103 protein-coding genes, 1 pseudogene and 1 riboswitch (2 of these 105 running past the window's edge) are annotated in these 115,343 nt (G+C 39.9%); of the genes and pseudogenes, 63 read left to right on the plus strand and 41 right to left on the minus strand.

Annotated features, from left to right (window positions below):
• From IEV27_RS15905 to IEV27_RS15915, 3 genes are all read left to right on the plus strand, one after another.
• On the plus strand, positions 1-488 hold the 3' portion of the coding sequence (locus tag IEV27_RS15905; RefSeq protein WP_188378487.1) for a glycoside hydrolase family 32 protein. The gene continues 961 nt to the left of window position 1, outside the view; only the last 488 of its 1,449 coding nucleotides appear in the window; its start codon lies beyond the left edge, outside the window; it ends in the stop codon at positions 486-488.
• Between the two features lie 13 nt (positions 489-501).
• Complete coding sequence (locus tag IEV27_RS15910; protein ID WP_188378488.1) at positions 502-1,113, plus strand: YesL family protein; 612 nt, start codon at positions 502-504, stop codon at positions 1,111-1,113.
• A 98-nt stretch (positions 1,114-1,211) separates the two neighbouring features.
• The gene (locus tag IEV27_RS15915) at positions 1,212-1,349 is read left to right on the plus strand and encodes a hypothetical protein (protein ID WP_188378489.1); all 138 of its coding nucleotides are present in this window, start codon (positions 1,212-1,214) and stop codon (positions 1,347-1,349) included.
• Positions 1,350-1,471: 122 nt separating this feature from the next.
• Here the strand turns inward: IEV27_RS15915 and IEV27_RS15920 are convergent, their stop codons facing one another.
• The 3 genes from IEV27_RS15920 to IEV27_RS15930 form a co-directional block, all read right to left on the minus strand.
• Positions 1,472-1,819 (minus strand): YflT domain-containing protein, encoded by a 348-nt coding sequence (locus IEV27_RS15920; RefSeq protein WP_188378490.1) that lies wholly within the window; start codon positions 1,817-1,819, stop codon positions 1,472-1,474.
• Between the two features lie 273 nt (positions 1,820-2,092).
• A complete protein-coding gene (locus IEV27_RS15925) occupies positions 2,093-4,555 on the minus strand; it encodes an alpha-amylase family glycosyl hydrolase (protein WP_188378491.1) in 2,463 nt (820 codons plus the stop codon).
• A gap of 101 nt (positions 4,556-4,656) precedes the next feature.
• Entirely contained in the window at positions 4,657-5,793 is a 1,137-nt protein-coding gene (locus tag IEV27_RS15930; protein ID WP_188378492.1) for an IscS subfamily cysteine desulfurase, read from the minus strand.
• Positions 5,794-5,882: 89 nt separating this feature from the next.
• Between IEV27_RS15930 and nadB the strand changes: the two genes are divergently transcribed.
• The 4 genes from nadB to IEV27_RS15950 all read left to right on the plus strand — a co-directional run bounded on the left by nadB (position 5,883) and on the right by IEV27_RS15950 (position 11,214).
• Complete coding sequence (gene nadB / locus IEV27_RS15935; RefSeq protein WP_188378493.1) at positions 5,883-7,439, plus strand: L-aspartate oxidase; 1,557 nt, start codon at positions 5,883-5,885, stop codon at positions 7,437-7,439.
• Positions 7,420-8,271: a carboxylating nicotinate-nucleotide diphosphorylase gene (gene nadC / locus IEV27_RS15940; RefSeq protein ID WP_188378494.1), complete on the plus strand. Its 852-nt coding sequence runs from the start codon at positions 7,420-7,422 to the stop codon at positions 8,269-8,271. Before nadB ends, nadC begins: the two co-directional genes overlap by 20 nt.
• Entirely contained in the window at positions 8,268-9,374 is a 1,107-nt protein-coding gene (nadA, locus tag IEV27_RS15945; RefSeq protein ID WP_188378495.1) for a quinolinate synthase NadA, read from the plus strand. Before nadC ends, nadA begins: the two co-directional genes overlap by 4 nt.
• A 157-nt stretch (positions 9,375-9,531) precedes the next feature.
• Positions 9,532-11,214, plus strand: a complete 1,683-nt coding sequence (locus IEV27_RS15950) for a catalase (RefSeq protein ID WP_188378496.1) — start codon at positions 9,532-9,534, stop codon at positions 11,212-11,214.
• Positions 11,215-11,250: 36 nt separating this feature from the next.
• Here IEV27_RS15950 and IEV27_RS15955 read toward each other — a convergent pair whose 3' ends face one another.
• The 4 genes from IEV27_RS15955 to IEV27_RS15970 form a co-directional block, all read right to left on the minus strand.
• Positions 11,251-11,412, minus strand: coding sequence for a hypothetical protein (locus IEV27_RS15955; protein WP_188378497.1), 162 nt, complete (start codon positions 11,410-11,412; stop codon positions 11,251-11,253).
• Between the two features lie 21 nt (positions 11,413-11,433).
• Complete coding sequence (locus IEV27_RS15960) at positions 11,434-12,453, minus strand: AimR family lysis-lysogeny pheromone receptor (RefSeq protein ID WP_188378498.1); 1,020 nt, start codon at positions 12,451-12,453, stop codon at positions 11,434-11,436.
• A 140-nt stretch (positions 12,454-12,593) separates the two neighbouring features.
• On the minus strand, positions 12,594-13,622 hold the full coding sequence (locus IEV27_RS15965) for an AimR family lysis-lysogeny pheromone receptor (RefSeq protein ID WP_188378499.1): 1,029 nt from the start codon (positions 13,620-13,622) through the stop codon (positions 12,594-12,596).
• A 141-nt stretch (positions 13,623-13,763) separates the two neighbouring features.
• Positions 13,764-15,449, minus strand: a complete 1,686-nt coding sequence (locus IEV27_RS15970) for a M4 family metallopeptidase (protein WP_188378500.1) — start codon at positions 15,447-15,449, stop codon at positions 13,764-13,766.
• 312 nt (positions 15,450-15,761) lie between these two features.
• On the opposite strand from IEV27_RS15970, the gene IEV27_RS15975 reads away from it, so the two are divergent.
• On the plus strand, positions 15,762-17,795 hold the full coding sequence (locus tag IEV27_RS15975; RefSeq protein ID WP_188378501.1) for a catalase: 2,034 nt from the start codon (positions 15,762-15,764) through the stop codon (positions 17,793-17,795).
• A gap of 312 nt (positions 17,796-18,107) precedes the next feature.
• On the opposite strand, the gene IEV27_RS15980 is transcribed toward IEV27_RS15975, so the two are convergent.
• Positions 18,108-20,306, minus strand: a complete 2,199-nt coding sequence (locus tag IEV27_RS15980) for an FUSC family protein (protein WP_229735390.1) — start codon at positions 20,304-20,306, stop codon at positions 18,108-18,110.
• A 170-nt stretch (positions 20,307-20,476) separates the two neighbouring features.
• Here IEV27_RS15980 and IEV27_RS15985 point away from each other — a divergent pair, with 170 nt between their 5' ends.
• On the plus strand, positions 20,477-21,379 hold the full coding sequence (locus IEV27_RS15985; protein WP_229735391.1) for a DMT family transporter: 903 nt from the start codon (positions 20,477-20,479) through the stop codon (positions 21,377-21,379).
• Between the two features lie 167 nt (positions 21,380-21,546).
• Here IEV27_RS15985 and dhaM read toward each other — a convergent pair whose 3' ends face one another.
• The 3 genes from dhaM to dhaK are packed head-to-tail and all read right to left on the minus strand — an operon-like array spanning position 21,547 to position 23,556.
• Entirely contained in the window at positions 21,547-21,924 is a 378-nt protein-coding gene (gene dhaM / locus IEV27_RS15990; RefSeq protein ID WP_188378503.1) for a dihydroxyacetone kinase phosphoryl donor subunit DhaM, read from the minus strand.
• Between the two features lie 3 nt (positions 21,925-21,927).
• Positions 21,928-22,542, minus strand: a complete 615-nt coding sequence (gene dhaL / locus IEV27_RS15995; RefSeq protein WP_188378504.1) for a dihydroxyacetone kinase subunit DhaL — start codon at positions 22,540-22,542, stop codon at positions 21,928-21,930.
• Positions 22,543-22,560: 18 nt separating this feature from the next.
• Positions 22,561-23,556: a dihydroxyacetone kinase subunit DhaK gene (gene dhaK / locus IEV27_RS16000; RefSeq protein WP_188378505.1), complete on the minus strand. Its 996-nt coding sequence runs from the start codon at positions 23,554-23,556 to the stop codon at positions 22,561-22,563.
• A gap of 202 nt (positions 23,557-23,758) precedes the next feature.
• On the opposite strand from dhaK, the gene IEV27_RS16005 reads away from it, so the two are divergent.
• Positions 23,759-25,339, plus strand: coding sequence for an EAL domain-containing protein (locus tag IEV27_RS16005; protein WP_188378506.1), 1,581 nt, complete (start codon positions 23,759-23,761; stop codon positions 25,337-25,339).
• 61 nt (positions 25,340-25,400) lie between these two features.
• Here IEV27_RS16005 and IEV27_RS16010 read toward each other — a convergent pair whose 3' ends face one another.
• Both IEV27_RS16010 and ade read right to left on the minus strand, forming a co-directional pair.
• Positions 25,401-26,822: a hypothetical protein gene (locus IEV27_RS16010; protein WP_188378507.1), complete on the minus strand. Its 1,422-nt coding sequence runs from the start codon at positions 26,820-26,822 to the stop codon at positions 25,401-25,403.
• 79 nt (positions 26,823-26,901) lie between these two features.
• Positions 26,902-28,686, minus strand: a complete 1,785-nt coding sequence (ade, locus tag IEV27_RS16015) for an adenine deaminase (protein ID WP_188378508.1) — start codon at positions 28,684-28,686, stop codon at positions 26,902-26,904.
• 80 nt (positions 28,687-28,766) lie between these two features.
• A riboswitch (purine riboswitch) is annotated at positions 28,767-28,869 on the minus strand.
• A gap of 108 nt (positions 28,870-28,977) precedes the next feature.
• Here ade and IEV27_RS16020 point away from each other — a divergent pair.
• The 7 genes from IEV27_RS16020 to IEV27_RS16050 all read left to right on the plus strand — a co-directional run bounded on the left by IEV27_RS16020 (position 28,978) and on the right by IEV27_RS16050 (position 35,422).
• Complete coding sequence (locus IEV27_RS16020) at positions 28,978-29,235, plus strand: ABC transporter substrate-binding protein (protein ID WP_188378509.1); 258 nt, start codon at positions 28,978-28,980, stop codon at positions 29,233-29,235.
• A gap of 213 nt (positions 29,236-29,448) precedes the next feature.
• Complete coding sequence (locus IEV27_RS16025) at positions 29,449-29,982, plus strand: class I SAM-dependent methyltransferase (RefSeq protein ID WP_229735392.1); 534 nt, start codon at positions 29,449-29,451, stop codon at positions 29,980-29,982.
• Positions 29,983-30,159: 177 nt separating this feature from the next.
• Complete coding sequence (locus IEV27_RS16030) at positions 30,160-30,366, plus strand: hypothetical protein (RefSeq protein ID WP_188378510.1); 207 nt, start codon at positions 30,160-30,162, stop codon at positions 30,364-30,366.
• Positions 30,367-30,437: 71 nt separating this feature from the next.
• On the plus strand, positions 30,438-31,427 hold the full coding sequence (locus tag IEV27_RS16035; protein ID WP_188378511.1) for a LacI family DNA-binding transcriptional regulator: 990 nt from the start codon (positions 30,438-30,440) through the stop codon (positions 31,425-31,427).
• 205 nt (positions 31,428-31,632) lie between these two features.
• Positions 31,633-33,030 carry a sucrose-specific PTS transporter subunit IIBC gene (locus IEV27_RS16040; protein WP_188378512.1) on the plus strand — a complete coding sequence of 466 codons (1,398 nt, stop codon included), beginning with the start codon at positions 31,633-31,635 and terminating at the stop codon, positions 33,028-33,030.
• A 70-nt stretch (positions 33,031-33,100) separates the two neighbouring features.
• On the plus strand, positions 33,101-34,534 hold the full coding sequence (locus tag IEV27_RS16045; RefSeq protein WP_188378513.1) for a sucrose-6-phosphate hydrolase: 1,434 nt from the start codon (positions 33,101-33,103) through the stop codon (positions 34,532-34,534).
• A 21-nt stretch (positions 34,535-34,555) separates the two neighbouring features.
• Positions 34,556-35,422 (plus strand): ROK family protein, encoded by an 867-nt coding sequence (locus tag IEV27_RS16050; RefSeq protein ID WP_188378514.1) that lies wholly within the window; start codon positions 34,556-34,558, stop codon positions 35,420-35,422.
• A 389-nt stretch (positions 35,423-35,811) separates the two neighbouring features.
• Here IEV27_RS16050 and manA read toward each other — a convergent pair whose 3' ends face one another.
• The 4 genes from manA to IEV27_RS16070 all read right to left on the minus strand — a co-directional run bounded on the left by manA (position 35,812) and on the right by IEV27_RS16070 (position 43,171).
• Positions 35,812-36,768 carry a mannose-6-phosphate isomerase, class I gene (gene manA, locus IEV27_RS16055; RefSeq protein WP_188378515.1) on the minus strand — a complete coding sequence of 319 codons (957 nt, stop codon included), beginning with the start codon at positions 36,766-36,768 and terminating at the stop codon, positions 35,812-35,814.
• A gap of 64 nt (positions 36,769-36,832) precedes the next feature.
• Complete coding sequence (locus IEV27_RS16060) at positions 36,833-38,503, minus strand: alpha-amylase family glycosyl hydrolase (RefSeq protein WP_188378516.1); 1,671 nt, start codon at positions 38,501-38,503, stop codon at positions 36,833-36,835.
• The gene (locus IEV27_RS16065) at positions 38,504-41,143 is read right to left on the minus strand and encodes a glycoside hydrolase family 38 N-terminal domain-containing protein (RefSeq protein WP_188378517.1); all 2,640 of its coding nucleotides are present in this window, start codon (positions 41,141-41,143) and stop codon (positions 38,504-38,506) included.
• Positions 41,144-41,203: 60 nt separating this feature from the next.
• Positions 41,204-43,171, minus strand: a complete 1,968-nt coding sequence (locus IEV27_RS16070; protein WP_188378518.1) for a fructose-specific PTS transporter subunit EIIC — start codon at positions 43,169-43,171, stop codon at positions 41,204-41,206.
• A 150-nt stretch (positions 43,172-43,321) separates the two neighbouring features.
• Here IEV27_RS16070 and IEV27_RS16075 point away from each other — a divergent pair, with 150 nt between their 5' ends.
• Positions 43,322-44,074 (plus strand): MurR/RpiR family transcriptional regulator, encoded by a 753-nt coding sequence (locus IEV27_RS16075; protein ID WP_188378519.1) that lies wholly within the window; start codon positions 43,322-43,324, stop codon positions 44,072-44,074.
• A gap of 79 nt (positions 44,075-44,153) precedes the next feature.
• Here the strand turns inward: IEV27_RS16075 and gntK are convergent, their stop codons facing one another.
• The 3 genes from gntK to gnd form a co-directional block, all read right to left on the minus strand.
• The gene (gene gntK, locus IEV27_RS16080) at positions 44,154-45,698 is read right to left on the minus strand and encodes a gluconokinase (RefSeq protein WP_188378520.1); all 1,545 of its coding nucleotides are present in this window, start codon (positions 45,696-45,698) and stop codon (positions 44,154-44,156) included.
• Between the two features lie 78 nt (positions 45,699-45,776).
• The gene (locus tag IEV27_RS16085) at positions 45,777-47,132 is read right to left on the minus strand and encodes a GntP family permease (protein WP_188378521.1); all 1,356 of its coding nucleotides are present in this window, start codon (positions 47,130-47,132) and stop codon (positions 45,777-45,779) included.
• 63 nt (positions 47,133-47,195) lie between these two features.
• Positions 47,196-48,092, minus strand: a complete 897-nt coding sequence (gnd, locus tag IEV27_RS16090; RefSeq protein WP_188378522.1) for a phosphogluconate dehydrogenase (NAD(+)-dependent, decarboxylating) — start codon at positions 48,090-48,092, stop codon at positions 47,196-47,198.
• A gap of 139 nt (positions 48,093-48,231) precedes the next feature.
• Here gnd and IEV27_RS16095 point away from each other — a divergent pair, with 139 nt between their 5' ends.
• Positions 48,232-49,086: a MurR/RpiR family transcriptional regulator gene (locus IEV27_RS16095; RefSeq protein ID WP_188378523.1), complete on the plus strand. Its 855-nt coding sequence runs from the start codon at positions 48,232-48,234 to the stop codon at positions 49,084-49,086.
• A gap of 25 nt (positions 49,087-49,111) precedes the next feature.
• Here IEV27_RS16095 and IEV27_RS16100 read toward each other — a convergent pair whose 3' ends face one another.
• The gene (locus tag IEV27_RS16100) at positions 49,112-50,164 is read right to left on the minus strand and encodes a hypothetical protein (protein WP_188378524.1); all 1,053 of its coding nucleotides are present in this window, start codon (positions 50,162-50,164) and stop codon (positions 49,112-49,114) included.
• 216 nt (positions 50,165-50,380) lie between these two features.
• On the opposite strand from IEV27_RS16100, the gene IEV27_RS16105 reads away from it, so the two are divergent.
• Positions 50,381-51,961 (plus strand): glycosyltransferase, encoded by a 1,581-nt coding sequence (locus IEV27_RS16105; protein WP_188378525.1) that lies wholly within the window; start codon positions 50,381-50,383, stop codon positions 51,959-51,961.
• A gap of 293 nt (positions 51,962-52,254) precedes the next feature.
• Here the strand turns inward: IEV27_RS16105 and IEV27_RS16110 are convergent, their stop codons facing one another.
• A complete protein-coding gene (locus tag IEV27_RS16110; protein ID WP_188378526.1) occupies positions 52,255-53,016 on the minus strand; it encodes a sugar phosphate isomerase/epimerase family protein in 762 nt (253 codons plus the stop codon).
• Positions 53,017-53,531: 515 nt separating this feature from the next.
• On the opposite strand from IEV27_RS16110, the gene IEV27_RS16115 reads away from it, so the two are divergent.
• The 16 genes from IEV27_RS16115 to IEV27_RS16190 all read left to right on the plus strand — a co-directional run bounded on the left by IEV27_RS16115 (position 53,532) and on the right by IEV27_RS16190 (position 68,207).
• Complete coding sequence (locus IEV27_RS16115) at positions 53,532-54,836, plus strand: ABC transporter substrate-binding protein (RefSeq protein WP_188378527.1); 1,305 nt, start codon at positions 53,532-53,534, stop codon at positions 54,834-54,836.
• A 208-nt stretch (positions 54,837-55,044) separates the two neighbouring features.
• Complete coding sequence (locus tag IEV27_RS16120; RefSeq protein WP_188378528.1) at positions 55,045-55,905, plus strand: carbohydrate ABC transporter permease; 861 nt, start codon at positions 55,045-55,047, stop codon at positions 55,903-55,905.
• Positions 55,905-56,729: a carbohydrate ABC transporter permease gene (locus IEV27_RS16125; RefSeq protein WP_188378529.1), complete on the plus strand. Its 825-nt coding sequence runs from the start codon at positions 55,905-55,907 to the stop codon at positions 56,727-56,729. Before IEV27_RS16120 ends, IEV27_RS16125 begins: the two co-directional genes overlap by 1 nt.
• Before the next feature lie 21 nt (positions 56,730-56,750).
• Positions 56,751-57,818 (plus strand): LacI family DNA-binding transcriptional regulator, encoded by a 1,068-nt coding sequence (locus tag IEV27_RS16130; RefSeq protein WP_188378530.1) that lies wholly within the window; start codon positions 56,751-56,753, stop codon positions 57,816-57,818.
• Positions 57,819-57,838: 20 nt separating this feature from the next.
• On the plus strand, positions 57,839-58,558 hold the full coding sequence (locus IEV27_RS16135) for a ThuA domain-containing protein (protein WP_188378531.1): 720 nt from the start codon (positions 57,839-57,841) through the stop codon (positions 58,556-58,558).
• A gap of 24 nt (positions 58,559-58,582) precedes the next feature.
• Entirely contained in the window at positions 58,583-59,614 is a 1,032-nt protein-coding gene (locus IEV27_RS16140) for a Gfo/Idh/MocA family protein (RefSeq protein WP_188378532.1), read from the plus strand.
• A gap of 6 nt (positions 59,615-59,620) precedes the next feature.
• Positions 59,621-60,664 (plus strand): Gfo/Idh/MocA family protein, encoded by a 1,044-nt coding sequence (locus IEV27_RS16145; RefSeq protein ID WP_188378533.1) that lies wholly within the window; start codon positions 59,621-59,623, stop codon positions 60,662-60,664.
• Between the two features lie 17 nt (positions 60,665-60,681).
• A complete protein-coding gene (locus IEV27_RS16150) occupies positions 60,682-61,650 on the plus strand; it encodes a sugar phosphate isomerase/epimerase family protein (RefSeq protein ID WP_188378534.1) in 969 nt (322 codons plus the stop codon).
• A gap of 25 nt (positions 61,651-61,675) precedes the next feature.
• Positions 61,676-62,365 (plus strand): YesL family protein, encoded by a 690-nt coding sequence (locus tag IEV27_RS16155; protein WP_188378535.1) that lies wholly within the window; start codon positions 61,676-61,678, stop codon positions 62,363-62,365.
• Positions 62,366-62,817: 452 nt separating this feature from the next.
• Entirely contained in the window at positions 62,818-63,579 is a 762-nt protein-coding gene (locus IEV27_RS16160; RefSeq protein WP_188378536.1) for a putative hydro-lyase, read from the plus strand.
• 58 nt (positions 63,580-63,637) lie between these two features.
• Positions 63,638-64,048 carry a VOC family protein gene (locus IEV27_RS16165; protein ID WP_188378537.1) on the plus strand — a complete coding sequence of 137 codons (411 nt, stop codon included), beginning with the start codon at positions 63,638-63,640 and terminating at the stop codon, positions 64,046-64,048.
• Between the two features lie 255 nt (positions 64,049-64,303).
• The gene (locus IEV27_RS16170) at positions 64,304-65,110 is read left to right on the plus strand and encodes a glutamine ABC transporter substrate-binding protein (RefSeq protein ID WP_188378538.1); all 807 of its coding nucleotides are present in this window, start codon (positions 64,304-64,306) and stop codon (positions 65,108-65,110) included.
• A gap of 103 nt (positions 65,111-65,213) precedes the next feature.
• Positions 65,214-65,870, plus strand: coding sequence for an amino acid ABC transporter permease (locus IEV27_RS16175; protein WP_188378539.1), 657 nt, complete (start codon positions 65,214-65,216; stop codon positions 65,868-65,870).
• Positions 65,870-66,592 carry an amino acid ABC transporter ATP-binding protein gene (locus IEV27_RS16180; protein ID WP_188378540.1) on the plus strand — a complete coding sequence of 241 codons (723 nt, stop codon included), beginning with the start codon at positions 65,870-65,872 and terminating at the stop codon, positions 66,590-66,592. Before IEV27_RS16175 ends, IEV27_RS16180 begins: the two co-directional genes overlap by 1 nt.
• A gap of 147 nt (positions 66,593-66,739) precedes the next feature.
• The gene (locus tag IEV27_RS16185) at positions 66,740-67,672 is read left to right on the plus strand and encodes an LCP family glycopolymer transferase (RefSeq protein ID WP_188378541.1); all 933 of its coding nucleotides are present in this window, start codon (positions 66,740-66,742) and stop codon (positions 67,670-67,672) included.
• A 154-nt stretch (positions 67,673-67,826) separates the two neighbouring features.
• Complete coding sequence (locus tag IEV27_RS16190; protein ID WP_188378542.1) at positions 67,827-68,207, plus strand: hypothetical protein; 381 nt, start codon at positions 67,827-67,829, stop codon at positions 68,205-68,207.
• Between the two features lie 127 nt (positions 68,208-68,334).
• Here IEV27_RS16190 and IEV27_RS16195 read toward each other — a convergent pair whose 3' ends face one another.
• Genes IEV27_RS16195 through pxpB form a run of 4 tightly spaced genes read right to left on the minus strand, consistent with a single transcriptional unit; the run spans position 68,335 to position 72,008 of the window.
• Positions 68,335-69,522, minus strand: a complete 1,188-nt coding sequence (locus IEV27_RS16195; protein ID WP_188378543.1) for an NRAMP family divalent metal transporter — start codon at positions 69,520-69,522, stop codon at positions 68,335-68,337.
• Between the two features lie 22 nt (positions 69,523-69,544).
• A complete protein-coding gene (locus tag IEV27_RS16200) occupies positions 69,545-70,315 on the minus strand; it encodes a LamB/YcsF family protein (protein ID WP_188378544.1) in 771 nt (256 codons plus the stop codon).
• On the minus strand, positions 70,312-71,307 hold the full coding sequence (locus IEV27_RS16205) for a 5-oxoprolinase subunit C family protein (protein ID WP_188378545.1): 996 nt from the start codon (positions 71,305-71,307) through the stop codon (positions 70,312-70,314). Before IEV27_RS16205 ends, IEV27_RS16200 begins: the two co-directional genes overlap by 4 nt.
• Positions 71,304-72,008, minus strand: a complete 705-nt coding sequence (pxpB, locus tag IEV27_RS16210) for a 5-oxoprolinase subunit PxpB (RefSeq protein WP_188378546.1) — start codon at positions 72,006-72,008, stop codon at positions 71,304-71,306. The genes IEV27_RS16205 and pxpB overlap by 4 nt, the downstream gene beginning before the upstream one ends.
• A 257-nt stretch (positions 72,009-72,265) precedes the next feature.
• Here pxpB and IEV27_RS16215 point away from each other — a divergent pair, with 257 nt between their 5' ends.
• Entirely contained in the window at positions 72,266-73,201 is a 936-nt protein-coding gene (locus tag IEV27_RS16215; RefSeq protein WP_188378547.1) for an LCP family glycopolymer transferase, read from the plus strand.
• Between the two features lie 301 nt (positions 73,202-73,502).
• A complete protein-coding gene (locus IEV27_RS16220) occupies positions 73,503-74,366 on the plus strand; it encodes an NAD(P)-dependent oxidoreductase (protein WP_188378548.1) in 864 nt (287 codons plus the stop codon).
• Positions 74,367-74,409: 43 nt separating this feature from the next.
• On the opposite strand, the gene IEV27_RS16225 is transcribed toward IEV27_RS16220, so the two are convergent.
• Positions 74,410-74,814, minus strand: coding sequence for a YkvA family protein (locus IEV27_RS16225; RefSeq protein WP_188378549.1), 405 nt, complete (start codon positions 74,812-74,814; stop codon positions 74,410-74,412).
• Between the two features lie 94 nt (positions 74,815-74,908).
• Between IEV27_RS16225 and IEV27_RS16230 the strand changes: the two genes are divergently transcribed.
• The gene (locus IEV27_RS16230; protein WP_188378550.1) at positions 74,909-75,937 is read left to right on the plus strand and encodes a YecA family protein; all 1,029 of its coding nucleotides are present in this window, start codon (positions 74,909-74,911) and stop codon (positions 75,935-75,937) included.
• A gap of 243 nt (positions 75,938-76,180) precedes the next feature.
• Here the strand turns inward: IEV27_RS16230 and IEV27_RS16235 are convergent.
• From IEV27_RS16235 to IEV27_RS16245, 3 genes and pseudogenes are all read right to left on the minus strand, one after another.
• Positions 76,181-76,399 (minus strand): annotated as a pseudogene (locus tag IEV27_RS16235) (transposase); the annotation flags it as partial.
• Between the two features lie 144 nt (positions 76,400-76,543).
• Entirely contained in the window at positions 76,544-77,758 is a 1,215-nt protein-coding gene (gene fdhA, locus IEV27_RS16240) for a formaldehyde dehydrogenase, glutathione-independent (protein WP_188378552.1), read from the minus strand.
• 306 nt (positions 77,759-78,064) lie between these two features.
• Positions 78,065-78,313, minus strand: coding sequence for a GlsB/YeaQ/YmgE family stress response membrane protein (locus tag IEV27_RS16245; RefSeq protein WP_188378553.1), 249 nt, complete (start codon positions 78,311-78,313; stop codon positions 78,065-78,067).
• 302 nt (positions 78,314-78,615) lie between these two features.
• Between IEV27_RS16245 and IEV27_RS16250 the strand changes: the two genes are divergently transcribed.
• Both IEV27_RS16250 and IEV27_RS16255 read left to right on the plus strand, forming a co-directional pair.
• A complete protein-coding gene (locus IEV27_RS16250; RefSeq protein ID WP_229735393.1) occupies positions 78,616-78,780 on the plus strand; it encodes an aspartyl-phosphate phosphatase Spo0E family protein in 165 nt (54 codons plus the stop codon).
• Positions 78,781-78,955: 175 nt separating this feature from the next.
• Positions 78,956-80,137, plus strand: a complete 1,182-nt coding sequence (locus IEV27_RS16255) for a cation:proton antiporter (RefSeq protein WP_188378554.1) — start codon at positions 78,956-78,958, stop codon at positions 80,135-80,137.
• Between the two features lie 43 nt (positions 80,138-80,180).
• Here the strand turns inward: IEV27_RS16255 and IEV27_RS16260 are convergent, their stop codons facing one another.
• Entirely contained in the window at positions 80,181-81,113 is a 933-nt protein-coding gene (locus IEV27_RS16260; protein ID WP_188378555.1) for an LCP family glycopolymer transferase, read from the minus strand.
• A gap of 137 nt (positions 81,114-81,250) precedes the next feature.
• Between IEV27_RS16260 and IEV27_RS16265 the strand changes: the two genes are divergently transcribed.
• Entirely contained in the window at positions 81,251-81,625 is a 375-nt protein-coding gene (locus tag IEV27_RS16265; RefSeq protein WP_188378556.1) for a hypothetical protein, read from the plus strand.
• 148 nt (positions 81,626-81,773) lie between these two features.
• Here IEV27_RS16265 and IEV27_RS16270 read toward each other — a convergent pair whose 3' ends face one another.
• Together IEV27_RS16270 and IEV27_RS16275 are read right to left on the minus strand one after the other, a co-directional pair.
• Entirely contained in the window at positions 81,774-83,267 is a 1,494-nt protein-coding gene (locus tag IEV27_RS16270; RefSeq protein ID WP_188378557.1) for an esterase/lipase family protein, read from the minus strand.
• A gap of 183 nt (positions 83,268-83,450) precedes the next feature.
• Positions 83,451-84,662, minus strand: a complete 1,212-nt coding sequence (locus IEV27_RS16275; RefSeq protein WP_188378558.1) for an ROK family transcriptional regulator — start codon at positions 84,660-84,662, stop codon at positions 83,451-83,453.
• A gap of 474 nt (positions 84,663-85,136) precedes the next feature.
• Here IEV27_RS16275 and IEV27_RS16280 point away from each other — a divergent pair, with 474 nt between their 5' ends.
• From IEV27_RS16280 to IEV27_RS16295, 4 genes are all read left to right on the plus strand, one after another.
• Positions 85,137-86,315, plus strand: a complete 1,179-nt coding sequence (locus IEV27_RS16280; protein ID WP_373868121.1) for a galactokinase — start codon at positions 85,137-85,139, stop codon at positions 86,313-86,315.
• Position 86,316: 1 nt separating this feature from the next.
• The gene (gene galE, locus IEV27_RS16285; RefSeq protein ID WP_188378560.1) at positions 86,317-87,306 is read left to right on the plus strand and encodes a UDP-glucose 4-epimerase GalE; all 990 of its coding nucleotides are present in this window, start codon (positions 86,317-86,319) and stop codon (positions 87,304-87,306) included.
• Positions 87,307-87,318: 12 nt separating this feature from the next.
• The gene (galT, locus tag IEV27_RS16290) at positions 87,319-88,830 is read left to right on the plus strand and encodes a UDP-glucose--hexose-1-phosphate uridylyltransferase (protein WP_188378561.1); all 1,512 of its coding nucleotides are present in this window, start codon (positions 87,319-87,321) and stop codon (positions 88,828-88,830) included.
• Positions 88,831-89,045: 215 nt separating this feature from the next.
• A complete protein-coding gene (locus tag IEV27_RS16295; RefSeq protein WP_188378562.1) occupies positions 89,046-90,998 on the plus strand; it encodes a beta-galactosidase in 1,953 nt (650 codons plus the stop codon).
• Between the two features lie 285 nt (positions 90,999-91,283).
• Here IEV27_RS16295 and IEV27_RS16300 read toward each other — a convergent pair whose 3' ends face one another.
• Positions 91,284-91,928 (minus strand): DsbA family oxidoreductase, encoded by a 645-nt coding sequence (locus tag IEV27_RS16300; RefSeq protein ID WP_188378563.1) that lies wholly within the window; start codon positions 91,926-91,928, stop codon positions 91,284-91,286.
• Positions 91,929-92,144: 216 nt separating this feature from the next.
• Here IEV27_RS16300 and IEV27_RS16305 point away from each other — a divergent pair, with 216 nt between their 5' ends.
• Complete coding sequence (locus tag IEV27_RS16305) at positions 92,145-95,357, plus strand: DUF8508 domain-containing protein (protein WP_229735394.1); 3,213 nt, start codon at positions 92,145-92,147, stop codon at positions 95,355-95,357.
• Between the two features lie 56 nt (positions 95,358-95,413).
• Here IEV27_RS16305 and IEV27_RS16310 read toward each other — a convergent pair whose 3' ends face one another.
• Positions 95,414-96,265 (minus strand): MurR/RpiR family transcriptional regulator, encoded by an 852-nt coding sequence (locus tag IEV27_RS16310; RefSeq protein WP_188378564.1) that lies wholly within the window; start codon positions 96,263-96,265, stop codon positions 95,414-95,416.
• Positions 96,266-96,384: 119 nt separating this feature from the next.
• Here IEV27_RS16310 and IEV27_RS16315 point away from each other — a divergent pair, with 119 nt between their 5' ends.
• The 5 genes from IEV27_RS16315 (at position 96,385) to IEV27_RS16335 (ending at position 100,917) form a co-directional block, all read left to right on the plus strand.
• Positions 96,385-97,254 (plus strand): N-acetylglucosamine kinase, encoded by an 870-nt coding sequence (locus tag IEV27_RS16315; RefSeq protein ID WP_188378565.1) that lies wholly within the window; start codon positions 96,385-96,387, stop codon positions 97,252-97,254.
• A 166-nt stretch (positions 97,255-97,420) separates the two neighbouring features.
• A complete protein-coding gene (locus IEV27_RS16320; protein ID WP_188378566.1) occupies positions 97,421-97,606 on the plus strand; it encodes a hypothetical protein in 186 nt (61 codons plus the stop codon).
• 29 nt (positions 97,607-97,635) lie between these two features.
• Positions 97,636-97,938 (plus strand): DUF4212 domain-containing protein, encoded by a 303-nt coding sequence (locus IEV27_RS16325; protein ID WP_188378567.1) that lies wholly within the window; start codon positions 97,636-97,638, stop codon positions 97,936-97,938.
• 15 nt (positions 97,939-97,953) lie between these two features.
• On the plus strand, positions 97,954-99,606 hold the full coding sequence (locus tag IEV27_RS16330; RefSeq protein WP_188378568.1) for a sodium:solute symporter family protein: 1,653 nt from the start codon (positions 97,954-97,956) through the stop codon (positions 99,604-99,606).
• Between the two features lie 417 nt (positions 99,607-100,023).
• Positions 100,024-100,917 carry an AEC family transporter gene (locus tag IEV27_RS16335; protein ID WP_188378569.1) on the plus strand — a complete coding sequence of 298 codons (894 nt, stop codon included), beginning with the start codon at positions 100,024-100,026 and terminating at the stop codon, positions 100,915-100,917.
• A 22-nt stretch (positions 100,918-100,939) separates the two neighbouring features.
• Here IEV27_RS16335 and IEV27_RS16340 read toward each other — a convergent pair whose 3' ends face one another.
• A complete protein-coding gene (locus tag IEV27_RS16340) occupies positions 100,940-101,107 on the minus strand; it encodes a hypothetical protein (protein WP_188378570.1) in 168 nt (55 codons plus the stop codon).
• A 767-nt stretch (positions 101,108-101,874) separates the two neighbouring features.
• On the opposite strand from IEV27_RS16340, the gene IEV27_RS16345 reads away from it, so the two are divergent.
• Complete coding sequence (locus IEV27_RS16345; RefSeq protein WP_188378571.1) at positions 101,875-102,387, plus strand: sigma-70 family RNA polymerase sigma factor; 513 nt, start codon at positions 101,875-101,877, stop codon at positions 102,385-102,387.
• 17 nt (positions 102,388-102,404) lie between these two features.
• Here the strand turns inward: IEV27_RS16345 and IEV27_RS16350 are convergent, their stop codons facing one another.
• The 4 genes from IEV27_RS16350 to IEV27_RS16365 form a co-directional block, all read right to left on the minus strand.
• On the minus strand, positions 102,405-102,773 hold the full coding sequence (locus IEV27_RS16350) for a hypothetical protein (RefSeq protein ID WP_188378572.1): 369 nt from the start codon (positions 102,771-102,773) through the stop codon (positions 102,405-102,407).
• A 159-nt stretch (positions 102,774-102,932) separates the two neighbouring features.
• A complete protein-coding gene (gene thrB, locus IEV27_RS16355) occupies positions 102,933-103,841 on the minus strand; it encodes a homoserine kinase (protein ID WP_188378573.1) in 909 nt (302 codons plus the stop codon).
• Positions 103,838-104,890: a threonine synthase gene (gene thrC, locus IEV27_RS16360; protein WP_188378574.1), complete on the minus strand. Its 1,053-nt coding sequence runs from the start codon at positions 104,888-104,890 to the stop codon at positions 103,838-103,840. The genes thrB and thrC overlap by 4 nt, the downstream gene beginning before the upstream one ends.
• Position 104,891: 1 nt before the next feature.
• Entirely contained in the window at positions 104,892-106,187 is a 1,296-nt protein-coding gene (locus IEV27_RS16365; protein ID WP_188378575.1) for a homoserine dehydrogenase, read from the minus strand.
• A gap of 358 nt (positions 106,188-106,545) precedes the next feature.
• Between IEV27_RS16365 and IEV27_RS16370 the strand changes: the two genes are divergently transcribed.
• The 10 genes from IEV27_RS16370 (at position 106,546) to IEV27_RS16415 (ending at position 115,145) form a co-directional block, all read left to right on the plus strand.
• On the plus strand, positions 106,546-106,758 hold the full coding sequence (locus tag IEV27_RS16370; protein ID WP_188378576.1) for a hypothetical protein: 213 nt from the start codon (positions 106,546-106,548) through the stop codon (positions 106,756-106,758).
• Positions 106,759-106,886: 128 nt separating this feature from the next.
• Entirely contained in the window at positions 106,887-107,345 is a 459-nt protein-coding gene (locus tag IEV27_RS16375; protein WP_188378577.1) for a hypothetical protein, read from the plus strand.
• A 417-nt stretch (positions 107,346-107,762) separates the two neighbouring features.
• Positions 107,763-107,987, plus strand: a complete 225-nt coding sequence (locus tag IEV27_RS16380) for a helix-turn-helix domain-containing protein (protein ID WP_188378578.1) — start codon at positions 107,763-107,765, stop codon at positions 107,985-107,987.
• A 20-nt stretch (positions 107,988-108,007) separates the two neighbouring features.
• On the plus strand, positions 108,008-108,151 hold the full coding sequence (locus IEV27_RS16385) for an anti-repressor SinI family protein (RefSeq protein ID WP_188378849.1): 144 nt from the start codon (positions 108,008-108,010) through the stop codon (positions 108,149-108,151).
• Positions 108,152-108,479: 328 nt separating this feature from the next.
• The gene (locus IEV27_RS16390) at positions 108,480-108,608 is read left to right on the plus strand and encodes an anti-repressor SinI family protein (protein ID WP_229735395.1); all 129 of its coding nucleotides are present in this window, start codon (positions 108,480-108,482) and stop codon (positions 108,606-108,608) included.
• Positions 108,609-108,679: 71 nt separating this feature from the next.
• Positions 108,680-109,903 (plus strand): helix-turn-helix domain-containing protein, encoded by a 1,224-nt coding sequence (locus IEV27_RS16395; RefSeq protein ID WP_188378579.1) that lies wholly within the window; start codon positions 108,680-108,682, stop codon positions 109,901-109,903.
• A 92-nt stretch (positions 109,904-109,995) separates the two neighbouring features.
• Positions 109,996-110,499, plus strand: coding sequence for a VanZ family protein (locus IEV27_RS16400; protein WP_188378580.1), 504 nt, complete (start codon positions 109,996-109,998; stop codon positions 110,497-110,499).
• Between the two features lie 282 nt (positions 110,500-110,781).
• Positions 110,782-112,497 carry a phospho-sugar mutase gene (locus IEV27_RS16405; protein WP_188378581.1) on the plus strand — a complete coding sequence of 572 codons (1,716 nt, stop codon included), beginning with the start codon at positions 110,782-110,784 and terminating at the stop codon, positions 112,495-112,497.
• A gap of 151 nt (positions 112,498-112,648) precedes the next feature.
• Positions 112,649-113,752, plus strand: coding sequence for a glycosyltransferase family 4 protein (locus tag IEV27_RS16410; RefSeq protein ID WP_188378582.1), 1,104 nt, complete (start codon positions 112,649-112,651; stop codon positions 113,750-113,752).
• A 7-nt stretch (positions 113,753-113,759) separates the two neighbouring features.
• Positions 113,760-115,145: an outer membrane protein assembly factor BamB family protein gene (locus tag IEV27_RS16415; RefSeq protein WP_188378583.1), complete on the plus strand. Its 1,386-nt coding sequence runs from the start codon at positions 113,760-113,762 to the stop codon at positions 115,143-115,145.
• Positions 115,146-115,163: 18 nt separating this feature from the next.
• Here IEV27_RS16415 and IEV27_RS16420 read toward each other — a convergent pair whose 3' ends face one another.
• Positions 115,164-115,343, minus strand: the 3' end of a protein-coding gene (locus IEV27_RS16420) for a CDP-glycerol glycerophosphotransferase family protein (RefSeq protein ID WP_188378584.1). It continues 1,005 nt past the right edge of the window; the window shows 180 of its 1,185 coding nt (coding positions 1,006-1,185); its start codon lies beyond the right edge, outside the window — the gene reads right to left on this strand; the stop codon is at positions 115,164-115,166.

Consider the following 115,343-nt stretch of genomic DNA (forward strand, 5'->3'; position numbering starts at 1 on the left):
TCCAAACTCCGGTAAAAACGCTGGAGGAAAATAAAGAATCTTTCCATTCACTTTCTTCATTTGAAGTAGAACAGGGAGAAGAAGTAGAGATAAGGCAGCCCAGGGCACCTTTTAGAGTAATAGTGGAAGTTGAATATGAGGCTGGATTTGAAGTTCAGCTGTTTGCAGGGGAAGATGGGAAAAAGTTTAGTATCGGTCTAAACGGAAAAGAGGTCTATTTTGAGCGTGATTTTGGAGAAGAGACTTCATTTTCAAGTGATTTCACAGGCAGATTCCATCAACAGCTGCTGTCTTCAACGAAGAAAGCTAAGCTCAGCATTTTGTGTGACGAATCTTCCGTGGAAGTTTTCTTAAACGAAGGCGAGACGGCTTTAACGAACCTGTATTTGCCGGTTCAGAAGACAGAACAACAAATCAACGTGCGCTCAACCGATGGAAAAACACTCGTTCATTCAATCCACATTGATCGATTCGATATAAATAGGTAAAGGGAGTGAGAGAATGACAGGTACAGGAGGCTGGATTTACATCGTTTGTGATTGGCTCATGCGCTTAGCGATCGTCAATTTAATATGGATCGTACTCTGTCTTGCGGGTGGAGTGATGTTAGGTATTTATCCGGCTTCTGTCGTTTGCGCCGGACTGCTGATTCAATGGATGGCCGGGGAACGTCCTGCTTCTCTTTTTTCTTATAGCTTTAAAGAGTTTAAACGTTGCTTTTGGAGAGCTAATCGTATTTTCTTAATTTCAATGGCCCTGCTTACGATCTTAGGCGTAAATACGTTGATTAGTCTCCAGTTTGAAGGTATTTGGTTTTACTTATTTGTAAGTAGTACGTTTATGCTAGCCTTAGGGATCATAATAACACTTAGTCTTGCTCTTCTGCCTTTGAGTGCTGGGCGAAAAGGAATAGGGTCGGTGAAAGAAGCTATTCACTTTATGCTGATGCATCCAGGAAGAGTACTGGGCCTTATCACAGGGGGGGTTATAGCAGCGATTACGATAAGATTGATTCCCGGGTTACTTCCTCTCTACTCCGTTAATTTATTATTACTAGTGACCGTTTTCATGTTCCAAGGTCCTTATTTTAAACGCATTACTACAACGATTTAAGAGCTGTCTATACTAACAGCTCTTTTTTTTTCTTCAATGAATTGTAGTAAGATTTTCCCTGTCTGAGGTGGTATAATTGTTTCTTATGTCAGTATGGCTTGAACGAGGAAGAGGGAGCTACCGGACGAGGAGAAGAGATTGAGGTAGGAGCCGAACTCGTCGAACAACTACAAGAGAATGAGGAAATGGAAGAGCCCATTACACAAGAAAAAACAAGCTTTAATAAAAAAATCTAAGGAGTCTGGGTTCTTCCATTAATTGTTTGAGCTGAGTATATTCGCTGGTAAATAAGAAGATTTGGCAATAAGCATCTAAGCTCACAAAAAATTCTGCCCCTTGCCAGGGCAGATTTTTTTACTTATACAAATAGACTCTCTACGTTTTGATCACTTGTAACGATCAGCAGCACTTTACCTTCATCCAAATCTTCTTCATATTCATGAGCGTCTTCTTCAGATAATCCAATCTCTTGCAGTTTGGCTCTTAGCTCATCACCTTTTTTACTGAAGATATTGTTTAAGAATGTTTTAACGTCTTGCTCGGATAAGCCAATCGTGTTTGCATTTACGTTACTGGCGATTCGATCCGTGCGATCGTCATCGTGAGTGAGGATATAAATATCTTTACTGTTAATACCGTTATGCTGTAATTTCTTAACATCTTCCATTACATTTTCATCGTTTGTATATTCGCGAATAAATGGCATATTTTATTCACTCCTTCAAGGTAATTTTAATTTCACTACAACACTTCCCCGTGAAAATTACATCCAAACCTATCGATAGGCTTCAGAAAAAACGGGCCCCGTTAGGGCAGGAAAACGACTCGTTTTTCCACGAGACATCACGAAAAGCGAGTCGTTTCTACAACCCTTTTCTCGTCCCATGCAAAGGAAACTTGTTATTGATAGAATAATATCAACACTGAAATACACAAAAAAGAAGCCCTCATCACAAGATGCTATGAGGGCTCTACTTAATTAATTGGCTTTAAGTTTTCCTTTCACTTCGTACATTTCTACAGACTGAGCAGAAGCTTCGATTGAAAGTTCACCTTTCTTGCTTCTTAGTTCAGATCCATCTTCTAGTAAAGGAAGAAGCTTCACATTGTTTGGTGTTTTTTGATTATAGCTATCAAACAAATCAATAGTGACGTCTTCATCCCCCTGGTTAACGACTACAACAACTTTATTTTGCGGCATGGTTCTTTCGTAAACGAGCACATCCTCATCAGAATGAATGACATTAAACTCGCCTTGTGTTAAAGCTTTCTGATCTTTTCTCATCTCAATTAACTCTTGGTAATGGGCCTTCAATTCTAAGTCTTGCTCTTCTTCATCCCATGGCATCATTTCACGATAGTAACGGTCTTTCCATTCATCCACGAGGTTATGGTCTCCGCTTTGAGATAGTCCCACTTCATCCCCGTAATAAACAATCGGTGCTCCTGGTAATGTGAATTGGATAGCTGCTGCGTTCTTCATGGTTTGCACGTCTCCATCGGCTTCATAAATAAAGCGGGGCACATCATGACTATCTAAGAATGTGGCTGGAACAAACTCTTCATGATACGTATCAAAAATGGTTTCTAATGAAGAACCAAATTCGGTCATGCTGTCTCCGTGGATCATCGCATCAGTAATGGCGGACTGTGTTTCAAAGTCAATCGCGCCGTCTAGTTTACCTGTATAGGAAGTAATGGTATCGAGATCATCCCATACTTCTCCAAAAATAAAGGCATCAGGGTCATTTTGTTTAACCGCATGGCGGAAATCCACCCAGAAGCTATGGCTTGGCCCTTTTGCATAATCTAAACGGAAGCCGTCGACACCAATCTCATCCATCCAGAATGGTACAACGGTATCCAGCATGTAGTCTCTCGTTTCCTGATTGTCATTATTCAATTCCGGCAATTCCTGAACATCATAGAACGTTTCATATTCATTTGGCCAGTTCGTAAACGTAAACCAATCAAAGTACTCGCTGTTTTCTCCATTTTCAACAGCATCTTGGAAGAAGTCATGCTGATTAGAAACGTGGTTTGGCACAAGGTCGTAAACCACTTTCATATTTTTTTCGTGAGCTAAATCGACTAACTCTTTCATCAATTCATTACTTCCAAAACGGTCATCAATGTTTAAGAAATCAGTAGGGTGATAGCCATGGGAATAAGGTCCCTCGTAAATAGGGGACACCCAGATGGTGTTCACACCTAGACTTTCAATATAATCAAGCTTCTCGATGACACCTTGTAAGTCTCCACCCATCCATCCTTTTAATCTTTCGTCTTCAGGTAAAGTAGGATCTACAGAAGTATTGTTGCTTTCTTCCCCGTCATGAAAACGATCAACAAATACTTGATAGATAATGGATTCTTTTGCCCAATCAGGTGACTGATAATCTTCTACATAGTAAGCAAATTCAGTAGCATCCTCAGCATTTAATTCATTATTATCTGCAAATTGGGACCCAATACTTTCGGAGTTCCAAACATCAATCTTGTATTTAACTCTTGTTTCGTTCTTTTGCTTTGGAATCGTTCCTTCAAAAATGGAGGTTTGTAAACCTTCCTTATTCGTCTCTGTTTCGATCATTTCTAAAAAAGTGATTTGGCCATTATCCGCTTCTCCGCGCTTACCGCTTGGAGTAGAACCATCCGTCGTATAATAAATAGCGCCTTCATCGATTGGTCCATAATGCTCCACACTTACCTGAACGGTCGTTTCATCCGTTTGATCAGGTGTATAAGGGTCGTGGTTAAAATCATGAGTGACTTCGTTAGCGACGGGAACTGTCTCCCAGGCTGTTACTTCATCCTCGTATACTTTATTATCTTCAGTAAAAACGGCTTCACGGTTCGTGTCAATTTCTTCTTTGTAAGATTTGCCGCCTAAACTGTACACATATTCCAATGTCTCTCCTACTTCACCTTTTACTTCAATCTCATATGTACCCTCATCTACTTTCTCAAGCGGACTGACGGAATAATTGAAGTTATTTTTACTGGAGGCGACGGTAGGAGTCACCCAATCGGGTGTTCCTTCAGGCACTTTAAGCTGTAATGTTAAGCTGCCAGAAGATGTATCAGCAAGCTGAACATTTACGTTACGCTCATCACTTGGGTCAAAAGTGAAAATATAATCACCATCCTGAGGCGGTGTAAATGTTAAATTGCTGCCTTCCATCCATGTTCCGTCATATACGTATTTAAATTCAATCGTCTTTCCACCCTTAAGCGCAATCGGCTCACTTACCCATTTGTCTTCCTCTTCGTTGTATGTAAGTGGGTTGTTGTTTGAATCCCAATCAAGGGAGTCTGCACTTCCACGAAGCACCACAGAATCATACGTGTTCTCGTTGGCATTCGCTACGATTGATGCAAGCGGTTGCACAAAAGCCAATAAAAAAAGCAAACATCCAATTGTAAAAAGATATTTCTTCAAAGTAATATCCCTTCCTTTCGATAAGTGTAATCGTTTTCATAATATAAAATTTTCAGAAATATGTCTATAGTTCATTATGATTAGGTCTTTTTGCGTGTCTATTATACTGGTTCATAATCTTCACCTTCGATCACATCTATTATGGCACTTGCCAATCCTCTTACATCATTTAACGTTTGATCTCTGCCAAAAGAGATACGAATAAAAGTTTGGGCTTTTTGTTCAGAGAGCCCCATAGCCAATAATGTTTGAGAGGGGGCGTTTTTGCTCATTTGACAGGCACTGCCCGTCGAGAAGTAAAAACCTTTTCGATTGGCTTCTAACATCATGTGCTGGCCACTAACATTTTCAATGCAAAGCCCAATAATAGGGATGGGTGCTTCTGAATTTGAACCGATAATTTCAACTTTTTGTTTTACTTCATCCAAATGTTTTATTAATTCTTGTTTTAATTGCTGGGTGTGGTTTTGGTGTGAGTGAAGGTTCATTACCATTTCTTTGGCTGCTGTTGTGAAAGCAGCAATTCCAGGAGTATTTAACGTACCAGGTCGAACGCCGCTTTCATGCGTCACATTCGGTAAAAAGGGGCGAAAAGAGAGCGAGGGGCGGATGTACAATGCTCCTATGCCTTTGGGCCCGTATATTTTATGACTTGAAATTGAAAAACTGTCTACTAATGAAGTAATTGATGATAAATCAATCTTTCCAAAAGATTGAACACAATCACTGTGCAGCAATAAATGATTACTCTTACAAATCTTATGGACTTTCTCGATTGGCTGAATCTTTCCAGTTTCTGAGTTTACATGCTGTATAGAGATAAGTGAGGTATCTTCTCGTATGAGTTGCTGCAATTGTTCCATGTCGATTATACCTTCATTCGTTAGAGGAACTTCACTAACTTCAAAACCAGCATTCATTAACTTTGTGGTCACATTTTTGATCGAAGAATGCTCACCAGCCGATATGATGATGTGCTTCCCTCGTTTAGCTTCAGCGAGAGCATTGATGGCCAGCATATTACTTTCTGTTCCTCCGCTCGTAAAACTAATTCCTTCCTGCTCAACTTTAAGAAGGTTTGCAAGTGTGGCTCGACAATGCTCAACTAAGGTTTCAGCTTTGGAACCAGCATCATGAAGACTCTCTGTATTCCCATAATATTCTTGAGAGGCGGTTATATAAGTTTGTAATGATTCTTTACTCATAGGACAGGTTGAAGCAAAATCGAAATATTTCATACTTCTTCTCCTTTTTAAAAAGTCTTGTAATCTATTAAAATATATGTAAATATAAGTGTCAATACACTTGTAAAGTTAAGGTGAATACTATGAGAAAAAATGACGTCATAATCGTTGGCAGCGGGGTGGCTGCACTGCAGCTTGCTGTTCATCTACCCAGGCATTTAAATGTGATGGTTATCACAAAGTCTTCTGTCAAAAATAATAACTCATCCTTAGCTCAAGGAGGAATTGCCGCAGCCATCGGACCTAAAGATCATCCTTATCTCCATTATGTAGATACAATCGAAGCAGGAAGGCAGATAAATGACCATGGGTCCGTTTATCACCTTACTGAAGAAGCACCAAAAGTCATTCAAGAGTTAAGGACCTTTCATTGTAAATTCGATACATATGTGAACAATGAACTGCAGCTTGGAAAAGAAGGAGCACATAGCCTGGCAAGGATCGTCCATGGAGGAGGAGATCAAACCGGTGCCTCGATTGTAGATTGTTTACTAAATAAAATCGGATCAAATATTTGTGTAGTTGAAAATGAATTAGTATATGACTTGCTTGTTAATGAAGAGGGTCAATGCTGTGGTGTGAAAACGTTCGACAAGAATGAAGAGGTCCACACCTTTACGGCACCACATGTTGTATTAGCCACAGGAGGCTGTGGAGAGCTTTATAGATTTACTTCCAACTCAATACAAGCTACTGGTGAGGGAATCGCATTAGCTTATTGGGCGGGAGCACAGGTAAAAGATATGGAATTCATGCAATTCCACCCAACTTTACTTTTTACAAATGGAAAGACTAGGGGGCTAATAACAGAAGCGGTTCGAGGAGAAGGGGCTCGTCTTGTAGATGGGGCAGGGAATTATCTTATGGATGGGGTCCATCCAATGGGAGACCTCGCTCCTCGGCATATAGTTGCTCAAACGATTTTTCATTCATTGAAAAATGATCAACCTGTTTATTTAGACTTGACCTCCATTCCTAATTTCGAGAAGCGTTTTCCTACAGTGGCAAAGCTATGTAGAAAATATCACTTTACAGATAAAGTCCCCGTTGCTCCCGGCTCTCATTTTCTTATGGGTGGGATAGAAACAGATCAACAAGGTAAGACAAGTATTCCAGGGCTTTATGTTATTGGAGAAGCAGCTTGTACTGGAGTTCATGGAGCTAATCGTCTGGCGAGCAATTCCTTGTTGGAAGGATTGGTTTACGGTAAAAGACTCGCTCACTATATTAAAAACCAAAAGAGAGAAATTAATATAAAGCTCGTTCCAAAGCATAAGCCGCAGGTTAATCTTTCAAGTCATCGTTTACCTAAAATCAAAGAGATTCAAGATCAAATGATGGAGAATGTGGGAATCGTCCGCCATAAAAAGTCGCTGCAGAAGCAACTAAGCTGGATTGAATCCTTCAAGCTTGATCAATGGCTTCGTATGGACTTTGCAAAGCTTAGCAAAAAGCAATGGACAACTATAGCGATGTTACAAACGAGCTTTTTAATAGCAAGAGCTGCTTTAGAACGTACGGAGAGTCGAGGGGGGCACTATAGAAGCGATTATCCTTTTGAATCTGAGAAATGGTTAAAAAAACATACGGTTCAGTGTAGAAAAGAAGTGAGGGGAATTTATGAACCAGCTAAAAGTTAAGCAAGCATTAGAACATTTTTTTATTGAGGATATTGGTGATTTGGATGTAACAAGTGATTATTTATTTGACAATCGTGAAGCAGAAGTAGAATTTCAGGTGAAGCAGTCAGGTGTATTTTGTGGAGGTTCTGTAATTGTTACAGGTTTTCAGCTAATAGATCCCTCTATTCAAGTGCATTTATTAAAAGAAGACGGTGAAAAGGTTTCACCTGGAGAGGTCGTCGCAATTGTTAAAGGCAATCAGGGCAGTTTATTAAAAGGAGAACGGGTGGTATTAAACCTTGTTCAACGTATGAGCGGAATCGCTACCTTAACGGCTCTTGCAGTAAAGAATCTACATAGCGAGCACACTAAAATCTGCGATACAAGGAAGACGACACCAGGTCTTCGAATGTTTGAAAAGTATGCTGTAAGGATGGGGGGAGGATTTAATCATAGGAATGGGTTATATGATGCTGCGATGATTAAAGACAACCATATTGCTCTTGCTGGATCCATTACTAAAGCCGTACACCACTTACGGAAGAGACTTGGGCATATGGTGAAAATTGAGGTAGAAACGGAGACTGAAAAACAGGTAAGGGAAGCAGTCGAGGCAGGAGTGGATTGCGTGATGTTTGATAACCGAACCGTTCAAGAGATTCAGAGATTTATCCAACTCATTCCTCCCCATATTATAACTGAAGCCTCAGGCTCGGTGAAGGTAGAGAACCTGTCAAAATACAGTAATTGTGGGGTCGATTATATTTCTTTAGGCTGTTTAACACACTCCGTTGCTTCTTTAGACATTAGTGTAAACGTTAACCAATTAGAAAGGGGAATTTTAAAATGACTATTTTCGAGACGCTGCAGGCTTCTACTCCTACGATTCCCGAAAAATACATGCAAATGAATGCAGAGGAACTTACATATCGTATCTGTGAAATTAAAGAAAAGATGGGAACCACATTATTTCTACCAGGGCACCATTATCAAAAAGATGAAGTTATCCAATTTGCTGATGCCCGAGGAGACTCTTTACAATTAGCTCAAATTTCTGCTTCCCAGGATGAAGCGGAGTCGATTGTTTTTTGTGGGGTTCATTTTATGGCAGAAACAGCGGATATTTTAACTAGAAACGACCAAAAGGTATATCTTCCAGATCTGCGTGCCGGCTGTTCAATGGCTGACATGGCTACCTATAATCAAACAGAGAAGGCTTGGAGCCAACTAATGAGTACTTTTGATGATACGATTGTTCCCTTAACCTATGTGAATTCAACAGCAGCAATTAAAGCCTTTGTTGGGAAGAATGGGGGGGCAACTGTGACTTCTTCGAATGCCGAGAAAATGATCAAGTGGGCATTTAATCAGAAAGAACGTATTCTTTTTTTACCCGACCAGCATCTTGGCAGAAACACTGCATATAACTTAGGAATTCCTTTGGAACGTATGGCTGTTTGGGATCCTATTAAGGAGGAACTAATATATGAGAAAGATAAAAAAGATGTAAAAGTTATCTTGTGGAAAGGTCATTGTTCAGTACATGAAAATTTCACAGTTTCGAACGTTCATCACATTCGGAAAAACTATCCAGAAATGAAGATCATTGTACACCCTGAATGCAGCAGGGAAGTAGTCGCCCTCTCTGATCAAGCAGGGTCAACCAATTACATTATTGAGGCGATTGATCAGGCTCCGTCTGGAAGCTCTTGGGCGATAGGAACAGAGATGAACTTGGTCAATCGAATCATTCACCAGCATCCTGATCAACATATTATTTCTCTTAACCCTACTATGTGTCCTTGCTTAACGATGAATCGAATTGATCTTCCCCATTTAACATGGTCACTGGAATCCATTGCTGAAGGAAAACCGGTCAATCTAATCGAAGTGGAAAATACGATAGCTGTTGACGCGAAGAAAGCACTTGAACGTATGTTAATTAGAACATGATACGTTAGTCATTATCATTCCTTTAATCCGTGGATAAACGGTATTTTGAACTATTTGTAATTAATGGGATAAAAACCCTCCGATTAAGAAAAACTGTAAAAGTATAAATTCAGCTACCATCAAGTGAAGAAAACACTTTTATAGAGGAGGAATTCAGGTGGATAACGATACTCAACGTACAGGTGGTCCAAATGATCGGCGTTTTTCTAAACAGGACGAAGGTGAGAAAACATTAACCACTCGCCAAGGTCATCCTGTTCGTAACAATCAAAATATAAGAACGGTAGGAAATAGAGGGCCCGCTACCTTAGAGAATTATGATTTTATCGAAAAAATATCTCATTTTGACAGAGAGCGCGTACCTGAACGAGTTGTTCATGCTCGTGGAAGCGGAGCTCATGGATACTTCGAAACATATGGGAAGGTCGGCGAGGAACCGATTGAAAAGTATACGCGGGCTAAGGTGTTTTCAGGCGCTGGAAAGAAAACCCCTGTCCTCGTAAGGTTTTCAACGGTAACCCACCCGGCCGGTTCTCCTGAAACACTTCGAGACCCAAGAGGATTTGCGGTGAAATTTTATACTGAAGATGGCAACTGGGATCTAGTCGGGAATAACTTAAAAGTATTTTTTATTCGTGATGCTATGAAGTTCCCTGATCTAATTCATTCGTTTAAGCCTGATCCAGTGACGAACATTCAAGATAGCGAACGAATCTTTGATTTTATTAGTGGTACTCCAGAAGCTATGCACATGATTACTTTCCTATTTTCTCCATGGGGAATACCGGCTAACTACCGTCAAATGCAAGGTTCTGGAGTGAACACGTATCGTTGGGTAAATAAGGAAGGAAAAGGAACCTTAATTAAATATCACTGGGAGCCGCTTCAAGGAATTAAAAACTTAACGCAAAAAGAAGCGAATGCCATTCAAGCGGAGAACTTTAACCATGCGACTCAGGATTTATTTGAAGCCATTGATAAAGGCGAATATCCTGAATGGGAGCTTTGTGTGCAAATGATGGAAGATCATGAGCATCCAGAGCTTGATTTTGATCCATTGGATGATACAAAAATTTGGCCGGAAGATCAGTTTCCTTTCTTAAAAGTAGGGAAAATGGTACTAAACAAAAATCCAGACCATCACTACAACGAAATCGAACAGGCGGCGTTTGGAACAGGAGTCCTTGTTGATGGCCTTGATTTTTCTGATGATAAAATGCTTCAAGGGCGAACATTCTCCTATTCGGACACGCAGCGTTATCGCATCGGTGCCAACTATTTACAATTACCTGTGAATGCTCCTAAAAAGCATGCAGCGACGAACCAAGAAGGCGGGCAAATGTCATATTCCGTGGACAGACCTAAAGGTGTGAACCCACACGTGAATTATGAACCGTCCACCTTAAATGGTTTGGAAGAATCAAAACACGAAGTGAACCATCATCAACCCTACGCTGAAGGAAAGCTGATCAAAGAAACGATTGATCGAGAAAACAATTTCAAGCAGGCAGGAGAGAGGTATCGCCTTCACGAAGATTGGGAGCGAGAAGATCTAATCATGAATCTAGTCAATTCGTTAAAGCCGTGCCAGCCTCATATTCAGCACAAAATGATTCACTTATTTTCCAAATGCGATGAAGATTATGGAAAGCGGGTAGCTGAAGGATTAGGCAAAACAATAGAAGAAGCAAATTCTGCAATGAGCGAGGAATTCGCTGATGAAATCACTCCTGCAAAAGGGAAGCTCCCTAAAAATGGCGGGTCTCCTATTGGAAATACAGGAGCTTCAGATGCCGTAGAGGAAGCGCAAGAAAAGGGGCATGACGCACAACCATATTAAATAGAAAAAGCAGCGGGAGCGCCCGCTGCTTTTTCTTTATTTACCGATCCCGCCATCTCCTGGATCATGTGACTGTACCGATACTACTGCTCCAATTCCGCCATTGCCAGGATCCTTCTTAGCTTCACTTGAGCTTTCCGCGGAAAGAGAAATCATGAACCCTAGTACAAGTAAAAGACTTACGATCCACTTTCTCATTCATTTCCCTCCTCAGTAAAATTAGTTAAGTCGCTTTAAGTAAAGTTGCGGCAGCATTGCAAAAAATAGATCACCGTTCTCTTGAAGAAACCTTTGATGAGCATGACGAAGTATTTTGGAATTCTGAGTGGCTAAACCTAAATAGCTTTCTTGAAACGGTGTTAATGTTGGCAAACTAGTTAATATCGCACGAGCCTTGTCCCATTCGTTTTCAGCAAGGGCAATATGTGCAGTTTCCACTAAGTCAGAGGTTGTCATGTTCTCTGTACGCTGATGAAAGGCGGCTATAAATGGAATGGTATTATTCTTTAAAATTTTGGTCATTGAAGAAAAATCATGGGTTTCAGCGATTTTCAGTGCTTGGTCAGCGTGATACATTGAAGAGTCATAATCTTCAAAAACATAAGTAAGTGATAGATTATGATGCATCGAGCTTAATTTTCGAGGCGCGATGACTTTACTAATGTATTTATATGCATATTTTCTAGCTAGAATAAGGTTATTCGTTTTCCAGTAATGGTGAAAAGATAATTCATCAAATCGGAGGTTCATGTAGTAATAGAATAAAGGTTCTCTCACGGCAAGCAGATGAACACAACAAAGATCTATGTATTTATCTAAAGCCGTATACATTTTTAAATCGTAGTACATATAAATCATAATAAATAAATGCAGACATTTAAGAGAGGGGTGCCTGAAGATAAGAGATTCAAACTCTTTTAACTCATGGAGGGAAAAAGCTTTTTCCCTCCTCTTTATTAACTTTTCATATAAAAAAGAAGGTTCTGCATGATTGTCTTTGGTATGGAGGATAGTTTCTAGGTCATTGATGTAATCATTCATATATAAAAATTCAAAACAAGCCAATTGATCATCGATCGTTTGGAACGAGGTCTCAATGCAGTAGTCTTTCGTGAGCTCGGCTGCTCTTTCATTGGAGTGTGATTTTAAGAAGAAGTGGTAACGTTCATATACTTTAGAGGGTTGACTCATTTGAAATTGAAGGAGGTGGACAGGTTCGATAAGAGTATGACTATTCATTTAGACACCTCGACTTTCCTGGATTTAACATTAATTATATACATTATTGTAGAAAAGCAAAAGAGATTTTACATAATTATCTTAATTTTTACAAAACAAAAAGAGAGAATACAAAAAAAGACACACCATCAAAAGTGTGTCTAGACGTATTTGCTCAATTTCTTTTCATATTCCAGAGGAAGTCTTGCAAAGAAAGAGTCATTGAGTTCATATTTGAAACGATGATGAGCGTGTAATAGTAGTTCTTTATTTAAGGTGGCGATCCCTAAATAAGTCTCTTGGAAGGGAGTGAGTTCATCAAGTGCAGCCAGGTGTTCTGTTGCTTTATCAAAGTTTTCCTCTGCGATGGCAATGTGAGCCATTTCAACCGGGTCAGGACTTGTGATGCCTTCTGTTTTTTGATGAAACGCACAAATAAATGGAATGGTGTGGTGTTCAATAGAAGCGACGGCGAAGACTAAATTATTTTTCTTAGCGATCGATAGAGCAGTTTGTGCATATCCGTAGGAGGCTTCGAAGCTATCAAACACATGACTTAATGCTAAATGGTGATTCATCTTGCAAAGCTGATTCGGTGAGATCACTTTATTAATGAACTTATACGCATATTTTCTTGCTAATAAAGTATGGTTCATTTTCCAGTAATGGTGAAAGGTAATTTCATCCAAACGCAGCTTCATAAAATAGTGAAACAGCGGCTCATTGATCTTATGAACAGCCTGATTGCATAAATCCATATACTTATCAAAACCAGCATATTGCTTTAAATCATAGTACCCATAAACGATCGTGAAATAATGCAAGCATTGAATCGAGGGATGGGTAAAGGTGAGAGATTCTAACCAGCGTAACTCCTGATGAGTTAAGAGTTTTTCCTTGCGAGAGATAAGGACATGGTAAAGAGAGGTTGCTTCATACGTGAAATGAGGAGAGTGAATCAATGCTTTTACTTCATCATGATAATCGTTCATATACAAAAACTCTAAACGGGCTAGTTGTTCCTCTAATGATATTGGAACTGTTTTTAAGCAAAATTCTTTCGTAAGCTGAGTAGCTTTGTCTTTTGGATGCATTTTTAATAGATGGTGGTAGGTTTGATAGATGTTGGAAATGGTATTCATTTGAATTTCCATGATAGGACTTGGTTCTATTAAGTTATGACACCCCATTTGTGGCTCCTCCATCTCTATGGTTTTTATTTTATTATATACTATCCATTTGGAAAATAAAGAGAAACGTTTACCAGCGGGAGTATTATGGCTTATATAATAAAAGGGCGTCAGTATCAACTGACGCCCTGATATTGTCTATTATTCTGTGATACCTACTTTGTTTAACCCATCTTCAGTTGCAACAGCTTCTTCGCTTCCTTCTCCATAAATGTCTTCAGCTGATTGAATCAATACTTCTCGGGCGTGACTAAAATCAGAATCTGGCGTTAAATAGATATTTAGGGCCCGGTAATAGATTTGACCTAGCTTTTCTTTTCCAATTTGTTCGCCCGTAATGTAAGCCGCATGATTAATGATTGAGGAATTAATATGAACTCCACCATTATCTAGATTAAGAGGGAGGTCATAATATTCATCCATGTGAGACGGATACATGCCGCTGCCATCTCCATAAGGAGTATAAGTGTCTCCTACAGGATATTTGCTCGGATCGCTCAAGCTTCTAAGAGAGGTTCTTCCCGAAGCTTTAGCTTCTTCGGCCATGATATCTTCGCCAATTTCCCAATCATCTTCGTCAACTAACGCCCCAAAGATATCAGAAAAAGCTTCATTAAGAGCACCTGATTGATTGCGGTACTTTAATCCTGCTGTATGAGTAGTTACACCATGAGCCATTTCATGGGCAGCCACGTCCAGTCCTGCGGATAATGGAATGAAAAATTCTCCGTCACCATCTCCATAAGTCATTTCTGACCCGTTCCAGAAGGCATTGTTGTATTCTTCTCCGAAATGAACGTTCGACACGATTTGCATTCCTTCTCCATCAATTGAATTGCGGTCGTGTTCCTCAAGGAAGTATTCATAGACTTTTTCTGAATTATAGTGAGCGTCTACAGCAGGACGATCATAGTCTTCTCTGAAGGATGCACGATGGGAATTAAATATTTCCTTAGAGTCAAAATCCCACTCATTTTTTACGTCATATGTGTAAATGCCTTTTAAATCCTCATGGGAGTTGTCATATAAGTAGAAATTTGTACCTTTTTCGTTTTCTTTATCATTTTTATGGGTGATATGTAATTGACGCTCATCACCTAACACACCGAGTCCCGCTCCTTTTGAAGATTTATAATCTTCAGCATGCATAATGGCATTGTACTGATCCACAACCTCTCCTGACTTAGCGTCAACATAAATAAACCAGTTTCCAGGTTCTTCCCCTAAGAAGTTTACGTTTACTTTATAAGCAAGGTGGTTGTTGTCATTAAAAGGATAAATGACAAGTTCTGATGTGGGAGCTTCCTCCAACTTGTCTGGTGCCTCTACTGCTGCTTTTGCAACATGAATGCTCTCCTCTTTAGACAACGAAGCTTTTGTATCTATCTCCTCATCTTCAACGGATTGACTGAACTGGCCATTTACAGCTTGTACGTTGTTATTTTTGTCATAATGAACGGTTACTTCATGACCTTCTACAGGAATGCCATTTTTTTGTTGTTTCATTTCTACATGAGTTAATCCTAGTTTGTCTTTTGATACCTTTGCGGAACTTAGACTCTGTTCGGGTAAGTCAATGTTATACTTCTCTTTATTGTTTTTAAGGTGGGCTTTAGCCGAATTTTCGTTTGCAGAAGAAGCTTGAGTTTTTTTCACTTGCTTTTCTTTCACAAAGAAAGGCTTATTGTCGTTCGATTGGCTGGAGTTATTAGCAGCAGCTTCGGTATTTGCTTGAGGACTCACCGCTTGTGTTTGTAAGGGTGCAATGTTTCCTATGAATAATGCAGACGATAAAACAGCGATGGGCAAAACATATTTTTTCTTCAAAATATTTTTCCTCCTTTAAAAGACTACATCCAATTATAGAAAAATATAGAAGATATACCCAGAGTCAATCGAACTGTTTGAAATATTCAAAAAAATTGTCAATTTATTGGTTTCGTATGAAAAATTTCACAGAAATTATCTGAATTCATGCCATAAAAAAGCAAATGTCTTTCACGGGTTAACAAATATTGGTTATAAAGTACTGTGAATATCCATGGAATTAATTGAAAGCGGTTTATTTGGAAAATAAAAGAGGTATTTGAATATAGTATTTGTTTTTACATACTTAAACAAATTAAGGAGGAAAGAAGGATGGCAAACGAAAATAAGAAGAATGAACAATTAGAGCAGTTTAGAACGGATGATCGTGAAAAGAAAATGACGACGAATCATGGAACAAAGGTGTCAGAAGATGAATTTTCCTTAAAAGCTGGAGAACGCGGACCGACATTAATGGAAGATTTTCATTTTAGAGAGAAAATGACTCACTTTGATCATGAGCGAATCCCCGAACGAATTGTACATGCTCGTGGTTTTGCCGCTCATGGGGAGTTTGAGCTTTATGAATCTATGAAAGAGTATACAAAAGCCGGATTCTTGCAAGATCCTTCAGTGAAAACGCCCGTCTTTGTTCGTTTTTCTACTGTTGCAGGTAATAAAGGTTCAGCAGAAGCAGTCCGAGATGCTCGGGGTTTTGCGACAAAGTTTTACACAGAAGAGGGGAACTATGATCTAGTAGGAAATAACATTCAGGTTTTCTTCATTCAAGATGCGCTTAAATTCCCGGATCTCGTACATGCGGTGAAACCTGAACCGCATAATGAAATGCCGCAGGCTGCCTCCGCTCATGATACGTTCTGGGATTTTGTAGCGAACAATCAGGAGTCTGCGCATATGGTTATGTGGACAATGTCTGACCGTGCCATCCCGCGCAGTTTTAGAATGATGGAAGGGTTCGGGGTTCATACATTCCGTTTCGTAAACGACCGTGGGGAAGCCCACTTTGTAAAATTTCATTGGAAACCTGTGCTTGGTACACACTCGCTCGTATGGGATGAAGCTCAGAAAATTAACGGAAAGGATCCTGATTTCCATCGCGGGGATTTGTACGAATCGATTGAAGCGGGGGATTATCCAGAATATGAGCTAGGTGTACAAATCATTAAAGAAGATGAGGAGTATAACTTCGACTTTGATATTCTTGATCCTACGAAGCTATGGCCAGAAGAAGATGTTCCCGTTAAAATCATTGGGAAGATGACGCTGAACAGAAACGTCGATAATGTATTTGCTGAAACGGAACAGGTAGCTTTCCACCCGGGAAATGTGGTTCCAGGTATTGATTTCTCTAATGATCCGCTCCTGCAAGGACGTTTGTTTTCTTATACAGATACTCAGCTCATTCGACTCGGGGGGCCAAACTTCCACGAGCTTCCGATCAACCGGCCAGTTTGTCCATTTCACAATAATCAACGGGATGGCTATAGCCGCATGACGATTAACAAAGGGCCCGTCAGCTATCATAAAAATTCATTGGCTGACAATACACCGGAACCTGCAAGTGAAGAAGAGGGAGGATTCACTCATTATCAAGAGAAAGTAGAAGGTCGAAAAGTAAGGGCGAGAAGCGAGAGCTTTAAAGACCATTTTTCTCAAGCTGCCTTATTTTGGAACAGTATGAGTGATGCTGAGAAACAGCATATTATTCAAGCCTTTAGCTTTGAATTAGGAAAAGTGAAAGATCCTTCTGTGCAGCAGCAGGTTGTGGACATGTATGCCAATGTCAGCTTGGAGTTGGCGCAAGGATTTGCGGAAAACATTGGATGTGACATCCCTCAAAGCGGAGGATCTGACGTGACTAAAACTTCTCCTGCTCTTAGTCAGGAGAATTCTCCTAAGAAACCGGATACGAGAACAGTAGCTGTACTAGTTGCCAATGGATTCGACGGCTCAGAAGTCAGCTCCATTATTTCTGCGCTTAAAGACAGAGGAGCTCAGCCGGAAATTGTGAGTGAAAAGCTAGGCACTATAAAAGGGTCTGATGGGGCAGAGTTACAAGCAGATCATACGTTCTTAACGGGAGAATCTGTTTTATTTGATTCCATTTATGCGGTAGGCGGTGACGAGGTAAGTGAGCAGTTTCATAAGGATTCCTTGTATTTTATTCAGGAAGCCTTCTCCCACTGTAAGCCGATCGGTGCAACACATGAGGGGAAGAAATGGCTCGAAGAAGTCAGTATCTCTTCTAGTCCAGGGGTCGTGCATGGAGATGATGTGAAAAAATTTGTAAATGAATTTATTGAGGCGATTGCTAAACATCGTCATTGGGATCGTCAGCTTGTATAAAAGAGAAGAGGCTGGGACATAAGTGAAGTAGAGATGTCAAAAAACGACCATTCGTATAACCGCAGAACATTAGCGTAGTCAAAATACCGCAATAGTGGAGCAGCTCTATTGCAGCAAGGGAGCATAAGGGTACCAGGTACCGAAAAGCTGTAAAATAGCGAAGTGCCAAGTGTGAATTTCGGTACCTGGTACCCGGTGCGCAAGAGGAAGCTGAGGCCGTGCCCAAGGAAAACGAAGTATTTTGACGGAGCGATGTGTAATTACTCTTTAACATAAAAATCCGAACTGATTTCTACAGAATCGTTCGGATTTTTATGCTTTATTCAGTTTTGTCCCATCCTGTATTTCGATAGCACCTAGTTTGTCTCCTAAAAGAAGCAGCGACTGGTTTATGCGCCAAATATAGTAGACATGATGCACAAGATCAATGTAATGCTGATGTTCGAGAGGTGCTCCTCTCTCGATGAGTTCTCTTTCCCTTTTTAATGAAAATAGTTCCTTTGAAGCGGCTTCTCCATTTAGCAATTGTTTGACTGTTGTAAGGTTATGGCCAAGTTTTTCTTCGAGAACAGGGAAAACGTCTTGTACTTCTTTAGGGAAGCCTATGTTTTTCTGATAAGAAGAGGCTACCAGGTGATCGGCGTAGTAATTCATTGCCGTGAAAATGGTGACCCACTCTGGCAGTTCAGAGTGACGACGTGTACCGGGATGCTTCATCACGGGTTCTGCTTCATCTAGAATAATTTGTAGTTTCTCATCGAGTGTGAACGCCTGGTCGGTCAGGGCTTTTACATCAGTGGTTTCTGTGAAACTGCGAATGTAAGGGGTAAGGTAATTTTTAAGTTCGTCGAGATAATCTGTAAAGGTTTCATAAACTTTATCTCGTGTTTTCGTAGGAAATAGGAACGAGGAAACGAGTAAAGCAATTCCAGCCCCTGCAATGGTATCGATAACCCGGGCACCCAGCAGCTCAAAGCTAATTCCCCCTAATAATAAATCATACATAAAGGCAATCAGCATGGTAATAAATAGGCTCATCATCATATAGGAGACCGTTAACAAGTAGAAAGCAAAGAACACGACGGCAAATAATAGAAATATTTCAATTTCAGAATGACCGGACACTGTTTTTGCTAAAAAAAAGCCGATAATAGCCCCAATGATCGTTCCGATCGAACGTTGAAGTCCTTTTAAATAAATGCGACCAACTGATTGAGTACCGAGTAAAACAATAAAGGAAGTGAGGACGACCCAGTAAGGCTGAATCGGTGAAATGACGTATCCGACAACAATTGAAATAGATCCTGCTACTAAAGCTTGAAATGCCTTTTTAGTCGTTGGCTCAAGACCTTTTATTTTCTCTTCTTCTTCGGTTAGAGGTTGCTCTTCTTTCGTGTCCTTATCCAAACGATCAGGTGATTCTTCGTTTTTAATCCGTTGAATCGATAAGGCTGCATGAGTGACATGGTGAGCGATCGATTCAATTCGACGAAGTAAGTACAATCGACCTTCTGGCTCACCCTGCTGTTTAAATAAGTCGTTAATCTTGCTTCTTAATTCGTCGGTAGCCAGCTGGGCCTCTGTTAAGTTTCTTTCTTCATAGTTCACCGCTAGGACATCGGCTTTCTGCAGCGAGGCGATTACATGAACAAGCAATGTCCGCAAACCATTAGGCTCGAGAGCTTCATCTCTTTTTAGTTGAGCAAGCGAATCAGCAAGAGTAGCAACGAACATAGCTGTATCAAATACGTAAAGCTTCACTTGAGAAGAAGAGAGACCTGGCCACAATTCCTTTATATCGTGTGTGTTTAAGTCGGTGGACACATGCCCGGCGTAATCGCGGAGAATTTTAACGTTTGCTGTTAATCGTTTGCTGCGGTTCTCATCAATCTCCTCGTCCTCCAGCATATCGATAAGCAGCTGGAATGTGAGATTTGCTTGTCTATGAAAAGAATACATGCTTCTTTTTAAAAGTTGAACGGTTCCTTTAAAAATGATGAAGTTATAGAGGTAAGCAAAACTAATTCCAATAAGAATCGCCAAATAAAACCAAAGAAATTGTTGAGGCGGCAGTTGTAAAAACGAAGCAAAATAAACGGTTAGAAAAGCAATCATACCCAGGGAGAAGTAACGGCTTCCGAATTTAGAAAAATAGAATGCACTAAATATAATGGCAATCATTAAAGACGAGACAAAAACTACATTCCATGCTAAGAGTGATCCGAAGGTGACTCCACCAATAGCGGATACACTGAGCAGAAGCGTCGTTCCTTTTTTTAGTTCAGTCGTTTCATCATTAACTACTAGAATTCCCAGCATGCCTGCAATTCCCCCCATTATAGCGGGGGTAAGTTCTGGACCGTTAGCTACATTTAGGATGATAAGGACAGTAAACACAGAGGACATCAGGCTGATAGTTGCTTTACCAGCTTGGTGAAGTCTTTTTCGTCCTGGATCCGAAGCGAGTAATCGGTTTAACCAGTAATTAAATGGGGGTTGTGAATGTTTCAATAGTAAATCAACCTTTTTTTTGTAAGTAACGTAATATTTTATCATAGTTTCCTTGGAAGCAGGAAGAAACTTTTCTAGCTTAGGAAAAAACTTTATCTGTCACGCCTTGGAATTCGTAGTATAGTGGGGTGAAGCATGAATTTAAGAAATTTGGTGATAAAGTGACACGTATGTACATATTGCTCCTCTTCGTTATGATGGTGTGGGGATTTAATGTTTCTGCCATTAAAGTGCTGGTGACGAATATTGATCCGATTTTGTTAACATCGGTTCGAATATTTGCAGCAGGGTTAGGTGTGTTAGTGATCATGCATTTTATGAAAATACTGCGATGGCCAACTAAAAAGGAAACGCTTCTTATTTTTTATATTGCCATATTCAATGTAATTGTTCACCATGCTTTTATGGCGCTCGGTTTAAGGCTTACATCAGGTGTAAACACTGGACTCATCGTTGGATTAGGACCGCTTTTAACAATGGTGCTTTCTACGATTCTATTAAGCAAGCATGTGACGATTTTTAAAAGCTTAGGCTTCTTACTTGGATTTGCCGGTGTAATTGTTACAACGCTCGTCGGATCTGGCGGATTGACGGGGGTCTCTATTGGTGATCTACTCGTCTTTATTTCAATTGCGGCACAGGCGTTCAGCTTTATTTTAATTAGCAAATTAAATCCCGATTTAGATCCGCGGCTGCTGACAGGATATATGCTTGTCCTTGGTTCCGTGTTTATTTTTTTACTTAGCTTAGTTGTGGAATCGAATCCAGGCCAAATTATTCGGCTGTTTGATGCAGAACTAGGGGCAGTGTTCTTGTTTAGTGCATTACTTTGTACAGCGTTTGGACATATGGTTTACAATTTTGCCATAAGGCAGGTAGGTCCAGCGGAATCGGCTATTTTTATTAACTTTAACACTTTTTTTGCTTTGCTGGGTGCCGCGTTGTTCCTGGGAGAGTCTATTAGATGGTACCACTTATCAGGTTTAGTGCTGATCGTGTGCGGAGTTCTCATTGGTACAGGTGCCGTGGAATATATGGTGCAGCGAAGACGCAGCCAAACAGTTGAACATTAAATGAGGCTCGTGCGCACCGGGTACCAGGTACTGAAATTCCCACTTGGCACTTCGCTTTTTTCAGCCTTTCGGTACCTGGTATCCTTATGCAGTTTTTTATCGTTCGTTTTTTTGACATCAAGGCTTTACTTATGTTCCAGCTTAATTTTTATCTCTTAAATATACGTTTAATCTATCAACGCTTGCTCAGCTGCTTGCTGTACTTCGGATAAGCTTTTTCCCATGCTTGATTCAACTGCAGCTACATAAGCACCTTCTAATAGGGGAGCATTCGCAATTTCTATATCATCAAACTCGCTCATTTCAACCGCGACTTCAGCATTCATCATTGCACTTCCAAGGTCGTAGATGATAAGTACCCCACTATCAGTGTGAGCCCGGTCAATGGCGGATTGGATTTTTTCAATACTGGTACCGATGCCTCCTTGATCTGTCCCTCCGGCTAATTCAACAGGTACGTCATTTGCGACTTGGTTGAGAATGTCTTTAATCCCTTCGACCACTTTTGGACTATGAGAGATAAGTACAATTCCTACTGATTTCACTGCTTATTCGCCTCCTTTGACTGTTTCGGCCAAGGACTCAAATAAGTAAAAAGAGGAAACGGATCCTGGGTCGAGGTGGCCGATCGAACGATCACCAAGATAAGAAGCGCGTCCTTTTGTTGCTTTCATATCTTTCGTTTTTTCCATAGCCGTTTGAGCGGTTTGAACTAAGTCCTCAGGGTTGAAACTGTTCGTAAATGTTTCAATAACCGGAGACCAAACATCGACTAACGTTTTTTCTCCTTCATCTGATTTTCCTCGTTGTTTCATTCCGGCTAGTGCTTCTTCTAATCCAGATTTAAAACTTTCCTGATCGACAGAGTCTTTCCCTTTAAGTGATGTTGATAATTTTAGAAAAGCTGTACCGTATAGAGGACCTGCTGCGCCGCCGACTTTACTCATCAAAGTCATCGCTACATCCTTTAATGCATCAGACACAGTTTCATAATCTGCCCCGTCAATTTTTTGAACGACTTCATTAAACCCTCTTGCCATATTGATTCCGTGGTCACCGTCGCCAACAGCCTGGTCGAGTGATGTTAAATATTCTTTGTTGCTTTGCAGTCGTTCATTTGTTTTATTCATCCAAGTGATCACATCTTGTACGTGAAGTTCCACATTGATTCTCCTTTCTGCTTATATGCGAAAAGCGGGGGCGCTTGATTCCGCATCTAATAGAGTTTTTAGTTCATCATCGAGTTTAAGCAGCGTGATCGAGCAGCCTGCCATTTCTAGTGACGTCATATAATCGCCTACGAAGGTTTTATGAATCGTAAGGCCTCGATCTGTTAACATTTGGTTTACTTTTTTATTTAGTATATAGAGCTCCATTTCGGGGGTAGCACCCATTCCATTAATCATTACGGCTACGTCGTCCCCACTGTTGAATTTAATATCTTCAAGTATTTTGTCAGTAAGTTCCTCAGCTATGGCACTGGCTGAGGCGATTGGTTTTCGTTCAATTCCTGGCTCCCCATGGATGCCTGTCCCTATTTCCATTTCATTTTCCTCAAGGGTAAAGCTTGGCTTTCCAGCTGCTGGCACCGTACAAGGGGTGAGAGCCATACCCATGGAACGAACATTCGCGACGACCTTCTCTGCCACGCTTTTCACTTCTTCAATAGAGCCGCCGGCAGCTGCTTTTGCTCCAGCAATTTTGTGAACGAAAATCGTACCAGCAATGCCGCGGCGTCCGGTGGTAAACGAGCTGTCTTCAACTGCTACATCATCGTTGACTATCACTTTCTCCACTTGAATTCCTTCCGCTTCAGCCAGTTCTGCGGCCATTTCAAAGTTCATTACGTCACCTGTATAATTTTTGATAACGAGAAAAACACCTGCACCGCCGTCTACCGCTTTAATAGATTCAAACACCTGATCAGGAGTAGGGGAGGTGAACATTTCTCCGCATACAGCAGCATCAAGCATTCCATCGCCGATATACCCAGCGTGCGCGGGCTCATGACCGCTTCCGCCACCGCTGACGATGCTTACTTTGTTTGTAATCGGAGCATCTTTTCTAACAACAACTGTGGTTTCAGGTAGTAGTTGAAGAGAATCTGGATGAGCTGAAATCAAGCCATCTAACATGTCTTGAACGACGGATTCTGGATCGTTTACGATTTTTTTCACTTTTACCCTCTCCTTTTGATTAAATTTGATATCTACGATTCAAGTTAAGAAGTATACGCTTTCATTTTATTATATTGGAGATAAAAATACTAATCTCGTATATGCTGGATTAAGAAAATGAAGCAAATTCTCAAGATAGACTTCGAATTGTAGCGAAAGTTGTCGATATAATAATAAAACACGTTAAGGAGAGTTTATGGCTATGAATCATCGGTCTCACGTCATTTTGGAAAAAGATTTACAAGACGCGTTAACAAACGATGAGTTTCATCTTTATTACCAGCCTAAAGTAGATCTAACTTATGGCGAGTTAATCGGGGCGGAAGCTTTAATTCGATGGAAACATCCTGAGCGAGGAATAATTTCACCTGGCGAATTTATTCCTCTAGCTGAAGATACGGGCTGGATCATTTCCATTGGGGAATGGGTGTTACGAAGTGCTTGCTTACAATTAAAAGAATGGGAGTTTAGTGAACTGGATTCCATTACCATGTCTGTTAACCTTTCAGTCCGTCAGCTTTATCAACCTGATTTTCTGGAAATCATACGTGGAATTATTGAAGAAACACGAGTAAACCCTGAGAAGTTAGAGTTAGAGATAACAGAAAGCATGATGATGGATATTGACTTTGCTTATACGATTTTACGAGAGTTGAAAAATATGGGGTTTCAAGTCAGCATAGACGATTTTGGGAAAGGCTACAGTTCCTTGCATTATTTAAAAAAGCTTCCGATCGATAAAATTAAGATTGATCAATCATTTATTCAACATTGCACCCGAGATCTTAATGACGCAACTATTGTAAAAACGATGATTGTCATGGCTCACCAGTTGAATTTTCAAGTTGTAGCAGAAGGCGTAGAGAAAGAAGATCATATCGTTTTTTTGCAGCGAAATTTATGTGACGAAGCCCAAGGTTATTTATTCAGCCCCCCTGTAGCCGCGTATGATTTTTTGACCACCGTTCGTAACGTAAATAAAGTAGTAGAAAAGCATGGACTTACTAATGATGATGTGGTTAAAAAGAAATGGATGGAAGAAGAAGTACGTACAGCACGCCAAGAGCTACTGGAAACGGTTAGAGAACAGCAGGGAATGACGCTGAAATATGTAAAACGAGATGGGCGTTTTATCCACACATTGTGTGACGGAGAGCTGCTTTATCGGATGGGGCTCACCCCTGAACAGGTTGTAGGACGCGAGCTTAAAGAATTTTTGCCTAGTGATCTGGCTGCAGATAAAGTAAGGTATTATGAACAAGCATGGAATGGAACGGATAAAGTGACCTATGAAGCGGAAGTTAACGGCATTCATTACATTGCGTCCTTAAGACCGTTAACAAAAGGGGGAAGCGTCGTCGAAGTGATTGGTTCATGTGTTGATATTACAGAACGAAAAAAAGTAGAAGAAGCTCTTAGAAAGAATGAAGAAAAGCACCGTTTTATTACTGAGAATATTTCTGATCTAATAAAAGTGGTAAATGTGAAAGGAATAGTAGAATACGCTTCTCCTTCTCACGAAGAGGTACTAGGGTTTCAAGCAGACATGTATAAAGGAGAACGAATTTATGACTATATTCACCCAGACGACGCTGAACTTGTACGATATGAATTTAATCAGCTGCTTGTTACAAAACAAGTTCGCCGCGCAACGTACAGACATAAACACTCTGATGGCTACTGGGTGCAAGTAGACGCAAAAGGAACACCAGTACTGGATGAAGATCAAAAAATAACTCATGCTGTAGTTGTGGCTAGGGATGTGGCGAACACGCAGTCTTAATGTTGGACGTCAATAAAAAACTGCCTCAGGCTACTCTTGAGACAGTTTTTTTCATGTGCACTTAGAAGATAAATAAAGCTAAAGTAGTCGACAGCAACAATCCAAGCATAACGGGGATGAAGTTTTTCCTGACGAGATCCATCACGGAAACACCACAGAAGCCTGCAATGGCAATAAGGGAGGACCAAGCAATAATGGTTCCGCCTCCGGTCCATATCGATCCCATTTGTCCAATCGCTGCTAAAGTAGTAGGCTCAATATTGCTGTTAGCTAAAGAAGCAGCTAAAGCTCCCGTTAAAGGTAAACCAGAGAAGCCTGATCCGTCTAAACCGGTAATAACCCCAATCAATAAAACACTAAATGCGGCTAAAAAAGCACTCTGAGGCAAGAAGTCTTGGCTAGACTGGACTAAATCGAACAATAAAGCTGGAGCCGCTTCATCTGAAATAGATAAGATACTCCCTGCAAAATCAGGACTGCCGAGAAAAAAGAAGCCTGCAATTGGAATGACTGGTCCCATTGCTTTAAAAGCAAAAACAAATCCTTCTGTAATATGGTCACTAATATAATCGAGGGCACGATATTTTCCAAATGCAACCGTCGAAAGTAATAATAAGATGACGGCTACACCGCCAATAAAAGCTGCGCCTTCTCCACCTTCGAATCCACCCATTCGACCTGAGTCTAACTTCGTTGAAACCATATAAATCATGACGGCAAGCAAGGATATAGGTACCAGTACCGCAAAAATTTTACTCCAGCGATCTGTGTTTTTATTGCTGCTCTTGTGTACATTTTTTAGTCCTTGCATGGCTTGGATCTCTAATTCATTTCTTGGGTCTGATTTTTTCCTGAATGATTTTCGATAAAAAAGGTATGCCGTTCCAATAGCAACTACTCCAGTAATCAAGGATAGTACCAAGGCTTGATCCATGACGGCAGTTGTTGATACTCCCGCAGATTTTGCTGATAAACCAGGTGCTACCTGAACGATGTAGTCCGAAGATAGTGCCATTCCTTGACCTGCTAAAGCTACAGCTACGGCTGCAATCATAGCGGGTAATCCCGCCCGAATAGCTGCAGGAACTAATAAAGCGCATATAAGCGGTACCGCTGGAGTCGGCCAGAAAAATAAAGAGATAATATACGTAACACCGACAAGCACGAAGAACGAGATATGACTATTGATCATAATCTTTTGGATAGGTTCAATCATTCTTCGGTCAGCACCTAAGTCTTTTAACGAATGAAGCAGCGCTACCATGAAAGTAATGATTAAAAATATATTGAAAAGTTCTTTTGCAGCTACGAGGTTTGCATTGAAAATTGCTGTGAACCCACCTATTAAACTGCCGTTAAAAACCCATGCCACCACAAACGTGCCTAGTAAAGTGGGCAGCACTACACCTTTTCTGAAAATCATCGTTATAATAATGATCAGCGTAAATAAGCCATACAACCCATGAGATAATGTCAGCTCCACCACACATGCCTCCTCACCCCCCGTTTAACAGAGAGGGGGTAGGAGTAGAGTATGCATATGGAGCGATAGGGGTGTTTACCTACCTTTGTTTACTAATTTCTAATGGAATCAATTCAAATGTGTCGACGTCTGCTATTCCTCTATTTGTTATTCGGATACTAGGGATCACGGGAAGTGCAATTAATGAAAATGTCATAAATGGTGCATTCATCGGGCATCCGAGTTCTTTCCAAGCTTGATCAAGGGCCTTAACTTGCTGAACGACACGTTCTAAAGGTTGATCAGACATAAGTCCGGCAATCGGAAGAGGAACTTCAGCTAATATTCTTCCATTATTTACAACGATCATGCCCCCGCCAAGCTCGGATAGTTTGTTCGCCGCGATCGCCATATCTTCTTTATTTACTCCCATGACTAAAAGGTTGTGACTATCGTGAGCAACGGTTGAAGCTACAGCTCCACTTTTAAATTGAAACCCTTTAACAAAAGCGTTCGAAATTTGTTCAGATTGATGGTGACGATCGATACAGGAGAGGTGAATGATATCATTTTCTTGATCTGATTGAATCACCCCGTCGTGTACCGTAAGATTCGCCGTTGCTTTTGCAGTTCGTGCATTGTTTTCCAATGCTTCAATTACATTTACCGTAACGGAAGAGGTTGTAGTTGTAGTGGCATGAAAATCTTTTGCTTGTAACGATCGATTCAAATGAACTGAATTTTTCGCCTTACTTGGATAAGTGTACGTAGGAAACGTCACTTGGTAACTCTCTTCATCGTATATGACTTCCCCCTCTATAATTACTGTAGATGGCTTCATTTCTTCTAATTGATCTACGATTAAAATATCTGCCCATTTACCGGGAGCGATGCTTCCGAGAGTATCTCCATAATTGAAGTAATTGGCAGCGTTAATTGTGGCTAATTGAATCGCTGTAGTAGGATCAATTCCTTCTTTTATAGCTTTTCGTACAACGTGATTGAGGTGTCCTTGTTCAGTTAACGTTTGAGGATATACGTCGTCCGTAATAAGCGAAAGATTTTCAGTTGGCATTTGGTCCTCAGTAATGATGGGCGCTAATTGTTCTACGTCTTGCCATGCTGAACCTTCTCTTATCATCACGTGTAAACCTAATCTTAATTTTTCGAGTGCTTGCTTGCGCGTAACCGTTTCGTGACAAGAGGTGACGCCTGAAGCAACATAAGCTTGAAGCATTTTAGGGTCTTCAGCCGGGATATGCCCCGTAACCGTTTTGCCCGCTTGAATTGTTGCCTCTATTTCTTTGGTCATTTTATCGTCTCCATGGACTACGCCAGGAAAATTCATCACTTCTCCTAAGCCTGCTACCTTCTCCCAATTCAAAGCTTCTTTAATATGTTCCGGTAAAAGCTCTGCCCCTGCATCTTCTAACGTTTCTGTTGCAGGAACACACGATGGAACAGTAGTGAAAACGCGTAAGGGCAACTGCTGGCCTTCTTCGTGCATCCAGCGAACACCTTCAAGTCCAAAGACATTTGCAATCTCATGCGGATCCATGAAAACAGCTGTTGTACCTTGTTTGATGGCTGCTTTAGCAAATTCAGTGACGCTTAGCATCGTACTTTCCACATGCATATGTCCATCAATTAAGCCTGGAGTAATAAACTTTCCTTTTGCATCGATGATTTTTGTTTCATCTCCAATCAGATGTTCGCAGTCTCCAATGTAAGCAATCGCACCTAATGTAATGGCAATATCTTTTCCTTTGATATGTTCTTTAGAATGAACATTAACGATAGTCCCATTTGTAATAATAACTTCTGCTTTCCTTTTTCCTAATGCCGTTGCAGCCAGTTGTTTGCGCTGATCGCTTGTCATTTTCATATGGAGGTCTCCTTTTTAAAAGTAAAAAAATACACCTGAACAACTGTCCAGGTGTTACATAAACTTCTCAGGGTACACGTCGCCCTTATTGAAGGTTATGTAGTCCAGCAATTTACGGTTGCTTGGGTAGAAACACCTGAGCCTTATTCTCAAGCCTATACATAAGAAAATCTTGATGAGATTGTTATTCGATAGTATAGAAGAAACAGCTTAAATCGTCAATTTTTATTGACAGAGGGAAGGACAGAGGATATAGTTACGCAAGCTTTCACAGCTCAGAATACTCCAACGATGAGGCATTTCACTACTAATTCTGTAGTAGCTGGGGTACTTGAAGAAATCGGGATCCGCAGCCTAGTTGATACTGATGAGCCAGAAATCTATGGGTTTATAGAGACAACGGTAGAAACACTGCAAAATTATCAGGAAGCTCATTTCTATTATTTAGTTCAAGATGATGACGAAGTTTTTGATCAACTTGCTGATAATCCAATCAAACCTATAAGCTTCCAGGGAATATGGGTGCTTTTTCCGGTCTTTATCTGCTGAGCGTCTAGCAATTGAAATAACAGGTACACTCCTTGAAAATAAATGATTCCCATAGCTCCTCAAGTTCTCTTTAAGAACGTGGGGATTTTTACGTTAAGATCTTAACGTAATGGGGAAGCTTGATTATAAGAGTTTCACAAGGAGCTGATAACGATCGTAAGTATTTTTCCTGTTATTTATGATTATCTTATGAAGCCTGTTGAGAAGGGGAAGATGCATAAAATAAGAAAAGACTTATTAAAGGAAGCAAGTGGAAACGTGTTGGAGATTGGGGCAGGTACTGGTCTGAATTTTCCTTATTACGATCATGTGTCTTCAGTTGATGCTGTAGAGCCGAACACAGCTATGGTGAACTATGCTTTTGAAAATGGAAAGGGAGCTAAGCCTATTATTAGGTTTCACGATGCAGTAGCTGAACACCTTCCATTTCAAGCGAACCAATTTGAAACAGTTGTAGGTACATTAGTATTTTGTACGATCCCTGAACCTAAACTTGCCGTAGAAGAGATTGAAAGAGTAGCTAAGCCAGGGGCTAAAGTAATTTTATTTGAACATGTGAAAATGGAGAAAGATTGGATGGCTTTTGCGCAAAAAGCAGTCACTCCACTATGGAAGCGTTTGTGCGATGGATGTCATTTAGATCGTGATACCTTGAAGCTTGTAAAGGAATCTAAAATAGAAATAGATCGGGTCGACGCTTACTATGACGGTTTATTTATAACGATTATAGGTCATCTGCCAGAATAATTTAAAAGATTAAAGATTGAATTTCTTACTAGCTAAAGCCTGGATGATTTTAAAAATTCAGGTTGGAAATTATCATTTCTCTTAGGGTCTGTTCTATGAAGTTCCATTTTTAAGTAGTAGAAGCTTTTCTTTCAGAAACGTATAGTAAGGTCAAACGTATCATAGGAGGCATTAATTATGAGTTATTTTGACCATAGGGAAAGAAAAGAGTTAGAGGAAGCAATCGATATTAAAGGTTCTTGTTGGAAATGTAAAGAGTTAGTAGATGAGAAAGACCTAGTTACTGTTACAGACGGTAAAACTGCTTGGATCGAATTATGTAAAGATTGTTATGACTTCTATAAGGACCTTAAGAAATTTTCAAAGTTTGGAAAGACTGTATAATCTTATTCTCCGTAGACAACTTGCTCCTAATCCCCTAAAATGATTGTAGATTACGTAATGGAGGCGCGGATATGACAACGATCAATGATATCGCAAAAATGGCAAATGTTTCTCGCACGACCGTTTCTCGTGTGTTAAATAACAACGGATACGTTAGTGAGGAAGTGCGAAAACGGATTATTCAAATCGTGGAGGAAACAGGATACATTCCAAGTCTTTCCGCTAAGTCCCTCCGTACGAAAAAGTCAGGGGTCATAGGGGTAATCATCCCTAGAATTGATACTGAAACCGCCAGTCGTGTTGTAAGCGGGATTAACGAAGTGGTGGCAAAGGAAAATTTTCAAATTCTCTTAACCGATACTGAGCTTGATAAACAAAAGGAAATCGAATATATAAGATTGCTTCAAAGTCGTCATGTAGACGGCATTATTTTATTAGCTACAAATATTAATGACCACCTTATATCAACCATTCAAGATGTAGAACTGCCTTTTATCTCCCTGGGTCAAGACCTTCCAGGGGTAACTTCAATTTTATATGATGACTATCACGCTGCAGTAGACATGATCAATATGCTTGTAAGTAAAGGTCATGAGCGAATAGCTTTTATAGGGGTAAGTGAAGAGGATCCTTCTGTAGGAGTATTGCGCAAAAAGGGTTATTTAGATGCTTTGGCCAAATATGGGTATGCAGTAAAAGATTCATGGCTGGAGACGGGGGACTTTAGCATTGAATCTGGATATGAAGCGATGAAAAAAATCATTAAGAATAGCGATAAAGAGCTGCCGACGGCTGTATTTGTTGTTACAGACCGAATGGCTATTGGTGCCATGGAATACTTAAGAGAGCAAGGATTTCGTATCCCGGAAGATGTAGCTGTCGTTGGGATCGGCGCTTCAACTATGTCGCAATACGTCACTCCTTCTTTAACAACGGTGGATTATTTTAATAAAGAAGCAGGGCAGAAAGCCGCTCAACTGTTGCTTGAGCAGTTGAAGCAAAAAAAGGAAAAAGAAAAATTTGTTCAAACCTATAGACTTATTAAAAGAGATAGTGTATAGTACAAATCAGTAAACGATATGTAATCGATTACACAAAACGCTCATCTCTTTTTTTGAATCGATTTACAAACGCTTACAATTTTTATTGTAGGATGTGTAATCGATTCCCTATAGTGGATGAAGAAATAGCGATAGTAGATTCAGATTTCATTTTTACCAGTTATGTAATCGATCACACATATCAAAATAAAAAGGAGGAAATCTCATGGCTAGTAATAAAGAGATTGCTAAGCAGGTCATTGAGGCGGTCGGAGGTGAAGAAAATATTCAATCCATCGCTCACTGTGCGACGAGACTTCGAGTGATGGTCCACGATCGTGAAAAAGTAGACGTAGAAACGTTGGAAGAAATCGAAAAGGTTAAAGGCGCTTTTTATAATTCTGGACAATACCAGATCATCTTTGGCACTGGAACAGTTAATCAAATCTACCAAGCTGTTACTGAACAAGGAGTAGAAGGGTCTTCTAAATCTGAAATGAAAGAGGAAGCGGCTAAACAAGGAACTGCTTTTCAAAGGGCAATTCGTACATTTGGTGACGTATTTGTTCCTATCATTCCAGTCCTTGTAGCCACTGGTCTATTTATGGGGCTTCGCGGCCTGCTGCTTCAGGAAGCTTTCTTAGAATTCTTTGGATTAACTCCAGATACGGTTCCTGAAAATATTGTTCTATTTACTCAGGTACTCACAGACACGGCTTTTATCTTTTTACCAGCTCTTGTAGCCTGGTCAACGTTTAGAGTGTTCGGCGGTACACCAGTTATTGGTTTAGTGCTCGGTTTAATGCTTGTCTCACCTTCACTCCCTAATGCGTGGGCTGTAGCTGAAGGAAGCGAAAGTCCGATCTATTTCTTAGACTTTATTCCGATTGTCGGTTATCAAGGTTCGGTTTTACCAGCTTTCTTTGCTGGTTTAGTTGGCGCTAAACTTGAGAAATGGTGCAGAAAGCGGATTCCAGATGCGCTTGATTTAATTCTTACACCTTTCATTGTATTACTAGTTATGATTGCTTTGTCCTTGTTTGTTCTTGGACCAATCTTGCATATTGCAGAAGATGGAATCTTCCAAACTATGCTATTCTTACTGGAACTTCCGTTTGGTTTGAGTGGTTTGCTTATTGGTTTGTTCCACCAAGTGATCGTAATTACAGGTGTACACCATATTTTCAACTTCTTAGAAATTCAATTGTTTGAGAACCTTGGGTACAACCCATTTAACCCGGTGATTACAGGTGCAATTGCAGCTCAAGGTGGAGCAGCACTTGCTGTAGCAGTAAAGACCAGCTCAAACAAAGTAAAAGCTATTGCATTTCCATCATCGATTTCTGCTTTCTTAGGAATTACTGAACCAGCGATTTTCGGTGTGAATCTACGTTACATGAAACCATTCATCATGGGATTGATCGGCGGCGGTGTGTCTGGTTTCCTTGCTTCCATTTTTAACTTACAAGCAACTGGATTGGCCATTACCGTAATCCCTGGATCTTTACTCTATCTCAATGAGCAGATCTTTGGTTACCTTCTCGTAAATATTGTAGCGATTGCTATAGCCTTCGTGTTAACGTATATGTTTGGATTTAACGATAAAATGCTTGAAAAGAAATAGTATCATGATACAAAAGAGACCTAGAGATACTTGCTGGGTCTCCTTTTGTTCAATTAAGGAGATATGGTTTATGAGATTTGATGAAAATTTGCGTCAGCAAGCATATGATGCTGTAGATAATCAATTTCCAGTAGTGAAGCAAGACCCTTATTATCCTGGCTATCATATGGCTCCTCCGGCAGGTTTGTTAAATGATCCAAACGGCTGGATTCAATGGAACGGAAGTTATCATCTCTTTTTTCAGTGGATGCCGTTTCATACTGGTCATGGAGCGAAGTTCTGGGGTCATTACCGTTCAGAAAACCTAATAGACTGGAAACTGGAGCCCATTGCTCTTACGCCAAGTGATTGGTTTGATAAAAATGGCTGTTACTCTGGGAGTGCCGTAGCTGATGAAGATAAATTGAAGGTTTTTTATACAGGAAACGTAAAGAATGAACGAGGAGAGCGTCAGACGTATCAATGCCTCGCAGAATCAGCAGATGGCATACAGTTTGAGAAAAAAGGGGTAAAGGTTCATTTACCTGAAGGGTATACTCCTCATTTTCGTGACCCGAAAGTATGGAAACATAAAGATCACTGGTACATGGTGATCGGTGCTCAAACGACTGAGGAAAAAGGCAGCGTGTCTTTTCTCGAATCTTCGGACTTGGAGAATTGGACTCATAGAGGGGTACTTTCCCATGCTGAAGCGGATCCGTTTGAAAACTTAGGTTATATGTGGGAGTGCCCCGATTTATTTCCATTAGGGGGCCGTGAAATTTTGTTATTCTCCCCCCAGGGTTTAGCTGCTGATGGGATCGATTTCAATAACCAGTATCAGTCTGGTTATGTAGTAGGTTCTCTTGATTATTCTTCTGCTTCATACGTCCATGGTGATTTTGAGGAGTTGGATCGTGGATTTGAGTTTTACGCACCACAAACCACTTTAGACGATCAAGGAAGAAGGATTTTAGTAGGATGGATGGGAGTGCCGGATCAAAACGAATCCGAGCAGCCTACAGTATCGAATGGATGGGTGCACCAAATGACTCTACCAAGACAGCTAGAGTTGAAAGGTGAAAAAGTATACCAACTTCCATTAGACGAAATGAAAAATTTACGAAAACATGAGCGATATAATCAAAAAGTAGAAGGTGAAAGTTCAACCTCTTTGTCGAGAGCGGCTGAAATTGAAGTTAGTGGTGAAATAGATGAGTTGAACATTTTTGATAATGCTACAATATCGTATGACCGTGACGCAAAACTCCTCCATCTTAAGCGATTAAGCTACGTAGACGGAACAATCGAAACTCGAAGCTGCCGTCTTCCTAATGGTTTAACCCATTTGCGTCTGTTTGTTGATCATTCATCGCTAGAGATTTTCGTGAATGATGGAGAAGAAGTTTTCACCTCGAGAATATTTGCTGATGTTGAGAACGATTCCTTAAACGTATTTACAAAAAATACAGCCCATCTTCAAATTTGGGATTTGAAAAATGATACAATACACATTAGAGACTAATATGGGATGGTGAGTGAGAGGATGAAGATTGGAGCAATTGAAGCGGGAGGCACAAAGTTTGTCTGTGCCGTTGGTAACGAAGAAGGTAATATTTTTGAAAAGGTAGTTATTCCTACAGAAGCTCCTGAAATTACAATGCCAAAAGTGTATGATTTTTTTAGTGACAAGGGGATCGAAAAAATGGGAGTCGGAAGCTTTGGGCCAATTGATATTAATGAAAAAGGCGGCACATATGGTCAGATTCAAAAAACGCCGAAGATCGATTGGATTGACTTCCCTCTAGCTGGTGATATCGAAGAAAAACTCGGCATCCCTGTAGTAGTAGATACCGATGTAAACGTAGCAGCGCTTTCTGAGGCACGCTGGGGCAATGCGACTGACGTGGATACGTGCTTATATATTACTGTTGGTACAGGCATCGGAGCAGGTGCGATTGTAAATGGCGGCACGTTGACCGGTCTTTCTCATCCGGAAATGGGACATATTGCTGTTCGACGTCATGAACAAGACACGTTTGCCGGCACGTGTCCTTACCATAAAGATTGTTTAGAAGGAATGGCGGCAGGCCCAGCGATTGAAGCAAGATGGGGAAAAGCTGGAGTAGAGCTTGCTGACGACCCGATCGTATGGGAAATGGAAGCTTACTATTTAGCTCAAGCGCTCGTTAATTACATTTACATTCTTTCACCAGAGCGGATTATTATGGGTGGAGGAGTCATGCAGCAAGAGCAGCTCTTTGATTTAATTCGAAAAAATGTTGTTGAAATGCTTAACGGCTATGTTAGTTCTCCAAGACTTACAAAAGAACATATTAACGATTACATCGTTCCGCCAGGATTGACGAATGAAGCAGGTGTCAAAGGTGCTTTAGGGTTAGCCATTCGATAAAAATGGAAAGTTTCGACTTCAGTCTAAGTTTTTCAGGCTGTCGAAAAAGCTTTGATGAATGTAGTCGTGGTACCGCTTGGTTCCTCCATTAGAGTCCTGGAGAAAAGGAACAAGAAAAAGCGCCGCTTTCCGCGGGGCAAGACGGAAAGTCTCCTCGATCTCCGGGGCTTCTCCTGTCTGCTTGTCCCGCAGGAGTCGTCACTTTTTCCGTTCCTTTTAATCAAAATAGGCTTTCGGAACCATTGAAGCATGGAGCCTTGTAGACATCTTTGTCTATACAAGTTGGAAAGCTTCGACATTGGTCGAAGCTTTTTTTATTTCTAATTTTCTGTGCCCTATGCATTCATATAAAAAAGCACGCCCAGCAGAATTTCCGAGCGTGCTTAAACTTATTTATTGGAGCGGGAAGTAATCATTTTCGCCCTTCCGCTTAACGTGTAATTGTTAACTGTAGCAGGAATGATGAAATGATCTCCCTTTTTAAAGGAATAATCTTTCGTATCAATGGTTACGACTCCTTCACCTGTAAGGACACTGATGAGTGTGTATTTATCTGGATGAAGTTCATTGCTTTTTCCATCTAAATCCCAATGATGAACCGTGAAATATTTCTCTTCCACGAGCTTCTCAAATCGTAAGCCTGCTTCTAAATAGGAATCACGTACAACTTCAGGGTCTTTATGGGGAACTGTCGTTACATCAAGTGAACGATCTAAATGAAGCTCACGCTTTTGTCCATCGGCCCCAATACGATCATAGTCGTAGACACGATAGGTTATATCAGAGCTTTGCTGCGTCTCAAGAATTTGAATTCCTTCACCAATGGCGTGAATGGTACCACTTGGAACGTAAAAGAAATCTCCGGGCTGGACAGGAATCCGGCGCAGTAATTGAGCCCATTGACCATTATTTACCATGGAAGTAAGTTCATCTTTACTTTTTGCATGGTGTCCAAAAATGATCTCAGATTCTTCCTCGCAGTCGATGACATACCAGCACTCGGTTTTTCCGTAATTCTCACCTTCGACTTCACGTGCATACGTGTCATTAGGGTGTACTTGGACAGAAAGATCTTTTTTTGAATCGAGAATTTTAACAAGTAATGGAAATTCATCTCCTTGTTCGTTAGCAAACAATTCACGATGTTTATTCCAAGCATCATTTAATGTTTTTCCAGCAAGAGGGCCATTTATGATTTTATTTGGACCATTAGCGTGTCCGGAGATGCCCCAACATTCTCCCGTTTCATTGGAAGGAATGTCATATTGAAAAAGTTCTTTTAGTTTGGTTCCTCCCCAGATCCGTTCTTTGAATTCCGGAGATAGAAAAATTGGTTCCTGATACATAGTTGCTTCACACCTTTACGGTTTACTCTATCGGTCATTGTACCATAAGTTGTATAAAAAGATGTTAGCGTTTTAGCCAAATAAAGTCGTAGGCTCCAAGGGTAATGGGTTCGCTATTTCCAACTGGTCCCCAAAGTTTTGTTCCATGGTAAGGTAAGTCAAACGAAACATCATCCCGTGACGTGTTCACGGCAAAAAATACTTCATCACCCGTCCGGTCATTTACTCGCTTCAGTGCAAAAATACGGGGATCTATTTCCATGACCTCTTGGACAGCATATGGGGAAAATGCAGATTCTTGCTGTCTAAGATTAATCATCTCTTTAAGCCCATGAAAAATGGCTGACCGTCTCTCATTCTCATGGAGTTCTTGTTTAATGCGATCGAACTCTAACTTCTCACGGTTAATTCGACGAGGGATCCCAGATACCTCATACCCGTTTCGATCATTCTTTGAACCTAGCAATGAATGGTAATAAATCGCGGGAACCCCAATAACGGAGAGTAAAATAGAATGAGCAGCCAGCATTTTCTTTACCCCATCCATCTCCGTAAGGTCTTCTCCTTTGTTAACAAGTGCCTCAGAATAATTGATATTTAACTCGTAAACCGATTGACTTCCATCCGGATTCCTTTTATAAGAAACTTCTCCTCCGTTGCGTTTCACTTGTTCAACGAGCTGCTGTCGTTCCTCGTCTGTTAAAATGCCTTCTGTTCGACGCATACCTATACCATCATGGCTGGCTAAAAAATTAAAATAAGTGGCTGAATCAGATACCTTCTCAATTGATTTTGCCCATTCCGTTAATTTATCAGCCTTGTGAGTCATCAGGCTGTAGAGAACAAGGGGAGGGAGGCTGAATTGATATACCATGTTAGCTTCATTCGTCCCATCTCCAAAATAGCTAATGTTTTCTTGGTGCGGCACATTTGTCTCCGTAATGAGCTGAGTATTCGGCTTAAAGGCATTGATGACTGTATGCCATAAGCGGATAATTTCGTGCGCTTCTTCTAAGTGAATCGAGGTTGTGCCTGATTTTTTCCAAATAAATCCGATCGCGTCTAACCGAATGCTTGCAGCTCCTTGATGCGCGTACTCCAGTAAAATATCTGTCATTTCCACGAGTACAGGAATATGCTTGAAGTTCACATCCACTTGATCCTCACTAAATGTAGTCCAAGCCGTTTTCCCACCCCTATACTCATGAAAAAGAGGAGAAGTTCTCGGTCGAACAACTCGACTGCTGTCAAACTGTTCATCTTTCGGGATAAAGTAATGACGGTATTCGGGGTGATCGTTTAAATACTCCTGGAACCACTCACTTGATTTCGACATATGGTTCGCTACAAAATCAAACATCATTTGAAAATCATTTGAAAACGAACGAATATCAGACCATGAACCGAGTTCAGGATTGATCGCACGATAATCCGTAACTGAAAAGCCGTCATCCGACGTATAAGGAAACATTGGCAAAAGGTGCACATCAGTAATGGTGTCACCCACTTCTTCTTTTAAAAACTGATGCAGGACTGGCAGTGTAGGTTCATTTTTACGATAAATGCTATCCCCGTAGGAAATAAGATAGACGTTCTTTTCCGTTGGAGTCTTTGCTGCCTGCCAATCCTCTTTTTCCCAGCGAGTGATAAGCTGCTCGAAAGGCCGTACATCCTTATCTGAAACGCCACCATAAATCTTTTCTAAATGCTCTTTAATTTGATCCAGCAATTTCATTCACTTAGCACCTCCGTTACGCAATCGAATCGTCTGAAAGCTTTTCGCTTCCACAAACAAATCACCCTCAGGATCTTCGTTTAAATTTACAGCTTCGACATCGGTGCGTCCTTTGATATCAATCGCACGTTTTACATCAGCAGGGTTGAACACTCTAATGATTAAATCCTTACTGTCATGAGCTTTTTTTACTGAACTAACAAACAATCCATCATCGTAAAGTTCAGTAAGGGAATACTGACTAGGCAGCTTTTTCACGGGGTATGGAATTTCAAATCTGTCCAACCGTTCTTCAAAAGTATTTAATTCTTGTCGCTGATACGTCACATAACGTTCTTTGTAACGAGCTGCACTATCAAACAATTCTTCCGCGCGAAGCTCACTGCCAGACAACTGAAGTGCATACTCAAACGTCATTTCTCCGTGCATCTGAGCATCAGGAGTTGTCACGACCTTATTGTTAATTCCAGAAGCACGTCCAGGTCTCCACATTAAATCATCCCGTCCAAGCAGCCCAACACTACGGAACATCGTGAGAGCAATCGAAGAATCGACAATCTCATATTCTTTTATTCCTTTTGTGAATGCCATAAGTGAACCACGCTCACTTAAAAGCCCAGCGAACTGTTCTACTTTATAAATAGGGACGGGAGCTTCCTTGTATCCTTGCTCGCGCCAGTCAGCCATTCGCTCACTTACAACAGGACGACGAATTAAACTATACCCTTGATCGCCATAAGAGAAGTTCGGACCTCCCACAGGCGTTTTCACAATGACACGTAAACGGTGATCATTCACGTGGTTATCCACCACATGTTTCATACGAACGAAACCTTCACCCTTGCGAAGTTCAATTACCGTATTTATAGAAAAAGGTTCACCAGAAATACCCTGTTTACGAGCAGATAAGTCTTGCGGTAATTGCATCTCGTGTCTCACGGTCAACCTGTGTACAGCGTCAGAATGCTCCACTGAGAGAAGCTCAGCCTTACCAGAGATTATGGGAGCGTCATTTGGAAGAGGAGAGTAATCGTATGAATCTCCTGCATCTGCTGTATCCTCAAATTGAATAAAATCCTCTATTGTGGTGTTGGAAGCACGTTCATTTAACGTAAGTCTGCCTTCTTTCCATTCCACTGAATAATGACGGTTGCCGATCGATTGCATTTGTGTTTCACTGAGGTGATCACTGATCGCTTCCTCTTCAACAACCTTCCAAGTTGTGTATCCTAACGCAGGCAATTCGGTATGAGGGATATACACTTCTGAGCGGTAGTAACCAGGAATCTCCACCTCTTGATCCCCTTCTGCAGTTACCACTATTTTTTTACCTCCGCTCAAGTAATCTTGTTGCGTAATAGAGAATTTGAGCTTTTCCCCGTCTATGGTATGGATTCCAAACTGAGGTGATTTTGTAAACAGTACGGTTTGAATGCCGCCTTGATAAGGTTTAGGGTCCGTATTAAAGGTCACAACAAGATCATCATGCTTTTCTTCGTTACGAATTGCTTCTGTCATTTGTTTCTTAATAAGATTCATAAGACCATCTGCCTGGCGATTCACTTTTATGAGACGTTGAATAATATCGTGATTCGTCTCATCTGAATTACAACCTCCGATGCTATCATGTGCATGCACATCAAATAGCTGTTTCCACATAAGGTCCAGCCACTCTTTGGGGTATCTAAGGCCAACGTGTAAAGCAAGTGAAGCGAGAGGTTCTAATTGATGGATGATTTTATGTTCTACTTCATCATTCAACTTTTTAATATCATACCGCTGCGAACCGATTGTGTTGTGAATGCGTGAACCTTCTGTCCCGATCAGTTCTCCTTCGATCACGTTCTTAAAGGAGTGAGTTTCCCATGTATCATTCATAAAAGTCTCATAATCTGATAGGACAAACTCATAGCGCTCATCTTTTTCATTTAATTGCTGAATGGTGGCCGGGAAATGATCGCGGACTAATACTTGGTCACCTCCTGATGGGAGAAGCAAGTGATTCGTGTCGTGGTTTATGTTTTCGAGTTTCTCAAGCATCGGCTGTAGACGCTCGTAATGAAATTCATCATCTGAACGTAAGAATTTTCCTGGCCCGTAGCCTAAAGGTATAACATTTGCTTTTACTTGTTTTCCGTCTGGAGACTGCCACAAGAAATTCGTGTTTCTGTCAAGTTGATCTTGATAGATACCGCGTTGAAGTATGGCGTTATCAATACCGAATCCTTTAAAAATAGAAGGGAGGTACTGGTTTTGCCCGAAGATGTCGGGGAGGTAGCCGATGTTCATCGCATGACCCATCTCTTTTGCACCTTTAACTCCGTAAAGTAGATTTCTAATCAGTGATTCTTTGTGTACGAGTAAAGAGTCCGCCTGCGTATACCACGGCCCGACAAACAGTCGTTTCTCAGTAATTAGACTGCGAAGACGTTCGGTGTTCTTAGGACGCACTTTTAAATACTCGTCAACGATGGAAATTTGAGCGTCAAAGATATATCCGTGATAATCTGGGTTTTTTTCTAAAATCGTCAAGAGATGATCAAGGTTTTCGGCAAGTAATAAGTTTGAATCCTCTATAGTGAAATACCATTCCCTGTCCCAGTGAGAGTGGGGAACGACATATACGCGCTTTTTCGACATGGAAAACATCCTCCTTTAGCATGGGAGCCTGCCCGTGTGGGAACGGACAGGCAAGGTGAGTTATTCAACCGTCATTCGTCCTTTTTTAATTAATGAATGACGAATGAAGATGTTAGCTAGTGCTATAAACAGAGCACCGACAGTCAACCCAATCAGGTAAGCCCAAATATTTTCAACGAGCGGCCAGCCCCAAAATGCTGGTAACGGATACCATTGAATGGCACCGAGTAGTACCGCGGTTACTGAACCGATAATCGCTCCAATAATATTAATTGGAATAGTAATAAGCGGGTTGCGCAGCATGAATGGAATCGCACCTTCACTAATGGCGATAAAGCCAAGTAAAATAGACGTATTACCGGCTACACGAAGGTTGGCGTCGAAAACCCTGCGACCTACGACAAACCGGTCGATTACTGTGGCTAACCCAAGACCAATCGGTGGGATAACGATCGCAAGTACGCGAGCAGTTAATGGGAAAATCTCGTCAGCTGCCAGTCCAATTGCGATGGCACCTGCTGCTTTGTTAACAGGGCCGCCAAGGTCAAATGCCGTAGCTGAGGCAATAATTGTCGACAGCACAACTTCACCAGACTCTTGAGCAGATTCAATGGTTACACGCAGAAGTTCGTTTAAACCGCCAAAGACAGGATCTACCACATAAAAGTTTAATAAGAAAATGGACATAACACTTATGGCCGGGATGATAAGCATCGGCTTCATTGCCTGGAAATTTTTATTCAACTTAATCTTTTCATTTAAAAATTTTGCAATATATCCAGCGGTTAAACCTAAGATGAGAGCACCTAAGAATCCGGATGGAATTCCTTCTTCAACTCCCCAATACTGATAGTGAACACCAGCAGCAAATAGACCACCGATAAAACCAGCTACAATCCCTACTCGATCGGCAAGAGAATAAGCGGTAAAAGCAGCAAAGATGGGGTACATAAATTGAAAAATAAGGAACCCAAATTTATCTAAATGGTGCAAAATAACAAATAGTTCATTGTCAGAAGTGGCATAGCTAGGATCATTAATGTCATTTACAAGGCCAAATGGAATCGCTCCAAGCTTTGCAATCCCCATCATGAGGCCGGCAGCCACAATGACCGGAATCATGTAAGAAATACCTGTTAAGATGGCTTGCCCCATCTCTGCAAGAACGCCTTGCTTTTTATTAGATGTAGAAGAAGGTTCGTCTTCACCATTGGATTCGACCACTCCGTCAGGATTATTTAACGCTTGATCAATTAATTCTTCGCCTCGTTCTAGAGGGGCTGCAACACGAGTTTGGACGTAAGGAAGACCTTTAAAACGGTCTTTTCCTTTAGGGGTGATATCTGTTGCAAAAACGACAGCGTCTGCTTGATTAATGCGTTCCGCTGTATGTTCGTCTTCAAGACCGTTAGCTCCCTGTTTTTCGGAATAGACACGTACGCCTTTTTTCTTTCCGGCTTGCTCCATCGCTTCAGCAGCCATATACGTGTGAGCAATCCCGGCAGCACAAGCAGTGACGACAAGTACTGTTCGATCCATTTCCTGTACCGGCTCCTCAACGTCACCGGTATCTTTCTGATCAAGAGCGGCGATAAATTCCTGTGAATTAGTTGCTTCCATCAATCGCTGATAATACGATTTATCCATTAACCTGGTACTAAGTTCTGCTAATAAGTTTAAATGCGTTGATCCAGCTTCCCCTTCAGGAATGGCTAGTAAAAAGACAAGCTCTACTTTATTGTTAGGGTCAATGCTTTCCCAGTCTTCTATAGGGGTGGACAGTCTTGCTACTGCAAATCCGGCCTTTTTAACCGCCTTTGATTTCCCATGTGGAATAGCTAGACCTGCTTCAAATCCTGTGGCAGATAATTTTTCTCTTTCTAATACTTCTTTGTAAAAGTCGTCCTTGGAATTCAAATAGCCTTCATCATACAATTGTTCGGTTAATTTCCTAATGACATCTTCTTTTTTTGAGTCGTTTACATCAAAACGAACAAGAGACGATGTTGTCATTTGCGCTAAATTCATTTCCGTCACCCTTTCTATCTTTTTGTAAGTGTTTTCATTTGCTTAATTCAGTTGTATCATAGGTTGCCAATCAGTAGTTATACAGGAAATGTACAATTGTACATTTTGCATGCTATACTCTGGTTATCATCTAGAAAAGAGGCTTATCTTATGGGCATTTTACTTGATACATTTTCAGAAAAAATACCTTTGTTGACACACTCGGAGAAGCATGTACTGTATTACATTGAACATCATTGGGAAGCGTCAAAAACGATGCCGCTGACTCAAATGGCAGAAGAAAATAATGTGAGTACGACGACAGTAATCCGTTTATGTCACAAGCTCGGTATGGACGGTTTTTCTGAGTTAAAATACTTCTTGAAAAATCATCAAGCTGCAGAACTTCCAGGAGATCTCGATCCTATTGAGCGATACAAAAAAGATGTACAAATTAGCTTGTCACAATTACGTGCAGATGATTTACAAAGCATCGCTCATTCGATTGACAGGGCCAATCGGATCGTTATATTATCCGTTGGTCTTACGAAGATGATAGGGGAGTATGTAAGTAAGAGACTCATGCAGGTGAATCTGTCGACCACGTATATTTATGAGTCACACATGATCGACCTTATTAGTAATTGGATTAGTAAAGATGACCTCGTTATTTTTATTTCCTCAAGTGGAGAAACGGAGACGTTATTAAAAGCGTGTGATAAACTGGACCACTTGAATATTAAAACAGTGGCTATGACAAATAATCCGGACAGCCGTTTGTTTAAAACATGCCAGCAGGGGGTCAGTGCACCGGTCGAAAAAGTATCCTACGAAGGATATGACGTCTCCAATCGATCGTCTCTCGTTATGCTCGCTGACTTAACCTTTGAGTATTATTTAAAATTTATGGTGGGAAAAGGTTGAGCGTTGCGACGCTGCTCGCTTATAAAACAGCTCCGAACGGGCAAAACAAAATCCCTCCATGCAGCATGGAGGGGATCACTTATTTTATATGTTTTCTTTGATATTCTGCAATGGAGCCATACTCTTCCTCGAATAAGCGAGATAACCTTATATAAATGGGGAGAAGTTCACGATAGACAGCAGAGGTTTCAGGAACCGGGTCGTGGGTGTGAGTATTGCCAATCATCTCGGAAACAATACTGAAATCTTCAATTTCCCCGGTGGCGTACATCCCTAAAACGATCGCTCCCAGGCAAGAACTTTCATAGCTTTCTGGTACAACGACAGGCTTATCAAAGATGTCTGTCATCATTTGCCGCCAAACTTCTGATCGAGCAAAACCACCGGTAGCTTGAATGCGCTGTGGTTCACCTGTTAATTCCTCAAGCGCGAGAAGGACGGTATATAAGTTGTAAATAATACCCTCTAGAACGGCACGGACCATGTGTTGTTTTTCATGATGAATGCTAAGGCCAAAAAACGATCCCCGAGCACTCGAATTCCATAGTGGAGCTCGTTCTCCTGTCAAGAAAGGGTGGAACACTAAACCGTCAGAGCCGGCAGGAACATTGGTCGCTATTTTTGTTAACACATCATAGGGATCGATTCCAAGCCGTTTAGCTGTTTCTACCTCAGCGGCAGCAAACTCATCGCGAAGCCATCGTAACACCATGCCGCCGTTATTTACTGGACCGCCAATTACCCAATGGTCCTCAGTGAGTGCATAACAGAAAATACGCCCCTTTGGATCGGTTTTGGGTTCATTGGTAACGCTTCGTATTGCACCACTTGTCCCTATTGTTACCGCAATAACTCCTGGCTCTATAGCATTAACTCCCAGATTAGATAACACACCATCACTGGCTCCAACGATAAAAGGGGTTTGCTCTGCAATGCCCAGGTATTGCTGATACTCCTTTTGGATACCTGTCATAGAATGAGTAGTTGGCACAAGCGTAGATAATTGATCCGGTGTAATCCCCGCAACCTGCAAGGCCTCTTCATCCCAATTTAATTCTTTTAAATTAAATAACCCTGTAGCTGAGGCGATCGAGTGATCAACAATATATTCACCAAACAACTTGTGAAACACATACTCTTTAATGGAGATGAACTTTTTTGCTTTAACAAAAACTTCTGGTTTCTCTTCTTTCATCCACATTAATTTGGCAAGAGGGGACATGGCATGAACCGGTGTACCTGTACGCAAATAAATGTCATGGCCGTTTAGTTCTTCTTTAAGCTTTCTAGCATACTCGGCACTTCTTGTATCCGCCCACGTAATGCTATTGGTTAACAACTCATCTTCTTCATCTACAGCAATCAGGCTGTGCATGGCTGAACTAAAAGAAACAAACGATAAATCACCTTCGTTAAGTTTCGCTTTTCTTACTGTTTCCCGAATGGTTCCAAGGACAGCATCTAAGATTTCTGATGGATCTTGTTCAGCTACAAGCTGATTTGGCGTATGTAAAGGGTAATTGATGGTATGTTGAGTCACCACTTCACCTTTTTTAGTGAAAAGTACGGATTTTGTGCTTGTAGTCCCAATATCTACCCCTAAATAATAAGATAGTGAAGTCATCGCTGTTCCTCCTTTGTGAGTCTATTCGTGAAAAAGGGACAGACTCATGGCTATCCCTTTTTCACGGTTTATTATAGTTTACGATATAAACAAGCTTATGACGAATACGACGGAAAATCCGACGAAACCGATAATGGTTTCCATCACGGTCCACGACTTTAATGTGTCTTTAACGTCAAGTCCAAAGTAGCGGTTAACGAGCCAGAATCCAGAGTCATTCACGTGAGAAAATACGGTAGCACCTGCTGCAATGGAAATAACGACTAGACCAAGGACTGGTCCGTCTAAGCCTAGCGTCTCAATTAATGGAGAGACAAGTCCGGCGGCTGTAACCATAGCAACCGTAGCAGAGCCTTGAGCTAAGCGAACAGCTGTAGAAATGACGAATGCTAAAAGTACGGGTGGAAGTGCGGAATCAATCATAATCTCACCTAGGACATCACCAACCCCGGAATCAATTAATACTTGTTTGAATACACCACCAGCCCCTGTAACAAGAATAATGATACCAGCTGGTTCAAGTGCTTTTGTGGCAATTTCTTGGACTTCGTCTCTTGTATAGCCGCGTTTTGTTCCTAGGAATGTAAAGGTTAGCAGAGTAGCGATTGTTAATGCTACAAATGGGTGCCCAAGGAAAGTAGCAATGCTTCGGAATAAGTTTCCTTCTGCAAGCAGCAATTCTGAAATTGTATTCACTAAAATTAATACTAATGGAATAAAGATGAGCGTAGCGATTAAGCCAAAACCAGGCAGTTCCTTATCGTATTCTTTTTGCTGCTCTTCTTCACTTATCTCCATATAATCTGGAACGCCTACATTAATCTTAGAAGCTATATAACGCCCGAATAAAGGGCCTGCTAGAATCATAGATGGAATACCTGCCAGCACCCCAAAAAGAATAACCCAGCCAAGGTCCGCACCAACTAAATCGGCTACTGCAATAGGACCAGGAGTAGGGGGGATAAAGCTGTGAGTAACCGCTAAACCAGCTAGGAGGGGAATTCCGTAATACAAAATGGATTTTCCTGCTTTTTTAGCTAATCCATAAACGATTGGGACTAATATAATAAATCCAACATCGAAAAACACAGGTATGGCAACTAGAAACCCGGTAATCCCTAAGGCCCATTGAGCTTTATCTTCACCAAATTTAGCAATCAATGTTTGGGCCAGTCGTTCAGCTCCACCAGAAACTTCTAGAAGCTTACCAAACATAGCACCTAAACCAACGACAACAGCAACAAATCCAAGTGTTCCGCCCATGCCGCTTTCCATCGAATCGATGACATCGCCTAAAGGCATCCCTGCTGCAATCCCTACGACTAAACTAACGAGTAATAGGGCAACAAAAGCATGGAGTTTTGTACGAATAACTAAAAATAATAGTAAGAAAATCCCCGTTATGGCTACGAAAATTAATGATAAATCTGACATGTTATTTCCTCCTTTAAATGTAATGAACCGCTTTCATGATAAAGATTAAAGAATTCTAGTTACTTATTGTTTTACGACAGCATGTCCACCGAATTCATTCCTTAATGCCGCTACAACTTTACCTGAGAAGGTATCCTCTTCTTGTGAGCGGTAACGCATCATTAGCGATAAAGCAATAATAGGTGCAGACGTCTGAAGATCGAGTGCGGTTTCCACTGTCCATTTTCCTTCACCTGATGAATTCATTACTCCTCTAAGGTCCTCGAGATTTGCATCTTTAGAAAAAGCTTGTTCCATTAGCTCCATTAACCACGAACGAATGACGGATCCATGGTTCCACACTTTAGCCACTTTTTCGTAGTCATAATTGAACTCACTCTTATGGAGGATATCAAACCCTTCTCCTATGGCTTGCATCATTCCATATTCGATCCCATTATGTACCATTTTTAGAAAGTGACCGCTTCCAGTTTTGCCTGTATATAGATAACCATTCTCTATGCAAACGTCTTCAAAAATGGGCTCAATGTGTTTGAATTTATCAGGATGCCCGCCGATCATTGTGCATGCACCGGTTCTAGCTCCATCAGTGCCGCCGCTTGTACCACAATCAAACAAATAAATTCCCTTTTCTTCTAGAAACTCAGATCGTTTAAGGGTATCTTTGTAATTTGAATTACCACCATCAATAATCATATCACCCGGGTGCAAAAGCTTAGAAAGGGTCTGAATGACGCTTTCAGTTACTTCTCCTGCAGGTACCATCAACCATACGACTCGTGGAGAAGGTAGATCAGTAACAAACTGCTCTAAAGAATTACGATAAAAAAATTTTTCATGATTTATTTTTTCTTGAACCGTTAAGTCTGAATCATAGCCTACAACCGTATGATCATGATCTAATAAGTTCAAGCTTAAGTTAAGGCCCATCTTTCCAAGGCCTACCATACCTATTTTCATTAAATTGCCTCCTTTGTAGCAAAAGAATATTTTTTCGCCTACGAGCGATTATATCAAATTTTTTTTCGTAAGCAAGACATTTAAAAAATATTTTTTTCTTATATAATGTAAACATGAAACTTAAGTAGGGGGTCGCATGATGGAACGGGAGACACAGCACGGACTTGCAAGAATAAGAAGCAGTTATTCGAAGTTTAGTGATAAAGAGAAAAAAATTGCAGACTACATCCTCGAACAGCCAGAAACGATCATACACCACACGATAAACCAAGTAGCCGACGAATTGGATGTAGCTGAATCGACGGTGTTTCGTTTTTGTAAACGAATTGGCTTTAAAGGTTATCAAGCACTAAAGATTGCCTTAGCTGCTGAAATTGTAACACCTATTAAAGATATTCATGAGGAAATTAATGATGGGGACAGCGTAACAACGGTTTCCGAAAAAGTTTTTCATTCGAATAGTAAAACGTTGGAAAGTACGTTGCAAATTCTTGACGGACAAGCGATTGAAGAAGCTGTTGACGCTTTATTGAAGGCAAGAAAAATTGAATTTTATGGCTGCGGGGGTTCAGCGGTGGTAGCCTTGGATGGTTATCATAAATTTATTCGAACAGGATTGCTGACTAGTACTCAGCTTGATTCCCATATGCAGTTGATGTCTGCATCACAGTTGGCAGAAGACGATGTAGCGGTCATTATTTCACACTCTGGAACGACGAAGGATTCTCTCGATGTCCTTAGAGTTCTAAAGGAAAAAGGAATTAAGACGATTGCCATAACGAACTTTGCGAAATCACCACTAACGAAGGAAGCCGATATTTCCCTTTATACGGTATCAGAAGAAACCGACTTTCGATCTGAAGCATTTTCATCAAGGATCGCACAGTTAAGTATTATTGACGCTCTATATACAAACATAATGATAGCTAAGCAGGAAACGGGAAAGCGTTCTTTAGAAAATATGCGTGAAGCCATGTCGTTAAAAAGACTATAAATAAACGGGGTCTACCGTACCCCGTTTATTTATGATTTTCTATTTCTTTATTAATTTCTTGATAAATATCTTCAAAATCATCTTCTAAGAACAGGTCGTGGCATTCATTATTTAAATATTTGGCCTGTTGTAAATAAATAATTCCTTTTTTCATGTAAGATTTGTAAGATTTAGTAAGTTCCTCAATTTCTTCAGCAAATTTTTCGTCTGTTCCTGCTGTTACGGTTTCTGCATAGAGGTCGATGATAGAATCACCTTTACGCTCAGGAAAGTATTCATGCGGATCGGTACTATCAAACACACAAATGCCTAGATCACGCAACACGACCATATCAATACTTTCTGGGTCAAACCCGCAGTGATACAGTTCGACATTGTGACCTAATGATTCTGCTTCTGCAGCCACTTTTCGTAAGAAGGTTGATTTGCCAGTACCTGCGCGCCCCTTGATAAAATAGCGATGGTCTAATCCTTCCGTTAAGTTAGGGATGTAATCCACAACGCCCTCTGGTGTAGATGCACCAAAAAAGCGGTGTTTCGTCCTTTGAAGGGGCGCTGGTGATGCTTTGGATAGATGAAGCTGGTTAATAAAATCATCGGTTAGATCGTTTGCCCTCGTAAAATTCATGTTAGATATATAAATAAGTTCCAGATCGTCATGAATGTCTAACCCGATTTTGAAAGCTTCGTGAGCTTGATGATATGCTTCTTTCATTTGTCGTTTGTAAATTTGTATTTTGTGTTCTAGATGGGTGGGTAGGGGAGTGGAAATAAATCGTTCAGTGGCCTTTCCGAACCCACGAACAAGATGACTGCCTGCATAAACACCGATATTTAATTCAGGTAGAATAAAGCCGTCGAGAGCCTTGTGGTCAGCAGAACAATGGATCATTTCCACTTCGTAGCCTTTATTCATCCATTCGTTTGCCACTTTCATTAAAGGGTCAGCTGCACTGATTAACTCCCCTCTTTTCCATCTGATAACGTGATCTAATCCTTGGAAGTTAGATAAATAAAATGGGTAAAATCCTTTAGCAGTATGATCCCCTGCAAAATAATGAATTTCTTTTCCCTTCACATTCTCACGCTCCTCTATTTGTAAGGTATGTAGCTCAAGACGGCTAGGTGATAGCCTAATTCATACATTTTTCCGCAAATTCCTACAATGGAAGGAGTTTAAATTTTAAAAATGTGGGAAAAGACAAGTTGATGTACGCATAAATTGTTGATCAAAAACGAATGTACTAATAAATAATCAACAAACGATAACCAACAATTCAAAGCAGGTGAGATCATGGATAAACAGCAACCTATCTTTTTCTTAATGAATTCAATCGACTTGGTCAGAGGGGGATTAACAAAGGCTTCTCTGAAGCAGGCTTCCACCTTTGCTGAAATGGGATTTGATGTCTATATGGTAACTTTTAACTATAACCTCAACTATCCTCAAATCAGACACCACTTAGTAGAAATGGACAAAATCCATCCAAATGTTACTATTCTAAACCACTATGAAGAATTAGATGGAAATATGGAAACGTCTCCAAGTAAAAAGACACTTAAGAAGAAAACACTAAAAGATTTAGCAGAAGGCGGGACCATCAATAAGCGTAAAGGGAAGAACGCTTATCGTATTTATCAAAATGGAGTTTATACAAAATACATCGATTATGGGGATGATGATCATCTTAACTTTATCGATTATTTTAATGAGAACCGCTACCGAACGAAAAGAGAAGATTATGATCCCAAGGGAAATTTAAAAAGAGTTGTCTTTATGGATTTCAATAAGAATAAGCCAAGGCAGAAAGTGTATTATAATCAAAAAAAAGAAGCTTATTTATCGGAATGGATTGACCCTAAAGGAGGATCAGTCATTCGGATTAATCATTTTAATCCTAAAACTGGAGAAATTACTAAAATTTATAGAGAAGGCAGTACGAAGTTTAAAGTGGATTGGATTACCAGCCTTCTATCCCAGTATAAAGATCCAATAGTCATTTCGGATACGCGCAGCACAGATGAAGTATTAGCTGAAATCCCAGGTAAATATGCGACGAAGATATGGCGCCTGCACAGCAGCCATGTTCATTATCCATTTGATGAAAATGGAGATATAGCGGATAAAGTTAAAACAGGAATAGATAATTTAAATCAATATGATGGTGCTTTTGTATTAACGGAACAGCAAAGACAGGATTTGATTCGCCGTTTTGGAAAAGAGGATTTCTTCCACACGATTCCTCATTACCATGAGTCCAAGGGTAAGAGCGGGGGAGCGATTAAAAAGTTCTTATCTAAAGATGAACGTGATCCAAAACTAGCCGTAGTTGTAAGTCGGCTATCCACATTAAAAAGAATTGATCACACGATTAGGGCCTTTAAAAAAGTCATTCAATATATACCAGACGCAAAGCTTGAAATCTGGGGTACTGGAACAGAAGAAGAGAAGCTGAAAACACTGGTTAAAGAGCAGAGCTTAGAAGGAAACGTTAGTGTCAAAGGTTATACCCATGATCCAGATGAAGTGTATCAACGTGGTTTGTTCTCTGTGTTAACATCAAAAAGTGAAGGTTTTGCGTTATCCGTTCTTGAAAGCACAGTTAACGAAACACCTGTTATCAGCTATGATGTGCGATATGGACCCAACGATTTAATTCATCATAATGTGACAGGGAAGCTGGTAGAAGATAAAAATATCGAAGCCTTAGCAGATGAAATGATTGATTTGTTTAGAAATCCAGAAACTACTAAACAAATGGGGATTAAAGGTGCTGCTTTTATTAATGAGAACTTCAATAAAGAATCCTACAAAGATAAATTTCTCACCTCCATTGCTAAAGTGGAAGAATATAAAAAAAACAATCATAAATAAGTAAGGCTGGGACAAAACTGAATAAGGCATAAAAATAATCCGAACGATTTTATTGAAATCAGTTCGGATTATTTATGTGCCAAGAAAGGATTTTACCATCTTTCCGTCTCAGCTTCCTCTTGCGTCGCTCTTTTACAGCGTTTCGCTGGTACCCTTATACTTACTCGCTGCAATAGAGCCGCTCCACTGTTGCGGTGTTTTGACTGCGCTAATGATCTGCGCTTACACGAATCAATTTTTTATCGTTCGTTTTTTGACATCAAGACATTACTTATGTCCCACCCTCATTACATTTATTTCGTTAAATGAGGCAGCTTTGTTTTTAAGTAATTCATGCTTATCTCTAAACTTTCTAAAGGGGTCTTTCGGCTTTCATCTTGTTCTACAACCCACCATTGCACATCTGCTTGTTCCCCTAACGATAAAACAGAGTCAAGGTCAAGTCCTCCAGTTCCTAATTCCGCAAAAAATTGCTCCTCATCCGTCGTCATATCTTTAAGGTGTAGAAGAGGGGTTCTGCGATCATAGCGTTTTATCCATTCAATCGGATCTTCTCCAGCCTTTTTAAGCCAATAAATATCAAACTCCGCTTTAACATCAAGAGGATCCGTTTCTTCGAAGATCATTTCCAGGGCCGTTCGCCCATCTGATTGTTTTTTCAATTCAAAATCATGGTTATGATAACATAGCTTCATACCTTCTAAACGGCACATTTCTCCAGCTCTTTTTAAGACATCGATGAGCTGATGGTAGTCATTTTCGTTTTGAGGTTCGAAGTAAGGGCATACGATATATTTACTTCCAAGTATTTTTTGTACCTCAATCACTTGGGTTAAATTATTTTTTATTTGCTCCAGTGGTACATGACTGGAAGCAGCTCTTAAGCCAATGTCATCTAAAAGCTCCTTCATTTCGCTTGCCGTATAATCCCCAAGTCCCGCAAATTCAACGCCATCAAATCCTAATTCAGCGACTTTTCTTAATGTACCTTCAAAATCTTTTTCAGTTTCTTCACGCAGCGTATATAATTGCACTGCGACTGGTATCGTATTCATAAATCTCCCTCGTTTCTATTTAAGTGGTCTTAGATCATATCTTCTCTTAAATCTTACAAAATTACTTAAAAAAAACCAAATTTTCTGCAAGATATTAAAAAATTTAAAAGAATAATAGGTAAGATATTGAATAGATTTTGCGAAAACGTTTGCCATAGAATCGTTGTTAGAACAGTATCCCTCGAACGTATGGATAATATTGGATACTGAAATCGATTACAAATTGAAATTATTATCTAAAAATTCATGTTGTTATTCTGATATTACCGTGGTATAGTTTAGATAATGAATTTGTGCAAACGTATTCACGAAAACGCAACCAAACTCTGCACTAGTACTTATAAAGCGTATTCATGCAATTGCGCAACTTTGCTACATACAAGATGCAAACGAGTGCACTAGATTATGAGATGCGGATAAGTCGAAGGATTACGCCATAAGAATGATCTATTTTTTATGTGAATAGTGGAAGCGCATTCATTTAACTAGACAAAATTATTAGGGGAGTGTGTTACATGAAGAAGAAAAAGTTTTATACAGGAATGGCTTCAGCACTGCTGGCTTCAACAGTTTTAGCAGGTTGTTCCTTTTCGTCAGGAGACTCTGAATCTAATGGTGACGGAGGTTCTGAAGATCAAGTAACCGTTGATGTCTTCCAGTTTAAAGTAGAATTCAAGAATCAGTTTGAGGAATTAGTAGAAATGTATGAAGAAGAAAATCCCGATGTAAATATTAACGTTAAAACAGTCGGCGGAGGTAACGATTACGGACAAGCTCTTAAAACATCTTTCTCATCTGGTGAAGATCCAGATATCTTTAACGTAGGCGGACCTGCTGATGTAGATGAATATGAGGATTATCTTACGGATTTATCAGATACTGAAGCAGCAGGTGCAGCACTTGAAGGTACACTATCTGCTGTAGAGCGTGATGGGGAGATCCTAGGCCTTCCTTTTAACCAGGAAGGATATGGACTTCTATACAATAAAGAAGTATTTGAAGAAGCAGGTGTAGATGCAGAATCTATTGAAACGATGGATGACTTAGAAGAAGCTGTACAGACGATTGATGATCAGAAAGACGATCTTGGTATTGAAGCACCTTTCGCACTGCCTGCAAAAGAACAGTGGGTGCTAGGTAACCACTTAGCGAATACGTTCCTAGCTACCGAGTTCGATAATAGTCTTTCCGAAGCTTATGAAGCTGACACCGTAGAATTCGAGCGTGGAGATGAAATGCAGCGTTTCTTAGACCTGCAGGCTGACTACTCTGTAGGACCGGTCCTAAGCCTTGACTACTCTCAGCAAGTAGAAGAGCATTTCTCTCTTGGGAATGTAGCTATGATCCAGCAAGGTAACTGGGTATACAACACACTTGAAGAAATGGATCCTGAATTCGCTGAAAATAATGTAGGTCTGCTGCCAATTCCAGTTGAAGGACAAGAAGGCAAGCTTCCTGTGGGAGTATCTAATAACTGGGCGGTAAACAACGAGTCTGACGAAGAAGTAATTGAAGCTAGTAAAGACTTCTTAGACTGGATGTATACATCTGAAGAAGGTAAGAAGTTTGTAACGGAAGAATTTAAGTTTATTCCAGCTTATGAAGGATATGAAGATCAAAACATTGCTGACCCTATTTCTGAAGAAGTATACGAATATGCATCTGCGGAAGAAACACTTGGATGGGTATTCATGGGGGCACCGACTTCATGGACTGAAGATCACTTAGGTTCTGCTATGCAAGAGTACCTTGGCGGAGACATTGAGTGGGAAGAAGTTGAAGAAAAAGCACGTAATGGTTGGGAAAACGCTAGACAATAGTCATTTTGAAAAAGAATCGGCAAGAGCATGGTTTCATGCTCTTGATCGATTCATTAATTGAATATCTTTTCTATTAGGGTGTTTAGGAGATTAGACAGCCTAATAGATGAGATGTTCAACTTTCATTACTTTCTGAAATCGATTTCATAAAACTCGCTCTTACTTTTATACATAAAAGTTAGCGTAATCAGCATTGGAGGACGGTCGCATGCATAATAAAAGCCTTGCCTTTTGGTTATTCCTAACCCCAGTTATATTGGGACTTGGGGTAGTCGTGGTCATTCCATTCATCTATGGATTTATTTATTCATTTACAGACTGGAACGGACTTAGAGCTAATGAATTTTTAGGATTACAAAACTATATTAATTTGTTCCAAGAAGCCGAATTTATGAACTCCATCTGGTTCACTACGAAATTTGCTTTTGTAGCAGTTGTTCTATTAAACGTATTTGGGCTAGGTTTAGCTTTAATCGTAACTAGAAACCTTAAATCTAGTAATTTATTAAGAACAATCTTCTTCATGCCTAACCTCATTGGTGGACTAATCCTAGGGTTTATTTGGCAGTTTATCTTCATCAGTGTATTTGGAGATATTGGAGATTTAACAGGTATTGAAGGGTTTAATGGTTGGTTGTCTACAGCAAATACAGGTTTTTGGGGAATTGTCATCCTAACGTGCTGGCAAATGGCTGGTTACATTATGATCATTTATATTGCTTACTTAGAAAATATTCCTAAGGACTTGATTGAAGCGGCTAAAATTGATGGGGCAAATGGCTTTCAACGCTTTAAAAATATTACATTTCCTCTAGTTGCACCTGCATTTACAATTAGTATGTTTCTAACCTTATCCATGTCCTTTAAGATCTATGACCAAAACCTCTCCTTAACAAATGGGGGGCCAGCTAACCAAACCCAAATGGTAGCTATGGAAATTGTGAACACAGCGTTCTCTGATAATGACATGGCCTATGCTCAGGCAAAAGCAGTTATCTTCTTCTTGATTGTATCTGTAGTTGCATTAACTCAAGTGTATTACAACAAGAAGCGGGAGGTTGAGATGTAATGAAGAAAAACAACGAAAAGAGAAATTTATTCTCAATCGAAATATTAGGTATCGTGTTAGGGCTGCTTTGGATTGCTCCATTCTACTTAATGATCGTCAATGCCTTTAAAACAAAGCGTGATATTTTTACAGGAGTACTGGGATTTCCAGAAGAATGGATTACTGAAAACTTTGTAGAAGCGTTTATTGATCTTGAGTTCCTTAAGTCTTTATTTAATTCAACGCTGATTACTGGCTTAAGTGTAGCGATCATCATCATCTTCTCATCCATGGCAGGTTATGCCCTTGCTCGAAATAAGAGTAAGTTAAGCGGCGTTATGTTTTTCATATTCGTAGCTGCCATGCTGATTCCTTTCCAATCGGTAATGATCCCGTTAGTTGCCCTTTTCGGTCAGGCAGATATGTTGAATGCGGGCGGCTTGATCTTCATGTACTTAGGATTTGGTTGTAGTTTATCAATTTTCCTATATCACGGAGCAATGACTGGAGTTTCGAAATCAATGGATGAAGCAGCCATCATCGACGGAGCTAACCGTTTCCAGTTGTTTTGGTTCATTGTTTTCCCATTATTGAAGCCGATTTCTGTAACAGTAGGTATTTTGAATGTGATCTGGATTTGGAATGACTATTTACTTCCATCTCTTGTGTTAAGCGAATCAAACGCAACGATTCCGTTGAAGATGTTCTTCTTCTTCGGTCAGTATACGAAGCAGTGGCACCTTGCGTTAGCTGGTTTAACCATTGCCATTATTCCAGTAATTATTGGCTACTTCTTCGCTCAAAAACAAATCATTGCGGGGGTTTCTGAAGGAGCCGTGAAATAATAGCTAAAGGGGTGGATGAACATGTCAGTCACAATAAAAGATGTTGCTAAACGAGCAAATGTGGCGCCATCCACTGTGTCCCGAGTAATATCTGATAGTCCAAGAATAAGTGAAGATACAAAAAGAAGAGTTCGGAAAATCATGGAGGAGATGGGCTACCATTTAAACTTAAATGGACGAGTGCTCGTCCGTCAGTCCACTCAAACGATTGGAATAGTGATGAAGGACTCAGCCACTCATTCATTTGAAAATCCATTCTTTTCAGAGATACTAAAAGGGATAAGTGAATCTTGCCATAAGAGAGATTATAGTTTGAACTTAACAACCGGTGAATCTGAGGAATCGATTTTTCAAGATGTCGTTAAAATGGTTCAAGGAAAACGTGTGGATGGTATTATCGTTCTCTACTCAAAAGAAGATGACAAAGTGGCCCCATATTTAATGAAACATAATTTTCCGTTTGTCGTTGTGGGCAAACCTCTATACGGGGCCAATAAGTTTATGTATGTGGATAATGATAATATCGAAGCAAGCCGCGAAGCCACGAATTATTTAATTGATCGTGGCCACAGAGAATTAGGTTTTATCGGCGGAGATTTAAAATTTGAAGTGACAAGAGATCGTTTAAAAGGTTTTAAACTGGCAGCAAAGCAGCATGGAATAGAAATCAACGATCACTCTGTTAGAAGTATAGATTTAAATGATACGGTGGAAAACGGTAAGAACATTGTGAAAGATTTAATGGGATTGCCACAGCCGCCAACTGGTTTAGTGATAACAGATGATTACAATGGGCTGACTGTCATGTCTGCGCTTCAAGAACAAAATATAAAAGTTCCGGATAACGTCAGTATCATCGGGTTTAATAATACGATGATCGCTAAACTGGCTAACCCGCCATTAACGACAGTAGATACAAACCCTTATCAGCTCGGCTATGAAGCCTCGAATGGTTTAATCGATATACTGCATGAGCCGAGTATGATAAAAAGAGGGGTCATTATTCCAACAAATATTGTGGAAAGAGATTCATGCCTTTCTATAAAACCATCTACAGAAAAGTTAAAACCACAACTCGACGCAAATTAAATCTAAAAGGAGCGATTTTAATGAATATTACAGTATGGAATGAATTTCGTCATGAAAAAGAGAACCAGGTTGTAGCTGATATCTATCCAGAAGGAATCCACGGGGCTATTGCTGGATTTTTGGAAGGTGAGGACCATGTTGTTCGCACAGCAACTTTAGATGAAGAAGAACATGGACTTACGGATGAAGTACTTAACGATACAGATGTTTTAGTTTGGTGGGGGCATAAAGCCCATGAAGAGGTTTCTGAGGAAGTTGCTGAAAAAGTGAAGCAGCGTGTCCTGGATGGAATGGGACTTGTCGTTCTACACTCTGCACATTTTTCAAAAGTTTTTAAAAAGCTTATGGGTACAACTTGCGATTTGAAATGGCGTGAAGCTGATGATAAAGAACGTATTTGGGTTGTCGATCCTACGCATCCGATCACAGAAGGTCTTGGGGAGTACATTGATATAGAAAAAGAAGAAATGTACGGAGAGCACTTTGATATTCCAGCCCCAGATGAGTTGGTGTTTGTCAGCTGGTTCGAAGGTGGAGAAGTTTTCCGAAGCGGAGCAACATTTAAGCGTGGTCGCGGGAAGATTTTCTACTTCCGCCCTGGACATGAAACATATCCTACTTATTATCATGAAGAAGTACAAAAAGTTATCCAAAATGGTGTGAAGTGGGTGAACAACGGAGGTACACCTAAGAACGTTTACGGTAACGCTCAACCGTTAGAAAAAATTTCAGAGAAGTAAATGATAGAAGGAGGAGGACTTACAATGTCAAAACTAAAAGTTGCTATTATTGGGTGTGGAAGTATTGCTCAGAACCGTCACCTACTTGAATATGAAGCGAATGAAGAAGTGGATATTGTAGCTGTTTGCGATATTGTTGAAGAACGAGCTATGGTTACGGCTGAAGCTTTTGGAGCTAAATCGTACACGGACTATGAAGAACTTTTGAATAAGGAAGACGTAGATGCAGTAAGCGTATGTTTACCAAACTACCTTCATGCACCTGTTTCCATAGCTGCTTTAAATGCAGGAGCCAACGTGCTTTGTGAAAAGCCAATGGCGACTTCTCATGAAGAAGCTGAACAAATGATCGAAGCAGCAGAACGAAATGGAAAGAAACTAATGATTGCTCACAACCAACGCTTTGTTTCCTCTCATGAAAAAGCGCGTAAGCTGATTGAAAATGGGGATATTGGCAAGGTTTACAGCTTCCGCACTACGTTTGGTCACGGTGGTCCTGAAGGATGGAGTGCTGAGGGAGAAGACAGCTGGTTCTTTAGAAAAGAAGAAGCTTTCATTGGAGCTATGGGAGACCTTGGAGTACATAAGGCGGACCTCCTACGCCATATTCTTGGAGAAGAGTTTGTTGATGTAGCTGGGTTCGTTGAAAATAATGCCAAGGAAGGAATTTCTGTAGATGATAATGCAGTCTGCATCCTTCGTACAGAAAATGGTGTAGTTGGTACATTGACTGCAAGCTGGGCTTACAATTCAGCAGAAGATAACTCTACAGTGATTTATGGAGAAAAATGCACCCTTCGTTTAGAGGATGATCCTACGTACTCTTTAATCGCGCAATATACAAACGGTGAAATTGTAAAATACGAACTTGGTCAAATTCAATCCAACGATGAAGGTGGACAAACAAATACAGGAGTTATCGATCATTTTGTCGAATGTATTGTTGAAGATAAGAAGCCTCTTATTGATGGGGAAGAAGGAAAGCGTTCGCTGGATGTTATTTTAGCAGCGCTTGAATCAGGAGAAACACGTAAAATTACAAAGTTAGAGAAGTGATTGGCTATGAGTAAATTAAAGATGGGAATCATCGGTGCTGGCGGTATTGCACAGGAACGCCACATTCCAGCTTATGCAGGTATGAGTGAAACTGTGGAATTAGCAGCGGTTCAAGACGTTGATATTGATCGTGCGCACGCTGTATCCGAGACCTTTGATATTCCACACGTTTTTGATGACTATAAACCATTATTTGAAGTGGTCGATGCAGTAACAATATGTACACCAAACAAATTCCATTCTGAGATTGCTATCGCTGCACTTGAAGCCGGGGTTCATGTTTTATGTGAGAAGCCCATGGCCATAACGACGAAGGAATGTGAAGCAATGATTGCTGCAGCCGAGAAAAATGACAGGCTTCTATCGATTGCTTACCATTACCGTTATATGCCAGAAGCTAAACTTGCAAAAGAAGCAATCCTGCAAGGTGAGATTGGAGAACCTCTTGTAACGAGAGTACAAGCCATGCGTCGACGCAAAGTACCAGGCTGGGGAGTTTTCACCAACAAAGACTTACAAGGTGGCGGGAGTTTAATCGACTTCGGCTGCCATCTGCTTGATTTAGCGCTTTGGCTGCTTGATGATCCTGAACCTGTGGAGGTTATAGGACGAACGTACGACCGTTTAAGTAAAACCCCTGGTCAAGTGAATGACTGGGGAGCCTTTGACCATGAAACATTCAATGTTGATGATCACGTGACGAGCTATATTACGTTTAAGAATGGGTTATCCATGCAATTCGAATGTTCATGGGCGGCGAACATTAAAGAGGATTATACAGCTTTAAGTATTTCCGGGGTGGATGGGGGAATGGACGTCTATCCGTTCCAACTTTATCAGACAAAATATGGATCTGTATGGAACAGTCAGCCCAACATTCCGAAAGAAAGACTTAGTGAAGGATTTGTACAAGCGAAAAACTTCGTAGACAGTTGTATAGGAGAAGCAGAACTTGTCGTTAAACCAGAACAAGCTTTAAAAGTTACGAAATTAATTGAAGCCATTTATAAAAGTAGTGAAGAAGGTTCCAGCATAAAGATTACAGATTGAGAATGGAGGAATAACTTATGAAACTAGGTGTATTTACGGTGCTTTTTTCCGACTTATCTTTTGAAGATATGCTTGATAAAGCCAAGGAATCAGGATTGAAAGCTGTTGAAATAGGTACAGGTGGTTATCCTGGAAATGCCCATTGTAACGTGGAAGCATTGTTGGAAAGTGAAGAGAAGCGTGCTGAATACTTGGATAAGGTTCATTCGCGCGGGTTAACGATTAGTGCATTCAGCTGTCACGGCAACCCTATTTCACCAGATGAAAAATTTGCACAGGAATCTCACGATGCTTTTGTGAAAACTGTTAAATTAGCAAACCTTCTCGATGTCCCGGTCGTCAATACGTTTTCTGGAACTCCAGGAGGAGCGGAAGGAGACAAATCGCCGAATTGGCCAGTAACCCCTTGGCCGGCTGAGTACTCCGATACTCTTGAATGGCAATGGAATGAAAAGCTTATCCCTTATTGGAAAGAACAAGGTAAATTTGCAGAAGAGCATAATGTGAAAATTGGACTTGAACTCCATGCAGGGTTTCTCGTTCACACGCCTCACACGATGTTAAAGCTTCGGGAAGCTACGTGTGATGCTGTAGGAGCTAACCTTGATCCAAGTCATTTATGGTGGCAGGGGATAGACCCGGTTGCTGCTATTAAAATTCTCGGAAATGCAAATGCCATTCATCACTTCCACGCAAAAGATACGTACATTGACCAGGAAAATGTTAACATGTACGGGTTGACGGACATGCAGCCCTATGGAGAAGTGAAAACAAGAGCTTGGAGCTTCCGTTCGGTGGGGTATGGACATGGCATTCAGGAATGGTCTAATATTGTAAGTGCGCTTCGTACGTATGGTTATGATCATGTCATCAGCATTGAACACGAAGATCCTATTATGTCAATTAGTGAAGGCTTTAATCAAGCCGTTAAGAATTTAAAAGCCGTAAATATTGAGGAGCCTCCAGCAGATATGTGGTGGGCTTAATGGTTGAGGAGAAGGAGTGATTTATATGGCAAATCGATCAGGTTTTATGGGTGGCATGTATGCCGTCAGCGAATGGATTAGCAGGTTTACGTTAGGAAATTTGCTGTGGGCCTTGTTCAATTTGCCAGTTGGCCTCCTTCTTCTCAGTTTATTAAACTTACAAGACAGCGGGCTTATCTTTTATATCATGGCACCTCTCGTATTAATTACCCCTTTTGTATTTTTCCCCGCAACAACTGCTCTATTTGCTAAAGCGAGAGAATGGGTGAGAAAAGATGAAAATGATCTAGTCGAGAACTCGTACATTTATTACTATAAGGAAAATTATTTGAAAAGCTTAGGTGGCGGTATTGTATTTGTAGTACTATGGACTGTACTTGCGGCTGACGTCTATTACTTCTCTACGCGAAATACTTTTCTGATGAACGCTTTTCTTATTATGGGGATTTTGTTGTTTGTTTGGACGATTAACTTTTTCGCTGTGATGGCTCATTATGACATGAAGCTTAAAGGCTTTCTTAAGCAGTCCTTCTTTATAACGATAGGCAGCCCTTTATTATTTTTGACGATTGTCATTAGTTCAGCTATTGTGTTATACATTAGTCTTTATATCTTCCCTTTATTAATTCCAATCGTAACGGGGTCTCTAATCGCCTTTCTATCTTTCTCAGCTTTCTACCGCCTTCATTTAAAAATTGTTAATAATAAAAAATAACTACAATAAACCAAGCTTAAAAAACCTGGTTTATTTTTATCAGGATGAGACAAACCTAAATAAAGCATAAAATAATCCGAACGATTTTGCAGCAATCAGTTCGGATTATTTATATTAAAGAGAATTTATGCCAACGCTCCGTCAAAACACTCGTTTTCCGTGGGCACGGCCTTAGCTTCCTCAGAAAGTAAAAAGCGCTTTCCTGCGGGATCTTCGGCTCGCGCTATTCCCACAGGAGTCTTCGTATTTTGACTACGATGGTGATCTACGTTTAAACGAATGTTTGTTTTTTACATCACTGCTTTACTTACATACCAGCCTCATTTTTATGATATAAGTTATAGGATGATTCACTACTCACCTGCAAATAAATAGAACCACCAATTGTTAGTTCTTAGAGCAAAGAAATGGTAGAGGTTTTTTGATATATTGGAAGAAAGGAGGAAACGACTATGAATCCGTATAACCAACGCCAGCGATTTCGTACTCAGCAGGAGAGCGGAACGACCTCAGGCATGTGTGATAACTACCTGCAAGCGAATATGCTTGTACTGCCCAAGGAATATGCATTTGACTTTTTGTTGTTTTGTCTGCGCAACCCAAAACCGTGTCCGATTGTAGATGTATTAGAACCAGGAATAACGACGCCCAAAATAGCCAATGCTGATATTCGGTCGGACTTACCTAAATACCGCATTTATCGCAACGGTGAATTTGTAGAAGAGGTAAAAGATATTCAGGGAGTGTGGCGAGACGATTTTGTTACCTTCCTAATTGGATGCAGCTTTACTTTTGAGAAAGCCCTTCTTGAAGATGAAATCAATCTTCTTCACCAAGAACAAAGAAAAGTGGTACCTATGTATAAAACCAACATTCCTTGTGAAGAAGCTGGACGTTTTAAAGGAAATATGGTTGTCAGTATGAGAGCTCTTAAACCTGAAGAAATAGATAGAGCCGTTAAAATCACAGAATCTTTCGAAACCTCCCATGGTAGTCCTGTTCATATTGGAAACCCTGCTGAGATAGGAATCGATGACATAACGGTTCCTGATTATGGAGAAAGTGTTGATTTTAATGAAGAAGAACGTATTCCAGTTTTTTGGGGGTGTGGAGTCACCCCACAAAATGTATGCTTACACGCCAAACCAGAAATTATGATCTCTCACGCTCCTGGCCATATGCTTATTACGGACCAGTTTGAAGAAAAGAAGTAAGTGGAATGTATTATAGAAGTAACGATAAGCGATGTTTTCATTCAAAGGAGATGTTTAAATGAAGCAGCACGTGACCCCTTATTTAACGTTTAATGGGAATGCCAGTGCAGCTCTACATTTTTACAAGGATACTTTTGGCGGTGAAATTACAGACATACAAACGTTTGATGAAGCAGACTTTCATACCCCTTCTCAAATGAAAGACCGTATTATGCATGCGCGTTTACAGAATGGTCCAATGCTGCTTATGTTTTCTGATAGCTTCTCAGCAGATGGTTCAGAAGCCAGCGGAACTCAAGTTTCGCTGGCTGTAGAATTGGAAGATGAACATGAAATTAAAGAAATTTATGAAAAACTTAAAGTACAAGGAACCGTAAAGATGGAACTTCAGGATACATTTTGGGGCGCAACTTTCGCAAAAGTTACGGATAAGTTTGGAATAACCTGGGATTTAATTTTGCAAAAATAAATACAATGGACATGGAAGATGATGGAGGACTAATTCCCCGCATCTTCCTTTTTTGTTTTTTCGGTACCAGGTACACGGCAGCACGAATAGGAGTAATAGGAATCAGTAGGGCGCATTTATTAGTAAATGTGATTTTTTATCTGCTGGATGCAAGAATATAAAGATATTTACATGAATATGACTTTATTCAGAATATTTACATTATTATCAATTTTTGAGATAATAAAAATTGAACATAAAAGGGGGAGAACGCTGATGAAAGGTAATAAGTTAGGATGGATTTTACTTAGCTTGGTCTTATCTGTTCTGTTAGTAGGATGTGGTACTTCCGACTCAGAAGGTGCTGAAGACGGTGAATCGGGTGGCGATACATATACCGTGGCTACCGATAATAACTTTGTGCCGTTTGAATTCTTGGACGAGGATACGGGAGAGATGGAAGGGTTTGATATGGACTTAATCCGTGCGATTGCAGATGAAGCAGGATTTGAAGTTGATATTGAAGCGATGAAGTTTGATGGAGTTGTTACAGGTATGCAGTCCGCCAAATATGACATAGGGATTGCAGGAATGACAATTACTGAAGAACGTAAAGAAAACATTGATTTTTCAGACCCATATTATGATGCAGGTCTAATGCTTGCAGTCCATTCAGATAACACAGAGATCGAATCTGAAGATGACTTAGCAGGTAAGACTGTAGCCACACGTTCAGGTACTACTAGTGAATCCTATTTACAGGAAAACCATCCCGATGCAGAAGTAGAAACCTTCCCAGGAATTGTAGAAGCTTATATGGATTTACAAGCTGGGCGCGTGGATGCTGTTATGTATGATGTACCTAACGTTCAATACTATGTCGCTAACGATGCAGAGGGAGAACTGAAAACAGTAGGCGATATCCTTCAAGGTGAACAATATGGAATTGCATTTCCGAAGGACTCTGAGCTTGTTGAAGACGTGAACGAAGCGTTAGCCACATTAATTGATAATGGAACTTACGATGATATTTATGAAGAGTGGTTCGGAGAGCGCAAATACGATACAGAATCCTCAGAATAATCAATAAAGCGTAGCAGGGCTATGTCTTGTTACGCTTTTCTCTTTTAAACCTACCAATCATATGACTATCAAAATAGCAGCACATAAGGAGCGTTAATTACATATGGATGCCTTCATGGAAACACACTACATGCGAGTGATGCCTTTTTTATTAGAAGGTCTCATGTACACACTTTTAATTACAGGAGTAGGTTTGTTTTTTGGATTTATTCTTGGAGCTATATTTGGGTTAGCACGTCTCTCAAAGAGTAAGATCATATATGGGATAGCTACTGTTTATGTAGAAGTGTTAAGAGGTACACCTATTCTTGCACAGATTTTATTTATCTATTTTGGTCTCCCAGATGTACTCGGTTTTAATATTGATAAAATTACAGCCTCCATTATTGCGATTGCAGTAAACGCAGGTGCTTACATTGCAGAAATTGTACGTGGTGCTGTTTACTCGATTGATAAAGGGCAAAGTGAAGCAGGACGTTCGATTGGTTTGACGAGGGGGCAAACGATGCGTTATATCATTTGGCCGCAGGCTTTTAAACGAATGATTCCGCCCCTTGGTAACCAATTTGTTATTAGTTTAAAAGATACTTCCTTATTTTCCGTTATAGCCGTAGGTGAACTAACCTATATGGGTCAGCAATATTATGGCTTAACGTTCGCAGCTTTTGAAGCATTAACCATGGTTTGTCTCTTATATCTAGCAATCACAGTTCCGGCATCGATATATTTACGTAGAGTAGAAAGGAGACTGGATGTGTAATGATTAGTGTAAGAGATCTGCATAAATCTTTTGGTGATAATGAAGTTCTAAAAGGAATTGATCTAGAGGTCAGTGCCCAGGAAGTGGTTTGTGTCATTGGTCCATCAGGGTCAGGGAAAAGTACATTGCTGCGTTGCCTGAACTTATTAGAAGAAGTAACAAGTGGAGACGTTTTTATTGAAGGAAAAAATTTAACAGATCCTAAAGTAGATATAAATGAAGTTCGATCACGAGTGGGAATGGTATTCCAGCACTTTAATCTATTTCCACACATGACGGTTCTAGAAAATATTACTTTAGGGCCTAAAAAGATTAAAGGTGTTAAGAAAGCTCAAGCAGAAAAAGAAGCAGAGCCTCTACTTGCGAAAGTGGGTCTTTCAGATAAAGCTAATGTGTATCCAGACAGTCTTTCAGGGGGGCAAAAGCAGCGTGTAGCAATTGCCCGATCGTTAGCAATGAATCCGAAAATTATGCTATTTGATGAGCCTACTTCAGCTTTGGATCCAGAGCTAGTCGGCGACGTATTAGCTGTAATGAAGGATCTGGCCAAGGAAGGGATGACAATGGTCGTTGTGACTCACGAGATGGGATTTGCTCGTGAAGTCGGTGATCGAGTGATCTTTATGGATGAAGGGATCATTATGGAGGAAAATGTGCCCGCGAAGATCTTTGGTGAACCTGATAACCCAAGGACACGAGAATTCCTATCAAAAGTTTTATAATTTAAAAAAACCACTTCAGTATACTTACTGAAGTGGTTTTTTGAGGTGACACGTCCATATCTAAACACTTCAACAATTTTCGTACATACATACCAATTTTTTATAATTTATTCTATAATAATAGTAACTAGGTGAAGGGGTGTACGAATGGAAAAAAGAAGAAATAAACATAGTCGTAAAAAGAAGAAAAAATTGCTTTGGATTACCCTTTCCATTATTCTTCTCATAGGTGTTGGAGTTTCTGCTTACTTATACAGCATCTATAACAATGTAAAAACTACTGTTGATAATGATATTCATGAAACCGTAACAGGAATTGATCATGAAGCTACCAAGAAAAAAGTTGATGATCAAGATCCAATTAACATACTTCTGCTGGGTGTTGATGAGAGAGATAATGATAAAGGACGCTCAGATACAATGATTGTAATGACGCTTGACCCTGCGCAAGAGCGGATGCAGATGGTGAGCATACCTCGTGACACCCGCACCGAAATTGTTGGACGAGACATGGAGGATAAGATTAATCATGCGTACGCATTTGGTGGAAGTGAAATGTCCGTAAACACTGTTGAAAGTTTTCTTGATATTGAGCTTGATTACTACTTGCGTATGAATATGGAAGGACTTGGGCAGCTAGTTGATGCTGTTGGCGGGATTACTGTTACTAACGAATTTGCTTTTGAATATGGCGGGAAAGATTTCTCTGAGGGAGAAATAGAATTGAACGGGGAAGAAGCTTTAGCTTGGGTAAGAATGAGGTATGATGATCCTCAAGGTGATGCTGGACGAAACGAGCGTCAGCGGCAAGTCATTCAAGGGGTTATTGACCGCGGGGCCAATATTAACGCTGTCAACAAAATTGGAGATATTATGGATGTACTAGGAAATAATGTAGCGACTAATATGAAGTTTGAAGACATGCGTAATTTAGTAACTAATTATCGTGGTGCAAGAAAAGATGTCTCATCCTATCAAATGAGCGGTGATGGAACGACGATTGATAATATTTATTACCTTCAAGTACCTGAATCAGAGGTGGAAAAAACAAATGAAATGATTCAGGATTTCAGTTCATAAGAAAAATTATTTCTTTTTTACAACAAGTTGTGAACTCTTTTTAAAAGGGTATATTATAGTATTCATGCGCACGTTATTTCCGGGGAAATAACTGTCGTAATTTGTGTGAAATGCTGCTCGCTTTAATATTATCACATTCAAAGGGGCGAGTTTTATGATCAAAGGATGGACATTATTAATACTTGGGTCTGTATTTTTAATCGGATGCACATCTGACAGTGTCGATTCAGAACCTACAAATAAGAGTGAAAAAGAAGATGAAAAAACAACCGAAGAACATTCTGCTCAGTTAAGTGATGGTGAGTGGGAGTTTAGTGAATCATTGGAAAGTAACCTGGAAAAAGCTCTTGGGAAAAATCCTGAAAATGCAACAGAAGAAGAGCTATATGAAGTTTTAGATGATGAATCGTTAAGAGAGCAATATTTAAATGAACTCTATGATTTGCTTGAGTTAAAAGTGGAGGATGGGCTCATTAGCTTAGAAGAAGCTGATGCTCAAAAGGAAACGATGGAGTTTATATTTGAAGAAGAGTAAGAGCCATGACTTTTAAGTCATGGCTCTTTTTTTGTTGTCTAGGAAATTATAAAATTCCAATATTTGGATATATGTTTAAAAGAGCGACATCCAGCTCCAGCGCCCAGACACTCGCGCCTTTGTTCTATTATTCAAATAATGATGGGATACCTTCAATAAGAGTATATACACCCATGTAGGACATTGCTACGACAACGAGTGCTCCAAACACGGTCATCCAGATTGGGTGTTTATAAGTCCCTACTATTTTAGATTTGTGAGCAGCCACAAGCATGACACCCAATGCTAAAGGTAAGATCAAGCCATTCACCGATCCTACTAACACGAGAATACTTACAGGTTCTCCGACAAAAGCGAAGACAAATGTGGAAACCGTAATAAAGCCAATCGTTAAATATCGATGGTTATTCTCTAATATTGGACTGAATGAGCGAATAAAGGATACAGAGGTGTAGGCGGCACCAACTACTGATGTAATGGCAGCTGCCCAAAAGACAATTCCAAAGATCTTGTATCCTACATTCCCAGCTGCAAGCTGAAATACAGAAGCAGGGGGATTGCTGGGATCTAAAGAAAAACCTTGAGATAATACACCTAAAACAGCAAGGAATAGGAAAATCCTCATTATTGAGGCAACACCAATAGCATAGACGGAACTTTTCGTAACTTCTGGCAAGGCTGCTTTCCCTTTTAAACCAGCCTCTATCAGACGGTGTCCACCAGCAAATGTAATATATCCTCCTACTGTACCTCCAACTAAAGTCACAATAGCTAAAAAGTCAATCGTGTCAGGGGCGAAACTTTTAACGGCAGCTTCGCCAACAGGCGGCTGAGCTGTAAACATGACGTAAATCGTTAGTGCGATCATTACAAAACCTAACATTTGAGTAAATCTGTCCATTAGACGTCCTGCTTCTTTTACTAAGAATATACCGATGGCTAATGCCCCACTAAGTACGGCTCCAAGCTGGGGGGAGATACCAAACAATACATTGGTACCTAGTCCAGCACCTGCTATGTTCCCAATGTTAAATGCTAACCCACCTGCTACGACAAGTGCGGCAAGTACATATCCTAATCCTGGAAGAACATCATTGGCGATATCTTGTGCTCGTTTTTCACTCACCGCGATAATTCGCCATATGTTCATCTGCGCCCCAATGTCTATGATGATGGAGACTAAAATTACAAAACCAAAGCTAGCAAGAAGCTGTTCAGTAAAAACAGTCGTCTGAGTTAAAAATCCTGGTCCAATTGCCGAGGTTGCCATTAAGAAAGCAGCGCCGACTAATATACTTCGATTTGTTGTTTTCATAAAGAGCCTCCTATCTCAGCTGTTATAGTATATTAGAAATTTTATCAATTTTAATTGCGGATTCTTTTAAAGTAGAAGATATATTTTGTGCAAACTCGAGGGCATGAGCTCCGTCGCCATGAATACAAATCGTATCTGCTTGAATGGAAATGTCATCCCCATCTACGGATTTTACTCTGCTTTCTTTTACCATTCGTACAACCTGCTGAATAGCTTCTTCAGCATTCGTAATAAGAGCATTGGATTCTAATCTGGAAGTTAGGGAGCCGTCGTTTTGATAGGTGCGGTCTGAGAAGACTTCATTGGCTGTTTTCAGGCCAGTTTTCTCACCAGCTTTCACAAGTTCACTCCCAGATAAGCCAAATAAAATAAGCTCTGAGTTTACGTCATAAACCGCTTCTGCTATAGCTTCTGATAGGGAAGCGTCTTTAGCAGCCATATTAAAAAGAGCTCCATGAGGTTTAACATGCTGCAATTGACCACCTTCAGCTTCAACAAATGCATGTAGTGCCCCAATTTGATAAACCACTAGCTCATAAGCTTCTCTAGGGGTAATGTTCATATTTCTGCGTCCAAAACCCGCTAAGTCTTGTAAGCCGGGATGAACGCCTATTCCTACATTTTTCTCAAGAGCCATCTTCACAGTTTTTCTCATAGTTGTTGGATCACCAGCATGAAAACCGCAAGCTATATTTGCAGAAGTCACGTAGTCTAGAATTTCTTCGTCTCGCCCCATTACATATGTGCCGAAACTTTCTCCCATATCACAATTAATATCTACTGCATAGCTCATTTTAATTCCTCCTTCTGCTTAAGTGAGATGGATCGTTTTAGTAATTGAATCGAATGTTCTTGCTCAAGTAGTGCTTGTTGAGCTTCTGCTAAAGTCATTTCTTTAAAAGTAAGGTGTTCGCCAGGTTTCATTTGGCAAAGAACGGGAAGATCGACACTCGCGACTTGTCCAATTTTAGGATAGCCGCCTGTCGTTTGACGATCAGCTAATAATACAATCGGGTTCCCATCGTTTGGAACTTGAATGGATCCAAATGAAACGGCTTCTGAAATAAGTTCACGAGGTTCTTTTAGTGATAAAGTTTCTCCTTCCATACGAAACCCCATACGATCTGATTGAGAAGATACTTTAAATGGGGTTGAAAATAAAGATTGTTGACTGTCTTCTTTAAACCACTCATATTGCGGCCCTTTAATTAATGAGATCACAGGTCTTGGCGAATAGTTTGGAATAAGGTCAGTAGATATGGCCCAATCCATTTCTACATAACTTCGTTTTTCTGCCTGAATTTTGCGTGGATACGGTCGTGACTGCCTAAATTGAATCACATCATCAGGTTCTAGGGACCTTCCTTCATACCCTCCAATATTTGCTCGCATATAAGTTGCGCGGCTCTCCATAACAGGTGGAATATCCATCCCACCTCCAATAGCAATATAGGAACGACACCCTGATTGAGGTTTGCCAAAAGACAGGGTGGCTCCTTTAGTTACAAAAATCGGCTTCCACATCTTGATTTTCTCTCCATCAATGGATGGTGATAAATTTCCCCCGCAAATAGATATGATTGCTTCTTCCTCAAATTTGATCACTGGTCCGAGAAGAGTCACTTCTAGGGTGGCCTCGTTTTCTTCATTTCCTACGAGTAAGTTAGCGATTCGATGAGCAAAAGTATCCATGCTTCCACTCGCAATGACCCCATACTTTTGATAGCCTGTTCGTCCTAAATCTTGGACGGAGGTCAACAGTCCATCTTTAACGATTTTCATCATGACGATGACTCCTCCCAGCTTTGGTATTCGGCTTCACTAATTTCTTTAAATATGATTTTGTCGCCTGCACGCAGCAGGCTTGGGATCTCTTGTTCCGGTGTGAATAAGCGTTTTGGAGTGCGCCCGATTAACTGCCAGCCACCTGGAGTTTCAATAGGATACACGCCTGTCTGCTTACCGGCAATCCCAACCGTCCGCTCAGGAATTTCTAACCGCGGTGAGTTTCTTCTAGGAGCCGCAATTTTCTCTGACATTCCACCAATAAAAGGGAAGCCAGGAGCAAAACCTATCATGTAAACTGAGTAATCGCCTGATTTATGAATATCGATAACCTCTCTTGTCGTAAGGTTATTATGTTCAGCTACGAACTCTAGGTCTGGACCAAACTCCCCACCGTAGCAAACAGGGATTTCAATAGTTCTCGGTGTAGCTGCATCGCCTGATTCTACTAAGGTTAATAATTCTTCGAGATTCTTTTTCACTTGTTCATAAGGAAGAATTCCATCTTTATTTAATACAACGGGATGATAAAAAACGGTCACTGTAGTAAACGCTGGGATGTATTCAACCATCCAATATGGTCGTTGTTTGTCCAGCAATTGAGAAATAAGGCGTACGTTTGCTTGTGCCTCTTCATTGATTTCATGACTCACAGTAATGACGATCGCTTGATCCCCTAAAGGGGTTAATGTGTAGTCCAATATTTCACCTCATATCTGTGTAAAAATTCAGAATTATATACTTATTAAAGTATAGAGGATTCTTCGAAAAGTGACAAATTCACTTTTCATATGCACCTAAACCAGCATTACATAAACTGAGAAAAGCTATTACTTTATTTAAAAGTCCTTATTATACTTTGAAAAAGTTAAAGTTCTATGTTACAAATAAATGATGAATTTTTAAAAAAATAAGTAAACTTTTAAATAGGAAAGTGTAGAAAAAAGGAGATGTTCTTATGGCTACACGTAGTATGAAACATCGTAGGAAAAAGAAAAAAACGTGGCTGCTTTCCACATTAGCTATTGTTTTATTGTTAGCTGGTGGTGGAGCTGCTTATTTATATTCAATGTATAATAACGTAAAAACAACGGTGGATGACGATATTCATGAAGAAGTTAGTGGCATTGATGATGAAGCCGCTAAAGAAAAAGTAGAAGAGGAAGAGCCGATTAACGTATTGCTGTTAGGCGTTGATGAGAGAGATAATGATACAGGCCGAGCCGATACAATGATCGTTTTGTCACTTGACCCTGCTAATAATCGTATGCAAATGGTCAGTATCCCTAGGGATACACGAACTGAAATATCTGGAGAAGGAACAACAGATAAAATTAATCATTCGTATGCTTATGGCGGAAGTGAAATGGCCGTTAATACTGTAGAAGACTTTTTAGACATTGATTTGGATTATTATGTTCGTATGAATATGGATGGTTTATCTCAAATGGTTGATGCTGTTGGAGGAATTGAAGTATCGAACGATCAGTCTTTCTCTCAAGGCGGCTACGACTTTAAAGAAGGAAATATTGAGTTAAACGGTGATGAAGCATTGGCCTATGTAAGGATGAGAAAGGATGATCCTGAAGGCGACGCAGGAAGAAATGATCGCCAGCGTGAAGTCATCCAGGGGACAATTGATCAAGGAGCTAATGCCAATATAGCCAACAACATTGATGACATGATGGATGTCCTAGGCAATAATGCTGCCACTAATATGAAATTTGAAGATATGAGAAACCTTGCAACCAATTATCGAAGTGCCCGTCATGATATGGAAACGTATCAGATGGAAGGAGAAGACACGTATATTAATGATATATATTATTTAGATGTTCCTGAGTCTGAGATTGAGAAAACAAGAGATAAAATCAATGAATATACACCTAGTTAAACAGAAAGCTGTCTCGTTTGTTGAGACAGCTTTTTTCTTGTTGTCTAGGAAATTATAAAATTCCAAGCTGTGGATGTATATGTTTAAAAGAGCGACATCCAGCTTCAGCGCCCAGACACTCGCGTCATAAGCAATCCGCCCTGCGGAAGGGGAGGCCGCATTCCTCCGGCCGTTTTGCTTATGCGTTTCGTGTTTACCAGGGCGCTTGCGCTTTCTTTCTCAGGGTAGAGCCCCTCCTTTAAAAGCTATTTCAGTTTCTATGTTATATTATGGATAACTAGGTGTAAGGGAGTGGAGAAAATTGAAACCAACTATAGGATTCATTGGAACAGGTGTCATGGGGAAAAGTATGGCACACCGCTTATTGGAAGCTGGATATGACGTACATACTTACACGCGTACAGCTTCGAAGGCAAAGGAGCTTTTACAAAATGGAGCTATATGGCAAGGAAGCGTGAAGGAACTGGCAAAACAAACAGACGTTATCATTACAATGGTCGGTTATCCACGGGATGTGGAAGAGGTTTATTTCGGAACGAATGGTCTGATAGAGAACGCCTTAAAAGGGTCGATACTCATTGATATGACGACCTCGTCCCCAGATTTGGCCAAAAAAATTGCTGAGAAAGCGAAAGAAAAAGAGCTACATGCTATAGATGCTCCTGTTTCGGGCGGTGACATAGGTGCTAGGAACGGGAAATTATCGATTATGGTAGGCGGGGAAAACCATACGGTAGATCAGGTTATGCCAATCTTTAAAGAACTGGGTCAAAATTACGTATGGCAGGGACCTGCAGGAGCTGGGCAATTCACTAAAATGTGCAATCAAATTGCCATTGCCTCAACTATGATAGGGGTTACCGAAGCCCTTGTTTATGCAGAAAAAGCCGGACTTGATCCTAATATAGTATTAGAGAGTATTAGCGGGGGTGCAGCTGGAAGCTGGTCTCTCAGTCATTTAACACCTAGAGTAATTAGACGGGACTTTTCACCCGGGTTCTTTATCAAACACTTTATTAAAGATATGACCATTGCCATAGAATCAGCAGAAGAAATGGGAATCGACTTACCTGGATTAAAGTTAGCGAAAGAACTGTATGAAGAGCTGGCACGTAACGGTGAAGAAAACAGCGGTACACAAGCCCTATATAAGTATTATGTATAAAAAAAGCCGTCTCAAAATTTGAACTTTGAGACGGCTTTTATGTTTATTCAGCTGAATTTGAGAGCCATGCTTTATAATCATCTATATCTGAACGAACTTGTTTAATCACTAAGTTCAAGATATACACGTCGTCAATCAAACCAGCAACTGGTATAAAATCAGGGATTGCATCCAGCGGCATTAATAAATAAAGAATTCCACCAAGAATAGCAATAATAGATCCTCTAGGTGCTTTTCTATAATCTCCGCGCACCCAATCTCTCACCATATTAAACATTAGTTGAAGCTCGTGCCATACTTCGGAGAGAGGTCCTTCATTTTTAAAAGATTTGTCTCTTGCCTGCTGAATCACATCTTTTGTTTTTTCCGGATTATTTATTAAATTTTGAGCTCTATCTTTTAGATTTTCAAATATACGACGTGCTTTTCCTTTTTCTAAATTTTCCATGTTGAAATCTCCCTTTAAAAACAGTGTTTTTTCTCTTTACCTTAAAATCGTTTATACTAAACAATAAGAGTAAAATGGAGAGGAGCGAACGTATATGACAAAGGTGGGGAGAAATGATCCGTGTCCATGTGGGAGTGGGAAGAAGTATAAGAAGTGTCACGGTCAGTCGAATGTAATAGATTTCCCTGCAAAAGTTATTGAAGAGGAGCTTGATCAGCATTTCTTGAGATTTCAAGATTTTATGTTTGATCAATATCCTCATCTTTTTCCTCGTGTGAAACCAACGACTGATGAGGAAGAGGTGGAGCAATTTATAACGTTGCTATATAAAGGGCTATTTGAGGTGCAAAATGGGGAGGAAACCGTTTTTCAACAGTATTTGCATGAAAATGAATCGTCTATTCAAAGACCTTCTGTTTCTGAAGCCCTAAGATCGTGGCAGGAGTCAAAAGCCAGCATCTTTAAAATGTTGAACTACGACGGAGAATCGATCATTGAGGTGGAAGATGTGTTGTTCGGAGGGACTTACAAAGTAGATCGAGACCGTATCCCTCTAAAGGTTAAAGATTTCGCCATAGCCCCCTATTACACAGGTATTCTATTAAACTATGGACCTATTTATAAATTTGCTCCGATGGCTGTTCCAGTGGAGGAGAGATCCTATCAAGCAATCCGTATGGGATTGGAGCAAGATTTCGAAGAACAGGCTGATGAGGAGTCCTTAAAAGGATATTTCCACGCTGCTTTTTTGTATCAGTTGCCCCAATGGATCTATTTTGATGAAGATAACGGATTAGAAACGATATGGAAAGGGAAACCTGCTGAACGAGAGGTTCTAGATTTAATTGACCAATCCTTGGAACAGGAATTCAAAGAAGAAGGAAACTATCAATTGTTAAAAGACATGTGGATTATGTTTTGCAATGATGAATCGCCTGTTATTCGTAAGTCAGAAGTGTTTGCAGCAAGTTTAGAATACTGTTATAAAACCAGTTCTTATTTTTGGAAAGAAACCGAGACTTCAAAGAGAGCAATAGCAGAAAAATATAGCGTGAGTCCAAATAGTCTCTCGAAGCGTTATGATGAGTTAAAGGATTATTTTGAGGAAAAAATTTTATCCTAAATAAACCTACGAAAAAGAGCCAGCATTGAAAGCTGGCTCTCAGCTTGTGGAGAAACTCCTGTTTTTCCGCAAGCTTTTTTTCTTGCCGCCAGGAGCGAAGTCCCCTTCCCTTTCCGAGGACGAGCGCCCGAGCTTCCTCGCGAAACCCACGCTCGGTGATCTCGGCTCACTCGTTCTTCCGCAGGAGTGGAAGGGGCCTCGCTTCTTGAAATTTCTTTAAGACAGAAAAAGACTCTCCTGCACCTAGCTCATCCTTGCTAGATGGAGGACAATACTTTTCATGTTCTGGCAGGCAGCCGTCATCAGCGTCTGTTCTTTCACTTGCTTTTTTTCACGCAAACGACAATAGCACAGCCCGTGCAGTTCTTTTAAAACTGCAAAGTTACGCTCAACTTTCTCTTTTCTCATGCGGTAAATCCATTTCCCTTCATTGGAAAGCCGGTTCAACCGAACCTGCTCTTTGAATAATACAAGGGGATCCAGAGGTGGGCGGCCATTATCTTCAGAATAGTAGGGACGTGAAAAATGAAAGGAATCAGAAAAAATCAGGCTGTCGAGACTTTCTCGACAGCCTGAGAGCCAGCATTCGATGCTGGCTCTTCTTATTTATGTTTTAATTAGGCCGTGTGGATCGAGAACAAACTTTTTCGCAGCGCCCTGGTCAAACTCGCGGTAACCGCGTGGTGCATCTTCTAAACCAATCACCGTTGCGTTAACTGCTTTAGCAATTTCCGCTTTGCCTTGCAGGATGGAATGCATTAACCCTCTATGATATCTCATCACTGGAGTTTGCCCTGTAACGAACGTCTGCGCTTTTGCCCACCCAAGTCCGAAGTCTAGTTTTAATGACCCTCGGCGTGCATCTTCATCAGAAGCACCTGGATCTTCGGTTACATAAAGCCCGGGAATACCTAGACCACCACCGGCTTTCGTTGCATCCATTACCGTGTTAAGTACTTTAGCGGGTGCTTCTTCGTGACTGTGACCATATGCTTCAAAACCTACACAGTCGACAGCACAATCGACAACAGGCTGTCCTAGAATTTGTTCGATTTGTTCGCTGATATTATCATGTTTACTAACATTGATCGTCTCACAGCCAAAGCTTCTCGCTTGAGCTAGACGTTCTTCAATTAAATCTCCGACAATGACGACTGAAGCTCCTAGTAACTGAGCCGAATGAGCAGCTGCTAATCCTACGGGTCCAGCTCCGGCGATATAGACGGTAGATCCCACTTTTACTCCTGCAGAGTATGCACCGTGAAAACCAGTGGGGAAAATATCCGAAAGCATCGTTAAATCAAGAATTTTATCCATAGCTTCGTCTTTATCCGGGAATTTAAGGACCTGGAAGTCAGCGTAGGGCACCATCACATACTCTGCCTGGCCTCCCACCCAGCCTCCCATATCTACATATCCGTAGGCGGATCCTGGACGATCTGGGTTTACATTTAAACAGATGTGAGTCTTTCCTTCAATACAGTTTACGCAGCGTCCGCAGGCAATATTAAAAGGAACAGACACGAGATCTCCTTTTTTAACGAATTCCACATCTCTTCCGGTTTCTATGACTTCTCCTGTAATTTCATGACCAAGAATCAATCCTTCCGGGGCAGTAGTCCTCCCACGTACCATGTGTTGATCGCTGCCACAAATATTAGTAGAAACTACCTTTAAGATAACACCATGTTCACATTTCCGTCCTACGTTCTTAGGGTTAACGCCAGGTCCATCCCGTAAAACTAACTCTGGAAAATCAATCTCTTTAACAGTCACATCACCATTTCCTGTGTAAGCTACAGCACGGTTGTTCGTTGCCATGCATGAACCTCCTCATAATTATTTTGCTAACTAGCAAATCACCTTGAGCGAGAGCGATACAACACAGTAAAACAGCCAAGCTGGTTAAATAGTTCATTCATAAGTAAAAGAAGTAGTGTGGGTTAGAAAGGTATTTACAAGGAATGGATGTTGTGGAAACATAAGGGTATATTAGCTGCATTATATGAATACCCTTTCATAGTTGTCTCAAACATGAGACTTTTACGTTTATGATAGGTGATGGAGATTTATAAAGAAAACTGTCTCATAGAAAATCCCCTCAGGTTTACCTCTGAGGGGACTTACTTATTTGCGAGAACTTCGCATAATTAAACTAATAATAAAGACGAAAATAATCGCCCCAATAAGAGCAGGTATAATGGCAATTCCTGCTAGACTAGGACCTAAGCTTCCTAGCAATTCGCCACCAAGCCAAGCGCCTACTATACCTGCAATTATATTACCTATAATACCAAGCGGCATATCTCTGCCAATTAAGATTTGGGCTAACCACCCTATAAGTCCTCCAACGATTAAATATAAAATAATTCCCATGAATTATACCTCCTTTGTTATAATCAATATTTATCCGCTTATGTTTCTTTTAAAACATACAAAATACTTTGACATCATTCGCTGCGAACTTTAAGAACTGAAACTTTGAATTGCCTGTTTTAGAAGCTAAATAGACAGTTATGATCTAATTTACTGTTATCGATCGGTGATGGGATGTTTTTTTAATGGTGGTCAACATTTTCGAAAAACGAATCGTTAATTTTCAACATAGTCTGGTATAATGTTCACTATAGTAACAAAAGGATGAACATAGTTCGGATGTCTCTTTAGGGGGTTAATTTGTGAAGAAAAAACAAGAATTAGAAATGCAAATTGAGCAAGTCCGCTTGAAGATGTATCATCATTACAATAATGATCCCGATGATCCGAACATTCTTAATATTTCTAAAGAGCTGGATCATTTATTAAATCAGCTTAGTAATTTTAATACGGAACAAGGAAAATAGATAAAAAGAGGCTACCTGAAATACACAAGATTCGTTATCGTTTCCATTTCTTACATAGTGATAGTGAAAACCACTCATATTGAATGAGCGGTTTTTTTATTGCATCCACGAATGAATCGATTTATCTCGTGGTAAGGAATATATGAGAGAGATTGTAAAAGGGAGTGTGTTGAAGGTGTCAGCCATCCAGGTCGTTCTATTATTATTCTTAGGTTATATCGTATTTACTTTAGATAAAAAACAAGAAGATGTTCCAGTTCCCGTCGTATTATTGCTGCTTGGCATTGGACTATCATTTGTTCCTTTTTTCTCATCAATAGATGTAAATAAGGAATTAATTTATGATTATTTTTTACCTGCCCTATTATTTATTTCCGCCTATCAATATTCTCCGAAGGCGCTTAGAAAATACGCCTGGATGATTGGGATGTTAAGTACGATAGGACTCATTTTTACAGCTCTTGCGTTAGGGTTATTTACTTATGCTGTAGGAGGAATCTTTACGTCGTTTACACTATTAAGTGCTCTCCTCATTGCTGCGATCTTAACACCTACTGACCCTGTATCAGTGGTTTCTATTCTAAAACAATCTTCAACAGATGAAGAGGTAGCGGATATTGTGGAAGGTGAATCTATGATAAATGATGGAACGAGTGTCGTATGGTTTACGGTTCTATCTTCCATGTTTGTAAAAGGTGAAACTTTTAAGTTTTTTCCTTTTTTAGGAGAGTTTCTTATCGTTTCACTTGGTGGCGCTGCCATTGGGTTAGTCTTCGGTTGGATCGTCAGCAAAGCTGTGCATTTTACTCACCATAGACAATATCAAATCATGTTAAGTATCGTGTTGACCTATGGATCCTTTCATCTGGCAGAACATGTGGGTGTTTCAGGAGTTTTAGCGACAGTGGGTGCTGGAATTATGCTAGCCTGGGAATTTGATCATACAAATAAAACGGATCATTATTATGAGTCACTTTCTAGTTTTTGGGATGTTGTAGAACCTACCGTTTTATCTCTCGTATTTTTAGTGATTGGAATAGAGGCTACTGATCATTTGGTTTCAGAGGTATGGGTTTTAGCTGGTCTCTTGTTTTTAGCCGCATTTATCATTCGGTTCTTTGTAGTAGGGGGTACAATGCAATTCTCCCCCACTTTCCGAAGGCACCTAAATTTGAAGAAGAGCGCTATTATTTCTTGGGCAGGTATCAAAGGTACCATGAGTGTCGTTTTATTACTAAGTCTGCAAGCAGATGCTGGTTCACAAGCGGAAGGTATCCTGTCGGTTACTTTTGCTGTAATTATTTTATCCATTGTGATCCAAAGCTTAGGAGTTTATCCATTATCTAAGCGACTGTAACCAATAAAAACACCGCTTGAGCAAAAAAGCGGTGTTTTTCAGCTTATAAACCGAAATTTTCGATCATATTGTGTGTTTTTTGAATCTCTTCCTCGGACATTTCTATTAGATACATTCCAGAGCTCGTTTTACTACTCCCGGACATTTGGTACGTTTCAGCTTCTTTGCGAGCCCCGTTGTATTTTGTAGCAAGCTGTCTCATATCTTGAAAATCCATATTAGTGCTGACGTTTTCGCCTAGTACTTCCATAACATTCCCCATTTGATTAACCATGTCTAAACTAGCGCCCTTATTTATAACGCCTTGAATAACCTGACGTTGACGCTCATTACGCCCCATATCTCCTTGAGGATCCTCTTTTCTCATACGCACGTAAGCAAGAGCTTCTTCTCCCGAAAGCTCTAATTGCCCTTCTGGAAATTGGTAGCCATCGTACTGAAAGGAGCGAGTGTTTTGTACAGTAATTCCATTAACAGCATCAACTAATTGAGAAAGACCTTTCATATTCACTCTAGTAAAATAGTCAACCTCTATATCTAAGAAGTTCTCTACCGTATCAACCACCATATTGCTTCCTCCATATGCATAAGCGTGATTCATACGAGTCACTCTTCCATCGCCAATAATTTCAGCTTCTGTATCTCTTGGAATGCTTACCATTTGCATTTTTTCGTTTACAGGGTCAAGAGTGAGCACGATCATCGTATCCGAACGCCCGCGATCATTCTCCCGTTCATCTACTCCAAGAAGCAAAATATTTACGGGTTCCTCGTTCTTTACTTTCTTTTTTGTCACAGCTGTATCTATGGACTCTATGTTTTCGTGAAGGTCATTGTTAACCGTACTTCGAACATCATTAAGTAAATAAAGAGAAAGCCCTGCAGCAGTTATCAGAACCACCCCAAAAATAAGAAGCAATATTTTCCACCAGCGACCTTTGGAATGCTTTGATTTCCTTTTATCTTTTCTGCCCATACGTCCACCTCTATTGAAATATAATCGAACCATATTTTAGTTTATTATACGTGGATTGGTTTAAATTGTAAAAGTCATTTAAGTAGTAGATGTGTGATAGAATAATAGCTAGTTTTAAAAAAGGTAAGGTGTTTATTTTGAAAGAAGTAATTTTACTTTTAGCTGAAGTGGTTAATTTATTTCATGAAGTGATATGGAAAATTTCTAATGAGTTAGGATTAAATTTAACGGATAAAGAACTACATTTTTGGGTGATTGGTATTTTAGGTGTTTTTGGGTTGCTTCTCGTTGATCTATTGTTCCACTCCTTATCTAAATGGAGCATAACAGCTATTTCCTTTTTATTTACTTTTGCGATGGTGCTTGTATTTGTATTTGCTGTTGAAATTCAACAAAGGATCACAGGGGCTGGAAATATGGAATTTGCTGATGCTGCTTACAGTGTATTAGGATTTTTGGCTTTTTGTGTGATTTATTTAATGATTAAAGGTTTTTACAAGTGGATACGTTAGTTTTCTCTAGCTTAAACAGGCTGGGACAGGGAGCATAAGGGTATCAGGTACCGAAAAGCTGTAAAAGAGCGAAGTGCCAAGTGTGAATTTCGGTACCTGGTACCCGGTGCGCAAGAGGAAGAAGAGGCCCTGCCCGGCCTCTTCTAATTTACTTGATGACTCGTCCGCTTCCATCCACATACACGGAAGTGACAATTGTTCGGTTAAAGTTCTTATTTTGCGTTTTTCCCTCTAAATCAATGGTAAGATTGTATACACCTTCTCCAAGGTTAGCAAGTTTCTTCGATGAGGTTCCGTCTAAATCATCCCACTTTACTCTCCTGGATTTCTGTTTACCATTCTTATAGTATTCGAGGTTAATTATACTTTTTACATTCTTTCCATCCATGGCTTGAGCAGGGGTTTTTTTAGAAAAAGAGACTTCTAGATCACGATCTACTTCGAGGTTAAAAGCTTCATTTAACAAACTATCAAACTGTACGGCTAACAAGTAGTTTTCATTATGTGAAAAAGCCTCTATTTTCCATTGCCCAGCGGCTGGGCTATCCACTGTTAATGTATGATGATAACTGCCTTCAAAAACGATTGTTTCATCTGGTTTTGTATCGAAGGAAGACCATTTGCTTCCGTCAGGGTCAGTAAGTGTAAAATTGGTATCTTTTTGATCGCTTATCCAATTAATGGTTATCTCTTCAGCGCTTTCTTCCACGGAAAATGTTTCTATTGTTTTTCCCTTGTAATGACCACCTCTTAAATAAGCCTCAGCAGAAAGATAGTCTTCATTTTTGAAGGTTGAAACATTTTTAGCTTGAAGGTCTTCAGTTGTTTCATAAAGATAGTCTGAAAAATGGCTAAACGTCGAACGACCTGTACGAATTTCTGAATGATTCCAATTACCTACCTGTAATTCAGTACTATAAGGTAACGTTGAGCTTTTAACAGTTACTGCTCCATCATTTGCTCCGTAACTACTAAGATAAAGGCCGCCCCAGTACAATGATGAGCCAAATGATCCCCAACTTGTCCCAGCAAGCGTGTAAATAGGAGTATAAGAATGAACATCTGTTTGTTGGCGAAAATAATCCATATAGCCAGTTTGAAGAGAGTAGGTGGCCTCATTTTTGCCCCCAATAATGTCAGCCAGCCAACCTGCCCAGCTGCTATAAGCTAAATTTGCTAATTCTGACCCTTGATGTGGAGAAGAGAGAGTGATGACGCGATCGACAAATGAGGAAGCTCCGTAGTGAACAAGAGCCGATTGGGTATCAATACCACCTTTACTATGGCCGACAATGACAAGCTTTTCACCGAAGTGGTGGTAAATCTCTTCCAGCTTCTCAGCTAAAAGGCGGCCGTTGTCCCACATATTATTGGTGGGATATAAGTCGACAAATGCCGTTTCAAATCCATTCTGATACGCCATATCATACATATCGTTTTCTTCCCACCACGTATGAGAAGAGCTGTTTAATCCGTGGATAAATACAACTGGAGATTTTGCAGGATCTACATAAGAGGGAGGTAAACCTTCGTACCACTGACCTGGTGTACCTGAAGCATCACCTTTTCCAAATTTACCTGCGTGGACTTGTAAGGGAAGGACGAGAGAGAGAACCATAAGCACCACTCCAATTCTTTTCATAACATTCCCCTTTCATTATAAAATTGATTGCTTCTCCTTTATTATCGCTATCTTCAAAAATATGTAAAGGCTTCCAAGCCAAAAGTAATCCTTCGAACTAGGAAGAATAGCTGGGAGTAAGCAAAAAGTCCTGAAGCTCCTTTACTAAAGGAATGACTTCAGGACTGTATTGACCAGCCATGATTATCTAGAGAAAAACTCTTCTAGTATAAGAACACAAGCGCCAATTGCAGAAGCATGATCTCCTAGTTTAGACCGTACGATAGGTGTTTCCTTAGCGTGTGCCGTTAATCCACGGGAAAGGATGGTTTCCTCAATCCCTTTCATTAAAAACTCTTCAGCCTTAGCTACTCCTCCACCAATAATAATTCGCTTCGGGTTTAACGTGTGGATTAAATTCGTTAATCCTATTCCTAAATACCTTCCCGTCTGATTAAGCAAGTCTATACAAAATTCATCGCCTTGCTTAGCCGCTTCATAAACAACAGCTCCATCAATCTTCTCTAATTGACCATTCACGATGTCCCTGACAAGGGATGGTTTCCCAGCTTTTAGCTCCTTTATTGCACGTTCAGCTATAGCAGGGCCGGCAGCTAGCGTTTGAAGGCACCCATAATTTCCACACGTACATTTAGGTCCTGATAGGTCGATTGTTACGTGTCCAATCTCTCCAGCAAGACTGTTTTCCCCGTGAAACAGCTGACCTTTAATCATTAAACCAGCACCGATCCCGTGTCCAACGTTTACACCAACTATATTGTCAGCATCATTTCCGTTACCAAACCAGGATTCACCTAACGTCATCGTTCTAGCATCGTTTTCTACTTTTACGATCATATTAAATTCTTTTTCCAAATGTTCTTTAATGGGAATGTTATGCAAATGAAAGGAAGGGGCGAATAATGAAATTCCATTCTCTGTATCGACAATCCCATGCATCCCAATGCCGATGCCAATAAATTTCTTTTGCGGTAAATCTGCCGGATCAAATACTTGATGAATTCCTTCCTTCATTGTGTTAATAATATCATCTTGATTAGGACGTTCTTTGATAGGTACTTCAAACGTTTGTTGAATTTCCCCATATAAATTAGTGACGACCATATTCAATTTATAACGTCCTACATCTACCCCTAAGATATAAAAACGATTGGCATTAATCGCGAGGAGGGTAGGTTTTCGGCCTCCTTTGGACTTCCCCTGTGTCGTTTCTACAACGAATTCTGTGTCAATCAGTTCTTTAACAATGTTACTGACAGTTGGAGGAGTTAATTGAGTATTTTTGGCGATATCTGCTCGAGAAATAGGCCCGTCTACTCTGATCATATTTAAGATCATGGCCCGATTAATTGACTTCATTAATTGAAAGCTTCCCCTCGTATACTTTGTGTTCATAGGATCTCCTCCAAGTTTTTACTCTTTTCCACATCATATCACAATAGTTAATTAAATAACTTTACAAATGATTTTTTCCTAATCAGTATAAGATATAGAAGATAAATTATGTATCATTTAGAAGAATTGTTGGTCCTTCTAAAAAAGTCGCGGCTGCTCAACTAATGGAGATCGTTAGACAAGGTTTTCTACGCGGAACATGCAATGCACTTATGCCTGAGGTTAAAAGTGTAACAAAGCAATAAGCAACTGAATAGTATCATCTACTATTGCTCCAGATTAAATCATGTAAGTGAGTCTTATTTCTTAGGAGGAAGGGGAGAATTTTTAGATTTATTCGATAAAGAAAAGACAGAGTGTTTTTTTTATGATAACATTAAGTAAATTAAATTAATTAACAAAGTTTATTTGGAAGTGAAGAGGAACAACTTCCGGTAAGCGGATAGTTACATCTATAAATAAAAATAAGAGGTGATAGATTTGGATCAATTAAAGCAAGCATTTAATCAATATATGGAAGAGGGAGGAGAGCCACAAGCTTTTTTTGCGCCGGGTAGAGTTAATCTAATCGGTGAACATACCGATTATAACGGCGGTCATGTATTTCCTTGTGCATTAAGCGTGGGAACTTATGCGTTAGCTCGAAAAAGAAACGATCAAAAAATTCGTCTTTATTCGATGAATTTCCCTGATGTAGGAGTTATTGAAGCAGATAAGGAGAATTTGCAATATGCTAAAGAGAGAGAGTGGAGCAATTATCCTCTTGGGGTAACGGCAATTTTTCAAAAAGAAGGTTATGAAATCGATTCAGGTTTTGACGTGGCTTTCTATGGAAACATCCCTAATGGTGCTGGTTTGTCATCTTCTGCTTCCATAGAAGTACTTACAGCTGTCATGTTAAAAGAGTTATTCGATTTGAAAGTTAGTATGATAGAACTTATTAAACTGACACAGCGTGCTGAAAATGAATTTGTGGGTGTGAATTGTGGGATTATGGATCAATTTTCCATAGCTGCGGGGAAGCGTGATCATGCCATCTTGTTAAACTGTGACACACTAGAGTATGAGCAAACCCCATTGAAGATGGATGGACTTATTCTAGTAATTGCGAACACGAACAAGAGAAGAGGTCTTGCTGATTCTAAATACAACGAGCGTCGTAGTGAATGTGAAGAAGCGTTAAGGCTTTTAAAACAAGAATTGGATATTGAAACATTAGGTGATTTAACGAATGAAGCATTTGATCAATATGCTCATCTTATTAAAGATTCTATTGTAAAGAAACGAGCACGGCATGCTGTTTACGAGAATAATCGTACATTAATGGCTGTGGAAAAACTAAACGATGGGGATATTGAAGCCTTTGGTCAGTTAATGAATGAATCACACCGTTCCTTGCGTGATGATTATGAAGTCACTGGAAAAGAGCTAGATGCACTAGTAGAAGCAGCATGGAATGAAGGAGCAATAGGCTCAAGAATGACCGGTGCAGGTTTTGGAGGTTGTACGATAAGTATTGTTCCTGAAGATAAAGTAGAAACATTTACTGATCGAGTAAGTAAAGAGTATACCGAAAAGACTGGATTAGAAGCCGAGTTTTATGTAGTAAATGTAGGCGACGGTGCAAAACCGTTAGCAGAAAGGCAGGGGTAATATGAGTGTGCTGGTTTGTGGCGGGGCTGGTTTCATAGGGAGTCATGCTGTAGCAAAGCTCCTTGACCAACAAGAAGAAGTTGTAGTCGTCGATAATTTGCAAACAGGTCATAGAGATGCGGTTTTAAAAGATGCGGCTTTTTATGAAGGGGATTTACGTGATGAATCTTTTCTACGAGAAGTATTTGAGAAGGAATCCATTGATTCAGTCATCCACTTTGCTGCGGATTCACTTGTAGGTGAAAGTGTAGAGAACCCTCTAAAGTATTATGACAACAATGTCAGCGGAGCCATATCGCTTCTAAAAGTAATGGCTGAATTTAAGGTGAAAAATATCGTCTTTTCCTCAACAGCTGCCACATATGGAGAGCCGGACCAGGTTCCTATACTGGAAGAAGATCCAACGGTGCCGACTAATCCATATGGAGAAACGAAGTTAGCTATTGAGAAAATGCTGAAATGGGCGGATGAAGCTCATGGTATAAAGTATGTGGTCTTACGCTATTTTAACGTAGCGGGCGCAGATCCAGAAGGCAGAGTAGGTGAAGACCATCGACCAGAAACACACCTTATTCCTTTAATATTACAAGTGCCTTTAGGGAAGCGCGACAAAATATATATATTTGGAAATGATTACGATACGAAAGATGGAACGTGCATTCGTGATTATATCCATGTCAGCGATTTAGTAGATGCACATTTGTTAGCTATAAGAAAAGTACAAAATACCGGGCAAAGCTCTATTTACAACCTAGGAAATGGGAAGGGATTTACGGTACAAGAAATGATTGAAGCGGCCAGGAAAGTGACAAATCATGAAATTCCTGCAGAGGTTGCGCCCCGTCGCCCAGGAGATCCTGCTCAATTAGTGGCTTCTTCTGCCAAGGCGATGGAAGAGTTAGGGTGGGCTCCGCAATTTCCAGATATTGCAACGATGATCGCTCATGCGTGGGAATGGTTTCAAGATCATCCTCAAGGATATAAAAAGTAGGGAGTGGTACAGATGGAAACAATTTATCAAGAGATTGATCGGCTCGTATCTTATGGGCTCCAAAAAGGGTTACTCTCAGTTTGGGACGTAGACTATGTGCGAAATTCATATTTCAGGTTGTTTTCCCTTGATGGAGAAATGCCGAGCAGGAGTCTCAGTGAAACCATAACCTCTCCCGTTCCTACCTTACAGAAGATGCTTGAGTATGCTGCAGATTCTGGAATGATCGATGGAGAATCGGTTACTGAACGAGATTTATTTGATGCAAAAATTATGGAGGTTTTGACCCCTAGACCGTCAGAAGTTATAAAGAGTTTTTATCAAACCTATGAAACGAGCGGGCCGATAAAAGCTACAGAGCATTTTTATCAATTATCAAAAGACGTACATTACATTCGTACGGATAGAATTGCACAAAATGTACACTGGTATAGTGAAACAGAGTATGGAAATCTGGAGATCACCATTAATTTATCAAAGCCTGAAAAAGACCCTAAGGCCATTGCGGCTGCGAAATCCAATCAAACGAGTAATTATCCTTCTTGTTTACTTTGTAAGGAAAATGTTGGTTATCCTGGACGGATGGATCACCCAGCTCGAGATAACCATAGAATAATTCCTATTAAACTTACTGAAGAAAACTGGTTTATGCAATTTTCACCTTATGTATATTATAAAGAACACGCCATCGTATTTTCGAGAGAGCATCGCCCAATGAAAATTTCAAAAGATGGGTTCCAAAGACTCTTGGAATTTACTGAGCAGTATCCTCACTATTTTGTAGGCTCAAACGCGGACTTGCCAATAGTAGGAGGATCTATTTTGAGTCATGATCATTTCCAGGGAGGCAGTCACGAATTCCCTATGGCTAAAGCGCCTATGGAAGATGTTTTTGAAGTGAAAGGTTTTAAGGATGTAGAAGCAGGAATTGTAAAGTGGCCAATGTCCGTTCTACGCTTGCGAGGAAAGAATAAGCAGCAACTCGTTGAATTAGCCAGCCATACTTTAGATTCTTGGAAAAAATACCGAGATGAGAGTGTAGGAGTATTTGAAGCTACTGATGGTACACCTCATAATACGATTACACCGATTGCACGATTTAGAGATGGAAAATTTGAGTTAGATCTTGTGCTAAGAAATAACCGTACGAGTGAAGAGCATCCATACGGTATCTTTCATCCTCATGAAGAAGTTCATCATATTAAAAAAGAAAATATAGGACTTATAGAAGTGATGGGACTAGCTGTCTTACCAGGGCGGCTTAAAGAGGAGATGGATATGCTTGCTTCTTATCTTTCCCACGGAGATTGGGAGAAAGCGCAAAAGGACGAACGCACGTCAAAACATGTCACGTGGGCAAAAGGGATTGCAGCTCGTCATCTATCTTCTTCACCTCAAGATATAAGAGAGCAATTAAATGATGAAATTGGCCGTACGTTTTCTACTGTCCTGGAACATGCTGGGGTGTTTAAAAGAGATGCTGAGGGTGCGGAGGCTTTTAGGCGTTTTATACATCAATTATAGAGAGGAGAATAAGTGCTTGCGCAATGGAATGAGAGAATGATGTCGAACGCATGACCATTTTCCCTTCTAGGGTGGTGAGGCAGCGAGTTTTTATGGTAAGGAAGCAGAGTATTAGTGCACCCTCCATGTAAGGCGCCTACGAAAGGGAAAGCGTCCAAAACCCTGGATATTGGGAGTACTATTGGAAATTAGATTTAAAGATTGGAGGAGTATAAATGCCCTACCTTGGAGTAGATTATTATCCAGAACACTGGCCTGACGAGATGATCACAGAGGATATTAAAGGAATTAAAGACCTAGGAGCAAATATTGTAAGAATCGGTGAATTTGCTTGGCATCTAATGGAGCCGGAAGAAGGAAAGTTTGATTTTTCTTATTTTGATTCCGTAATTAGCGAATTAAAAGAACACGGTTTAAAAGTCATGTTTGGAACACCTACAGCTACTTTTCCAGCTTGGCTCGCGCACCAGCATCCATCCATTTTATCTGAAAATGAAAACGGCCAAGTCCGTGTTTTTGGAGGGAGACGTCAGTATTGCTTTAATTCTGAAGTATATCGTAAATACGCTCGAACGATTACGAAGCGGTTAGCTGAGCACTATTCAGATGAACCAGCTATCGTATCCTGGCAAATTGATAATGAATTTGGTCATGAAGGCAGTGACCAATGCTATTGCGAAAAATGTCATGAAAAATTTCAAGAGTTTCTGAAGCATAAATATAAATCGATTGATACTCTAAATGAAACGTGGGGAACGATTTTTTGGGGGCAGACGTACAATGATTTTAATGAAATACCTGTACCTAAGCTTACAATAACTACTCATAATCCAACATTAAAGCTGGACTGGGCTCGCTTTAGATCACACTCTCTTAACTCATTTACACACGAAATGACAGAGATCGTTCGTGAAGTAAAAGGAGAACATCAAACGGTCACGACGAATGTTTCTGGAGGTTTCTTTGATAAATCTTTTGACCACGAAGAAAATGTCAAAAAGATGGACTTCGTTTCTTATGATAATTACCCAGTCTGGGGAGGTTTGGAACAGCCGATTGAGCCAGCTGCCATCGCTATGACGCATGATTTTAACCGTGGCCTGCTGAACCAGAATTATTGGATTGTTGAAGAGCTTATGGGAGCTCAAGGTCATGATGTTATTGGTTACCTGCCAAGACCCAATCAAGCAAAAATGTGGTCTTACCAAGCATTTGCCCACGGCTGCTCCGATATGCTCTATTTCCGCTGGCGTGGAATGACGAAAGGGGCAGAACAATTTTGCTACGGTGTAGTGGATCATGATAACCACTACGGTCGAAAATATAAAGAAGTACAATCCTTATTTAACGAGATAAAAGAATATGACCATGTCCTTCAATCTCCTATTGAGGCTGAAGTTGCGGTCCTTTATGATTACGATAATATTTGGTCATGGAATGGACAAGTGCAAAGTAAGGGATTTGATTTTAATGAAGAGTTACTCCGGTTGTATCGGCCATTTTATAAATTAAACACTCCTATTGACGTCATTCCTTCCCACCGTGAGTTGTCCGATTACAAGGTGGTGGTTGTTCCTGTGATGCAAGTACTTGATCGTCAGCTTGCTCAAAAGCTTGAGCAATTTGCTGAAACAGGCGGTACGGTCATCTTCTCTTATCGAACTGGATTAAAAGACAGAAATAATAATTTACGCTTAGGTGAGAGATTACCGGGACCTGTTCGTAAAATTATTGGAGCACGTGTAGAAGAGATCGAATCACTCACTGAAGCTCATCAACTAAAGTTAACTGGAAAAGGCGAATTTGTTAATACACCTGGTGAGATTTCAGTATGGCGGGATCTTCTTGTACCAGAAGAGGCTGATGTTTTATATGAGTACAGTGATGAATTCTATAATCAATATGCTGCGGTTACTGAAAATAATGTGGGCCAAGGGACGGTCTACTACATCGGTGGTGGGTTAAATGAAGAACCACTCGATCGAATCGCAAAAAATATACTTTCTTCTCATGGCGTTGCTTTTGTTGAAACTCCCGAAAACGTAGAGGTATATGAAAGGGTAGTAGACGAGGAAAGATATACTTTTGTTATGAATCATAACGCGACAGTACAACATTATGATGGTGAAGAACTCCAGCCCTTCGCGAGTAAGTTAATAAAAAAATAATTTTCAACCGCTCTTTCTATAAGAGCGGTTTTTATTTGTGTTGACGTTTAGATTAATTTCTTACGTATGTGCTGATGATTTACTGCAGGCTAATAAAGTGATGACCTCGGATTCTTTTTAATGATGGTCGCTGGTAGATAAAGATAGAAAGCCTAAACAAATTCCTGGAATCATACCAGAAAAAGAAGCTTGTGCAAGGAACACTGCTAGAGTTAAGCACGTTTACGTTAAGGAAAAGCGATCACTGAAAATCGAGTGATCGCTTTTTTTCTGTAAAATTTAAGCTTAAGAAGAATGTTCTCCTTCTATAACTTTTTTCAAGCTTTTCACAAAGACTTCTGGCGGCTGAGCTCCAGAAATAGCATACTTTCGATTAATGACATAAAAAGGGACACCTTGAACGCCAATTTCATAAGCTTCCGCTTCTTCTTGGCGAACTGTTTCACCATAAGTGTTATTTGTTAATACTTCTAGAACCTCGTCAGCCTCTAGTCCCACCTCGCCAGCGATTTCTAAAAGAGTTTTCGTATCTCCAATATCTTTTCCACTTGTAAAAACGGATTGGAACAATTTCTCTGTTAATTCATTTTTTAATCCACGTTTTTCTGCAAGTTTTGCCACCATATGAGCCTTAAACGTATTCGTTGGAATCATATGATTCAATTGAAAATTTAGTCCAGCTTCAATGGCTTGTTGAGACATATTTTTTGGCATTTCTTTCGCTTCTTCTATACTTTTGCCATATTTATGAGCTAGTTTTTCTTCAATCGTAAGTCCAGTATTCATCGGCGCTTCAGGATCAAGTTCAAAACTCTTATAATCAATCTCAATCTCTGTATTTAAAGATAAATTCTCGAGCGCTTGCTCTAATCGCCGCTTACCAATGTAGCAAAAAGGGCAAACATAGTCAGACCAAATTTCTATTTTCATATTCATTCACCACCTGCTTTTTAGTTTAATAGGTAAATTGTAAGAAAGCGAAAGTTTTGAATCGGGAAAATCCAGTTAATTATTGGGTGAATTAGTAACAATTACACACGAAAAATGTATGAATTTGTAATTTTTATAATTTTACAATAGTTATTTGTGTAATTTATTTTATACTTGTGGGGAACGTATCTTACTAAATTTTCTAGGAGGAGTTTAATGCTGAAAAAGAAAGCAGTTATAACAAGCATGGTCGCTGTACTAGCTTTAAGTCCTTTTTCGAGTGCTATTCCCACAGCACAAGCAGAGTCACACAGTCAAACTGATGAATTATTTTTTTCTGAATACATAGAAGGGAGCAGCTATAATAAGGCTGTTGAAATTTATAATGGTACGAGTGATGAAGTGGATCTAACGGACTATGAAATTGAAATGTATGCAAATGGTTCAACCGAAGCTACAGGCAGCTTTGATATGGAAGGAACGCTTGAGAGCGGAGAAGTATTCGTGGCAGCTAATAGTCGGGCTGAAGAGGGAATCTTAGACGTAGCTGATGCTACGAACAATTCGGCGATCAATTTTAATGGAAATGATCCGTTGGTTCTTAAGAAGAATGGGGAAGTCGTCGATTCGATTGGTCAAATTGGAAGTGAAGATAACTTTGGCAGTGATGTCACGCTCATCCGTCAGCAGGAAGTTGAGACAGGAGATACAAATCCTGAAGATGAATTTTCAGTAGACAGTGAGTGGGACAGCTATGCCTCAAATACGTTCGATTATTTAGGAACCTACGATATGCCGGAATCTGAACCGGTGGACATACAATCGATTGAAGAGGCTAGAGGAGAAGAACCAGGCTCCACAGTAAAAGTAGAAGGTACAGTTACGGCTGCTTTTGAAACCGGTGGACAAACCAATTTTTATATCCAAGACGATAGTGCAGGCATCATCGTAAGAGTGCCCGGCCATCCAGTTAACGTTGGCGATAAAATAACAGCAACAGGCGAATTCTCAGATTACTATGGTATGCAGCAAATTCTTTCTTCTTCTTCTAATGTGGAAGTGACAGACGCTGGTGTTGGCGTCCCCGATCCTGAACACGTTAATTCTAGTCAATTTGCAGAGGATCAAGGAGAATCGATAGAAGGAGAATTTGTGAAAGTTGAAGACGTCGAAGTTTTATCCAAAAATAGGTACGGCGATTTTACGGTAGAAGATGGGAATGGAGAATTTGTCATTACTCCAGAGGAGGAAAGCTTGCTTGAAGTTGGTGAAACTTATGAACGTATAACAGGTGTAGTTAACTATAGTTTTGATGAGTATAAGCTAGTTCCTCGTAACGAAAGCGACGTTGTAGAGGTTGTTTTTGCTGTGACAGCGAATCCTCAGTCTGGAACGATCGTTGAAGGTGGAGAAGTAGAGCTGAATACAGCTGAAGAAGGGGCTGCTATCCATTTCACAACGGATGGATCAGAGCCAGATGCGAATAGTCAAACATACGAAGAGCCGATTACAATTGAAGAAGATACATCGATTCAAGCTGTAGCCGTGCGCGATAATGGAGACATTAGTCCAGTGGCTGTATTTGATTACGAAGTTCTTACCCCTGTGGATGAGGTTGAAATTCATGATATTCAAGGAGCGGATCACACCTCACCGTATGAAGGTGAAGTGGTTGAAGGTGTTAGCGGTGTGGTCACAAAGCTTGATGGTTCAAATGGATTTTATATGCAGTCTACAAATCCAGATGAGAATATAGCTACTTCAGAAGGTATTTATGTTTATGATCGCTCTACTGAGGTTGAAACAGGTGACGAGGTAAATGTTGGAGGCGAAGTAACAGAATGGAGAGAAGAAGGATACTCTGATGCAGATGATTTATTAACCACACAAATTACAGCTTCAGATGTAAACGTTCAATCCTCAGGTAACGATCTTCCTGAACCTGTTGTCATTGGGGAGGACCGTGAGCAGCCAACGGAAACGATTGAAGATGATGGAATGGAATCTTTTGATCCAGAAGAAGATGGATTGGACTTTTATGAAAGTCTCGAAGGCATGTTAATTGCGCTTGAGGATCCTACGGTATCTGCGCCAATTAGCTATGATGAGCTATCTGTGTATGCCGATACAAGTGAAGATCAGAAAAAAACTCAGGCGGATGGATTGCTGATTTCACCAGAAGACTATAATCCGGAGAGAATTATGTTCGATGTGGATGGTTTAGACCTTGAGGCCGTTACAGGTGACAAAGTTGACGGTACTGCAACTGGAGTCGTGAGTTACGATTATAGTAATTTCAAGATTGGCCCAACCGGCGATTTTCCTGAGCTTATTGATGGAGACACGGAGCCACAGGTTACAGAGTTAGAAGGAACAGAGGATGAACTATCAGTTGGGACGTATAACATGGAAAACTTCTCTGCTGAAACAGATGCTGAAAAAGCAGAGAGAATTGGTGATCAAATCGCTAATAACATGAATGCTCCTGATATTGTTGGTCTCGTAGAAGTTCAAGATAACAATGGCCCTACTGACGATGGAACGGTGGAAGCAGATGAAAGTTATGAAGCGGTGATTGAATCAATTAAAAATGCAGGTGGCCCTAGCTATGAATACACAGATATATCACCTGAAGACAAAGTAGATGGTGGTCAGCCAGGCGGTAACATTCGTGTCGGCTATATCTATAACCCCGAGCGAGTATCCCTGACAGACAAGCCTTCAGGAGATGCAACAACAGCAGTTAGTGTTGACGAGGATGGTTTATCTCACAACCCTGGCCGTATTGATCCAGAAAATGAAGCATTTGAAGACTCCAGAAAATCATTAGCAGCAGAATTCGAATTTAATGGAGAAACGTTCATAGTAGTTAACAATCACTTTAATTCAAAAGGAGGCGACGATGCTTTATTTGGTGCCAGCCATCCCGTGGAGCTTGGGAGTGAAGAACAGCGGGTACAGCAAGCCGAAGTAATTAACGACTTTGTACAAGATGCAGAATCTGAAGTAGAGGATGCAAATGTAGTTGTCATGGGTGACTTGAATGACTTTGAATTCTCTAATCCTTTACAAACTTTAAAGGGAGATGAGCTTTCCAACCTAATGGAAAACTTGCCTGATGAGGAACGATATTCTTATATCTACCAAGGTAATTCGCAAACGCTTGACCATATTTTAGTGAGCGACTATTTAGAAGAACGGTCGCAAATAGATGCAGTGCATATTAATGCTGATTTTTCAGAAGTGACAGGTCGTGCTAGTGACCACGATCCAGTAGTCGCTCAAATTAGCACTGTGCTAGACGAAGACAATGACGAAGAAAACAACAATGATAAAGGGAACAATGGTAAGGCAAAAGGCCATGATAAAGGGAAGGGAAAAGGACACGATAAAGGAAAAGGTGAAGGTCATAAAAAGCACCATGAATAGATAAAGAAACCCCCTGCTGATTATGATAAACAGCAGGGGTTTAGTAATAATATAATCTACTGTTTATGATCGATGGCTGCTCGAGATCGGTCTAGTGATTCAATCACTTCATCATAGTAATTGGATACATAAGTCATGAATAGAACATCAATTACATGCAGCTGGGCTAGACGGGAAGAAGTGGCTGCACTTCGTATCATGGCTTCTTCTGTAGCAGATGTGTATAAGGGGATATCAGCCATTTGAGATAAAGTGGATGATCCATATTTCGTAATGCTGATCGTCTTTACGTTGTTCTTTTTTGCCAGCTTCATAAATTGAACGGCTTCTTTTGTTTCTCCAGAGAATGATATAACAATGGCCACATCTGTTGAGGAAGCATTAGAGAGTGAAGTATAGGAAAGGTGAGAATCCTGTAAATAGAATGCATAGCGTCCAGCCCGTAAAAATTTTTGTTGAGCATCATACGCTACCAATCCTGAAGCTCCCACACCGAAGATGTGTACAGCGCCTGCATGGTGTATTTCATTGACTGCTTGATCTACATCTTCTCGTCGCAGCATTTCATCGGTTTCTTTTAACATTTGAATGCCATTGTGAGTCATTTGTTCGATAATATGATGCGAGGATTCTCCCTTATCAATATCACGATACTCTAATGTTGACGGTTTTTGTACGTCCCCGGCAATTCGCATTTTCAACTCTTGAAATCCCTTTAAATCTAAAGATTTACATAAACGAATAACGGCTGCAGAACTCGTGCTGCTTTTTTCAGACAGCTCTTTAACTGTCATCGTTATAACAGATTCAGGGGACGATAAAATATATTGAGCGATTTTCTTTTCAGATGCAGGGAGTGATTGTTCTACGCTTTTAAGCATAGATAGACCACCTGATATATAGGACATGAATGATAGCCTCCTCAAACTACTACACTTATCTTATATTAATTATATGCTATAATGAAATTAAATTTCAATATTTTTTACAATACTCTGAAATTCATTTCTGCTGAGGAGGAAGTACGATGATCATAGGTATTGATGCCGGAGGAACATCTACAAAAGGAGCATTGATTAGCAAGGAGAAGGAGGTAGTTGCTACTTTCCAATCTGGATACGGTAATCCGCTCATTAACGAGGGCCAAGCAATAGTACATATTAATGAAGTAATAAAAGCGTGTTGGGAAGCTTCAGACCAAAATATTGAGCATGTCGTTATAGGTATTGCAGGTTATAGTACACTTAAGGGTCAACTTACTATCCCTGAGGAGTGGAAAGGGATTAAGAATTTAACTCTAGTAAATGATGCAGAGCTTGCATTAGAAGCTGGAATCCCTGAAGGCGACGGTATTTTATCGATTGCCGGAACGGGATCCATCCATATTGGAAAAAAGAAAGGCAAGATCTATACGGTAGGCGGCTGGGGGCACCTATTAGGAGATGAAGGGGGAGGTTATGACCTAGGCCGAATGACGATACGAAAGGTTCTTGAATCTTTAGAATCTAGTCATCCTGTTCCTCACTTTACACACTCTATTCTTCAGCAAATTGACTGCAGCAACGCAACTGAAGTTAAAGCGTGGTTTTATTCTCAAGAGAAGAATCAGGTTGCAAACCTTGCTAAATCTGTAAGTAAATTAGCTGAGGATGAAGATCCAGTTGCTATTCATCTCATAAAATCGTCCAGTGAAGCACTTGTCAGACAAATTGAACGGTTGTATCAATGGATGGATTTAGGCCCAGAAGCAAAGCTTGTAACAGCAGGGAGTATTCTACTAACTAATAATTATTGCTTCCCTTTTATAAAGAAGCATCTAAGCGTTCCATTTAAAGAAATTAATAAGCTTACAGAACCTGCTTATATGGGAGCTTATTCCATTGCTCATAAAAAATAAATGAAAGTCTCATATTGTTTATTTTTCTATAAATAATATGGGTCTTTTTTCATAATTTGACATATATCTTGAATTTTAGATGAATATCATTCATAATATTCACTAAATTCGTATTATTTAAAATTTTTTACTTAAAAATGATAACGCTTTCAAAGTGAGGGGAATTATGACTACAGTTGTTTTGTTTTCGATTATTACTATTCTATCTGTTGTATTTGCTTTAAAACGAAAGCGACCGCTTTTTCTAGCATTGCCTGTCGTCTCTTTAATGGGGTTCGCTCTCGTAAAAATAGTAATGGTGCCTATGCCGTTTTGGGATACTGTCAGGTTTATCTTTAATTTACGAGGATAAGAAACCATCTAGTGAAAGGAGGTGAACACGTGAGAAAACTCGACCGTAAAAAAGCAGATGCCTATTTTAAATATCGAACGACCATGATTGTTATTTACTTAGCCATTGGGGTCTTAGTGTCTTACGTCGTTGTTTTCAATGCGGAGGCGCTGTCGTCTTTTACCGTCATTGGAATTCCTTTTCACTACTACATGGGCGCCCAAGGCGCTGTCCTCACGTTTATTGTACTTTTATTTATAAATGCAATCATAAGCGATAAAATTGATAAAAAATTTGGCTTCAATCCAGAATACGTTGAATCAGCGGATAACTCTAAGGTTGAGGATCAATAAGGAGAGTGACTGATTGTGGATGGACAGTTTTTAGTATCGCTGTCACTAATTGTGGCAACGTTTGCTTTATACATAGGCATCGCAATTTTTAATACAGCTAAACAAACATCTGAATTCTATGTAGCTAGTCGCGGTGTCCCTCCGATTTTTAATGGTATGGCTATTGGAGCGGACTGGATGAGTGCAGCTTCATTCATTGGTATGGCTGGAACAGTCATGGTTCTTGGCTATGATGGTTTAGCTTATATTATGGGATGGACTGGAGGGTATTTACTCTTAACCTTTCTATTAGCTCCCCAATTAAGAAAATATGGGAGGTATACGGTTCCCGAGTTTATTGGTGACCGTTACCGTAGTAATACAGCACGATTAATTGCGGCTGTAGCAACAATTATTATTAGTTTCACTTATTCAGTTGGTCAGCTGTCAGGTTCAGGAGTAGTTATTGGCAGATTGCTAGAAGTAAATACAGCAGTGGGCACGCTCATTGGTGTTGTTCTAATCGCGTTTTACTCAGCCATGGGCGGAATGAAGGGTATTACTTGGACCCAAGTTGCTCAATATATCGTTCTTATTGTTGCTTACTTAATACCGGTTATTTTCATGTCTCTGCAGCTTACATCCAACCCCGCACCCTGGTTGTCCTACGGGGAAGTAATAAACAACATGAGAGAGCTGGATCAAGAGTTAGGAATATCGGAATATGTTGTGCCGTTTACTGAAGCCACAAAGTGGCAATTTATTGCTCTAATGTTTACGTTAATGGCTGGTACAGCTGGACTTCCTCACGTTATTGTTCGTTTCTATACAGTAGCTACGATGAAAGCTGCGCGATGGAGCGGTGCATGGGCCCTTTTATTTATTGGTTTGCTCTATTTGTCAGCACCTGTATACGCAGCTTTTTCACGCTTTATTCTTATGACAGAAGTAGCGAATTCCTCAATTGATAATTTACCTGCTTGGACACAGCCTTGGATTAACACGGGTCAATTGTCAGTAGCGGATACAAATGGAGACGGCATTCTACAATGGCAAGAGCTTTCAATTCACAACGATATTGTTGTTATGGCAACACCTGAAATTGCGAACCTTGGTGTGTTTGTTATTGGCCTGATGGCCGCCGGTGCAATGGCTGCAGCCTTATCTACGGCAGGGGGATTAATGATTGCTATTTCGGCTGCCCTTTCTCACGATATTTATTATCGTTCTATAAATCCTAAGGCTACTGAGAGTAAGCGGCTTCTTGTAGGAAGGTATTCTATTGTTATTGCAACTGTGGCTGCAGGGTTACTAGCTTTAAACCCGCCAGGAGCAATTACACAAATTGTAGCTTGGGCCTTTGCATTAGCTTCAGGATCATTTTTCCCAGCCCTATTACTAGGGGTATGGTGGAAGAGAGCAAACGGTCCAGGTGTAATTGCAGGCATGATTACCGGGTTAACCGTCACGCTAGGTTACATTTTCTTTTCCCAGGCTCTTGGGATTCAAATTCTGGGAATCATTGATACGGGTGCTGGTGTCTTTGGTGCAGCATCAGCAATTATCGCTAACGTCATTGTTTCATTGAGCACAAAACCTCCGACCCAAGAAACACAAGATGAGGTTATGGATTTACGCTACCCTGAGCAAATGGAATATAAAAATGGGGAAGTATGGTTAAAAGATTAGAGAATTGAGGTCGAGACATAAGTAAAGCAGTGATGACAAAAAAGGAACATTCGTATAAATGCAGATCATGAGCGTAGTCAAAATACCGCAACAGTGGAGCAGCTCTATTTCAGCGAGGGATCATAAGGGTACCAGGTTCCTAAAAGCTGTAAAAGAGTGAAGTGCCAAGTGTGAATTTCGGTACCTGGTACCCAGCGCGACAGGAAGCTGAGGCCGTGCCCACGGAAAGCGAAGTATTTTGACGGAGCGATGGTGTAAAAGTCATAAAATAATCCGAACTGATTTCTACAGAATCGTTCGGATTATTTTATGCTTTATTGAGTTTTGACCCAACCTGTTTTTTTACATTAATTAGTCACTTCTCTTGAAAATTTGATAGACTAGTAGAATCGATAATTTCAAGGGGAGGAAAACGGCGTGACTATTTTCATTCAAGTAGTCTTACCTGTCATTTTAGTGTTTTGTGCAGGTTACATATTACAGAGGTTCATTCGATTGGAAATTAAATCGATTTCAACGGTAGTACTTTACATACTCCTGCCGTGCCTTGTGTTTGATACTTTTTACCATGCAGAATTTAATCAAGAATATTTAATGATGGTGATTTTTTCAATTGCTTTATTATTTATCATTTTATTTATTAATAAGGCTGCGGCAAAAGCAGCTGGCCATCCAACTTCAACTGAAAGCGGCCTTATTTTATCAACGGCTTTTATGAATGCGGGCAATTACGGAGCCCCTATTGTTCTTTTTGCTTTTGGGGAAGAGGGATTTGTTTATTCTGTTTCCTTTATGGTTATTCAGCAGATCGTGATGAATTTTTTTGGAGTGTATTATGCTGCGAAAGGGGCTGCAGGAGTAAGGCTGGCCATTACCACTGTCTTAAAGATGCCGCCTACCTACGCGGTAGTAATTGCGTTAACGGCTAAGCTGGCAAATATTCCTGTTTCAGAAAACATTATGTCGAGCATAACACTGGTAGGCGACGCTACAATCCCTACGGTTATGATTTTACTAGGTATGCAGCTAGCAAATATTACAGTGAAGCAGTTAGATTGGGGTAAAATCAGCTATGCAGCTAGCTTAAGGTTGGTCGGGTCTCCATTAATTGCGTGGGGGCTGACGATTATTCTGCCGATGAGTGATTTAATGGCTAGCGTGCTCATCATTTCAGCGGCAATGCCTTCAGCAGCGACCACCACGATGTATGCTGTACAATTTGATTCGAAACCAGAATTAGTATCGAGCATAACGTTAATTACTACATTATTAAGTGTTGTTACGATTCCTATCGTGTTAAATATTTTATAGTTTATTGCAAGAAAGCCACAAGTTAGCTCCTGTGGCTTTCTTGTTTATCTTTTGCTGTTTTTCTTGATTTAAAAAACATATACAAATTAGCTAAAATTAAAGCAACAGACAGGGCTGCACCTGTAGAAGAAAATTCTAATGGAGTGAAGTAACCTGCCAATAAATACACTGTAAAAAATAAAGCAAACATTAAATAAAACAACCTGATCTTCCTTCCTTATTTTACGAACTATCGACAGCATAACATACTTTAAAAAGACGTATCATCATCAGTGAGGGGAAGCAGCTTCTGCCTTATTGATTTTCGCAGCCTTTTGATTGTAGAAGCACTGATTCCTAAATGAAGTTCAATTTCAGGGATTGTGAACTCCTTTAAAGAAAGAGTGAGTAAGAGTTTTTCCTGTGGGGTGAGATTATAGTTTGTGTAAATGTCATACCAATAGATAAAGTCGAGGAAGGGGTCGTGATGTGAAAGAAGAAGAGAAGCTTTAGTTGGTTTGGCCGCTTTCCTTATAATAGATTTGTAGTAATACGATAATTGATAGGAAAAATAAGTAGAGAATCTGCAAAGTGAAGGATTGTAGGAGTCTAAACATTTTCTATAAATGAAGTAAGCTTCTTGAACATAGTCCTCGTGGGGTGGAGGAAGATGTAGTTTTTTTAATGTGTAGTAAATAAGAGGATAGTACGACAAAAAATGAGAAGAATGGTCAATCAATCTAAACTCTTTTCTAATTGAATATTCAATTGTATTATTGCGCGCAATCCTATTATTACGCAAAAAGTAAAAAAAGAAAACATTTTTATCTGAAAATTTCATTTTTTCATCTAAAAATGAATTTTTAATAAGAATTTTGATCAATTTTTAATTTTTTTGTCTTTTTGTGACACCAAAAAAGCTCCTGCTAACGATTATACCTATGAAGGATAATTTTTAGCATATAAAGGAGCTTGCTCATGTCAGTCGATGATTTGGAATTTGAAAGAATTGTATTAGAAAATGAAAGATTGATTCATTACCACATTCGCAGCTTACATATCAATGATGCCACGGGTGATTTCTTTGCTATAGGATTAGAAGCATTATGGAGAGCATACGACTCTTATGACCCTGACGTTGGAAAATTTTCTACCTACCTTAGTTGGAAAGTTCGTAACGCCCTCATCGATGAAATTCGGAAAGATGCGAGACGCCTTCAACACCAATCCTTCCTCCTCCAAACCCAAACCACCCTATCAAACCTCATGAGTGAAGATGTTATTGTTGATCAATATTTGTGGGACCAGGTGAAAGAAAACCTAAACATAAATCAATGGAAATGGATTTATTATTTTATTATTCATGATCTATCTGTAGGCCAAATTGCTTCACTAGAAAAAGTTTCTAAAGATACAGTAAAGAATTGGGGAAGACAAGCAAGGAAAAAGCTGCGTCTTATACTAAATAAACAAACCACGTTCCAACTTTAAGTTAGAACGTGGTTTGTTTATTTTTCAATCGTTATATTAATCTTATTTAAACCTAATGCTTTAGCTGCTTTAATCATTCTTGCCGCTTCTTGCTCTGCGTCATGAATAGAAATGTTATTTCTAGATATATTTAATGATGTTCCACCGAATAAAGGAAGCGTATCTTTCTCTTCTTGATTAGGTACACTTGTGTTTGGTTGTACTTCGGCTACAATGTCGTGTTTGCTTTTGTTCACACGACCACGAATTTTTCGTCCATGATAAACGACACTAGCGTATGGGCAGCCTGTTTCTTTTGAGATTTCTCGATAGTTTTTTTCTGTTTCTTCAATAAGGCGTTTAACCTCATTTAAGTCGTAATCATATTGCTTACTTTTTTTTGCCATAAACTTTAACCCCTTTATTAATCTCTACTTATATCTTAACAAAAATCATTTAATTTTATAGTATTAGTTATCACCAATATTAAACAATTCCTACGTTCTTTCGAGGGGATTTATACTTTCTAGCTAGACAATGGAAATAAAAATGAACCAGTGAGCGAATCACTGGTTCATAGCAGGCGTTACGGAAGCAGAGACACCACATAAGTCTGCTTGTAAGACTTCTACTTGATAGTTTGGTAATTGTTTAGTGACCTTATTAATTTGGTCATCGCTTGCATTATGAAATAGTCCAATCATGGTCGGTCCAGCACCGCTAATATAGTAGCCTAATGCCCCATGTTCATTTAAAATATTAGAAACATGAGGGAAGTCAGGAATGAGGTCGCTTCGATAAGGCTGGTGCCATTTATCTTGTTTCATCATTCTGCCTACTAATAACCAATCTTTTTCAGCTAGAGCGGCAACTAACACATTTGCCATTCCGCTGGCATGTACAGCGTCCTTGTACGGTAACTCTGTTGGCAAAATGGACCTGGCTTCTTCAGTTTCTACATGGTAATCAGGGACAACAGCTATCCATGTTAATTGCTCCAACTCTTTAGAAAAACGTACAGATTCTAGATTTGTGCCGTCGTAGCTGGAGACAGTGATTCCCCCATAAATAGCAGGTGCTACATTATCAGGATGTCCTTCAATATTGCATGCGATCTCAAGTTTATCACGATCACTTAATTCTAATTGTAGAATTTGGTTCGCGAGTTCAATTCCACCAACGACTGCTGTCGATGAACTTCCTAATCCCCGGGCAATAGGTACCTCGTTCGTCATAGTTACCTTATGGGGAGGCAGATGTTCGATGGCGTATTGATTAGCTGTAAACAAAGCAGATTTATAAATTAAATTTGTTTTTCCATTGGGAATAAAGGGCTGATCCTTTTTTTGCAAATCAAATGACCATTCATCTGCTGGTTCACAGTTCAGCGTTACGTACTGGGTTAAGGCCATTCCAATGGAATCAAAGCCTGGTCCTAGATTAGCAGATGTAGCTGGAATACGGATCGTAATCATGATTTAACCCCAGCAGCTTCGACGAATTGGTTTAAGTCGTTCTCGATTACTGTTGGTCTAATTGCACTTTTCTCGATGGCTGTAGTTGGATCTTTAAGGCCGTTACCTGTTAAGACGTGAACAACTTTGGATCCTTTAGGAATTGTGCCATCTTTTACTTTTTTAATTGTCCCAGCTAATGAAGCGCAAGAAGCAGGTTCAGCAAATACTCCTTCCGTACGTGCTAGCCATTGATACGCTTCTACAATTTCTTCATCTGTCACTTCGTTAATGCTTCCATTTGATTCTTCAGCCGCTTTAAGTGCAGGCTGCCAGCTAGCAGGGTTTCCAATCCGGATAGCAGTAGCAAGCGTTTCTGGTTGCTCAATGACTTTATTTTGTACAATTGCAGCTGATCCGCTTGCTTCAAAACCTATCATCTGTGGCAGTTTAGTACCATGGGATTGATGGTATTCTTTAAACCCCCGCCAATAAGCTGTTATATTGCCGGCGTTTCCTACAGGGATAGAAAGGAAGTCTGGGGCGTCTCCTAATACATCACACACTTCAAAGGCTGCTGTTTTCTGTCCTTCGATACGATAGGGGTTTACTGAATTTACGAGTGTGATTGGTTCTTTTTCTGCAATTTCACGAACCATTTTTAACGCTTGGTCAAAATTCCCTTTAATAGCAAAGATTTCAGCACCATACATGACCGCTTGGGCAAGCTTTCCTTCAGCAATTTTGCCATCAGGTATGACAACGATACAGCGCAGACCCGCTCTTGCAGCGAAAGCAGCTGCTGAAGCTGAAGTATTACCTGTGGAAGCACAAATGACAGCTTCTGAACCTTCTTCAATAGCCTTGGCCATAGCCAGAACCATTCCTCGATCCTTAAAAGAACCGGTTGGGTTAGCCCCCTCGATCTTTACATAAGCTTCAATGCCTAATTCCTCAGAGATCGTTGGGATTGGCAATAAAGGTGTATTTCCTTCATGCAACGTAAGCTTTGGTGTTTCCGGAGTAACCGGTAATAATTCCTCGTACTTATCTAATAAACCCTTCCACATATCAGTTGCTCCCTTCTACGCGGAAAACACTATCGACCGATCGAATGGAGGATAGGCTTTCTAAATCGTTATATGCGCGCTGAAAATCTTCTTCACTTACTTGGTGGGTCACCATCATTAGTTCACGTTCATCGTCTTTGTCAGCTTCACGCTGGATGATTTGGTCAAAGGAAATACCATATTGAGCAAAAATCTTCGTAAGCTCCATAAGCATTCCTGGCTGGTCATGAACGTGTAAACGCATATACTTTTTCGTTAATTGATCTTTCTTTTCTTTTACTTGTTTAGAGAATTGCGGCTGCACATAGGCCGTACCAGATGTTCCTAAACGTAAACTTTTTACTACCGCGATTAAGTCTGAAACGACAGCTGTTGCCGTCGGTAATTTACCGGCACCCGGACCATAAAACATCGTTTCCCCAACCGCATCACCATATACATAAACGGCATTATATTCATCGTTTACAGAGGAGAGGGGATGTTCAATAGGAAGTAAAGTAGGTTCGACACTGACAGCCACACCTGTATCATCATGTTCAGCTACTCCAATGAGCTTCACTGAGTATCCGAGCTGTTCAGCATATTGAATGTCGGCTAGTGAGATACCTCGAATTCCTTTTATTTCTACATCCTCTAAGTTAAATGGCATCGAGAAACCAAGAATAGAAAGGATGGTCATTTTACGAGCGGCGTCTAATCCGTCTACGTCAGCAGTAGGATCTGCTTCTGCAAAACCAAGTTCCTGTGCTTCTTTTAGAACAGCGTCGAAATCGACACCTTCTTTTGTCATTTTGGTTAAAATGTAATTGGTTGTCCCATTTACGATCCCCATCATTTTACGGATTTTATCGGAAGATAGTCCATCTAAGATGGATCGGATAATAGGAATTCCGCCAGCTACACTCGCTTCATAAAATAAATCACATTTATTTCGGTAGCTTGCTTCAAATAATTCATCCCCGTGTTGGGCCACAAGGTCTTTGTTAGCAGTGACAATATGTTTTCCGTTTTCAATTGCTTCTCTTAATATTGTTAAAGTGTGATCGATTCCACCCATAACCTCAACAACAACATCGATTTCTGGGTCTTGCGTAATATCTTCATAACGATCGGTTAGTTTAGTTGATGTGTTTTTTAAATCACGAGGCTTTGATAAATTATTTACAAGCACGGTCTTAATCGTGACGTTGCACCCCGTTTTATGTTGAATGCTTTCTTTATGGTCTTCAAGGATTTCGATAACACCGCTTCCGACGGTACCTAATCCCAATAAACCAACAGTAATTGTGTCCTTCATCGTTCACACTCCTTGTCCACTTGAAATATACATATTTTTATTTGTAATGGACATTGTAACGGAAAGGACGGGGATGTACAAGGCTTAATAGAGTAGTATTTTAAAGTTCTTTAAATAATTAGAAAAAACTCAATACTGTAAATAGCATTGAAAGCAGCAAAAGTGAGAAGAATCCCCTAATCTGCTCCAATTAGCTGCCCAATATTTATCGAAGGATATAAAAACATAATTAGCCAAAAATTGCTATATTTCTACATTTATTTAAGGGAATTTACATTATTTTGATACATTACCTATTGACTAATTTTCAGAAATATCTTATAAGTAAATATACCTAATAAAGAAAGGAGGACGAGCATTGAGCAATTTCATAAAATCAGGGAATGTGTATGAAGACTTAGTCACCCGTATTATTGTAGAGATGGGGATCGGAAAAGCAGATGTATTCTTGCAAGAAGGATTGAAAGCTATACATAAATTTATCGAGATCCATAATGAAGCAAACGCTTATCAACTGAAGACAGTTATTCAAAATCATTTCCGTTCTTTATTGTCTCCATCAAATGATTAAAAAAGAAAAGCTGCTTATTCTGCAGCTTTTCTTTTTTAAATTGGTAAGATTTAAGCTTTATTTTTACTAACAAATAAGAGATAATAGAATAAAATACTGAAAATTCTGATTGTAAGGGGTGGGCGAAAGTGTTAACGATAAAAATGTTAAAACCTTATTATGTGAAAGAAGATAAACGCTTCATTCGTGTTGTTTTAGCCTACCAGTATTTCTCCTTATTTATTGATGATGAATTGTATCAGTTTATCCCTATGGAGTCTCGAGAAATTATTATTGATCGAAAAAGTAAGCGCGTTCATAATGTGTTTGATATCTTTGTCTTTCAAAGAGGCAAACGAATAGTCTATGTATCCGTAGCTGATTTATTAAAGCTTCCTGAGTTCTTAACCCACCTGAATTCCATCACTTTTCCTTATGAGGCGGATAATATTGACAAACCGAAAGATCCAGCAATAAGTCAGGTAGAGAATATAATTGCAGATATGGAAAAAGAGAACTTAAGGCGTCTTATTAATATAGCTATCGATCGCTCGGATAAGAAAGCGTTTACTGAATTATCGGATGTATGGAATGAAGAATATTGCTAACAGGATGCGGCAAAACTGAATAAAGCTTAAATAATCCGAACGATTCTATTGAAATCAGTTCGGATTATTTATGTTAAATCGGCGCTGGGTACCAGGTACCGACTTCACTCTTTTACAGATTTTCGGAACCTGGTACCCTTATGCTCCCTCGCTGAAATAGAGCTGCTCCACTTTTGCGGTATTTTGACTACCCTCATGATCTGCATTTATATGAATGTTCGTTTTTTGACATCATTACTTTACTTATGTCCCGGCCTTTATATTTATAAGTGTTACTTCAAATATTTTGTTCTCTATTAAGAAAAAACAGCTTCCATTTCATATTATAATCCGCTATAATAAAAATATAATTCTATATTAAGAACGATCATTCGCTAAATTAGAAACCTTTAGTGATAAATGAAGGGAGGAAATTCGATGGATTCTATTGGAGAACGTATAAGGGTACTTCGTTTAGGCAAGGGATTATCAGTTAACCAATTTGCAAACCTTTCGGGAGTATCGAAGTCATATATTAGCAATATTGAAAGGGGCGTTCAAAAAAACCCTTCTTTAAGTGTAATGAGAAAGTTAGCCACTACGTTAGATGTCCCACTTGAAGATTTACTGTCACACGTTAACGAACAGCGTAAAGCAAAATAATATAGTGGAAGGGGACATGAATCACGCATAAGGCTTTAGATAGAGAATGGATTGTATTATTAAACGAAGCTAAACGACTGGGGCTCGCACCTGAAGACATTCGCACGTTTCTGCAAGAAAAGATTTATTGTCTATACCTATCAAAATGGCGTTCCTTCTTATAATTTATTGCATACCTATCGTTTTGATAATGAAGCTTACACTCAAAAGGTAGGAAGTTGAGTAATTTTTAATGGGGAAGATTATTCGGTTTCCTGGAAGAGTTGTCATGATACTGAATTTTAGACCTTACAAACATATTCGAGTTATTTTTACAATATCTTTACTTCAAAGGAATTAAATAATTGATAAATTGTTAAAAAAATCTGATAAAATTACAAAACAATTATTATAATAGACGATATAATAGGCGTAGTTATATAGGGATAGGGCAGGGGGCTTACATACTAAAAATAGTAGAAGCTTCCGTAATTTGAACGGGGAGGTTCATCTATGATGAAGGCGATTCCTGATGTGAAAACGTTAGATGCAGAGTGGGTAAGATTGGTGAAAGAAGCAAGAGATATGGGGCTATCAATTGAGGAAGTAAGAGAATTTATTAGAAAAACGAGTTTTCATTAAATAACATCAGCTGATGGCTGATGTTATTTTTTTGTAATTCCGTTATAGTAGAGGAAAGGGAGGGTTTCAAAGTGAACTCAGGTCATTTTGAATTATTCGATTTACTTAAAGATTGTTCCAATTCTTTTCAAACGCCTATCCTAGTTTTTAATAATAATGAAAAGCTGATTCGTCACTTTCCCGATCAATTTCATCGTCCGCCAAAAATCTTTCATAAAGAACTTTATCAGCGCTTAAGAGAAAGCAAGAGTAAACCCTTTCAGCTGCAATTATTTTCAGATATATATTATCAATACTTCTTTTTTTACCCCATTAAAAACCATGCAGGCGATTTTACATACATCGGAATTGGTCCTTATCTCATGCAAGAAATAGGAAAATTTCAAGTGCGAAAAATGCTAGTTTTATATGGGATGGACTTTTCTTATGAAGGGGAAACCGTTGAATACTTCAGTAAACTACCAGTTATTGATATGAAAAAATTAGAATCTGTTGAACGTCTGCTAAACTCTTTATTGCCAGGAAAAACAGAAAGTCGCTCCATAGGGCAGATTCCTACTGAAGAATGGGAGGATTACCGAGAATTTAAAAGCAACCATTTAAATGCAAAGTTTTCTCGCCACCTCCTTGAACTGAATGAGAACTTCAACCGTTATTTTAAGCAAGGGGATGGAAGAGCTCTTAAAGAATATCAAAAATTACGTCGATCCTCGCTTTTTCCATTAGGTAATGGAGATGAACTACGGTCTGCGAAAAACAATATTATTACGTTAATCTCAAAGTTAACTAGAATTGCGATTGAAGAAGGAATTGCAAAAGGGGAAGCCTTCTCTTTACATGATTTCTATATTAATTACCTGGAATCAAAAGAAGATACAGACGAGCTCGCACTTTTAGAGCTAACCATTGTACAAGCTTATTTAAATGTGATGAAGCAAAGGACGCAAAATAGCCTCGTCTCCCCCCTAGTTCATCGAGCGAAAAACTATATCTATCAGAATTTGACGGAAGAGATTAATTTAAAAATTATTGCTGAAGAACTGCATGTCAACCCTAATTACTTGTCCAGTATTTTTAATAAAGATACCGGTGTTTCTATTACAACGTATATTAATGATCAGCGGGTGAAGGAAGCGAAAGAACTTTTAACAAATACTCAATATTCTCTTATGGAAATCAGTATATTATTGGGCTATAACAGTCAAAGCTATTTTACTCGTGTATTTAAAAAACATGAAGGAATGAGTCCTAAAGATTTTCGCCAGAAATTGCAATCTGCTCATTTACCATATTGACTTAAAGATTTTTTGATTTTTTAGAAAAAATATGTAATACTACTACGAATTATGTTAAAATAAAACAATATTTAAATGTTATGAGGATCGATATGAAAAAGTTCGGCTATTGGATTCCTTCTCTATTATGGATGGGAATGATCTATTACTCTTCTTCAACACCATATGAAGAGCAAGATGTGAAACCTCTATTAGGAAGCTGGTTTAATCTCTCCTGGTTATCCCCTTTCTTAGATGGAATTACCTTTACATACAACAATCAAGAAGTTAGTGTCTCAGCACAAGGTGTAGAGGGGTTTATCGAGTTTTTTATTAGAAAAGGCGCTCACATTGGCGTATTTTTTATTTTAACTCTACTACTCTATTTCGGCTTGCGTCACTCCTTTCATAGAAGAAAGAGATTGCTTTCTACAGCCTGGTTATTAACTGTCTCTTATGCTGTATTTGATGAACTTCATCAAGGTCTGACACCAAACCGAACACCTTACGTCGGAGATGTTCTATTAGATGCTTTGGGTGGAAGTATGGCAATTTTAGTCATTTTTTTGTGTGGAAAAATGGGGTACCGACGAAAAAAGAAGTTTAATCTCGAATGATTAAGGAATATAGGGTTATAACAGAAAATAGAAAAGGTGTGGGCAATGACAAAATCAGAAGAATTGAAAGAACTTTTGCAATCGATCATTCAACAAACGGAGAATTCAGAATTAGCATCTTCTCAAGATGTGATTAACCGAATCATCCAACAACTTCAAACATAATCAGTAAGAGCAGAAAAACTGCTCTTTTTTTACATCCATTTCTCCTCGTAAACGCTTTAATGTGATATAATTTATTTCCATACATAGTTAAAATTCTTATAGAAAAGGGATGATCATATGAGCTGGTACCAGGAATTTGAACGCTGGAATACTTTCACGTCTTTAGACCCGACTCTTAGAAAAGAGCTTGAACTTTTGCAACAAGATGAGCAGTCACTAGAGGACGCTTATTACAAAAATTTAGAGTTTGGAACGGGTGGTATGCGCGGGAAACTCGGACCTGGAACAAACCGTATGAACATCTACACCATTAGACGAGCGGCTGAGGGTCTTGCTTCTTATGTAGAAAGTCTTTCAGGGCAATCTAAAGGTGTCGTTATTGCGTACGATTCAAGGTATATGTCAAAAGAGTTTTCTGTGGAAGCCGCAAAAGTGTTAGGCCGCCACGGCATTCTAACCTACGTTTTCTCTTCTTTAAGACCAACTCCTGAACTTTCATTTGCTGTACGTCATTTAGGAGCAACAGCTGGAGTAGTGGTGACCGCAAGCCATAATCCACCTCAATATAACGGCTTTAAAGCATATAACGCAGATGGCGGACAGCTGCCTTTAGAAGAAGCAGCTACAGTTATCGACATGGTGAATCAAGTTGAAAACGAACTGGAAGTTGAAGTCGGTGACCAAGCAGAGTTAGAAGCCTCGGGTCTTTTGAAATGGATCGATAGCGAAGTCGATCAGACTTACCTCGAAAAATTAAAAGAAGTAAATGTGAATCCTGAATTATCTCAATTTGCCAGTGATTTAAGTGTCGTTTTTACACCGCTTCACGGTACAGCTCAGATGCTTGTTGAAAAAGGACTTCAACAAATGGGCATTACCAATCTTCATACAGTAGAAGAGCAAGCGATCCCAGATCCAGAATTCAGTACGGTTGCTTCCCCTAATCCAGAGGAACATCAAGCATTTGAACTTGCTATTGAAAAAGGGAAACAGCTTGGATCAGACGTATTAATTGCAACAGATCCAGATGCAGACCGTTTAGGCATCGCCGTTCCTAATACTACTGGGGACTACCAGGTACTCACTGGTAATCAAACAGGTGCCCTATTGCTTGATTATCTCCTATCACAGTCTGAGCATGTCCCTGAAAATGGAATTGTCATTAAAACCATTGTGACTTCTGAGTTTGGGCGTGTTATCGCTGATCATTACGGAGTAAGCAGCCTTGATACGTTAACTGGATTTAAATTTATCGGCGAAAAGATAAAAGAATATGAAGAAACGAAAGAGCATACTTTCCTTTTCGGCTATGAAGAAAGCTATGGCTATCTTGTAAAAGACTTCGCACGCGATAAAGATGCAGTTCAAGCTACGGTATTAGCTGCTGAAGTAGCTGCGTATTGGAAGTCTAAAGGTAAAACGTTACTAGAAGCTTTAGAAGATCTCTATAAAAAACATGGGTATTTCCTCGAGGACCTTCAATCATTAACGATGGAAGGAAAGACAGGATCTGAAAAAATCGAGAAGATCATGAATGACTTTAGACAAAATCCTCTTTCGAAAGCGGGAGGACTTGAGGTTATTGCGGTGGAAGATTACACAACATCACAACGAAAGAAAAAGGATGGAACACTTGAAACAATTCAGCTGCCAAAAGCTAACGTGTTAAAATTTATTCTTGAAAATGACAGTTGGTTCTGCCTTCGTCCATCCGGTACAGAACCTAAGATTAAATTCTATTACGGTGTAAAAACGAACTCCGGTGAAGAAAGTCGCAGGCTGCTTGATTCAGTTAAACAGTCAGTGAACGAACAAATTAATGAAAGTGTTTAAAAGGTCCCGGTTTCCGGGACTTCTTTTTTGCTCAATTTTAATAGAAATCCTCAAAATTGTGGAGATGCAGAGAATCAAGTGATTACGTGTGATATAATGGTACACGGATGAATTTTAAGGGGTTTCCCTTGTGGATTAAGCGAGGATTATTATGAATATATATATAGATATAGCCATAGCGCTGTTGTTATCTATGGCTGTAAGTTATTTACTAGTTTTTCCTGTCATTAAACTAGCAAGAAAATGGCGGATGATGGATCACCCGGAAGCACGAAAAATACATGCTGTCATTACGCCGCGTATGGGCGGGCTTGCCATATTTGGCGGCGTTGCAGCGGGGATGCTCTATATTAGACCTGAGATTCAATATTGGACAGCTATCAGTATAGGTGCTGTCATCATAGTTTTGACGGGCTTATTAGATGACCGTTATCAAATTAAACCTTTAATGAAATTAGGTGGCCAAGTTCTAGCCGCCTCTGTACTTATATTTTCAGGGTTACAGGTGGATATTTTGACGATCCCTTTTATCGGTATGATTCCGTTGAGTGACCCTATTAGCATTGTACTCTCATTCTTTTGGATTATAGGCATTACCAATGCGATTAATTTAATCGACGGACTGGATGGACTAGCTACAGGTGTAACAACTATCTCACTTATTAGTATCTCCATAATGGCTCTTGCTCTAGAGCCTCAGATTGTGATTGTTTACATTTGTGTTGTCTTAATAGGGAGCAATATAGGCTTTCTATTCCATAACTTCTATCCGGCTAAGATTTATATGGGAGATTCAGGTTCTCTGTTTCTAGGTTATTCAATGGCTGTTATCTCTATGGTGGGTTTATTCAAAAATGTAACGCTTTTCAGTTTTATTATCCCTATTATAGTTTTAGCCATCCCTCTTTTTGATACGCTTTTTTCTATCTTAAGGCGGTTTTTAAATAATCAAAAAATCATGATGCCAGATAATAAGCATATTCATTATCAAATCTTGGCGGCTGGTTTTAGTCATAGGGCTACTGTGCTTATTATTTATGCATTTAGTGCATTATTTGGGCTCCTGGCCATTTTATTTTCCCTTACGTCATTTGGAATATCTTTAGGAATTACATTCTTCCTCCTCTTTTTGCTGCATCTATTTGCTGAGATGACAGGGGTCGTTCAAAAGGGAAAACGTCCGGTTATTGATCTATTGCAAAAAATATTCTGGAGAAAGAAAACGAAAAGCAACCAAAAGCAAGAAGGAGATTGATGAGTTTATGAGAGTGTCTATACTCATTCTCAGTTTAATTGTTACTTTTTTTATCGTCCCTAAGATTAGTTCTGCAGAATTAGGGCCAACTGAATGGGAACAATATCGTCTTTATCCAGACAAGAATGCTGTTTATACAAATGAGGAAGTTGAACCCTTGAAGCCGAAAGTATTTGAAACGAATGATGAAATCAGGGCTACTCCGGTGGTAATCGATAATAGAATGTTCGTAGGGAATCATAATAGCGGAGATTTGTTTGCTTTTGATTTAAATAGTGGAGAAAAACTGTGGGAAAATGAGGCTCCTAATTGGATTCACTCAGAAATGATTTTTCAAGATGGCCAGCTATATGTGGGCTATGGGAATCGTTTCTTTCAAGATAACGGCATTCGGGGTACTGAAGAAAGTGGAGTGCTCTCGCTGGATGCTGAATCAGGAGAAATAGTATGGCAGTATGAAACCGAAGGGGAAGTCATGCCTACTCCAGTATACGAGAATGGTTCCGTTTATGCTGTCACAGGTGATCGTTATTTGTATAGTCTTGATCAAACCAGTGGTGAATTGAATGATCAAACTTCTATTGGATCAGTAGTCAGTATGTCTGCTCCTAACAAGACGGACAATACGTTGTATTTCGGAGGAAGCGGTCCTGAACCATTTGAATTCACTGCTTTTGATATAGATAGCGGAGAAATAAAGTGGCAAACGGAATTTCCTTCTGTATTTGCGGGATTAGATGACGTGCCAGCAGCTTCTGCTGATGGAATAATCGTAACTACAGCTTTACAAGGGGACGCTGAAGAGCCTGAACATATGATATATGCTATGGATCAAGAGACAGGTGAGGTCCTATGGGAAGATTCTTTAGGTAAAGGTGATTTCGTAAAGAATAATAAATCAGGTGCTCCAATTATTTATAACGGCAGCATCTATGTGGGCAGTCCAATTACGAAAAAAATGTACGCCTATGATTTAAAATCAGGTGAAAAACAGTGGGAGTATGAGGACGAAGTGATGAAAGCTCCACCTGTTGCTAAGGATGATGTTGTTTATTTTGCTAATACAAAAGGGCTTGTGCAAGCTTTAGATGCTGAGAGCGGTGAAAAACAAGGTGAGATAGAGCTTGGCGGTACACTGGCACCCTCAGGTCCTATTATCATGAACGATACATTAATGATCGGTAGCCAGGACTCCCGAGTTTACGCTGTACCGACTGAAGATATACTTGATGAAGAGATAGAAACGTTTGCTAGTTTAGTAGATAGTGAAACAGACGGACCCAACGATGAATCATCTAATCAGATGATGTATATATTGGCCGGTGGTCTATTTTTTATCGTACTGCTGGGCATCCTATTAAAAACTAAATTTAAAAAAGAAAGAACCCAGTGAGCTTAGGGCATCACTGGGTTACTTTTGTGGATTCAACAAGACTTCTCGTTCATGAGCTTTACCGTATAATGATTGAATGAGCTTCTTACTTGATTGACCATCCGAATATTGATTCCATAGTTTTGAAAAACGTTCAATTTCCTCGTAATTATAAAACTCGGTCCATATAATTTCTATAATTTCCTGACTTGTATAAGC

It is taken from the genome of Halobacillus andaensis (assembly GCF_014636475.1).
Taxonomy (GTDB): Bacteria; Bacillota; Bacilli; order Bacillales; family Halobacillaceae; genus Halobacillus_A; species Halobacillus_A andaensis.

Bases quoted from the DNA above. Each gene is read 5' to 3' on its own strand.
- IEV27_RS15960 (WP_188378498.1), bottom strand. From the start codon at position 12,453: ATGAATAGTCATACTCTTATCGAACCTGTCCACCTCCTTCAATTTCAA.
- IEV27_RS16365 (WP_188378575.1), bottom strand. From the start codon at position 106,187: ATGAAGGACACAATTACTGTTGGTTTATTGGGATTAGGTACCGTCGGA.
- IEV27_RS16120 (WP_188378528.1), top strand. From the start codon at position 55,045: ATGCATAATAAAAGCCTTGCCTTTTGGTTATTCCTAACCCCAGTTATA.
- galT (WP_188378561.1), top strand. From the start codon at position 87,319: ATGGAAACAATTTATCAAGAGATTGATCGGCTCGTATCTTATGGGCTC.
- IEV27_RS16145 (WP_188378533.1), top strand. From the start codon at position 59,621: ATGAGTAAATTAAAGATGGGAATCATCGGTGCTGGCGGTATTGCACAG.
- manA (WP_188378515.1), bottom strand. From the start codon at position 36,768: ATGTATCAGGAACCAATTTTTCTATCTCCGGAATTCAAAGAACGGATC.
- IEV27_RS16415 (WP_188378583.1), top strand. From the start codon at position 113,760: ATGAGAGTGTCTATACTCATTCTCAGTTTAATTGTTACTTTTTTTATC.
- IEV27_RS15920 (WP_188378490.1), bottom strand. From the start codon at position 1,819: ATGCCATTTATTCGCGAATATACAAACGATGAAAATGTAATGGAAGAT.
- IEV27_RS16155 (WP_188378535.1), top strand. From the start codon at position 61,676: ATGGCAAATCGATCAGGTTTTATGGGTGGCATGTATGCCGTCAGCGAA.
- IEV27_RS16040 (WP_188378512.1), top strand. From the start codon at position 31,633: ATGGCTAGTAATAAAGAGATTGCTAAGCAGGTCATTGAGGCGGTCGGA.
- IEV27_RS16165 (WP_188378537.1), top strand. From the start codon at position 63,638: ATGAAGCAGCACGTGACCCCTTATTTAACGTTTAATGGGAATGCCAGT.
- IEV27_RS16200 (WP_188378544.1), bottom strand. From the start codon at position 70,315: ATGAGCTATGCAGTAGATATTAATTGTGATATGGGAGAAAGTTTCGGC.
- IEV27_RS16260 (WP_188378555.1), bottom strand. From the start codon at position 81,113: ATGGGCAGAAAAGATAAAAGGAAATCAAAGCATTCCAAAGGTCGCTGG.
- nadB (WP_188378493.1), top strand. From the start codon at position 5,883: ATGAGAAAAAATGACGTCATAATCGTTGGCAGCGGGGTGGCTGCACTG.
- IEV27_RS16390 (WP_229735395.1), top strand. From the start codon at position 108,480: ATGATGAAGGCGATTCCTGATGTGAAAACGTTAGATGCAGAGTGGGTA.
- IEV27_RS15985 (WP_229735391.1), top strand. From the start codon at position 20,477: ATGTACATATTGCTCCTCTTCGTTATGATGGTGTGGGGATTTAATGTT.
- gnd (WP_188378522.1), bottom strand. From the start codon at position 48,092: ATGAAAATAGGTATGGTAGGCCTTGGAAAGATGGGCCTTAACTTAAGC.
- IEV27_RS16020 (WP_188378509.1), top strand. From the start codon at position 28,978: ATGAGGCATTTCACTACTAATTCTGTAGTAGCTGGGGTACTTGAAGAA.
- IEV27_RS16065 (WP_188378517.1), bottom strand. From the start codon at position 41,143: ATGTCGAAAAAGCGCGTATATGTCGTTCCCCACTCTCACTGGGACAGG.
- IEV27_RS16110 (WP_188378526.1), bottom strand. From the start codon at position 53,016: ATGAATACGATACCAGTCGCAGTGCAATTATATACGCTGCGTGAAGAA.
- IEV27_RS16345 (WP_188378571.1), top strand. From the start codon at position 101,875: ATGTCAGTCGATGATTTGGAATTTGAAAGAATTGTATTAGAAAATGAA.
- IEV27_RS16175 (WP_188378539.1), top strand. From the start codon at position 65,214: ATGGATGCCTTCATGGAAACACACTACATGCGAGTGATGCCTTTTTTA.
- IEV27_RS16180 (WP_188378540.1), top strand. From the start codon at position 65,870: ATGATTAGTGTAAGAGATCTGCATAAATCTTTTGGTGATAATGAAGTT.
- IEV27_RS16245 (WP_188378553.1), bottom strand. From the start codon at position 78,313: ATGGGAATTATTTTATATTTAATCGTTGGAGGACTTATAGGGTGGTTA.
- IEV27_RS16225 (WP_188378549.1), bottom strand. From the start codon at position 74,814: ATGGAAAATTTAGAAAAAGGAAAAGCACGTCGTATATTTGAAAATCTA.
- IEV27_RS16140 (WP_188378532.1), top strand. From the start codon at position 58,583: ATGTCAAAACTAAAAGTTGCTATTATTGGGTGTGGAAGTATTGCTCAG.
- IEV27_RS15910 (WP_188378488.1), top strand. From the start codon at position 502: ATGACAGGTACAGGAGGCTGGATTTACATCGTTTGTGATTGGCTCATG.
- IEV27_RS16005 (WP_188378506.1), top strand. From the start codon at position 23,759: ATGAATCATCGGTCTCACGTCATTTTGGAAAAAGATTTACAAGACGCG.
- IEV27_RS16195 (WP_188378543.1), bottom strand. From the start codon at position 69,522: ATGAAAACAACAAATCGAAGTATATTAGTCGGCGCTGCTTTCTTAATG.
- IEV27_RS15965 (WP_188378499.1), bottom strand. From the start codon at position 13,622: ATGGGGTGTCATAACTTAATAGAACCAAGTCCTATCATGGAAATTCAA.
- IEV27_RS16215 (WP_188378547.1), top strand. From the start codon at position 72,266: ATGGCTACACGTAGTATGAAACATCGTAGGAAAAAGAAAAAAACGTGG.
- IEV27_RS16305 (WP_229735394.1), top strand. From the start codon at position 92,145: ATGCTGAAAAAGAAAGCAGTTATAACAAGCATGGTCGCTGTACTAGCT.
- IEV27_RS16270 (WP_188378557.1), bottom strand. From the start codon at position 83,267: ATGAAAAGAATTGGAGTGGTGCTTATGGTTCTCTCTCTCGTCCTTCCC.
- IEV27_RS16340 (WP_188378570.1), bottom strand. From the start codon at position 101,107: ATGTTTGCTTTATTTTTTACAGTGTATTTATTGGCAGGTTACTTCACT.
- IEV27_RS16150 (WP_188378534.1), top strand. From the start codon at position 60,682: ATGAAACTAGGTGTATTTACGGTGCTTTTTTCCGACTTATCTTTTGAA.
- IEV27_RS16275 (WP_188378558.1), bottom strand. From the start codon at position 84,662: ATGAACACAAAGTATACGAGGGGAAGCTTTCAATTAATGAAGTCAATT.
- IEV27_RS16045 (WP_188378513.1), top strand. From the start codon at position 33,101: ATGAGATTTGATGAAAATTTGCGTCAGCAAGCATATGATGCTGTAGAT.
- gntK (WP_188378520.1), bottom strand. From the start codon at position 45,698: ATGACTTCACTATCTTATTATTTAGGGGTAGATATTGGGACTACAAGC.
- IEV27_RS16185 (WP_188378541.1), top strand. From the start codon at position 66,740: ATGGAAAAAAGAAGAAATAAACATAGTCGTAAAAAGAAGAAAAAATTG.
- IEV27_RS16060 (WP_188378516.1), bottom strand. From the start codon at position 38,503: ATGAAATTGCTGGATCAAATTAAAGAGCATTTAGAAAAGATTTATGGT.
- IEV27_RS16400 (WP_188378580.1), top strand. From the start codon at position 109,996: ATGAAAAAGTTCGGCTATTGGATTCCTTCTCTATTATGGATGGGAATG.
- IEV27_RS16125 (WP_188378529.1), top strand. From the start codon at position 55,905: ATGAAGAAAAACAACGAAAAGAGAAATTTATTCTCAATCGAAATATTA.
- IEV27_RS16160 (WP_188378536.1), top strand. From the start codon at position 62,818: ATGAATCCGTATAACCAACGCCAGCGATTTCGTACTCAGCAGGAGAGC.
- IEV27_RS16320 (WP_188378566.1), top strand. From the start codon at position 97,421: ATGACTACAGTTGTTTTGTTTTCGATTATTACTATTCTATCTGTTGTA.
- IEV27_RS16300 (WP_188378563.1), bottom strand. From the start codon at position 91,928: ATGAAAATAGAAATTTGGTCTGACTATGTTTGCCCTTTTTGCTACATT.
- IEV27_RS16350 (WP_188378572.1), bottom strand. From the start codon at position 102,773: ATGGCAAAAAAAAGTAAGCAATATGATTACGACTTAAATGAGGTTAAA.
- thrB (WP_188378573.1), bottom strand. From the start codon at position 103,841: ATGATTACGATCCGTATTCCAGCTACATCTGCTAATCTAGGACCAGGC.
- IEV27_RS16405 (WP_188378581.1), top strand. From the start codon at position 110,782: ATGAGCTGGTACCAGGAATTTGAACGCTGGAATACTTTCACGTCTTTA.
- nadA (WP_188378495.1), top strand. From the start codon at position 8,268: ATGACTATTTTCGAGACGCTGCAGGCTTCTACTCCTACGATTCCCGAA.
- ade (WP_188378508.1), bottom strand. From the start codon at position 28,686: ATGAAAATGACAAGCGATCAGCGCAAACAACTGGCTGCAACGGCATTA.
- IEV27_RS16025 (WP_229735392.1), top strand. From the start codon at position 29,449: ATGCATAAAATAAGAAAAGACTTATTAAAGGAAGCAAGTGGAAACGTG.
- IEV27_RS16380 (WP_188378578.1), top strand. From the start codon at position 107,763: ATGGATTCTATTGGAGAACGTATAAGGGTACTTCGTTTAGGCAAGGGA.
- IEV27_RS16070 (WP_188378518.1), bottom strand. From the start codon at position 43,171: ATGAATTTAGCGCAAATGACAACATCGTCTCTTGTTCGTTTTGATGTA.
- IEV27_RS16310 (WP_188378564.1), bottom strand. From the start codon at position 96,265: ATGTCCTATATATCAGGTGGTCTATCTATGCTTAAAAGCGTAGAACAA.
- IEV27_RS16135 (WP_188378531.1), top strand. From the start codon at position 57,839: ATGAATATTACAGTATGGAATGAATTTCGTCATGAAAAAGAGAACCAG.
- IEV27_RS16085 (WP_188378521.1), bottom strand. From the start codon at position 47,132: ATGTCAGATTTATCATTAATTTTCGTAGCCATAACGGGGATTTTCTTA.
- IEV27_RS16050 (WP_188378514.1), top strand. From the start codon at position 34,556: ATGAAGATTGGAGCAATTGAAGCGGGAGGCACAAAGTTTGTCTGTGCC.
- IEV27_RS16170 (WP_188378538.1), top strand. From the start codon at position 64,304: ATGAAAGGTAATAAGTTAGGATGGATTTTACTTAGCTTGGTCTTATCT.
- IEV27_RS16190 (WP_188378542.1), top strand. From the start codon at position 67,827: ATGATCAAAGGATGGACATTATTAATACTTGGGTCTGTATTTTTAATC.
- IEV27_RS16035 (WP_188378511.1), top strand. From the start codon at position 30,438: ATGACAACGATCAATGATATCGCAAAAATGGCAAATGTTTCTCGCACG.
- thrC (WP_188378574.1), bottom strand. From the start codon at position 104,890: ATGTGGAAGGGTTTATTAGATAAGTACGAGGAATTATTACCGGTTACT.
- IEV27_RS16230 (WP_188378550.1), top strand. From the start codon at position 74,909: ATGACAAAGGTGGGGAGAAATGATCCGTGTCCATGTGGGAGTGGGAAG.
- IEV27_RS15955 (WP_188378497.1), bottom strand. From the start codon at position 11,412: ATGAGAAAGTGGATCGTAAGTCTTTTACTTGTACTAGGGTTCATGATT.
- nadC (WP_188378494.1), top strand. From the start codon at position 7,420: ATGAACCAGCTAAAAGTTAAGCAAGCATTAGAACATTTTTTTATTGAG.
- IEV27_RS15930 (WP_188378492.1), bottom strand. From the start codon at position 5,793: ATGAAATATTTCGATTTTGCTTCAACCTGTCCTATGAGTAAAGAATCA.
- galE (WP_188378560.1), top strand. From the start codon at position 86,317: ATGAGTGTGCTGGTTTGTGGCGGGGCTGGTTTCATAGGGAGTCATGCT.
- IEV27_RS16295 (WP_188378562.1), top strand. From the start codon at position 89,046: ATGCCCTACCTTGGAGTAGATTATTATCCAGAACACTGGCCTGACGAG.
- IEV27_RS16205 (WP_188378545.1), bottom strand. From the start codon at position 71,307: ATGATGAAAATCGTTAAAGATGGACTGTTGACCTCCGTCCAAGATTTA.
- IEV27_RS16315 (WP_188378565.1), top strand. From the start codon at position 96,385: ATGATCATAGGTATTGATGCCGGAGGAACATCTACAAAAGGAGCATTG.
- IEV27_RS16095 (WP_188378523.1), top strand. From the start codon at position 48,232: ATGGAACGGGAGACACAGCACGGACTTGCAAGAATAAGAAGCAGTTAT.
- IEV27_RS16030 (WP_188378510.1), top strand. From the start codon at position 30,160: ATGAGTTATTTTGACCATAGGGAAAGAAAAGAGTTAGAGGAAGCAATC.
- IEV27_RS16115 (WP_188378527.1), top strand. From the start codon at position 53,532: ATGAAGAAGAAAAAGTTTTATACAGGAATGGCTTCAGCACTGCTGGCT.
- IEV27_RS16130 (WP_188378530.1), top strand. From the start codon at position 56,751: ATGTCAGTCACAATAAAAGATGTTGCTAAACGAGCAAATGTGGCGCCA.
- IEV27_RS15975 (WP_188378501.1), top strand. From the start codon at position 15,762: ATGGCAAACGAAAATAAGAAGAATGAACAATTAGAGCAGTTTAGAACG.
- fdhA (WP_188378552.1), bottom strand. From the start codon at position 77,758: ATGGCAACGAACAACCGTGCTGTAGCTTACACAGGAAATGGTGATGTG.
- IEV27_RS16075 (WP_188378519.1), top strand. From the start codon at position 43,322: ATGGGCATTTTACTTGATACATTTTCAGAAAAAATACCTTTGTTGACA.
- IEV27_RS16105 (WP_188378525.1), top strand. From the start codon at position 50,381: ATGGATAAACAGCAACCTATCTTTTTCTTAATGAATTCAATCGACTTG.
- IEV27_RS16410 (WP_188378582.1), top strand. From the start codon at position 112,649: ATGAATATATATATAGATATAGCCATAGCGCTGTTGTTATCTATGGCT.